Source organism: Phaeobacter sp. JH20_37 (assembly GCF_048056015.1).
Lineage (GTDB): Bacteria > Pseudomonadota > Alphaproteobacteria > Rhodobacterales > Rhodobacteraceae > Phaeobacter > Phaeobacter bryozoorum.
Window position 1 is genome coordinate 1 of the sequence record NZ_JAYMWW010000013.1, and the last position, 115,343, is coordinate 115,343.

Consider the following 115,343-nt stretch of genomic DNA (forward strand, 5'->3'; position numbering starts at 1 on the left):
ATTGACATGTACAGAATTCTGTGCATATATGTATGTCACACGAAGCGAGGCTCCCATGGATGTTATTACCTATACCGATGCACGCGCATCTCTGAAGGACGTTATGGATCGTGTTATCCACGATAACGTTGACGTCGTCGTAACCCGCAAGAAGCGCGAGGCCGTCGTGATGATGTCCTTGGATGAATACAACGCCATCCAGGAAACGCTTCACTTGCAGCGCAGCCCAGCGAATGCGCGCCGTCTTCAATCCTCCATCGCACAGCTTGATGCGGGCAACGGAACTGAGCGCGACATCGATCTGTGAAGCTGGTTTTCTCTGATAATGCCTGGGAGGACTATCTGTGGTGGCAGTCTCCGGGCAATGAAAAGGGGCTCGACCGTGTGAACGAGCTTCTCAAGGCGGCGGGAAGGATGCCCTTTAAGGGTATAGGCAAGCCCGAACCTCTCAAAGGCGATTTGAGCGGCTGGTGGTCCCGCCGGATCACCGCTGAACACAGGTTTGTTTATCGCGCCAGCGGCAAAGGTGATGGCCAGAGCTTGGAGATCGCCCAGTTGCGCTATCACTACTGATCGATCAGGCTCTTCGCTATCTGTTCAGTACCAGGCAAAAATATAGTTCACGGCCTTTGCTTTGACTGTTTGCATGGCTGTCCACTCTAAACCCGATGCTGATGTTGAGCGGCTTCCTCAAACAAATACGGCTATTGGCAACATTATGGCCCCCTGACCTGATGATTGTTTTACTGATGCGAGCAGGGGGATTTGTTGGTATCAGCGCCCAAGCCATTGAATAACGCGTACGAGGCCGTGCATGAACGCCGTTGAAATCGAAGAAGCCATCTCTCAACTGGCCGAACAACCGTTTGATGCAGTTGAATTTCCGTATGATTTCCTGCTCGCCTTCGGCAACAAGGAGACCACGCTCAAACGCCTTCGCTCAGGCACGTCGAACAAATCGGACCTGGACGGCGTACTGCAAACGAACAACATCCACCTGAAGTCCTGCGCGGCGGGCACCGTGTCTGCAACGCTGGCCGCGCTCAAGTCCAGCCCTGCCACCTCCAAAGCCAAGGCCAAATTCATCCTCGCCACCGATGGCCAGACGTTTGAGGCCGAGGACCTGACCAACGGCGACACCATCGCCTGCGACTTCAAAGATTTCCCGGATCACTTCGGTTTCTTCCTGCCTCTTGCGGGTATCTCGACCGTCAAACAAATCCGCGAAAGCTCGTTTGACATCAAGGCCACGGGCCGCCTCAACCGCCTCTATGTCGAGCTTTTGAAAACCAACCCCGATTGGGGCACGGCAGAGCGCCGCCATGACATGAACCACTTCATGGCGCGGTTGATCTTTCTCTTCTTCGCCGAAGACACCTCAATCCTGAACGGCGAAGACCTGTTCACCGCCACCGTCACGCAGATGTCGGACAAAGACAGCTCGAACACGCACGAAGTGATTGCTGAATTGTTCCGCGCGATGAACACCAAGATCGAGGACCGCTCCACCGCAAACCTCCCCCGTTGGGCCGACACCTTCCCTTACGTGAACGGCGGGCTTTTCTCGGGCAGCACCGAGGCCCCCAAATTCTCCAAGATCGCGCGCAGCTACCTTCTGCACATCGGCTCGCTCGACTGGACCAAGATCAATCCTGATATCTTCGGCTCCATGATCCAGGCCGTGGCCGATGATGAGGAGCGCGGCGCGTTAGGGATGCACTATACCTCTGTGCCCAATATCCTGAAGGTGCTAAACCCGCTCTTCCTCGATGACTTGAATGCCCAGCTTGAGGCGGCGGGGGAAAACAAACGCAAGCTCGACAATTTGCGCAAACGCATCTCGAAAATCCGCGTCTTCGATCCTGCTTGCGGGTCGGGCAACTTCCTTGTCATCGCCTATAAGGAAATGCGCGCCATCGAGGCCAAGATCAACGCCTATTGCGGCGAGCCCGATCGGCGCACGGATATCCCGCTGACGAACTATCGCGGGATTGAGCTACGCGATTTTCCGGCCGAGATCGCCCGCCTTGCGCTGATCATCGCGGAATACCAATGCGACGTGACCTATCGCGGGCACAAGGACGCGCTGGCCGCCTTCCTACCCTTGGATGCGGAGAACTGGATCACCCAAGGCAACGCCCTGCGCCTCGACTGGTTGACCGTCTGCCCACCGACGAGCCAAAAGGTCGATATGCGCGGCGAAGACCTGTTCATGTCTCCGCTTGAAAAGGCCCAGATCGATTTCAAGAACGAGGGCGGCGAGACCTATATTTGTGGTAACCCACCGTATATAGGTGATAAAAACCAATCGGCTGAACAAAAAAGCGATCTGAAACTCCTGGCCAGTGGCCAGAGAAACTCAAAAGCAATCGACTATGTTGTTGGTTGGATGTGGAAGGCGTCAGAGTACATAAAGCTGGGTGGGGCATTCGCATTTGTGACAACAAATTCGATTTGCCAAGGCATCCAAGTCCCGCTGATTTGGCCCAGAATTTTTGAGAACGGCCAAGAGCTGTTTTTTGCGCACAGAAGCTTCTATTGGCGCAACAGTGCCAGCAATAATGCTAATGTAATCTGCGTAATTGTTGGTGTTCGGAACTGCATGAGCGGGAAAAAGTCCATTTTTGATGGAAGCATCGAAAAGCAGGCAGACAACATAAATGCTTATCTTGTCGATGGACCGAATGTTATTGTTCAAAAGCACTCCACCTCGATCTCAGATCTTCCGGCGATCGTTGCTGGGAACATTCCGCGCGACAAAGCGAACTTAATGCTTACGTCAGACGAGAAAGAGCGTTTGATAGCTGATGACCCCGAAGTGTCACAGATCGTTCGAAAAATATTGGGTTCGAAAGAATTCATCAACGGACTTGAACGGTTCTGTCTCTGGATACCTGATCAACTGGCAGACATTGCCTACGAAAACACGGTTATTCGCGAGCGCTTAGATCGGATTGTTGAATACAGGGAAAATGGAAGTGAGCGGGGAAAACTTGGAGTTGCGACTCCGCACCGTTTTGAGAGAACAATTGTTGGCGAAAAAAATGCCATCATAATACCCCGGGTCTCCTCTGAACGACGTGAGTATCTTCCTGCTGGCCTTCTCGATAGTTCGACAATAATCTCCGATGCGGCGCAGGCGATTTACGATGCTCCGCTGTACACTTTTGCTGTTATTAGCTCTCGGATGCACATCGCATGGACTGGTTTGACAGCCGGTAGGATGAAGTCAGACTTCAGATATTCGGCGGGAGTTTGCTATAACAGCTTCCCAGTCCCCAAACTGACCGAGAAAAACAAAGCGGACCTGACCCGCTGCGCCGAGGATATCCTGCTGGCCCGCGAGGCGCATTTTCCCGCCACCATCGCCGACCTCTACAAACCCGACGCCATGCCCGAAAACCTGCGGCAAGCCCACGACCGCAACGACGAAGTCCTAGAACGCATCTACATAGGCCGCCGCTTCCGCAACGACACAGAGCGGCTGGAGAAGCTGTTTGAGCTCTACACCAAGATGACGACAAAGGTGGCGGTATGATCGAAGCAGTCTTTGGTTTGGTTGGCGTCGTCGTCGGGAGTTTTTTGACCATCGCGAAGGATGGGTTTGCATCGTGGAAACAGCGCAGGCGAGAGGGATCATATGCGGCGATCCGCCTGGTCTGTATCCTTCACGAATACGCCGACAAATGCGTCGATGTGGTGCAAGATGACGGAACCAGTTATGGTCAACCGGCAGGGCGGACAGACGATGGGGAGGAGTACTATGTTGCGCAAGTTCGACAACCTGCACCACCCGAGTTTCCAGACGACATCGCCTGGCGGAGTTTGCCCGAAGGCCTGATGCATCAAATTCTGGGCCTGCCGAACAAAGCGCGGACGACTGACCGCTATATTGACGGTCAATCAGAGTATGCAGCCACTCCGCCGGACTATTCGGAGTTTTTTGAAGCCCGCCAAGAGGGGTATGCAAAGCTCGGTTACGATGCACTATGTCTCGCTGAGCAACTGTCGGAACGGTATCGGATCAAAGCCGTACACAAGGCAAACTTGGGGTCCGAATGGGATCCAAAAGCATTTATGGCTGAAAAGATTAAGTTTTTTGAAGAGCAAAGAGCTGAGATGAGGCGGCGATTTGAGCAGTCAGCAGGCGATTTGCAGCCAATTTTAGGAAGCCGCAATGTCGAATAAAAAATCTGTTCCCTCCGTTTCCGTCACCTACGCGCGGAACCGCAGTTCGACCACCTCGAATGAGCTGGGCATGCGCAAGATGCAAGAGCGCGCCTATGAGATGCGGGGCGAGCAGTATCTGCTAATCAAGTCGCCGCCCGCTTCGGGGAAATCGCGGGCGCTGATGTTCATTGCGCTCGATAAGCTACACAATCAGAGTTTGAAACAAGCCATCGTCGTGGTGCCGGAAAAATCCATCGGGTCGAGCTTCAACGATGAGCCACTGAGCAAGTTTGGTTTTTGGGCCGATTGGCACGTCGCGCCGCAATGGAACCTGTGCAACGCACCTGGTGGTGATGACGGCAAGGTTGGTGCTGTTGGGCGTTTTCTGGAAAGCGATGATCAGGTGCTGGTCTGCACCCACGCGACCTTCCGCTTCGCTGTCGACAAGTTCGGGGTCGAGGCCTTTGACGATCGGGTGATTGCAGTGGACGAATTCCACCACGTATCGGCCAATCCCGACAACAAGCTCGGCGCGCATCTGGGCGCGTTCATTGCCCGCGACAAGGTGCATCTGGTCGCGATGACGGGGTCCTACTTCCGCGGCGATGCCGAAGCCGTTTTGTCCCCCGAGGACGAAGCTCGGTTCGAGACGGTCACCTACACCTACTACGCGCAGCTCAATGGCTATGAGCATCTGAAGACGCTTGATATCGGCTATTTCTTTTACACCGGGTCCTATGCTGACAGCATTTTAGAGGTTCTGGACCCAAACGAGAAAACCATCGTCCACATCCCGAATGTGAATTCCCGCGAAAGCACCAAGGACAAGCACAAGGAAGTCGAACACATCATCGACAGCCTAGGTGAATGGAAAGGCCTCGACCCTGAGACGGGTTTCCAGCTGGTAGAGACGTCCGAGGGTCGCGTGTTGCGCATTGCCGATCTGGTCGATGATGAGACGGCAAAGCGCGACAAGGTGGCGAGTGCCCTGAAGGACCCGGCGCATAAGAACGACCGCGACCACGTGGATATCATCATCGCACTAGGGATGGCGAAGGAAGGGTTTGACTGGATCTGGTGTGAGCATGCCTTGACCGTTGGTTATCGAGCGAGTTTGACTGAAATCGTGCAAATCATCGGCCGCGCGACCCGCGACGCAGAAGGCAAGACCAAGGCGCGCTTCACCAACCTGATCGCCGAACCCGATGCGGGTGAAGAGGTTGTGACGGAAGCGGTCAACGACACGCTCAAAGCCATCGCGGCAAGCCTGCTGATGGAACAGGTCTTGGCCCCTCGCTTCAACTTCACGCCCAAGACGCCGACGAGCGGACCCGTCGAAGGGTTTGACTACGGTGAAGGCGGCTATGATCCGAACAAGGAGAACGTCGGGTTTGATGCGGCCACAGGGCAAATCCAGATGGAAATCAAAGGCCTTGCTGAACCCAAAAGCGAATTCGCACGGCGAATTTGTAATGAGGATCTGAACGAGGTAATCACGGCATTCGTTCAGGACAAAACGACTATTGAACGTGGGCTCTTTGACGAAGAGATGGTCCCCGAAGAGCTCACGCAAGTGCGAATGGGCAAGATTGTCGGTACCAAGTTTCCAGAACTTGATGCGGAAGACCAAGAGGCTGTACGCCAGCATGCGATCGCGGCTCTGAATCTCACCCAGAAAGCGAAAGAAATCGCACTGTCAGGTGCAGATGCGGATGAAACTGGTGGGAATACAGCTTTGATCGATGGAGTGCGCAAATTTGCGATGGATGTACGTGAGTTGGATATCGATTTGATTGATCGGATCAACCCGTTCGGCGAGGCCTATTCCATCCTCGCGAAGACAATGAGCGAAGACAGCCTCAAACAGGTTCAAGCAGTCATATCGGCGAAAAAAGTAAAGCTTTCGCCAGATGAGGCCCGCGACTTGGCCAAACGTGCAGTCAAGTTCAAGCATGAGCGTGGGCGGTTGCCATCGATCACATCTGCGGATGCTTGGGAAAAGAAAATGGCTGAAGGTGTCGCATTCCTTGCGCGCATGAAGCAGGAGGCTGCAAATGGCTAAAGGTTTCACCGACGAGGATGATGCGCTGCTCGCGGAACTTGGTGTGGAAATCGAGACCAAGAAGGTTGCCGCACGTACTCCGCAAGTGGAGCGTATCATTGCAGGATTTGAAGAAATCCAGCGGTTTGTAGACCAGAATGGGCGAGTCCCAGGCCACGGCGAGGACAAAGATATCTTTGAACGCCTTTATGCAACCCGGCTTGAACGTCTGCGTGAGCTGGGTAGTGGCAGAGATTTGATTTCAGGCATGGACCATCAAGGGCTTCTGGGCGCTGAAAATTCAGCCGAAGAAGCTGATCTCGAAAACCTTGATGATGATGCATTGCTGGCGGAGCTTGGCATCGACGCAGAGATGCCATCCATTTCGGAATTGAAACACGTTCGCTCGACGTCAGAAAAAAAGGCCGCAGAGGAAGTCGCAGGGCGGGAAAAATGTGAAGATTTCAACACCTTTAAACCGCTCTTTGAGCAGATCCAGAAGGAGCTGGATTCTGGCCTAAGGGAAACACGCAAGTTTGAGCTTAAGGCTGAAATCGAACCAGGCCGTTTCTTTGTCGTCGGAGGGCAAAAAGCCTATGTCGCGGAAATGGGCGAAATAGAGCTTACGGACCATGGCCGAACAGATTCACGCCTGCGGGTCATTTTCGACAACGGCACGCAAAGCAAGATGCTCATGCGGTCGCTTCAACGCGCACTCAATGCTGATGGGGATGCTGGGCGCAGGATAACAGAGCCGAATGCAGGCCCGCTATTTTCCGATGAAACCGCTGAAGGTGATGAAGCGAGCGGAACAATTTATGTTTTGCGAAGTCGTTCGGAGCATCCTTTAGTCGCTGCAAACCGTGAACTTGTTCACAAGATTGGAGTGACTAGTAATGATGTTGAGAAGCGCATTTCTGGCGCGCACCTCCAACCAACATTCCTGATGGCCAAGGTCGACGTTGTGGCTACCTACCGACTTTACAATATAAATAGAACCAAGCTAGAGAACCTTCTGCACAGGATCTTCGCGCCGGCGCAGTTGGACATCGAAATTCCTGATCGACTTGGGCGCCCTATATGTCCCAAGGAGTGGTTTATGGTACCACTTTTTGTGATTGAGGAAGCCATTGAACGTATCAAAGATGGCTCGATAGCTCAGTACGTGTACAATCCGAAAAATGCGACGTTGGAATTGCTCAAATCCACCTCCTAGAAAGCTGCTGTTTTCTGCTTCATGCGACTGCCGAATGGAAGCGGGCCAAAATTAAGCCAAGGTCTCTGCATCAAAGGATGATAGATCGTATCACCGAGCGTCAGCTTTTCCGAAACAGGCCCAAATAGTCTCGCATGTGCAGCATTGTTGGCCAGGTCCTTCTGTCTACTTCCGCTTCGGGCTGCCTGGCGTCGTCTGGTAGAAGCGTCCTGGTGAAGTTTCGCTGCAATCCTGTCGCCGCATCGCCGCAAGGCGGCTCTGAGCCCTGAGCAGCCTGTCGCTTTGTTGACAGCAAGCAGAATAAGCTTTTGCTTGTACTGCAACAACAACCATTGGAAGCTTACATGAAACCGACGTTTTCTATCTTTTTTGCAGTGGCAAGTTGTCTCGCCTTGCCCACTTTTGCAGACACCAAAGTTACGGAGCGGCAAGCCTCATTCGGGGAATGTAGAGCCTACCTGCAAGCACTTGCAGGCGCACTAGCCGGAAAACTCGCCAAGTATAGTGAAGAGACCAGCACAGTTTTGGAAAGTTCGTTCGAAAGCAAGGATGGAACGATAAAATATACCATCACTTGTCTGGCGAATGAACAAAAGATGGTCATTCGAGAAGAAGCAAGCTGAAAGGCAGCTAAGTCCCGCATCCCGTCCGTTCGATGATAGTAGGTAGCTGCACCTGCGGCGAAGGTCTGTTCCTGCCATCGCTCATGCAGCATTGGATCGCCGCCCGACTGCCAGACCCCGAGATTTTGCAAAGGTCGCTTCCTGCGCGTCGCTGACGTCTACACTGATCGCAGTATCGCCTGGATCAATTGTACAGGCTTGAAGGTCCGCTTTCAGGAGACCTTTCGCGCTCGCAGCGGCCCCTGCGCTGCGCCCTGCCTGAATGTCGTGATTGGGCTGCCTGTTGTCTTCGGATACCTAGAGGGCTTGGTGATCTTGCTGCAGGCCGCCTGCCGCACCGCCGCAGGTCAGCTCGAAGCCCGTTGCTACTGGTCGTCGACTTGGTAGTCTGTCTCCATGAACACACTTACGACTCAGGTTGCTTCAGATGTAGAAAACGACTCTCTGATCCTCGAAGTCCTCAGCGAAGACGGTGAATGCCTGGTGATAGTTGAGCGGCTAGATTCAGATAGAAAGCTGCGTTTCCAAATGTTCACGGAGTTTTTGGATGCCGCATGTGTGCAAGAGATTTTGGAGATCGCAATAAAAGAACTTCAAGCGTTCGAAGATGGAACGGCGCTGTCGGAAGCAAAGCGGGATTTCAGTTTCAAATTGACTTCAGACAGCAGCTAAGTCCGCCCCCCTTCCATTCGATGATGGTTGGCGGCTGCACTCGCGGCGAAGGTCAGCTTTTCCTCGTGCGGCTGCGGCATCGATCGCTCGTCATGGCACCAGATCCGTCGACTTTGCAAAGGTCTCTATCTGCGCTCCGCTGCCTCCGGTGCAACCCGCAGCATCCCGTGATGCAGCTCGGCCCTGCCGAGCGTCCGCTTCCGGGAAATTGACCATGAAATTTTGCACCAGCAGCATCTTTGGCGCGGCACCACTTATCTACGACCGCTTTGGGCTGCCTTGCGTCGTCTGGTAGAAGCATCCTGGTGAAGTTTCGCAGCAACCCTGCCGCCGCATCGCCGCAAGGCGGCTCTGAGCCCAGTCGGTCATTGTGGGTTTTGTCTGCGCGCGCTCGCAGCGGAAGAAATGCTGCATGCGCTTGAAATCTAGCGCTGTTATGCGGCGATGAAACCGGCCATTTGTGCGGCGCGCAGCGAGGCAGGAACGGTCAATTCACCAGGAGCGGGACTAAACAGACCTTTGCCAGCTTTTGCTCTTGCGGAAAGCGGAGAGACAGAATGGGGTGCTCCTTGAACAGCAAGTGCCGCTGCAAATCCGATAGTTACTCGTTGGCACCGCAGCCTTCCTGCAGGAAGTCACGGATCAGGGACTGGAACAGCGCCGGTTTTTCCAGATGCACCGCATGGGCGGCACCGGGCACCACGGACAGGCGCACGTTCGGCAGGTTGGTCCACAGCGATTCCACCTGCGGCCAGCGGTAGGAGCGGTCGGAATCGCCCCAGACCACCAGCGTCGGCATGGTCAGCCGCGGCAGCGCGTGTCGGCCGTCCCAGCCAGCCATCGCCTCCAGCGCGGCCAAAGCGGCCTGCGGGCTGGCTTCTGCGCCGATTTGCGTCAGCAACGGATAGCCCCGCGCGGTGTCTCCGGCCTTGAACCAGGTTGCCCCGATGCGCGCGATGGTTTTTGCGACGCCGTCGGCAAGCAGTCTTTCTCGCGAAACCGTGATGGGTTCGAACCGGTCCGGCATCAGGCCCAGCGGGCCGGTTCCATAGAGGATCAGCTTCTGCACCGCCGCCGGCCGGGCGGCGGCCATTTCCTGGGCGATCATGCCGCCCATCGAATGGCCCATCAGGATGAACTCCGCAACGTTCAGGCTGTCGAGAAGAGTGAGTACGGCCTCTGCCATTGCGGCGATAGTGATGCAGCCTGGCAGGTCGGCAGCGGCGCCAAAGCCTGGAAGGTTGGGCGCGATGACGTCGTACTCGCCGCTGAAGGCGTCGATCTCGCTTTGCCACTGAGCGGCGGCGCCCAGGTATCCATGCACCAGCACCAGAACCGGGCCGGATCCGGCACGCAGATAGGGGAGAGTCAACATCAGCGCATCTGCTCCGGCAGCCACAGCGCCACGTCGGGCGCCAGAATGAGGATGGAGATGAGCAGGATCATGGCGGCGATGAAGGGCAGGCAGCCCATGATCACGTCGCCGATGCTCACCTGTTCGCGGCCGATGGCCTGGATCACATAGAGGTTCAGTCCCACTGGCGGTGTCAGCACCGCGATTTCCATGGTGATGGTGTAAACAACGCCGAACCAGATCAGATCGAACCCGGCTGCATCCATCAGCGGGTAGATGGTCGGCAGCGTGATGAAGGTCATCGATACCGGTTCCAGGAACATGCCAAGCACGATGTAGAACACCAGCACGATGGCCAGGACCGTGTAGGGCGACAGCTCAAACGACAGGAACAGATCGGTGAACTGCTGCGGCACCCGGTAGTAGGTCAGCACGAAGCCGAACAGCACCCCGGCCGACAACAGCAGCCCAAGGTAGCCCATGGTGCGCATGGTGGCAAAGATGGCGCCCTTGAAGCCCTGCCAGTTGAGGTCGCCGACCGAGAAGGCCAGCACCACGGTCAGGAGCGCGGCAACGGCCGCGGCCTCGGTCGGGGTGGCAATGCCTGCGTAGATCGCGACAGTGATCACCAATCCAATCAGAATGACGGGGCCGATGGTGCTGAGGATCATCTTCAGCGGCATCTTCGGGGCGTCTTCGCTACCGGGGATGTCCTCGGGCTTCATCATGCCCCAGATCAGCACCACCACCACAAAGCTGGAGACCAGGATCAGTCCGGGGATGACGCCTGCGATGAACAAATCACCGATGCTTTGGTCTGTCACGATGCCATAAAAGAGCAGGATCAGGCTGGGCGGGATCAGCACCGACAGTGTGCCGCCTGCCGCCAGCACTCCGCTGGACAGGCGCTTGCCGTAACCCAGCCGCAGCATTTCCGGCAGCGCGACGCCGCCGATTGTGAGCGCCCCCACCATCGAGGAGCCGCAGACCGCCCCGAAACCGGCGCTGGCCCCGATGGAGCCATAGGCGGCAGAGCCCTTGATCCGGACACCCTGATGCAGGAACTGGTAGAGGTTAGGTCCGATGCTGGAGCGTCCGATCAGTTCACCCAGGAAGACAAACAGCGGCACTGCCAGCAGGATGTAGTCGATCCAGACGCCCCAGAGCTTCAGCTCAGACGAGACGATGGAGGTTTCCCAGCCCTGGATCTGCCAGAGGAACGGCAGCGAGGCCGCCGCCAGGGCAAAGGGGATGGGCAGGCCGATGGTGATGAACATCATCAGCAGGCCCAGCAGGCCAAGGCCGACAGTATACCATTCCATTAGAGGTCTCCCGACGGGGCCGGAGTGCGGATCAGGCGGATCAGGCGCAATGCGGCATAAAGTGAGAACAGCACCAGCGCGGTGGCGCCGGGGGCCCAGAACGCATAGCGGGGCCAGTGCAGGATTTCGGAGGCAACGCCGGAGTTGAAGGAGCGGATCGTGGCGCTGACCCCGGCATAGGCAAAGAAACTGCCGACCCCCAGCATCAGCATATGGTTCACGATATCCAGCAGCCGCCGGGCGCTGGGGCGGAGCAGCTCCGTGATCATCGTGACCTTGGGAAAGGCGTCTTCGCGCAGGGCATAGGCGAGGCCGGCAAAGGCGACCGGAAACAGCAGCAGGGCTGTGGCTTCGGTCACCATCCGGTCGGGTTTTCCCAGGCCGTAGCGCACAAAGACACCGTAGGAGATCCACAGCATCTGAACCAGAACCACAGCGGCGCCCGCTCCGGCCAGCCAGACGACTGCGCGTTCCACGGCCCGGATCAGGCGGTCTAGACCGTCATCCATGACAGGGCTCCTTGTTGGAGGTGTTCAGTTCCCGGCGGCGGGCATCGGCCGCACCGCCGGGCCGGGGGGGAGCCTTAGGGCGCGTGGCTGGCCAGCAGGGAGCGGATGCTGTCGGCCATTTCCGCGCCGCAGGCTTCGTTCACCGTTTCATCCCATTTGGGCTTGACGCTGGCGATCAGGGCTTCGCGCTGGTCATCGGAAATGGACACTGCGGCACCGCCGCCCTGCATCACCGCATTGCCGACCTGCTGGTCGACCCAGGCCTCATAGCGCGGCTGCAGCCATTCCTCGGTCTCGGCCGCCGCGGCCGTCAGCGCCGCCTGCTCATCCGCGGTCAGAGCGTCGAACTTGTTCTTGTTCATCATGTACTGGATGTTGCCATAGAACAGGTTGGCGTTGACCATATAGGGCATCACGGTCCACAGCTTCCAGGAGCTGTAGGTAGCAACCCCCATGTTGATGCCGTCCACGACACCGCGTTCGGCCGACTGGAACACTTCCTTGGGCGCCACGAACACCGGCTCGCCGCCCCAGGTCTCGATCATCATGCTGACCAGCGGCCCGATGGAGCGCACCAGCTTGCCGTTCAGGTTGCCGATGTCGCTGATCGGCTCCTCGAACCACCATTCCTGATCGTAGGAATAGTTCGAGTTGAACAGCGGCACCAGACCGGCGTTTGCGGCCTCATCGCGGATCAGCTCAGCATAGGCGGCATCGAGGCCGGTCTGGTCTTCCAGGCTGACCTCGGCCGGATACAGCGACGTGACCGCGTAGCAAGGCAGGCGGTTGTCGGCGTTGATCCAGCTGATGTCGGAGACGCCGCCCTGAACGGAATCCACGCCCTCGGACCAGCCGTGCAGCGTGGCCGAAGGGAACACCTCAACCTTGACGGAGCCGCCGGTTTTTTCCGCGACGAGGTCCGCGAAATGGGTGAAGCCCTGATAGCGGATGTCGGATTCGTTCACATAGGTGCTGAGGCGCAGCGTGGTCTCGGCGGAGGCCGCGCCTGCGGCCAGGGCAGCCGCCAGGGCAACTGCGGATGTTGTCGTTCTGATCATTTGTTCCTCCCTTGAAACTCGGGCTTCATGGCGGCTCTCAAGGACGCCGGACCCGTGGCTCCCCCTTTTGGTGATTTTGGCCTGAGGCCCGGGATGCCTGTAGGGAAGGCTAGGTGCTGCCGTGCGGGGTTGGCCAACTCAAAAAATACATTAAACTATTCGAAAAACGCATAGATGTTTGTTTCCAGTATCTTGCTGCTGGGCTGGAGGGGCAATTGGATATCAACTGGCTGCGGGACTTTACCTGCCTGGCGCGGACGCTGAATTTCACCCGCGCCGCGGAAGAGCGGAATATCACCCAGTCGGCCTTCAGCCGGCGGATCAAATCGCTGGAGATCTGGATGGGGGTGCCGCTGATAAAACGCTCCAGCTACCCGGTGCAGCTGTCTGAGGCGGGCCAGCAGTTTCTGCCGGTAGCGCTGGAGCTGATTGCGAACCTCACCGACATCCGTCAGACCCTGCGGGCGCAGGAGCAGGGCAGCACCGCGTTTCAGCGCGTCGCGGTGCTGCATACGATCTCGGTCAACTACCTGTCGCTGCGCATTGCCGAACTGGAGGACAGCATTCCGAACCTGCGGGTGCGGATCTATTCCGACAACCTGCGCACCTGCTGCCAGCTGCTGTCGGAAGGCACCTGCGATTTCCTGCTGTATTACCGGCACAAGGACGTGCAGCCGGTGTTCGACGAGGCACAATTCGCGCGCAAGGACATCGGCACCGAGCTGATGCTGCCGGTGGCAGAGGCCGCCGCGGCCAGGGCTGGGGGGTGGGATCTGGACCGGGGCGGGCGCGGGCCGTTTCCCTATCTCGGTTATGATCCAAGCAGTTTCCTGGGATCGGTGGTTGACCAGACCATCGGCAGCCGCACGCCTCCGTTGTCGCTGCGCTATATGGATGCGCTGACCGAAGCCATCAAACGCCGGATGCTGTCCGGCAGCGGCATCGCCTGGCTGCCCGAAAGCGTGGTGGCGGCGGAACTGGCTGCAGGCCGTGTGGTTCAGGTTGGCGGCCCTGTCTGGCAGGCGCAGCTGACCCTGTCGCTGTTCTGCTCGCTTGAACGCCTGGACAAGACCGGGCTGCAGGTTTGGGACGCGTTATGACAGGCCGGGGCAGTCCGCCGCATCGCCCAGCAGGCGCCAGACCGCTTCCTGCTGACGGCTGCCGCGCCCGGCGAGGCGGATCATCACCACGCTCAGCTCTTCCGCGGGCAGGCCGGGCACCTGCTGCAGGCGGGCGGCGTCAAGATGCGGCTTGACCAGGCTCAGCGGCAGCCAGGCAACGCCGATCCCGTCCAGCGCATATTCGCAAGCCGCCAGCGTCAGCGCGGTTTCGGCCTTGGGCAGCAGCACGGTGCCGTCCGGCAGCCGGGGGTGAATTGCCTGGCTTGCCACCCGGCCAAGAAATACATCGGACGGGTAGGTGATCGCGGGGATTTCGGTTTGCTCCATCGCGGCCATAAGGGCGGGCGCGGCAACCGGCACCAGATGGTCGGTGCCCAATGCCCGGGTGCCGAAGGCCTCGGGCAGCGCAAGGTTTCCGCCGCCGATCCAGTCATATGCGACGGCGAAGTCGGCATCGCCAGACAGCAGCTGCATCAGGCAGGCATCGCGGTTGCCGGAGCGCACCCGCACCGGCTGGTCCTGCGCGGCGGTCAGCAGTTTCACGATCCAGGGGGATATGGTTGCCGTGATCGCGTGCTGGCAGGCAAAGGCAACGCCGCGGCCGCCGCTCTCGGCTGAGACCTTCAGGTCGTGCTTCAGGCGGCGCAGGCGGGCGCTGAGCTCGCGCAGTTCGGGCTCCATCGCCATGACGCCGGGCAAGATTGTCACCGGCTTGCGGGAGCGGTCGAACAGTTGAGCGCCAAGGCGGGTTTCGATGCCGCGCACCCGTCGGGTGAAGGCGGGCTGGGTCAGCAGGCGCTGCTCTGCCGCGCGTGCCAAGGAGCCGGTGTCAATTACCGCAAGTATGTCGTCGATCCAGTCCAGCTGCATGGCGGCAGATTAGGTGGAAAATGCCATAACATGCAAGATCGGCAATTTTAGCTGCGGATTTTGCATTAGTTTACTGTGTTGAGGCTGGGTAACTTGCAGAAAATCCACATTAGGAGAGTCCCATGCACCTTGCCCGCTTCCCCCGCCGTTTCATCGCGCATCTGCCCACGCCGCTTGAGCGGCTCGACCGCCTGAGCAAGGAGCTGGGCGGGCCCGAGATCTGGATCAAGCGGGACGATTGCACCGGGCTGTCCACCGGCGGCAATAAAACCCGCAAGCTGGAATTCCTGATGGCAGAGGCGGAGCTGCAGGGAGCCGATATGGTGATGACCCAGGGTGCCACCCAATCGAACCATGCCCGCCAGACTGCGGCCTTTGCGGCCAAGCTGGGCCTCGATTGCCATATCCTGCTGGAGGACCGCACCGGCTCGAACAACGCGAATTACAACAACAACGGCAACGTGCTGCTGGACCACCTGCATGGCGCCACCACCGAAAAACGTCCGGGTGGTCTGGACATGAATGCGGAAATGGAGGCCGTGGCCGAGAAATTCCGCGCCGATGGCAGAAAGGTCTATACGATCCCCGGCGGCGGCTCCAACGCCACGGGCGCACTGGGCTATGTGAACTGCGCCTTTGAGATCCTGCAGCAGGCCAATGCCGGCGGGCTGAAGATCGACCATATCGTTCATGCCACCGGCTCTGCCGGAACCCAGGCGGGGCTGATCACCGGCCTGAAGGCGATGAACGCGCAGATCCCGCTCCTGGGTATCGGTGTCCGGGCGCCGAAGCCGAAACAGGAAGAGAACGTCTATAACCTGGCCTGCGCCACGGCGGAGAAGCTGGGCTGCGGCGGCATCGTGCAGCGCGAAGATGTGGTGGCCAACACGGATTATGTCGGCGAGGGTTATGGCATCCCGACCGAAGGCGGTCTGGAGGCGATCCGGATGTTTGCCGAGCTGGAGGCGATCCTGCTTGATCCGGTCTACTCCGCCAAAGGGGCTGCGGGCTTCATTGACCTGATCCGCAAGGGGCATTTCAAGAAGGGCCAGCGGGTGGTCTTCCTGCATACCGGCGGTGCGGCGGCACTGTTCGGATATGATGCCGCCTTTGACCATAAGGCCCGCTGGACATCCTGATCCGCGTTCTTCTGTGCGGCCTGCCCTCTTAGGGTCGCACATTCTCTGTAGAATGCCATGCCTGGCCCATGACCGGGGCCAGTGCGTGCATTTGCACTTCCGATTGAGGAGAGGCCAATGATTTCGGCGATCAAACCGCGCTGGGACAGCCACTTTGGCGGCATACTGCTCGTCTGCGTGATCGCCGCCGCCGCAACCTTTCTGTCAGAACACTATGGCGCGCCTGCCATGCTGTTTGCGCTGCTGATCGGGATGGCCTTCCATTTCCTGAACAGCGACCCGGCGTTTTCACCCGGTCTGGACTTTTCCGCAAAGACCCTGCTGCGCGTTGGTGTTGCTCTGCTGGGGCTGAGACTGAGCATCGGCGACGTGGAGAGCGTGGGGCTGGGCGCTGTCGCCGCGGTGGCCGGTTTCGTCATTGCCACCCTCGCCTGGGGGGCGGCCCTGTCCTTCCTGTTCGGCCGCCGCCTTGCCTTCGGCCTTCTCGCAGGTGGAGCCGTGGCGATATGCGGGGCCTCCGCCGCGCTGGCCATTGCCTCCGTTCTGCCGCCGCGCAGCGGCCGCGAGCAGGACACCCTGTTTGTCGTGATCGGCGTTACCGCCCTTTCGACCATCGCCATGATTGTCTATCCGGTCCTCTTTGCGGCCGTCGGGATGAGCGACCTGGAAAGCGGTTTCCTGATTGGCGCCACCATTCACGATGTCGCCCAGGTGGTCGGGGCTGGCTATTCCATCAGCGAAGAGGCCGGGGTCATTGCCACCTTTGTGAAAATGGTCAGGGTGGCTTTGCTGCCCGTGGTGATGCTTCTTGTCATGGCCAGCTTCCGCGGCGCACAAGCGCAAAAACTGTCGCTGCCGTGGTTCCTTGTTCTGTTCATTGTCCTGGCGGTTCTTGCAAACACCGTTTCAGTGCCGCAGGCAATTACCGAAGCGGCAGGCGCCCTGTCGCGCTGGTGCCTGGTTATCGCCATCTCGGCACTTGGCGTGAAGACCAGCCTCTCCACGATCCTCAAGGTGAAACCCAGCTACGGAATTATCCTTCTGGCCGAGACGCTGTTTCTTCTAGCCCTGGCGGTCGCTTTTGTCATGGGCTTGGGTTTGTAAGCGTGGGTGGTCGAGGGCTAGCGGAAAGCTTCTAAACCCGAACGACCGCTGCAACGACACGCGCTGCATCGCAACGATGGACGCGCTGTGTGCGCGAACAGATGCCGCGTCAACAATTGTCTTATTTCCAATGTCTGTTTTGTCCCGCATCCCGTTCGTTCGATGATGGTTAGCGGCTGCACGTGCGGCGAAGGTCTGTTCCTGCCATCGCTCATGCAGCATGGGATCGCCGCCCGACTGCCAGCCCCCGAGACTTTGCAAAGGTCGCTTCCTGCGCTTTGCTGTCTCTGGCAACCGTCCAGCTGCGCCCGAGTGGGGGAGGCTTAAGTGGCCTTTTGAGCAAGGCACCCGTTCCACAAAACAAGACACCCGCTCCACAAAAAAGGACCGGAGCGCTGCGCCGGTCCTTTCCTTTTGCTCGTCCGTTGACCTGTGGCGGTTTAGGCCAGCATCATCATCGGGTTTTCAAGGTTGTCCTTGATCGCGTTCAGCAGTTCGGCGCCAAGTGCGCCGTCGATGACGCGGTGGTCGACGGACATGGTCACCGACATGACGGTGGCCACGGCCAGTTCGCCATCCGCACCGACAACCGGTTTCTTCACCCCTGCGCCGACGGCAAGGATGCCTGCATGCGGCGGGTTCACGATGGCGTCGAAATTGTCGATGCCGAACATGCCGAGGTTGGAGATCGCAAAGCTGCCGCCCTGATATTCATGCGGCGCAAGCTTGCGGTCGCGGGCGCGTTTGGCGAGGTCTTTCATCTCCGTCGACAGCGTCGAGAGTGATTTGGTCTCGCTGTTTTGCAGAACGGGTGTGAACAGGCCGCCTTCGATCGCGACGGCAACCGCCACATCGGAGGCCTCCATCTTCAGTACGCGGTCACCGGCCCAGACGGCATTGGCATCCGGCACGGCCTGCAGCGCCAGGGCGCAGGCCTTGATGATGAAGTCGTTGACCGAGAGTTTGACGCCACGGCCCTCGAGCTGTTTGTTCAGCTCGCCGCGGAATTTCAGCAGCGCATCCAGCTGGATGTCGCGGCGCAGGTAGAAATGCGGCACCGTCTGCTTGGCCTCGGTGAGGCGGGCGGCGATGGTCTTGCGCATGCCGTCCAGTTTGACCTCCTCATAGCTGCGGCCTTCGTACATGCGGGCGACCTGATCGGCGGAGGGGCCTGTGGCGGCGGCGGCTGCGGCAGGGGCTGCGGCGGCTGCCGGAGTGGCTGCTGCCGGGGCGGCGGCGGCCTGTGGTTTGGCGTTTTCCACATCGGCCTTCACGATGCGGCCACGGGGGCCGGAGCCGGAGATGGCGGCCAGATCCAGCCCTTTGTCAGCCGCGATACGGCGCGCCAGGGGCGATGCAAAGATGCGGTTGCCATCGGCGCCCTGCGGGGCTGCGGGCGCGGGTGTTGCCGCAGCGGCGGCCTCTGCCGGCGCCGGGGAAGAGGCCGGGGCGGCTTCCTCGGACGCCGCCGGGGCGGCCTCGTCTGCCGCGGCGGTGGGGGCAGCCGGGGTGGCGCCGATGTCGTCGGCGCTTTCGCCCTCTTCCAGCAGCACGGCGATGGGGCTGTTGACCTTCACGCCTTCGCTGCCTTCGGGGATCAGGATCTTGCCGATCACCCCTTCGTCGACGGCTTCGAATTCCATCGTCGCCTTGTCGGTTTCAATCTCTGCCAGCAGGTCGCCGGAGGCGACGGTGTCGCCTTCCTTCACGAGCCATTTGGCAAGGGTGCCTTCCTCCATGGTGGGAGAGAGGGCGGGCATCAGGATTTCTGTGGGCATCGCTGTCTCTCCTTACCGGTAGGTCACTTGTTTCACCGCTTCGATCACCTCATCGGTGGTGACCAGCGCGTGTTTTTCGAGATTGGCGGCATAGGGCATGGGCACGTCCTTGCCGGTGCAGGTGATCACCGGGGCATCGAGGTAATCAAAGGCCTCCTGCATCACCACAGAGGAGATATAGCTGCCAACAGAGCCCTGCGGCCAGCCTTCCTCGACGGTGACCAGACGGTTGGTCTTCATCACCGATTTGATGATGGAGCCGGTGTCCATCGGGCGCAGGGTGCGCAGGTCGATGACCTCGGCGCTGATGCCATCCTCGGCCAGTTTCTCCGCCGCTTCCAGCGCATAGGTCATGCCGATGCCAAAGGAGACGATGGTGACGTCAGTGCCTTCCCGCCAGATCCGGGCCTTGCCAAAGGGAACGGTGTAATCATCCAGCTTCGGCACTTCAAAGGATTTGCCGTAGAGGATCTCGTTCTCGAGGAAGATCACCGGGTTGTTGTCGCGGATCGCGGTTTTCATCAGACCCTTGGCGTCGGAGGCGGAGTAGGGCATCGCCACCTTCAGGCCGGGGATCTGCATGTACCAGGCGGCGTAATCCTGGCTGTGCTGCGCGCCCACGCGGGCAGCGGCACCGTTGGGGCCACGGAACACCATCGGTGCCCCCATCTGACCGCCGGACATATAGAGCGTCTTGGCGGCAGAGTTGATGATGTGGTCAATCGCCTGCATGGCGAAGTTGAAGGTCATGAACTCCACAATCGGGCGCAGACCGCCAAATGCCGCACCGGTGGCGATGCCGGCAAAACCATGTTCGGTGATCGGGGTGTCGATCACGCGCTTGGAGCCGAATTCGTCCAACAGACCCTGAGAGATCTTATAGGCACCCTGATATTCGGCGACTTCCTCGCCCATCAGGAAGACATCGCCGTCGCGGCGCATTTCCTCGGCCATGGCGTCGCGCAGGGCTTCGCGGACCGTGGTCTGCACCACTTCGGTGCCCTCGGGCCAGTCCGGGGTGGTGTCCACCTCGGGTGCGGCGGGGGCTGCGGCAGCAGCGGCGGCGGTTGCGGGCGCCGCAGGTGCCTCTGCCGCCGGCGCTTCGCTTGTGGAGGGCGCGGATGCTGCGGGGGCCGCATCGGGGTCGTAGCTTTCGCCCTCTTCCAGCAGCACGGCGATCGGGCTGTTGACCTTTACGTTCTCGGTGCCTTCACCGATCAGGATCTTGCCGATGACGCCTTCGTCAACGGCTTCGAATTCCATCGTCGCCTTGTCGGTTTCGATCTCGGCCAGAATATCGCCGGAATTTACGGTATCGCCCTCTTTGACCAGCCATTTGGCCAGGGTGCCTTCCTCCATGGTCGGCGACAGGGCGGGCATCAGGATTTCAGTTGCCATATCGTATTACGTCCCCTCAGGCGGTTTCTTGCGGCAGCTCATCCGCATAAATATCGGTCCAGAGTTCATCGAGCGCCGGTTCCGGGCTCTCCTTGGCGAAGTCTGCGGATTTGTTGACGATGTCCTTGATCTCTTTGTCGATCACCTTGAGGTCGTCCTCGCTTGCATGTTTGCCGGTGAGCAGCATGTCGCGGACCTGTTCGATGGGATCGCGTTCCTCGCGCATTTTCTGCACCTCTTCGCGGGTGCGGTACTTGGCGGGGTCGGACATGGAGTGGCCACGGTAGCGGTAGGTCTTGACCTCAAGGATATAGGGGCCTTTGCCTGCGCGGCAGTGGGCGACGGCGCGTTCGCCGGCCTCTTTCACGGCCAGCACATCCATGCCGTCCACTTCCTCGCCCTTGATGCCGTAGGCTTCGCCGCGTTTCCACAGGGCGGGGGATTTGGTCGAGCGCTGCACCGAGGTGCCCATGGCGTATTGGTTGTTCTCGATCACGAAGACGACCGGCAGATCCCAGAGCTGGGCCATGTTGTAGGTCTCGTAGACCTGACCCTGGTTGGCGGCGCCATCACCGAAATAGGCGAATGTCACGCGGTCGTTGCCTTTGTATTTGTCGGAGAAGGCGAGGCCTGCGCCCAGTGGCACCTGCGCGCCGACGATGCCGTGGCCGCCGTAGAAGTGTTTCTCTTTCGAGAACATGTGCATCGAGCCGCCTTTGCCCTTTGAGTAGCCGCCTTCGCGGCCGGTCAGCTCGGCCATGACGCCGTTGGGGTCCATGCCACAGGCCAGCATATGGCCGTGGTCGCGGTAGGAGGTGACGCGTTTGTCGCCCTCTTCGGCGGCGGCCTCAAGGCCGACAACAACCGCTTCCTGTCCGATGTAGAGATGGCAGAAGCCGCCAATCAGACCCATGCCATAGAGCTGGCCTGCCTTTTCCTCGAATCGCCGGATCAGCAGCATCTCGCGGTAGTACTCGAGTAGCTCTTCGGCAGAAACGTTTGGTTTCTTGACACTTTTTCTCGCAGCCATAGTGGCGGGCTCCCCCTTAAGGCTAGATAGTTTAATGCTAAACTAGTTCATAATGGATTTTGTTACGTCATGCGAGTGTTATTATGACGTGCCGTCACCAAGGGGTAAAGGCGATGGTGTTTCACCAGTGTTTCAGCGGTGTACCGGGGCGTTGACCTGAGGGCTGATCGGGGGCTGGCCTGCGGCGTGGGGTATCGGCTGGCACTGCGCGGCGCAGCCTCGCGCCCGCCGGACAGCAAAACGCCCGCGAGCGAGGCTGCGGGCGGTCACATGTTTCAGAGCGGTCTGCGCCGGGGCGGCTGTTTAGCGGATGACGATTTCATCCGAGCGCAGCAAGCCCAGGACGGAGCGGGCCTGTTCATCCAGCAGGTCCAGATCGAGGTAATCATCGGACAGCCGGTGGGTGAGGTTCTCCATCTGCGCGGTCTCACGCTTCAGCTGGTCGAGATCCTGACGCAGCGCTTCCACTTCGGCCTGGATCTCGACCCGCCTGAACAACCCGAAATCCCCCTGCACGGCAGCGAAGGTGAAATATGCGCTCAGCGCGAATGCAATCGTGGAAAAGACGAATGCACCCAGAGAGGGTCGATTGGTTCGGGTCACGGTGATGGCCTGTATGATCTGCTGCTCAAGTCTCGCGCCGGTTTACCCAGCGTCTTCAACAATACTGCCACAGGCATCATGGTTTGTGAAAGGTGAAAATTGTTAATTATGAACATTCTGACGCAAAAACGCACCCCAACCGGATGGCAGGGGTGCGGGGTGTTAACAAGTGGTTAACGGATCTTGCGGGTCACCGCGATCTTAACCTTTTGGCGGCGATACCGGCCTCCGGCCTGCGACAGGTGGCAGATTCGGCTCAGCCCTCCAGTGCGGCGACGCCGGGCAGGGTCTTGCCCTCCATCCATTCCAGGAAGGCACCGCCCGCGGTGGAGATATAGGTGAAATCAGCCGCGGCCCCGGCCTGATTGAGGGCCGCAACGGTATCACCGCCCCCCGCGACGCTGACCAGCGCACCGGATCTGGTCAGCGCGGCGGCCTGTTGTGCGGCGGCATTGGTGGCAGCATCGAAGGGCGCGATTTCAAAGGCGCCCATGGGGCCGTTCCAGATCAGCGTTTTGGAGGCGGAGAGCGTATCGGCGACGGCAGCGACAGTCTGCGGGCCTGCGTCGAGGATCATCGCATCTGCGGGGCAGGCGTCGGCGGCGACGGTTTCATTGTCGGCCCCGGCCTTGAATTCGCGTGCGACGACGACGTCGACGGGCAGGATGATCTTGCAGCCTGCGGCCTCGGCTTTGGTCAGGATCTCGCGGGCGGTGTCGGCCATATCGTGCTCGCAAAGCGATTTGCTTACATCAATGCCCTGTGCGGCGAGAAAGGTATTGGCCATGCCGCCACCGATCACCAGATTGTCGACCTTGCCGACGAGGTTGCCCAGCAGTTCCAGTTTGGTGGAGACCTTGGCACCGCCAACCACGGCGGTGACCGGGCGCTGGGGTTGGCCGAGGGCTGCGTCAAGCGCTGTCAGCTCAGCCTCCATCAGGCGGCCAGCACAGGCGGGCAGCAGGCGGGCCAGCGCCTCGGTCGAGGCATGGGCGCGGTGGGCGGCGGAGAACGCATCGTTGCAATAGATATCGCCCAGCTGGGCCATCTCAGCCGCAAGAGCGGCGTCATTCTTCTCCTCGCCCGCGTGGAAGCGGGTGTTTTCCAGCAGCAGCACGGCACCTGCGGGCAGGCCCGCCAGCGCGGCCTCGGCGGCGGGGCCGCGACAATCGGCGGCAAAGGTCACCGGCGCGTCGAAGGCGGCTTCCAGGGCGGGCACCAGCGGGCGCAGCGACATCTCTGCGACAACCTTGCCCTTGGGGCGGCCGAAATGGGCCAGCAGAATCGGGGTGCCGCCCTTGGCGAGGATATCCTTGACCGTTGGGGCGACGCGCTGAATGCGGGTGTCATCGGTGACGCGGCCATCCTCGACCGGGACATTGATATCGACGCGCACCAGAACGCGCTTGCCTGCCAGGTCCATCTTGTCGAGTGCGGTCCAGCCCATGATCATATCCTTCTGTTGGTCGCGTGTGTTGGTCGTGCTGTGCGAGGCCAGTCGCGCGGAGGCGGGCTGGCGCTGTTGGCGCGATGTTTCGGGGCTTTTTGCCGCCCAGTCAATGCTCCGTGACCAAAGCTCCCTTGGCAATCGGCGGCGCGGGCCTTAACTATCGGGCGAATGCAAAGCACAGGAGGGCCACATGGCCGAGATCAAGGATCCCGAAAACACCATCATCATGGAGCTGAAAGACGGCAAGGTGGTGATCGAGCTGCTGCCCGATGTGGCCCCCCAGCACAGCGCACGCATGAAAGAGCTGGCCCGTGGCGGTGAATATGACAATGTGGCGTTTCACCGGGTGATCGACGGCTTTATGGCGCAGACCGGCGACGTGCAGCACGGCGATATGGAAGACGGGTTCAACCTGCGCATGGCAGGCACCGGCGGCTCTGACCTGCCGAATGTGCCGGCGGAATTCTCCAAGCTGCCGCATGACCGTGGCACGCTGGGCGCGGCGCGCTCCGCCAACCCGGATTCGGCCAATTCGCAGTTCTTCATCAACTTCAAGGACAACCATTTCCTGAACGGTCAGTATACGGTCTATGGCCGCGTGATCGAAGGTATGGAACATGTCGATGCGATCACCCGTGGCGAGCCGCCTGCGAACCCCGACCGCATGATCAGCGTCAAGGTGGCAGCCGATGTATAAGCTGGCAGCGGTATTTGCGCTGATGGCGGGGCCTGCGCTGGCCAGCGGTCTGGAGATCGCGGTCGAAGGCGAGGGCGCCAATGGCACCATCAAGATCGACCTGTTCGAGGATGTGGCCCCCAAACATGTCGAGCAGATCACCGCGCTGGCAGCCGAGGGCAAATATGATGGCGTGGTGTTTCACCGCGTGATCGAAGGCTTTATGGCGCAGACCGGTGATGTGGAATTCGGCAAGCTGGGTGGCGATATGCGCCGCGCAGGCATGGGCGGTTCCGAGCGCTCGGACCTGCCGGCCGAATTCTCCGATCTGGAGTTTGATCGCGGTGTGGTCGGCATGGCCCGCTCGCAGGATCCCGACAGCGCCAATTCGCAGTTCTTCATCATGTTTGCGCCGGGGCATTTCCTCAATGGTCAGTACACCATTGTGGGCAAGGTGACCGAGGGCATGGATGTGGTTGACGCGATCAAGCGCGGCAGCAGCAGTCAGAACGGCGCCGTTGTCGGCCAGCCCGATGTGATGAAGACCGTCACAGTAACCGAGTGATCCTGCGATCCGGCCTGCCGGATTGATCTGATTTATATTGCAACGGCCCGTACCCTGCGTGGTGCGGGCCGTTTGCCGTTTCAGCCTGGGATACGCGCGCCTGTCACGGGCTTGTGCGGTGCATGTGAGGGGATTTTGCGGCAGGCTGTGCGCCTCAAGATCAGTTGCGAAGCTGGTCGCAGGTCAAGGGGGAGCGCAGAGATGTCACGGCTGGCGATAGGGAAACGGGATCCGCTGCGCGCTGGGACGGTCGGCGCTGTGCTGGCGGCTTTGCTGGTGGTGCTGGGCGCTGTTGCGGCGGCGGCTGATCCGGCGCAATGGGCGCGGGAGTGGCCGCAGACCGATTTCAGTCGCTCCGCCGTGGCCAGCTGGGATGAGATCAAATCCGGTGGTCCGCCAAAGGATGGCATTCCGGCGCTGAGCGATCCGGCGTTTCACCCGGTGGCGCAGGTGACGGGGCTGAGTCCCGCCGAACCGGTGGTGGTGCTGGATCTGCCGGGGCAGGCGGCGCGGGCCTATCCGCTGCGCTATCTGATCTGGCATGAAATCGTCAATGACCGGGTCGGTGGCACGCCGGTTGCGATCACCTATTGTCCCTTGTGCAATTCCGCCATGAGCTTTGACCGGCGGGTGGCTGGCCGCACCCTGAGCTTTGGCGTCACCGGCAAGCTGCGCCAGTCCGATATGGTGATGTATGACCGCGAGAGCGAGAGCTGGTGGCAGCAGGCCACGGGCACCGGCATCGTGGGCGAAATGACGGGCCGGGAGCTGCGTCAGCTGCCGAGCTGGCTGGACAGCTGGCAGGCATTTCGCGCCGCCTACCCAGAGGGTCTGGTGATGGCTGAGCCGCGCCACAACCGCAGCTATGGCCGCAATCCCTATCAGGGCTATGACCGGTCGAACTGGCCGTTTCTTTATGATGGCGCGCCGCCGCCCCATGGTATCGCGCCGCTGGCGCGTGTGGTGCGGGTGGGGGACCGGGCCTGGCCCCTGGCGCGACTGGCGGCGGCCGGGGAAATCCGCGAGGCGGGGGTGGTCCTCAGCTGGCGGGCCGGGCAGGCCTCGGCGCTGGATGCCGGGCAGCTGGGCAAGGGGCGCGACGTCGGATCGGTGCGGGTGCGGGGACAGAACGGTGCGGATCTGGCCCATGATGTGATGTTTGCCTTTGCCTATCATGCTTTCTGGCCCAAGGGGCGCTGGATGCTGGAGTGAGGAGGCGGTGCACAACCGAGTTCTGCACGAAAAAGAGGGCGCACCGGCAAAGGCGCGCCCATAGCCATATTCTGAGAGCGGTATCTAATCAGAACAGGAAGTTATCGGTGTCCATTAGCTGATCGACGGTCACGTCTTCGACCAGCAGGGAGACATTGGCGAAGGTGACGCGCACATCCGCGCCGAGCTGTGCAAATCCAAGGTGGTCGATGCGGGTTGCACCGCGGGTGATCTCGATCACATCCTCGCCAAGGCGGAAATCGGTGATGGTGTCCTGACCGGAACCACGGCCAAAGACAAAACTGTCGGCACCGCTGCCGCCGGTCAGGCGGTCATGGCCGGACTGACCGATGAGCCGGTCAGCGCCGTCGCTGCCAAACAGCGTGTCATGCCCGCGCCCGCCCAGCAGGAGATCATCGCCGGCATCGCCGCGCATCACGTCGTGGCCGCCGCCGCCGCTGAGCCGGTCGCTGCCGGTACCGGCGGTCATCGTGTCATTGCCGCGCCCACCGGTCAGGCTGTCATCGCCGGTCCCACCGGTGATCAGATCGCGCCCGTTGCCACCGTCAAGCCGGTCATTGCCGTCGCCGCCATCAAGCGTATCGGCGCCACTACCGGCCCTCAGCGTGTCGTGGCCTGCGTTGCCGTCAAGGCTGTCGTGGCCGCTGCCGCCGATCAGCAGGTCATTGGCATTTTCGGCCGGGCCAATCTCGTTGTCGCCACGCAGGGTGTCATTGCCAGCGCCGCCGATCAGCGTGTCATTGCCAAGGCTGCCACGCAGGTTGTCGTGACCGGCCTCACCGGAGAGGTGATCGTCCCCCAGCTCGCCGTCGAGGAAATCATTGTTGCGCCCGCCCGACAGGGTGTCGGCGCCGGTGCCGCCCAGCAGGAAATCCTTGCCCGCGCCGCCGGCGATGCTGTCATTGCCGCCCCGGCCATGGATCATGTCGGAGCTCTTGCTCTCCGCCGCGTTGCGGGTGGTCAGGATATCGTCGGCGCTGCCGCCTTCCTGAATATGCAGGGTCTGGGTGGCGAGGCGGACTGTCTCCACGCTGAGCAGCAGGTCCTGTCCGGCCCGCGTCGTGAGCTGCGCGCCTGCGATGTCGTCAAAGGCAAAGCTGTAGCTGGTGATCCCCTCCGCCAGTCGCAGCTCATCCTCGCCGGGGCCGCCGATGATGGTATCATTGCCGCCGCCTGCCTGAATGGTGTCGTTGCCGCCAAACCCCTGGATCCGCTCGCCACCGTTCCAGGCCGAGGTGATGGTGTCATCCCCCGCCAGCGCCAGTGCCAGCAGCGAATGAAGGTCACTGGTGGCAATCATCTGCGAGGGCAGGCTGAAGCCGCTGACCGACAGGATCAGGGTCTGGTGGTGGAACAGGGCAAAGCTGTTGAGCGGGCTGTCCGCAGTCAGATTGCCGGTCTCGTCAAAGGTGAACCTGCCCTGAAACACCAGCACAAAGTCGCGGTATTGCACGGCGATCTGGGTCTCGGAAGTGCTGAGAACAGCCACTTTGGTAAAGTCGAAGTCATTGAAATCAAACGGCGGCGCCATATTTGACGCGGCCGCTACAAAAAGCTCTGCCATGGTCTGACCTGCTGCCTGAATGCCCGTTGCATCTTTTTGATGCTTTTGTCGGAAACCTAGGGGGCGGGTCTGGATCGGGGAAGTCTCGGGTTAACGAATAATTAACCTTTGTTAATTCTGTTGCGAAAACTCTGCACCGTGTGCACGGCGGACTTGTCGCCTGCAGTATTGAATAAGGCGCCCCGATTGGGGGCGCCCTTGGTCAGTGCTGATCTGCGATATCGCTCAGAAGAGGAAATTGTCCGCCGCCTCGATCTGCTCAAGCGTGCTGTTCTCGACCAGAATGGTGACATCGGCGAAGGCAATCTGAACATCGGCGCCCAGCTGGGTGAAGGTGAGATCCTCGACCCCATCCGCGCCACGCCCGATCTGAATAAGATCCTCGCCAAGGGTGAAATCGGTGATGACATCGCTGCCATAGCCACGATGGAAGACAAAGGTATCGGCGTGAGCGCCGCCGGTCAGCGTATCGTCACCCTCCTGACCGATCAGCCGGTCGCTGCCGCCATCACCATAGAGGCGGTCGTCTCCCTGGCCGCCCAGGAGTGTATCCTGGCCGGAGTTGCCGCGCAGGAGGTCGTGACCTGACTGACCGCGCAGCTGGTCATTACCGCCGCCGCCGATGAGTTTGTCACCGTGGGACCCGCCGACGATAATATCGTCGCCAAGATCGCCAGCCAGCCAGTCACGCCCGGTGCCGCCAAGCAGGAGATCATCCCCATCGCCGCCTTTCAGCGTGTCATGGCCCGTGCCGCCGAGCAGGCGATCGTTGCCTTCTTCGCCCAGCAACATGTCGCGCCCGGAGAGGCCAGAGAGCGTATCGGCGCCACGTCCACCAAGCATCATGTCGCTGGTCAGCTGGGCATCCTGATCGCCGCTCAGCGTGTTGTCGAAACTGCTGCCGGTGCGCAGCGCGAAGCTGCGATTGGCAAATTGCAGCTGTTCGATCGACACCAGCGTGTCGCGGCCATCGGCGGACTCCAGCGTGATGGTTCCATAGAAGGACGACGCGGAAGTGCGGCCAAAGTTGTCGTTGATGATCAGACGATCGGTGCCAGTGCCGCCATTTACATAGTCATTGCCGGTGCCAAGGCTGATGACATCGTCGCCGCCATAGGCCAGCCAGCGGTTGCCCTCGGTCATGTTGGAGGTGATGGTATCATCACCGGTCAGCAGCGCAGCTTCGAGAGCGCTGCCGCTGGACGAGGCGAACCGATAGAAGGTCATCGAAAATTCGCTGAAGGAATAGACCGTTGTCCTGCCGGTCGCCACGGACATGGAGTTCACGGTCCACAGGTAGGGAGAGGATGAGGTGAAGGTTCCGGTCAGGGTGACCGAGGTATCGCTGGGGGAGGTAAAGTACAGCCGGTTGCTGGTTCGGCTACTCAGGCTGAGACCTGAAAACCCAAGATCGTTGATGCCATCCAGGGTCAGCGTTCCGGTGGGATCATTTACAGTAAAAATTGCCATAACAGAAAGAGATCCTGATAAGAGATGCAGCAGACCAAATGCCTGCAACTTTAACGGTCTCGTACAGTGAGCAACCTATGCCTGCAAGATCCGCGCCTAAGAATCGCGCTGCATTCACCGGGCGACGTCGCGTCCGCATGCTGGGATAGTCGGGTCAGACGGGCAGATGACCATGGCGCAGCAAAAACGCCGCAGGCGGAACCTGCGGCGTTGATTTTTTGTCGATACGGCCAATGGAAGGCTCGGATCAGCTCTCGGCTTTATGAGCGGCGGTGGCTGCGGAGACGGCGGCGGAGGGGGCCGGTGCCGGGGCTGCGGCGCGGGGCGCTGCGGCTTTGCCGGGGTTCAGCGGGTCGTCCTGACGCTGCACGGAGCCTTCGAAATGGGCGCCGCTTTCGATTGCGATGGTCTTGTGGATGATGTCGCCTTCGACGCGGGCGGTCGAGGTCAGGCGCACCTTCAGGCCGCGCACACGACCGACGATGCGGCCATTGATCACCACGTCATCGGCGGTCACTTCGCCCTTGATAGTGGCGCTTTCGCCAATGGTCAGCAGATGGGCGCGAATATCGCCTTCGACGGTGCCTTCGACCTGGATATCGCCGGTGGTCTTGAGGTTGCCGGTGATGTGCAGATCCGAGCTGAGCACGGAGGCCGGTGGCTTGGCCTTGGGCGCGGTGGCCTTGAAATCGCTGGCGGGCGGAACCGGAGCGGAAGACGGCGCAGGTGCCGCAGGGGTTGCTTCGGCCGCTTTCTGGCCGGGCTCGTTGATTTTGCTTTTAGAAAACATTTCTCGCAGCCTTGATATAGATCATCGGGTTTACGGGGTTGCCATTGACCCGAACCTCGTAGTGGAGGTGGGTCCCGGTGGACCGTCCGGTGTTACCCATATCAGCAATGTGATCCCCGCGCGAGACCCTTTGACCGACCTTCACGCGGAGTTTCGAATTATGGGCATATTTCGTCTCAATGCCAAAGGCATGTTGAATTGTCACAAGTTTTCCGTAGCCGGATTGCCAGCCGGCATGAGTCACCACGCCATCGGCGGTGGCAAAGATATCGGTGCCGGTCTGTCCGGCGAAATCGGAGCCTTTGTGCAGGCGGCGGCCGCCGGTTTTGGGGTCGCGACGATAACCAAAGCCGGAGCTGCGGCGCACCAGGTTGAGGTTCACCGGCGATGCGAAAGGCGCCTTCTGCGCGGCCAGCCGATAAAGGTTCAGCTGGTTCATCTGGTGCAGCAGGTCGTTGGCTCTGCGCTCTTCGCGGGTGGGTTCCTCACCGCGCGTGGACAGGGCTAAAGGGCTGAGCGGACCGCCCTGACCGCTGTAACCGCGCCGGACCTGTTCAAGGATACGGTCGGTGGGCATTCCGGCACTGCGGAACATCTTGTCGAGGGGGGCGACGGAGACTTCCATCGCCTCTTCCAGCTGGCGGAAGATCTGATCGTTGCGCTCATCCATCAGCCGCAGTTCCAGCTCCAGCGCGTCGCGCTGTTCAAGCGCGGATTGGGCATTGGCTTCGATCTGGTCACGCTCGGCGGCGGTTTCGGCCAGCGCCTCGGCCATGAATTCCATCTGCACGGGCGCGCTGACAGCCATCAGCTGGGCCGGGCTATCGGCGGCGGTTTCCTGTTTCAGCGCGGCGAGGGCGTCGCGGGCGGCTTCGCGATCCTTCATGGTCTGGCGCAGAGTGGTCTGGATCACCTCGATGCCGGTTTCCAGCTCACGGCGGCGGGTCTCGGAGGCCAGCAGCTCGGATTGCATGGAGGAAATCTGCGTCAGAGCGGCGTTGAACCGTTCCTGGGCGGCCAGCGCCTCGGCGGCGCGGTCGTTGCGCTCGCTCGACAGCGCATTGAGCCGCGCACGATAGGTCATCTGGTCGCGCTTGGCCTGTTCGCGGAAATTGCCGGAACCGATGCTGTCCATCAGCACGATGGCGGTGGCGACGATGGACCAGGCCACCAGCAGCGCCATGCCGGCAAAGGCGATGAGCTGGGTTTCGGAGCGCAGCCGGATGAAACGGGTATCCGTGTCGGATTTGAGGAACACACGTCGCTCCGGGAAACGACGTTCAAGAAATGCGTGAATTTTGATTGCCAGACGTGTTCGCACGCTTTGGTCCTTGTCCTGCCCCAGTTGTCGCACTGCCTGTACCGGCGCTCCTCCTGCCGGTGTGACGGTCGGTTCCGGTCCCCCTCGGAGCGCCCCTGTCGCAGTGCCTGGACGCGCAGATACGCGCCATGGCGAAAGGGAATAGCCAGCCGGAGGAATTTGGGCAAGCCTGTTGGCCCGGTGTTCGGCGGGAGGGCGCGGAAACCGCGCGGCAGGGCGAAGATCAGCGGGTGAATGAGCGAAAAATCGCCGATAACCGCCCGATCCGGGGTGTGAGGCCGGTAATGGGGCTGCGGCGGTCGGCCTGCCGACACGGGGCAGGCTTACCGGATCGGAGGGGTGTTCAGGTCAGGTTGCTGGACCGTCTGCGGCGTCCTGCGCAGGCCGCTGGGAGCGCGCGCTATTGGCCACTTCGCGGAGCCGATGGCGCCGCGCCCCGCACCTGTTGTGGCTGTGGGTGGCCTAGCGTAGGGCCGGGGGGGTCATCGGGATATCTTCGGTGAGCAGCCAGTAGAAATCGGGCGGGATGCCGGCCTCGGCACGTTTTTCCTCGTTGAAGGGCGGTTTCAGATGGCCATGGAAATATCTACCGACGAGATCGTGAAAGACCTCTTTCGGGTCCAGATTGTCGCGCCCGCAGAGGAAATGGAACCATTTCGATCCATAGGCCACATGGCTGACCTCTTCGGCGTAGATCACCTCCAGCGCATCAACCGCCTGGGTGAGCTTGGCCTTGCGGAAAATCTCGATCATGCCGGGGGTCACATCCAGGCCGCGCGCCTCAAGCACCATCGGCACGACGGCGAGCCGACCCATCAGATCCTCGGCGGTGTCCTCGGCGGCGCGCCACATGCCGGCATGGGCCGGAAGATCTCCGTAATGGCTGCCCAGTGCCTCAAGACAATCACACATCAGATTGAAATGTTTCGATTCTTCATCTGCCGCCTTGACCCAGTCGTCAAAGAAGCCAATCGGCATCGGCACATGAGAAAAGCGGGCGATGATGTCCCAGTGCAGATCCACCGCATTCAGTTCGATATGGGCTACCGCATGTAGCAGCGCCTTACGGCCGGCCTCTGATCCGGGGCGGCGGCGCGGCACATCGCGGGGGTTCAGCAGCTCCGGGCGCTCGGGGCGGGCCGGGTGCAGCGGCGGGTTGGCGGTGCCGATCTCGATCTTATCCGCATCACCGGCGCGCGAGGCAAACCAGTGCGCGGCGTGGCGACGCGACAGCGCGGTTTTCTCGCGCCCGTCGGCGGTGGTCAGCACCTGCTGCGCCATCTGCGCAAGGGTGAGCGGGGCGGTGGTCTCGGCTGCGGTCTGCGGGGCGTCGCTGGTCATCTGGGCGGGTCCGTTACTGGCGGTGGGCTGCTCTTGTCCCTCCCTGCCACCGGCGGCTGTGGCGCGCAACCCGATAGGCAGCCCCGCGTCAGGCCGATCTGGATCAGCGGGGCGGCCGGCACGGTGGGCGGAATGGCTGGCGGGATGGGGCCGCGTTCAGAGCGCCTGCGCCGCCTCCAGCACCTCGGCGACATGGCCGTCAACCTTCACCTTGCGCCAGATCCGGGCGATATTGCCCTCGGCGTCGATGAGGAAGGTCGAGCGTTCGATCCCCCAGTGTTTCTTGCCGTACATGTTCTTTTCTTTCCAGACGCCATAATCCTCGCAGGTGGTGCCGTCGGCGTCGGACAGAAGCGGCGTGGTCAGCCCGTGTTTGGCGACAAATTTGTCGTGTTTGGCAACCGGATCCTTGGAGATGCCATAGACCACGGTTCCGGCATCGGCAAAGGCCTGCAGGTGCTCGGAAAATCCGATGGATTCCTTGGTGCAGCCCGGGGTATCATCGCGGGGGTAGAAAAACAGGACAACGGCCTTGCCGCGCAGCTCCTCCAACGTCACGGTGCCACCGCCGTCGCGGGGCAGGTTAAAGGAGGGCGCTGGGTCTGAGGGGGCGAGCATAAGTTAAGGTCTCCAAAACGGTTTCGCAGGGTTTGCGTGCCATAGTTAGGCCATCACGGGCAAAGGGAAAGCAAGGATTAAACCGGTCTCACCCATAGCGGTGGATCCCGAGCGGGAGCCATCTTCCTCTGTGTCGGCGCAGGCCACGCAGGAGGCTGCACCCGATGGGGCTGCGGCGGATGAGGATGTGGCTGTTGCGCGCGCGGTGCCGCCGCCGGAGGGGGTTGTCTATCTGGGCCCCGATGAGGCGCCACCGGTGGAACAGGCGGTGCCGGTACCGGGGCCTCGTGCGTCGGACGGGATTTCGGCCGGGGATCTGGGCATTCCTGCGGCGGCAGGGGCTGATCTGCCGCCCGCGGCGACGGAGCGCGCGCGGCCCCAACGGCGACTGCTGCGGCGGATGCTGCGCAGTGCGACCATCACCGCCGTGCTGCTAGCGCTGCTGGCAAGCGGGGTTGTCTTTCTCGGGCTGGGTACGCGCATAGATGCGCCGGACTGGCTGCGCGACCGGGTAGAGCGGCGGATCGAGCAGCACCTCGGCGGACTGAGCATTGAATTCGGTGCCATTCATCTGGTGGTGAACCGGGGCTGGCGGCCCCGTGTCAGCCTGCGCGATGTGACCCTGCGCGATGAGACCGGCGCGCGGGTGGCGCGGCTGGCGGACGCGCAGGCCTCGCTGGCGATGCGGCCGCTGCTGCGCGGGCAGATCCGACCCAAGACGATCATGCTGAGCGGTCTTTACGGCACGCTGCGGCGCGACAACAGTGGCGGTCTGGCGCTGAGTTTGGCCGAGGGGGAGGCGCCGCTGCGGCAGGCCGCCACCCTGCCTGCGCTGATCGAACAATGGGACCGGCAGCTGGAACTGCCGGTGCTGTCGGCGCTGGTTGCGGTGGAGACCGAGGCGCTGACCCTACGCTATGAGGACGCGCGGCTGGGTCGGGTCTGGACGCTGGATGGCGGCAGCATCCGCATGGGCCGCAGCGGACAGGAGATTGAGCTGGCCGCCGGGTTCTCGCTGCTGAGCGGGCGCGATTATGTCGGCACGGTCGAGGCGAATTACAGGTCAGCCATTGGCGACAAGGCGGCGGATTTCGGTGTCCTGGTCAATTCGGTGGCGAGCAAGGATATCGCCGCCCAGAGCGCCGCGCTCGGCTGGCTGGATGTTCTGGACGCGCCGATTTCGGGCTCTCTGCGCGGTGCCATCAGCAGCGAGGGTGCCTTGTTGCCGGTCTCTGCCAGCTTGCAGATTGGCGAGGGGGTGATCCAGCCCACCGCCGCCACCCGCCCGGTGCCGATCACCGGCGCGCAGAGCTATTTCACCTATCTGCCCGCGCGGCAGGAGCTGCAGTTCAACGAGCTGTCGGTGAACAGCGGCTGGGGCTCCGGCTCGATGGAGGGGCGGGCGCGGCTGATCGGGGTGGAGAACGGCCAGCTCACCGATCTGGTGGGGCAGCTGCGGTTTCAGGACCTGAGCCTCAATCCGGCGAAACTCTATGAAGCGCCGCTGGATCTGGCGGGGGTGACGGCGGATTTCAAGCTTGAGATGGCGCCGTTTCGGCTGCGTCTGGGCGAGATGCTGGTGCGTGACGGTGAGACGCGGATCCTGCTGGATGGCGAGATTTCGGCGGGGCAGACCGGCTGGGATTACGCGCTGAACGGACGCGCCAACCGGATGACCGCCGAGCGGCTGAAAGAGGTCTGGCCTGCCGCAGCCCCGCCAAAGCCGCGCGAATGGGTGCGCGAGAACCTGCTGGCAGGCTATGCGCGCGATGTGAATTTCGCGCTGCGTGGCCAGGGCACGGCAAAGCCGTTTGTCTATCTGGATCTGGCATTCGAGGAGGCGGCGGTCCGGTTTCAGAAAACGCTACCACCGCTGCGCGATGCGGCCGGGCAGTTCAGCCTTTATGGCAACCGTCTGGTAGTGATGGCGACAAAGGGCTGGGTGACGGCGGATCAGGGCGGGCGCGTGGATGCGGCGGGTACGTCGTTCATCATTCCTGACACTTCGGTGAAGGACGGCGCGCCGGGGATTGCCCGGATCGAGGCCACAGGCCCGGTGACGGCGGCGCTGTCGCTGCTCAACCGTCCGCCGCTGTCGGTGATGGACAAGGCCGGGTTGCCGGTGGATCTGGCGACGGGGCAGGTTGCGATCAGCGGCACGCTGGCGGTGCCCCTGCGCAAGGGCGTCACGCCCGAGGAGATCACCTATCACTACCGGGGGCGCCTGCGTGATGTCAGCAGCGATGTGCTGGTGCCGGGTCAGCGCGTGGCGGCGAAGGCCCTGAGCCTGAGCGGCAATCAGGACCATGTGCAGATCGAGGGCGGCGGCGCGCTTTCCGGGGTGCCGGGCAGCCTGATCTGGCGGCAGGCGGTGGGACCGGCGGCGGAGCGGGCGGTTGCGGCTGCGGGCGGGGCCGCGCCGGTGCGGGTCAGCGGCACCATCGAACTGTTGCAGAACACGATTGATACGTTTGATATCGGCCTGCCTGCGGGATCGGTATTCGGACGCGGCGAAGGCCGTTATGAGGTGGTGATCGACAAGGGGCAGGCGCCGCGGCTGACCCTGGAAAGCGATCTTGCGGGGCTGGGGCTGCGCATTCCGGCGCTGAGTTGGCGGCTGAGCGAGGCAGGCACCGGCCAGCTGAAACTCAGCGCGACCCTTGGGGAGACGCCGGATGTGCAGGCGCTGTCGCTGGAGGCGGCGGGGCTGCGGGCGGCCGGTGCCATCACGCTGGAGCCGGGCGGTGGTCTGCGCCGGGCGCGGTTTGACCGCGTCGACCTGCAGGGCTGGTTCCGGGGCGCTGTCGATCTGGTGGGGCGCGGCGCGCGGTCGCCGGCCATCAATGTGCTGAACGGGGTGCTGGATCTGCGGCAGATGCCCGATGGTTCCGGCGGCAGCGGCAGCAGCGGTGGTGCCTCTGGCGGCACCGGGCCGATCAGCCTGCAACTGGACCGGATGCAGGTCACCGACAGTATCGCGCTCACCGGTTTTGCCGGGCGGTTTTCCACCACTGGCGGTCTCAACGGCAACTTCACCGCGGCGCTGAACGGGCAGACCGGGGTCAGCGGCGTGGTGGTGCCCAAGGATGGCGGCTTTGCCACCCGGATCCAGTCTCAGGATGCCGGTGGGGTGTTCCGCGCGGCGGGGGTGCTGCGCCATGGCTCTGGCGGGACATTCGACATGTCGCTGGTGCCGGCCCCCGGCGCCCCCGGCGAATATGACGGCCAGATCGAGGTCAAGAACACCCGGATCAAGGACGCCCCCGCAATGGCGGCGCTGCTGAATGCGGTCAGCGTTGTCGGGCTGATCGACACGCTGGCCGGGCAGGGCATTCTGTTCACCACGGTGGAGGCGAGGTTCAGGCTGGGGGCGACCCATCTGATTGTCCATGAAAGCAGCGCGGTGGGGCCGTCGATCGGCCTGTCGATGGACGGCAATTACGATCTGGAGCGCAGCGTGCTGAATATGCGCGGGGTGGTCTCGCCGATTTATCTGCTCAACGCCATCGGCCGCGTCTTTACCCGCAAGGGTGAGGGGCTGATCGGCTTTGCCTTTACGCTGAAGGGCACGGCGGATGATCCTCAGGTGCAGGTGAACCCGCTGTCGGGGCTGGCGCCGGGGATGTTCCGCGAGCTGTTTCGCGGACCGGCGCCGCGGCTGCCGGGGGAGGAGCCGCCAGCCCCCGCCGTGCCGCGCGCCGAACGCGACAGGCCGAGCTATTCGGTTTCGCCGGGCGAAGACCGCTAGGGCGACCCGCTGCCATCGGACCATCCATGGGCCATTCCAAGGCGATCCATGGGCGGTGTGCCGATCGCGGACAAAGGTGCAAAACCTATTGGCCAAGGGCCGCGCAACAGCCTATATCGCAGCCTATGAAACTCAGTGATTTTGACTTCGATCTCCCCGATGACCGCATTGCCACCCGTCCGGCAGTGCCGCGCAGTTCCGCGCGGCTGCTGGTGGCCGAGGGCGATAGCATCTGCGACGCGCGTGTTGCCAATCTGGGCCAGTGGCTGCGCCCCGGTGACCGGCTGGTGCTGAATGACACCAAGGTGATTCCCGCGCGGCTGAGCGGGCTGCGCCACCGTGACACCGCACAGGGGCCGATGGCCGCCAAAGTGGAGGTCACGCTGCTGGATCCCGGCGCCGATGGCAGCTGGGCGGCGCTGCTGAAGCCGTTGAAAAAGGTCAAACCGGGCGAGGAGATCGTGTTCTCCGAGGCGCTGAGCGCGACATTGGAGCGGGTCGAGGACGGGCAGGGCTACCTGACGTTCAATCTGAGTGGCACCGATTTCGATGCGGCTCTGGCCGAGGCGGGGGCGATGCCGCTGCCGCCTTATATCGCGGCCAAGCGGCCAGCGGATGAGCAGGACAAGACCGATTACCAGACCGTCTGGGCGCGCAATTCCGGCGCGGTGGCGGCGCCGACAGCCTCGTTGCATTTCGACGAGGCGCTGCTGGCAGAGCTGAAGGCCATGGGGGTCGAGATCAGCTATGTGACCCTGCATGTGGGGGCGGGCACCTTCCTGCCGGTCAAGGTCGAGGATGTGACCACCCACCGGATGCACGCCGAATGGGGCCGCGTCAGCGCCGAGGCCGCCGCCGAGATTGCCGCAACCAAGGCCGCAGGTGGCCGGGTGATCCCGGTTGGCACCACGGCGCTGCGGCTGATCGAAAGCGCCGGGCAGAGCGGTGCAATCGAGCCCTGGGAAGGCGATACCGATATCTTCATCTATCCCGGTTTCACCTTCCATGTGGCGGATGCGCTGATGACCAATTTCCACCTGCCGAAATCGACGCTGTTGATGCTGGTCTCGGCGCTGATGGGGCAGGACCGGATCCGGGCGATTTATGACCATGCGCTGGCAGAAAACTACCGCTTCTTTTCCTATGGCGATGCGTCGCTTTTGATACCGCCGGTGGCGGAGATGTCGCAGACCTGAGGGATAATTTCAGCGAGAAGCATTTTTAACTGGTCTGGGCTATGGTCCTGCCGGATCCAATTGTCACCGGGTTTGCAATGGGCACACCCGGTTTTTGGGGTCTCTTGGTCATGAAGCTGCCATAAGACCCTGTTCATAACGGCGCCGGGCGATTGCGATGCCCGTGACCAATTCACCAGGACCCCGGAGCGGGCCCAGAGCCCGTTCGGCGCGCTCTGGTACGGACAAGCGAAGTAGGAGAGACGGGCAATGTGGCAGGTGCTGTCGAGCGCATGGGCGCTGCTTTTGGGTATGGGTATGCTGATGGTCGGCAACGGTCTTCAGGGGACCCTGCTGGGCGTTCGGGGCGAGATCGAAGGGTTTTCTACCCTCGAGATGTCCTTTGTCATGTCGGCCTATTTTGTCGGCTTTCTGGGCGGATCGCGTCTGGCGCCGGAGATGATCCGGCGGGTCGGCCATGTGCGGGTCTTTGCGGCGCTGGCCTCGTTCATCTCGGCGGTGATGATCCTTTATCCGGCAATCACCAACCCGGTGGCCTGGATGCTGGGCCGGGTGCTGATCGGTTTCTGTTTCTCCGGCGTGTATGTCACCGCCGAAAGCTGGCTCAACAATGCCTCTGACAATGCCAACCGGGGCAAGGCGCTGTCGCTCTATATGATCGTGCAGATGATCGGCATCGTCAGCGCGCAGGCGCTGTTGCTGGTCGGCGATCCCTCGGGCTATGAGACCTTTGTCATCGCTTCGGTGGTGGTTTCGGTCTCCTTTGCCCCCATTCTGCTGTCGATCTCGCCAACCCCGGCCTTTGACCGGACCAAGCCGATGACCCTGCGCCAGCTGATGGATGCCTCGCCGCTGGGCTGTGTGGGCATGTTCCTGCTGGGGGGCGTGTTCTCGGCGCAATTTGGCATGAGCGCGGTCTATGGCGCTGCGGCCGGGCTGAGCCTGACGCAGATTTCGATCTTCGTTGCGACCTTCTATGTGGGGGCTGTGCTGATGCAATACCCGCTGGGGTGGATGTCAGACCGGATGGATCGGCGGATCCTGATCCTGTTTGGCGCGGCGGTTGCCGGCGGTGCTGCGATCGGGGCGATGATCCTGGGGGCTGATTTCCGTTTCCTGCTGATTGCGGCCTTCCTGATCGGGGGCATGACCAACCCGCTTTATTCGCTGCTGATTGCCCATACCAACGATTATCTCGACTATGACGACATGGCGGCGGCCTCGGGCGGGCTGGTGTTCATCAACGGGCTGGGCGCTGTCGCCGGGCCGCTGATCACCGGCTGGCTGATGGGGGATGAGGTCTTTGGTGCGCCGGGGTTCTTCCTGTTTACCGCGCTGCTGCTGCTGATGCTGGCGGTCTATGCTGCCTATCGCACAACCCAGCGCCCGGCGATTCCCACCGAAGAGACCGGGATCATGTCTGCGATGTCGCCGACGGCCTCTCCTGTTGCGGTTGAGTTCGCCCAGGAATATGCCATCGAGGCGGACATCGAGGAGCAAGAAGCCGCCGCCGAAGCGAGCTGATTGCGCTAACTCACGGGAACTGTGGCAAGTTTTTCACGAAACTGTCGTGTATGACGCAAATCGTGACGGGCTTGCCCTTGTAAAATCTCTGCAAAAAAGTCTGAATTTCAGAACGGTATCTATGTGGAGGCAGACCTATGACAGGTCCCGAGGAGATCCTGGACTTCTGGCTTGTAAGCACGGGAGAGAAGGGGTGGTACATGCAGGATGACGCGCTGGATGAGGAGATCCGGCGCCGGTTTCAGCCAACATGGGAGGCGGCCTGTGCCGGCAAATGCGACCATTGGCGCAGCAGCCCGCAGGGGGTTCTGGCCTATATCATCCTGACCGATCAGTTTCCGCGCAACATGTTCCGGGGGCAGGCGCAGGCTTTCTCGTCGGATACATTGGCACTGGCGGCGGCGAAATGTGCGATCAGCAAGTCCTGGGACATGAAGATCGACGAACCGCAGCGGCAGTTTTTCTACCTGCCGCTGATGCATTCGGAGAACCTGTGCGATCAGGAACGCTGCGTGCGGCTGATGCTGGAGCGGATGCCCAAGAACGGCGCGTCCAATCTGCTGCATGCGCGCGCCCACCGCGAGGTGATCCGCCAGTTCGGCCGTTTCCCCTATCGCAACGAGGCGCTGGCGCGCAGCAGCACCGCGCCGGAAATGGATTACGTCATGGCCGGTGGCTATGGCAGCACCATGCGCAGTCTTCAGGCCGCAGGCTGAGGCGGCTGCCTTTCAGGCTTGCCTGAAACGCATCCTGCCCTGACACTGTTTTTGCGCCGCGCCCCAAGGAACGGGGTGCGGCGTTGCTGTTTCTTGCATGGCTCCTATGCGGTTGCATAGTGTGATTGCAGTGCCGCGAGAAATAGTTTAACGGTGAACTAGTTTTTGATCCAGTATGGCGAGGAACCACCATGGCCGCAGAAACCTATGACGTGATCGTAATCGGCGCAGGGCCGGGGGGCTATGTTGCCGCCATCCGTGCCGCCCAGCTGGGGTTGAAGACCTGCATTGTCGAACGTGAACATATGGGTGGCATCTGCCTGAACTGGGGCTGCATCCCGACCAAGGCGCTGCTGCGCTCGTCGGAAGTGTTCCACCTGATGGAGCGGGCCAAGGATTTCGGCCTGAAGGCAGACAACATCGGCTATGATCTGGACGCTGTGGTGAAACGTTCGCGCGGGGTGGCCAAGCAGCTGTCCAGCGGCATTGGCCATCTGATGAAGAAGAACAAGATTGCCGTGGTAATGGGCGAGGCGACGATCCCGGCCAAGGGCAAAGTGTCGGTGAAAACCGAAAAGGGCACGCAGGAACTGGCGGCGAAGAATATCGTGCTGGCGACTGGCGCCCGTGCGCGCGAACTGCCGGGGCTGGAAGCGGACGGCGATCTGGTCTGGACCTACAAACACGCGCTGCAACCGGTGCGGATGCCGAAGAAGCTGCTGGTCATCGGCTCCGGCGCCATCGGCATTGAATTTGCCAGCTTCTACAACACGCTGGGCGCTGACACCACGGTTGTTGAGGTGATGGACAGGGTGCTGCCGGTCGAAGACGCGGAAATCTCCGCCTTTGCCAAGAAGGCCTTTGTCAAACAGGGCATGAAGATCATGGAGAAAGCCATGGTCAAGCAGCTGGACCGCGGCAAGGGCAAAGTCACCGCCCATATTGAGGTCGGCGGCAAGGTGGAGAAACAGGAGTTCGACACCGTGATTTCCGCCGTGGGCATCGTTGGCAATGTCGAGGGGCTGGGGCTGGAAGGTCTGGGCGTCAAGGTCGACCGCACTCATGTCGTGACCGATGAATACTGCCGCACCGGCGTCGATGGCCTTTATGCCATCGGCGATATCGCAGGGGCGCCCTGGCTGGCGCATAAGGCGTCGCATGAGGGCGTCATGGTGGCCGAGCTGATCGCGGGCAAGCACGCGCATCCGGTGAAGCCGGAAAGCATTGCAGGCTGCACCTATTGTCAGCCGCAGGTCGCCTCAGTTGGTCATACCGAAGCGAAAGCCAAGGAGCTGGGCTATGACATCAAGGTCGGCCGCTTCCCCTTCATCGGCAACGGCAAGGCGATTGCGCTGGGTGAGGCCGAGGGCATGGTGAAGACCATCTTTGACGCCAAGACTGGCGAGTTGCTGGGGGCCCATATGGTTGGCGCCGAGGTGACCGAGATGATCCAGGGCTATGTGGTGGGTCGCCAGCTGGAGACCACCGAAGAAGACCTGATGAACACCGTCTTCCCGCATCCGACGCTGAGCGAGATGATGCATGAGAGCGTGCTCGATGCCTTTGATCGGGTGATCCATATGTAATCTGGTCTTTGGGCCTGATTGATTGAAATGACAGAAACGCCCGAGGCCATGCTTCGGGCGTTTCTGCGTCCGGGGGGTCGTGTTTGATGTATCGCTCGGCTGGTACTTTGCAGTGGGGCGCGCTATGCCATGCGCTTCGACCGGTTTTGGCGGATTCCAAGCGCCAGGCGCAATTGCAATGAGGGCAGCCCCATGAACACCCCCCACCTCCAGGAACCGCAGACCCGCTGGGGCGTGGTGATGATCATCTGGGTCGCCGGTCTGGGGGCAGCGGCGCAATACGGCAAGATCGCGATCATTTTTGATCAGCTGGGGCTGCTGTATCCGGGGGCGGGGTCATCGCTGAGCCTGACGGTGACCATGGTCGGGGTGCTGGGCATTCTGCTGGGCGTGGTTGCGGGCGGGTTTGTCGCCTCCTTCGGCTATCGCCGCAGCCTTGTCTGGGCGCTGTGGATCGGGGCGGCGATGTCGGCGCTTCAGGCGCTGCATCTGCCTTATGGTCTGTTTCTGGCAACACGGCTGATCGAGGGCCTGTCGCATCTGGGGATCGTGGTGGCAGCCCCAACACTGATCCCGCAGATCTGTAGCCCGCGCCACCGTGGCACGGCGCTGTCGATCTGGAGCACCTTCTTTGGTGTGTCCTTTGCACTGCTGGTCTGGTTCGGCCTGCCGCTGGTTGCCGGGTTCGGCCTGTTGTCGCTGTTTGGCGCCCATGCGCTGGTGATGGCGGTGCTGGCGCTGGTGCTGGGGCGGGTGCTGAAATCGGTGCAGGTGCCGCCGCGTCTGCCGCTGCCCAAGCTGGCGGAGCTGCCGGGCCTGCATCTTGAGATCTACCGCTCTCCGGCCAAAGTGGCCCCGGCGGCGGGCTGGCTGTTCTATACCACCTGTTTCGTGGCGCTGCTGACGGTCCTGCCGCCGCATCTGGATGCGGACGTACGGGTCGGCGTGGTCAGCGCCATGCCGCTGGTCAGCATTGCCACCTCGATGACACTCGGGGTCTGGTTGCTGCGCCGGGTGGCGGCGGTGCGGGTGGTGCAGGCCGGGTTCCTGCTGGCCGCTGGTGGCGCGGTCTGGCTGCTGCTGATGCCGGGGCTGCCGCTGGCCTGCATGGCGCTGGCGGTGGCTTTTGGGCTGGTACAGGGGGCCAGCTTTGCCTCGGTGCCGCAGCTGAATGCTGAGGCGGCAGAGCAGGCGCAATCCAATGGCGCGATGAGCCAGGCCGGCAATATGGGCAATGCCATTGGCACGCCGCTGATGGTGGCGGCTGTTGCGCTTGGCGGATACCACGGGATGATGGGGATGGCGCTGCTGCTGTTCCTTGGCGGCTTGGCCGTGCATGTGATGCTGGCCCGGCGGCGGGCGCAAAGGGCAGCTATCTGAAGGCGTTCGCCCTCTGTTCTCTTTTTTCTATTGGAGACTCGGCGCGCAGTCCCTATCTGTAGGGTCGGACACCGGTCGCAAGGGCGGCTGGCGTTGAATCTGGGGGCAGTATGGCTGAGTTGAAATCGATCGAAGTGCGCGGCGCGCGCGAGCACAACCTGAAAAACATCGACGTGGATATCCCGCGCGATCAGCTGGTGGTGATCACCGGCCTGTCCGGCTCGGGCAAGTCCAGCCTCGCGTTTGATACCATCTATGCCGAAGGCCAGCGCCGCTATGTCGAGAGCCTGTCGGCCTATGCGCGCCAGTTCCTCGACATGATGGAAAAGCCGGATGTGGATCACATCAGCGGCCTGTCGCCTGCGATCTCCATCGAGCAGAAGACCACCTCGAAGAACCCGCGTTCGACTGTGGGGACCGTGACCGAGATCTACGATTATCTGCGTCTGCTGTTTGCCCGCGCGGGCACGCCCTATTCGCCCGCCACCGGAATGCCGATCGAGGCGCAGCAGGTGCAGGATATGGTCGATCGCATCATGACGCTGGAGGAGGGCACCCGTGGTTTCCTGCTGGCGCCCATCGTGCGGGACCGCAAGGGGGAGTACCGCAAGGAGTTCCTCGAGCTGCGCAAACAGGGCTTCCAGCGCGTGAAGGTGGATGGCGAATTCTACGAGCTGGATGAACCGCCGACATTGGACAAGAAGTTCCGCCATGACATTGATGTGGTGGTTGATCGTCTGGTGGTCCGTGAGGGGCTGGAAACCCGGCTGGCCGACAGCCTGCGCACCGCGCTGGATCTGGCTGATGGCATCGCCATTCTGGAAACCGCCCCGCGTGCGGCCGAGGGCGAAGAAGCGCCGACGCCGGAGCGGATTACTTTTTCCGAGAATTTTGCCTGCCCGGTCAGCGGCTTTACCATTCCCGAGATCGAACCACGGCTGTTTTCCTTTAACGCGCCGTTTGGGGCCTGCCCGGAATGTGACGGTCTGGGGGTTGAGCTGTTCTTTGACGAGCGGCTGGTGGTGCCGGATCAGAACCTGAAGATCTATGACGGCGCGCTGGCGCCCTGGCGCAAGGGCAAATCGCCCTATTTCCTGCAGACCATCGAAGCCATCGCCAAACATTACCAGTTCGACAAGAACACCAAGTGGAAGGACCTGCCCAATAAGGTGCAGCAGGTGTTTCTGCACGGTTCTGGCGATGAGGAAATCAAGTTCCGCTACGATGAGGGCGGTCGTGTCTATGAGGTGACGCGGGTTTTTGAGGGGGTGATCCCCAATATGGAACGTCGCTACCGCGAGACCGACTCCAGCTGGATCCGCGAGGAGTTCGAACGCTATCAGAACAACCGCCCCTGTGGCACCTGCGAAGGCTACCGACTGCGCGAAGAGGCGCTGGCGGTCAAGATCGCCGGGCTGCATGTGGGGCAGGTGGTGCAGATGTCGATCCGCGAGGCGCTGGCCTGGATCGAGGATGTGCCCAACCACCTGTCGACGCAGAAACAGGAAATCGCCCGCGCCATCGTGAAGGAGATCCGCGAACGTCTGGGGTTCCTCAACAATGTTGGTCTGGAATATCTGACGCTCAGCCGCAATGCCGGCACGCTCTCCGGTGGCGAAAGCCAGCGGATCCGTCTGGCGTCGCAGATCGGCTCTGGTCTGACGGGCGTTCTCTATGTGCTGGATGAACCCTCTATCGGGCTGCATCAGCGCGACAATGACCGGCTGCTGGAGACGCTGAAAAACCTGCGCGATCAGGGCAATACGGTGATTGTTGTCGAACATGACGAGGATGCGATCCGCGAGGCGGATTATGTTTTTGACATCGGTCCGGGTGCCGGGGTGCATGGCGGCCAGGTGGTCAGCCATGGCACGCCGGAGATGATCGCGGCCGATGAAGCCTCGATCACCGGGCAATATCTGTCCGGCAAGCGTGAGATCGCGGTCCCCGCCGAGCGGCGCATGGGCAATGGCAAATCGGTGAAAGTGGTGAAGGCCACCGGCAACAACCTGAAAGAGGTGACGGCGGAGTTTCCGCTGGGCAAATTCCTCTGTGTGTCCGGCGTCTCTGGCGGCGGCAAATCCACGCTGACGATTGAGACGCTGTTCAAGACCGCCTCCATGCGATTGAACGGCGCGCGTCAGACACCGGCGCCCTGCGAGACGATCAAGGGGCTGGAGCATCTGGACAAGGTGATCGACATCGACCAGCGCCCGATTGGCCGGACGCCACGGTCAAACCCGGCGACCTACACCGGTGCTTTTACCCCGATCCGCGAATGGTTTGCAGGGCTGCCGGAGTCAAAGACGCGCGGCTACAAACCGGGTCGGTTTTCCTTCAACGTGAAGGGCGGTCGCTGCGAGGCCTGTCAGGGTGACGGGGTGATCAAGATCGAGATGCACTTCCTGCCGGATGTCTATGTCGAATGCGAAACCTGCAAGGGCGCACGCTATAACCGTGAGACGCTGGAGATCCAGTTCAAGGGCAAGTCGATTGCCGATGTGCTGGATATGACGGTGGAGGATGCGCAGCAGTTCTTCCAGGCGGTGCCGTCCATCCGTGACAAGATGGATGCGCTGATGCGGGTGGGCCTTGGCTATATCAAGGTGGGCCAGCAGGCGACCACCCTGTCCGGCGGCGAGGCGCAGCGGGTCAAGCTGTCAAAGGAACTGGCCAAACGCTCAACCGGGCGGACGCTCTATATTCTGGACGAGCCGACCACCGGTCTGCATTTCGAGGATGTGCGCAAGCTGCTGGAAGTGCTGCATGAGCTGGTCGACCAGGGCAATTCCGTCGTGGTGATCGAGCATAACCTCGATGTGATCAAAACCGCCGACTGGATCATTGATATCGGTCCTGAAGGTGGTGACGGCGGCGGTCAGATCGTGGCCGCAGGCACACCCGAGGAGGTTGCCGCCACCGAAGGCAGCCATACCGGCCACTACCTGAAGGATATCCTGAAGGCGCGCAGCCTGGCGGCGGAGTGATCCGCCAGGCGCGGCGGTCAGTCTGTGGCGGGACATAGTCCCTGTCGCGCTGAGCCGATCCGGCCAGTGTCCTGCGAAACGGTATCCTGAAACGACGAAGCCTAAAAAGACGAAGCGCCGCCGACATTCTGTCAGCGGCGCTTTCCACAGAGCTGGATTGGGACGGCGCGGCACCCTTCGGGGGGTGGGGGAGAGCCTGCGGACGAGGGGCGCAGGCAGCAGATGCCGCAAACCAAAATCGTTTAATCCAATTGGCGTGGAAGTCTTCTTCTCAGAAGCCAAGCGAACCTGTGTAAATGCGACGAAATAGACGATACCGGTGGGGGTTCAGTGTCGTTTCTTACGTATTCGCAAAGTGTCGCTTATATATCGGTCGGTCCTTTCCTGATAATTGCTGTATTAATGTCTATACGCCATCGGCCTACTGCCAATTAACGAAATAGGGCCCGGATTGCTTCCAGAGAGAGTGGCCGTTTTTAGCCGCATCGTCAGGGGGGATCAGATATTTGGCTGATCTATTCGTAGGTTGACATATGAATATTCATGCGTCTAGGAAAAAGTTAACGCGTCGCCTTGCGTAAAAATAATAATTTTACATTTCCTAATGTGAAGATCTGTTAATTAATTATCTGTTAACGAAGCTTTCCCGCCAAACTGTTGATCATTTTATTTAATTCCCCCGCTTGTAAAGCGCCTGAGGGGGCCAGCATCAAAATGCGTGAATAACGCCAAATCAGAGAAAAACGCCGCAGCCCGGAATGGGTGCGGCGTCTGGATGTTTTTACGAACCCTGAGGCAGGCGTCAGGTCAAGGGGGGCCGGATCTGGCGGAGACAAAAAGGCTCAGCTGTCGGTTCAATCGTGGCGGCTGCGGGCCGCGAAGCGCGGCAACATGGCGCTGAAATCCTTGCCTGCGCCGCCTTCTTCCTCAACAAACATGGAATAAAGCGCCTGCGCCAGCGCCCCCATCGGCGTGTCGGCATCGGCGCTATGGGCGGCCTGCTGGGCCAGACGCAGGTCTTTCAGCATCAGCTCGGCGGCAAACCCGGGTTTGTAGTCATTATCGGCAGGCGACTGCGGGCCAACCCCCGGCGCCGGGCAATAGGCGTTCATCGACCAGCTGTAGCCAGAGGAAGTGGAGACCACATCGAACATCTTCTGACGGTCGAGACCCAGTTTGTCGGCAAGGGCAAAGGCCTCGCAGGTGCCAATCATGGTGATGCCGAGGATCATGTTGTTACAGATCTTGGCGGCCTGACCGGCGCCGGCATCGCCGCAGTGCACAGCCTTTTGTCCCATCACGTCAAACAGCGGCTTGGCGGCGTCGAAGGCGGCCTGGCTGCCACCGGCCATGAAGGTCAGCGTGCCGGCCGATGCGCCACCAATACCGCCGGAAACCGGGGCGTCGACAAACATCAGATTGGCCGACCCGGCACGATCGGCGACCGCGCGGGCGCTGTCGACGTCGACGGTAGAGCAGTCAACCAATGTAGCACCGGTCGCCATTGCGGGGATCACGTCATCGGCAACCGAGCGCAGGATCTCGCCGTTGGGCAGCATCGTGATCACCACCTCTGCGCCGGTCGCGGCCTCAGCGGCGGAGGCCGCCATGGTGACGCCCTCGATCGAGACATCCGCCATGTCAAAGCCGGTGACGGTGTGGCCTGCCTTTGCCAGATTGGCGGCCATTGGGCCCCCCATATTGCCGAGACCGATAAATCCGATGTTCATGTCTTACTCCTCCTCGAACTGCAGCGTGTCGCGGGCCAGCGGCATCAGCATTTGGCTGACAGCGGTAGCAGGCACTTCACGATCTGCATATTGCCATTTGGGCTGGCGGTCCTTGTCAATGATCTGGGCGCGGATGCCCTCCAGAAAATCGCCCTTTTCCATTGCGCGGTGAGTAAAGCGATACTCCAGTTCCAGCGCTTTGCGAATACTCATGCTGCCAAGGCGCAGCCGGTGCAGCAGCTCGACGGTGCAGGCCATTGATAGCGGCGAATTGCGGCGCAGGGTTTTCAGCGTGTCCTCGGCAAAGCTGCTGGCGTCATGATTGAGCGCCGTCAGGATATCGCCAAGCGCCTCGCCGCCAAAGCTGCGGTCAATGTCGGCACGCAGGGCGGCCAGCTGCCCCTCGGGAGCGGTCTCTGCGCTGCTTTCGAGACTCTTGGCATGGCCGGTCTGCTCAAGCTCCGAAATCAGCGCAGGCCAGCTGGCCTCGGGAATGTAATGGTCGGCAAAGCCTGCGTAGATCGCGTCCGCCGCCGTCATGCGCGCACCGGTGAGGCCCAGATATTCACCAAGCCGACCGGGCGCCAGAGCCAGCATCAGGCTGCCGCCCACATCGGGGATGAGGCCGATGCCGACCTCGGGCATGGCAATACGTGTGCTGTCGCCGACAATGCGATGGGTGCCGTGGCAGCCAAGACCGACGCCGCCACCCATGACAAACCCCTGAAGGAAGCTGACCACCGGTTTGGGGTATTCGAAGATCCGGGCGTTCATACGGTATTCGTCGCGCCAAAACCGGCGACCATAGTCATAGTCGCCACTGGTGCCGGTCTGGTAGAGTTCGGCAATGTCACCGCCGGCGCAGAAGGCTTTTTCGCCCTCGGCGTCCATGACCACCAGATCGACAGCGTCATCCGTTGCCCAGGCCCTGAGGGCGGCATCGACCGCCAGACACATGTCATAACTCAGCGCATTCAGCGCCTTGCCACGGGTCAGGGTGATCCGCCCGGCGCGGCCGGTGATGCGGATATCAATATCGCTCATGTCGGCCTCAGTGGTTTTCCGCCAGCATATGGCGCGCGGTAATCACCCGCATGATTTCATTGGTGCCTTCCAGGATCTGGTGGACGCGCAGATCACGCACCAGTTTTTCGATGCCGTAATCGGCAAGATAGCCATAGCCGCCATGCAGCTGCAAACACTGATCCACCACTTTGGAGCCTGCTTCGGTGACAAATTTCTTTGCCATCGCGCAGTGTTTGGAGGCATCCGGCGCGCCCTGATCCAGCTTCCAGGCCGCCTGACGCAGGAATACACGGGCCGCCTGCAATTCGATTTCCATATCCGCGAGGCGGAATTGCAGCCCCTGAAACTGGTCGATAGATTTGCCAAAGGCCTTGCGTTCGGACATGTATTTCAGGGTCATGGTCAGCGCCTGCTGCGCAGCCCCGAGCGAGCAGGAGGCGATATTCAGGCGCCCGCCGTCGAGACCCTTCATCGCGTATTTGAAGCCGCTGCCTTCTTCGCCGACCAGGTTATTGGCCGGGATCGTGCAGTCGTCGAACTGGACCTGCGCGGTGGGCTGGCTCTTCCAGCCCATTTTTTCCTCAAGCCCGCCAAAGCTGAGGCCCGCCGTGCCATCTTCGACATAGACGGTGGAGATCCCCTTGGGGCCGTCTTCGCCGGTGCGCACCATGCAGACATAGGCGTCAGAGTAGCCGCCACCGGAGATGAACGCCTTGGTGCCGTTGAGGGTGTAGCCCTCGTTGGTCTTGGTGGCGCGGGTTTTGAGGGCGGCGGCATCGGAGCCGGAGCCGGGTTCGGTCAGACAGTAGCTGAGCACGGTCTGCATCGACAGGATGTCGGGCATGATCCGGGCCTTCATCTCGTCGCTGGCAAAGCTGTCGAGCATCTTGGCGCACATATTGTGGATCGACAGGAAGGCGGCAACAGACGGGCAGGCCATCGACAGCGCCTCAAAGACCAATGTGGCATCCAGCCGGGACAGCCCCGCGCCGCCGGTTTCCTCGGAGACATAAAGCGCGCCGAACCCCAGCTCGCCGATCTGCGGCCAGAGCGATTTCGGAATGGTGCCTTCGGCCTCCCACTGGCGGGCGAAGGGGGCGATATGCTCCTGTCCAAAGGCGAAAGCCATATCGAAAATGGCGGTCTGTTCCTCGGTCAATGCGAAATCCACAGCATATCCTCCCTGATGTGAACGCGGCCCGGCCCGGATCTGACCCGCCGGGGTCGTCATGAATTGAACGGTTGTTTATTTTCTAGCGACCCAAGGGCAGCAGGGCAAGCCGCAGCGGTGCAAAGCTGCTGTGCAGAAATGTCGGTCCGGCGGCGTTTGCCGATGGTTGACCGTGGCATTGACGCAAGGGGCGCCATCTGGCTGTAAGTGAACCGTTTCTTAGGTATTTTCTTCCAAACTGACCGAAATTTGTCAAAAACCGTGGTGCATCGCCCGCCATGGATGATCAGCTGAGGGCAGACTTTCGATGAACAAGCCATTGCGCACCAAACATCTTCCGAAATCAGCGCGTCGCAGGCTGGAAACTCCGGCGCCATCGCCGGCGCTGGCGCTGAAAGCAGAGGCGGGGCGTGCCTTTATCGAGGCTGACTATCCACGCGCGCGCGACTTTGCGACCCGCGCGCTTGCCTTTGAGCCGGACAACGCGACGCTGCATGCGGAGATTGCCTCCAGCTTCATGCAGGAGAAAAAATACGAACTGGCGCTGAAGCATCTTATGGGTGCGCTTAAACTTGAGCCGACCAATCCGAAATGGCTCAGCGCGATCGGGACCATTCTGTTTCTGATGGACAAGCTGACAGATGCCGTTGGCTTCTTTGAGGCGGTTTATCAGATCGACCCGGAAAATGCGATGAATGTCTCCCGGCTTGTGCAGTCGCAGATGAACCTTTGCGACTGGACTGTCTACAAGGATCAGAAGAACAAGCTGAGGATCCTCGATAACGACCCGGCCAACGGAGATCCGTTCACCACGCTGCTCTATGTCGATGACGCCGCGTTGCAGAAGAAACGCGTGGTGAGCAAGACGAAGAACAAGGTGACGATTTCCGAACGAAAAGTGGCCCGTAAGTTCAATAGGACTCCGGTGGCTGGTCGCAAGATCCGGATTGGCTATTTCTCCTGCGATTTCTTCAATCACGCGACCATGTTCCTGATGGCGCGCCACTTCGAATTGCATGACCGTGATAACTACGAAATCTACATCTATGACTACAGCCGCGAACCAAGCGATGTCATGCGTCAGCGCGTGCTCGACGCTGCCGACTGCTACCGGCCGATCCATAACCTGAAAGACGAGGATGTCGCGGAGCTGGCCCGGGGGGACAGTCTGGACATCGCGATCGATCTGAAAGGCTACACCAAAGACGCAAGGCCAACGATATTCGGCTTTCGCGCGGCACCGGTGCAGATCTCCTATCTCGGCTACCCAGGCACCACGGGAATGCCCGCGATGGACTATTTCGTCGCTGACGCTGTCACCGTACCAAAAGAGGGGCGGCGCCATTTCTCAGAAAAAATCCTGTATATGCCGAATTGCTATCAGGTAAATGACAACAGTCGTCCCCATCCCGAGACCGGACCGACCCGCGCGGATATGGGGCTGCCCGAGGATGCGGTGGTTTTCTGTTCGTTCAACAACCATAACAAGGTTTCCCCGGCGGAGTTCGACATCTGGATGGACCTGCTCAAGGAGGTCGATGGCAGTGTCCTGTGGTTCCTTACAGTGCCTGGTGTGATCCGTGATAACATCCGCAAGGAGGCGGAGGCTCGTGGTGTGCCGGCGGATCGGATCATCTTTGCCGGGCGTTGTCCTACTCCCCATCACATTGCGCGTCTGCCGCTGGCGGATATCTTTCTTGATACCTTTGCCTGTAATGCCCACACCACGGCGAGTGAAACGCTGTGGTCGGGTGTTCCGGTGGTGACCAAACCGGGGCAGCAGTTTGCGGCGCGGGTCGCGGCGAGCGTCGTCACCGCCGTGGGTTGTCCTGAGCTGATTGCCGAGACGAAGGAGGAGTATCGCGCGCTGGCGCTGCGGCTGGCCCGGAACGCCGAGGAACGACAGGCGCTGCGCGAGAAGCTGAAGGCGAATATCGCCACCACGCCGCTGTATGATACCGAGCAATATGTCCGCGATTTCGAGGCGCTTCTAACAAAGGCGATCCAGCGCTATGACGATGGGTTGAAGCCGGATCATTTAAGCCTGGTGGAGGGCAAGGTCTAACCCGCCATCCGTGGCGTCGCTGACCGGGATCCGCATTTGCTGAGCCGGGCGGTGCTTCCGGCGCAAAGCCTGCCGTCGAAAAAGCGACCCGCCAAAGAGTAAAAAACGCGCCTCGGTCTGCCGGAGGCGCGTTTTTGTTATGACATCCGCGTGGCGCGGGGATCTGCCATGGTGGCCGACCGGCGCTCAGGCCGACGGATATTTGACCGGCAGCCGCCTGCGGGCGGATGGATCAGAGCAGGCGCACCTTTGTGCCGATCTTCACCATCTCGTAAAGCGATTCGACGTGCTGATTGTAAAGGCCGATACAGCCGGAGGAGCTTTGCCGTCCGATCTTGCGGGTGTCATGGGTGCCATGCACCAGATAGGCAGGCCAGTCGAGATACATCGCACGTGTGCCCAGCGGGTTGCCCGGGTCGCCGCCGTCGATGCGGACCGGCAGTGTCGGGTCACGCTCGCGCATGGAGGCGGTTGGAGTCCAGCTGGGGTTCTCCGCCTTGCGCACAATTTCGGTATAGCCGCGTCGGGTCAGCTCCTCGGTCATCGGCACCGAGGAGGGGAACAGCCGGTAGGTCTCGCCATCCGGCCCCCAGTAATGCAGCGCGCGCGAGGAAATATCGGCCAACATGCAGCCCACGCCCAGATCATCGAAGTGATCCTGCCAGGCCTGCTGCTGGAAGGAGGAAATATTGCGTTTCACCGGGATTTCGGTTTCGATCTTTGGCTCTTCCACCGGAAAGGCGTCGCTCGACTGGGCGCGCAGCAGCGCCGGGGTGGCCAATGTGGCGCCAATCCCGGTGAGGGCAGCGCGGCGGGTCATACGAAAGTTGCTCATGGTATCCTTCGACAGTCTGCTCGGACATTAGTTGGCAAACTAGGTAGTACTGCGGAATTTCCTAGGGGCAGGTCGCGAAATTCAGCCGGTCTCACAGGGTTGTGTAGCCCGGTGAGACCGTGAGTGGCGGAAGTCTGCCGTTTTTTCGGCGCCTGGGCGCCGGTGAGGGTCAGCCGTAGAGCTGGCGCGCCTGGGCAAAGGACAGCAGGCGCTTGGTCTTCTCGTCCCAGAGGTGCAGCCGCGCATTGGCGAGGCTTTCGCGGATGGTCATCCGGTTGCCCTCGGCCAGTTCGGCGTGGTCGCGCAGCACCTGGGGAAGCCGGTAGAAGGGAATGCGGCTATAAAGGTGATGAACGTGGTGGATGCCGATATTGGCGCTGATCCATTGCAGCACCGGCGGCAGAACATAATGGGAGCTGCCATGCAGGGCGGCGTCATGCAGGTGCCAGTCCTCTTCCTGCTCCCACTGTGTCGTCTCGAACTGATGCTGGACGTAGAACAGCCACAGCCCGGCGGTGGCAGCCAGCAGCGTGGCGGGCACAAAAATCAGCAGCAGCGGCATCAGCCCGCCGAAATACCAGATCACCGCCAGCGCCAGAATAATGGTCAGATTGGTGCCCATGGCGCTGATCCAGTAGCGGGCTTGGCCCATCAGCCCGTAGGGGATACGGTTTTGCAGGAAGAACAGATAGCCGGGACCGATGGCAAAAAGCGTCACAGGATGGCGATAGAGCCGATACATCAGACGGCCCCAGCGGTTTTCGGCGTGGTATTCGGCCACGGTCATGGTGTGGATATCGCCCATGCCGCGTTTGCCCAGATTGCCATGGGTGCTGTGATGGATCGAATGGGTGCGGCGCCAGACATCATATGGTGTGAGGGTCAGCACCCCGATGATGCGACCGGTCCAGTCGCTGAGCCGACGGTTGCTGAAGAAGGAGCCATGGCCGCAATCGTGCTGAATGGTGAACAGCCGCAGCAGGAAGGCGGCGATCAGAACGGAGATAGCCAGCGTCAGCCAGTAACTGATCGACAGCGACCACCAGGCCAGGGCCCAGAGCAGCAGGAAGGGCACGACCGTCACTGCCAGCTCAAAGCTGCTGCGCAGGGGGCTTGGGTCGCGGTATTGGGCCAGGATCTTGACCCAGTCGCGGGCGGATTTCGCAGCCGCCTGCGGCTGGTTGGATTCGTCTGTCGTGCTCATGCGCCTGCCGTTTTTCTGTCCATCCATGACCGGATAGACGAGTTACGCGGCGGAACAAGCATAAATTGGTCGAAGCCCTTATTTTTCTGGCCCTGTGCCGCGAATAACGCCCGCCTGCCGCTCTATCTGGGCGGGAGCGCGCGGCGCCATGGAAAAAGGCCCCGGAATGTCCGGGGCCTTTTCTCGTTTTGGGGCGACAGGTCAGTCCATCGCCTTGAAGTTGAATTCGCCACCTTCCTTGATGCCCGAAGGCCAGCGGGAGGTCACCGTCTTGGTGCGGGTGTAGAATTTGAAGCTGTCGGGCCCGTGCTGGTTCAGGTCACCGAACATCGATTTCTTCCAGCCGCCGAAGGTGTGATAGGCCAGCGGCACCGGGATCGGCACGTTGATACCCACCATGCCGATGTTCACGCGGGAGGCAAAGTCGCGCGCGGTGTCGCCGTCACGGGTAAAGATCGCGGTGCCATTGCCGTACTCGTGATCCATCGCCAGCTTCAATGCTTCCTCGTAAGTGCCTGCACGCACAGTGGAAAGCACCGGGCCGAAGATCTCCTGCTTGTAGATGTCCATGTCGGGGGTGACGTGGTCGAACAGGTGGGCACCGACAAAGAACCCGTCCTCGTAACCTTGCAGTTTGAAGTCGCGGTTATCGACCACCAGCGTGGCGCCCTGATCGACACCGGACTGGATCAGGCCCAGGATGCGGTCCTTGGCCGCCGCGGTCACAACCGGACCCAGATCCACGTCGTCGCCGGCGGTGTAGGGGCCGACTTTCAGCTTTTCGATCCGCGGGATCAGCTTCTCGATCAGCTTGTCGGCGGTTTCCTCACCGACCGGAACCGCAACCGAGATTGCCATGCAGCGTTCGCCGGCCGCGCCGAAGCCCGCGCCAACCAGCGCGTCAGCGGCCTGATCCAGATCGGCATCGGGCATCACGATCATGTGGTTCTTGGCGCCGCCGAAGCACTGCGCGCGCTTGCCGTTGGCGGTGGCGCGAGAATAGATGTACTGGGCAATCGGGGTAGAGCCGACGAAGGACACGCCCTGAATGATTTCGCTGTCCAGAATGGTGTCAACCGCCTCGCGGTCGCCGTTCACCACCTGGAACACGCCTTCGGGCAGACCTGCCTCGACGAACAGCTCAGCCAGCATCAGTGGCACGGAGGGGTCGCGCTCGGACGGTTTCAGCACCACGGCGTTGCCGCAGGCCAAGGCCGGGCCGACGTGCCACAGCGGCATCATGGCGGGGAAGTTGAACGGCATGATGGAGCCGACAACACCCAGCGGCTGGCGCATGGAGTACATGTCGATGCCGGGGCCGGCGCTGTCGGTGAATTCCCCCTTCAGCATCTGCGGCGCGCCGATGCAGTATTCGATCACTTCCAGACCGCGCTGCAGGTCGCCCTTGGCGTCCGGGATGGTCTTGCCGTGCTCGCGCGAGAGCGCCTCGGCCAGCTTGTCCATGTCGCGGTTCATCAGGCCAACCATCGCCATCATCACGCGGGCGCGCTTCTGCGGGTTGGTGGCGCCCCATGCGGGCTGTGCCGCGGCGGCTTTTTCAATGGCATCGGTGGTCTCCGACGCGCTGGCCATCGGGCATTTGTACTGCACTTCGCCGGTTGCCGGGTTGAAGACATCGTCAAAACGGCCCGAGGTGCCGGACACCAGCTTGCCGTTGATAAAATGGCCGAGTTCTTTCATCGGATCCTCCTACATTCCAGTTGCCGGTATCGTAGGCTTGCAAAAAACACTGGAAAAGAGGAAAGATCTCAAAGAGGCTTTGCAGGAACGCAAAGGTTAACAGAATGTTGACGGCAGGAGAGGGAAAAGCTCATGGATCCACAATGGGATGACATGCGGGTGTTCCTGGCAGTGGCGCGCGAAAGCAGCCTGTCGGGGGCGGGGCGGATCCTGAAGATGGATCCGGCCACCGTGGGTCGGCGGATCTCGCGCTTTGAGGAGGCGCTGGACACGCCGCTGTTCGTGAAATCCCCGCAGGGCTATGCGCTGAGTGCTGCGGGGGACCGTTTGCTGGGCCATGCCGAGGCTGCCGAACAGGCGATGCGGGCCGGGCAGGAGGCGCTGGTCGGCCCCAGTGACACGCTGTCGGGCCAGATCCGCATCGGTGCGCCGGATGGCAGCGCCAATTATCTGCTGCCGCAGGTCTGTGCCAGAATCGGGGCCGAGAACCCGGATCTGGATATCCAGATCGTGGCGCTGCCACGGGTCATCAACCTCAGCCGCCGGGAGGCCGATATGGCGGTGACCGTCAGCGCGCCCACCGCAGGCCAGCTGCTGGTGCAGAAAATCACCGATTACAAACTGCATCTTGTGGGATCGCGCCACTATCTGCGCGCCCATCCGCCGATTGAAAAGCTGGAGGATCTGAAGGATCACAAGATGATCGGCTATATTCCTGACATGATCTTTGACCGGGAGCTGGATTATCTCAATGATCTAGGGGTGGACCGGGTGGCGCTGGCCTCCAATTCGGTGTCGGTACAGATAAAACTGGCGGCTGAGGGTACGGCGCTGTGCGTCGCGCATGATTTTACGCTGCCGTCGCACCGCTCCCTGCGCAAGGTTCTGACCGACAAGATCAGCCTGACGCGCAGTTTTTATCTGGTGCGCCACCAGGGGGATCAGCGCAGCGACCGGCTGAACCGGTTTGCCCAGGCGTTGTCAAAAGGCATACGCGACGAAGTGGTCCGGCTGGAAGGCTTGACTTGATGCCGGGTTAGGGCAACCCTTGGTGGTACGTAATAAAATTACAAAAAGGAGCGCCTATGCTGGTTCAATTGATTCTGAAGTCCAAGGCAAGCTCTGGGGTGGTCACCATTGCTCCCGAGGCAACGATATCCGAGGCCGCCAAATTGCTGGGCGAGCACAAGATCGGTACTGTTGTTGTCTCCAGTGATGGCGAAACCGCCGAGGGTATCCTGTCCGAGCGCGATATCGTGCGCGAGCTGGCCCGCAGCGGCTCCGGCTGCCTGAGCAAGGCCACCAGCGAATATATGACCCGCAAGCTGGTCACCTGCACCAGCCAGTCCAACGTCGAGGACGTGCTACAGCAGATGACCGAAGGCCGCTTTCGCCACATGCCGGTGGTCGAAGATGGCAAGCTGATCGGGCTGGTGTCGCTGGGCGATGTCGTGAAGGCGCAGCTGGCCGAGGTCGCGATGGAGAAAGACGCCCTTGCAGGCATGATCATGGGGCACTGACCTCAGGATCCTGACACCCGGGGCTGTGGCCCCGCGTCTGATGCGGTGTCCTCCCGCATCGGACGGCTGACGTCACGGCGCAGGAGCAGGTCGGTATTTCCACGCTCTTGCGCCCTGATGACAAAAATGTTTGCTTGCGCGCAACCAACCAGCAGGCAGGAGAGGCCCCATGCGTATTGGCTTGTATCCCGGCACATTCGATCCCATCACATTGGGGCATATAGATATTATCCGCCGGGCCAGCGCGCTGGTGGACAAGCTGGTGATCGGCGTTGCGATCAACCGGGACAAGGGGCCGCTGTTTTCGCTGGAAGAGCGTGTCGCCATGATCGAGGCGGAATGCGCCAAGCTCAGCGAACAGACCGGCACCGAGATTGTTGCCCATCCGTTTGAAAACCTGCTGATCGACTGCGCCCGCGACGTGGGCGCGCAGATCATCGTGCGCGGGCTGCGCGCGGTGGCGGATTTCGAGTATGAATTCCAGATGGTTGGCATGAACCGGGCGCTCGACAGCTCGGTTGAGACGGTGTTCCTGATGGCCGAGGCGCGCCATCAGGCAATTGCCTCCAAGCTGGTGAAGGAAATCGCCCGGCTGGGGGGAGATGTTTCGAAGTTCGTCACGCCGATGGTCAAGAGCGAGCTGAGCCGCCAGCTGGCGAAATAGTCAGCCTGCGGCGATAGGGATGCGACATTGGGAGCGGCCCGGTTCGGGGCCGCTTTTTTATGTCTGCAAACACTGTGTTGTGACCTGTTCCTGATCTGCGCGGCGCCGCCGGATCAGCGCCAGAAGGCAATCCAGTCGATCAGTTCAAACAGGCGCTTGCCCAGAAACACCATATGCCCGGTGCCAAACAGCCAGAGATCCACGGCCAGACCAGCCAGGATCAGCAGCGCAAGGAACAGGGCAATTCTATTGGTCATGATGGGTCTGGGGCCGGGGTAAACAAGATACGCCCGGCCAGATATGCCTGACCGGGCGGTGTCTTACAAGCCATGCGGGCCAAGTGCTGCGCACAGAGGCCGTGGTGCCGGGGCTCAGCCCAGACGACCCATCGCGACAGCGACGTCCGCCATACGCACCGAGAAGGCCCATTCGTTGTCATACCAGGCCAGAACGCGCACCAGGCTGTTTTCCACGACGCGGGTCTGATCCGGCGCGAAGATCGAGCTTTGCTCCGTGTGGTTGAAATCAATCGAGACCAGCGGCGCGGGTTCATAGCCGATCACGCGGGACATATGGCCCTTGGCGGCTTCGCTCATGATGGCGTTGATTTCGGTGACGCTGGTCTGCTTGCTGGAGCGGAAGGTCAGATCCACAGCAGAGACATTCGGGGTCGGCACGCGGATCGCAGAGCCATCCAGACGGCCCTTCAGGTTTGGCAGCACCTCACCCAGCGCCTTGGCGGCACCGGTGGTGGTCGGGATCATCGCCATGGCAGCGGCGCGGGCGCGGTAGAGATCGTCGTGGCGGCGGTCCAGTGTCGGCTGATCGCCGGTATAGGCGTGGATCGTGGTCATGATCCCGCTTTCGATGCCGACGGTTTCATCCAGCACCTTGGCCAGAGGGGCGAGGCAGTTGGTGGTGCAGGAGCCGTTGGAGACCATGCGGTCGCCCGCCCGCAGCTTGTTGTCATTGACGCCAAAGACGATGGTCTTGTCGACATTGGTGCCGGGGGCGGACAGCAGAACCTTCTTGGCGCCGCGCGCCAGATGCGCCTTGGCCTTTTCGCCGTCGTTGAATTTGCCGGTGCATTCCAGCACCACGTCACAGCCGGACCAGTCCAGATCGTCCATATTATAGGTGGAGAACATCTGCATATCGCCACGGCCGAGGTTCATGGTGTTTTCACCCAAGGTGACCTCGCCGGGGAAACGGCCATGCACGGAGTCGTATTTCAGCAGATGCGCTGCGGTTTCCAGCGGGCCGGTGGCATTGACCTTGACCACTTCGATATCGTCCCGGCCCGAGGCTGCGATATGCGCCAAGGTGCAGCGGCCGATGCGGCCAAACCCGTTGATCCCGACTTTGATGGTCATATGCGTATCTCCAAGCGAGCAAGAATTGCCTCCGCTATAGCTGCCATTCCCTCGGGTCAAAAGCTTAAAAATGGCTTTATTCCAGACTGTTAGCGCAAAACTTGACTGGTTGCGGTAACAAAATTGACTGATTGCGATAACGGTTTTTGCGGCCCTGCGGCGGATGTGCGCGGCGCCCCGGATTGAACGCCATTGGGAACAAAGCGGGCGCTGAACGGCTTGTACCTGATAGGCGATAGGATAGGGTGGGCCAAAATGCGCGCGAATGGAAAAGGGGACCGGGTATGAGCGGTTTGTTGGCTTTGCTCGATGATGTGGCAGGCATCGCAAAGGTGGCTGCGGCCTCGGTGGATGATGTGGCGGCGGCGGCGGGCAAGGCGGGCGCCAAGACGGCGGGCGTGATCATCGACGATGCGGCGGTCACGCCGAAGTATCTGCAAGGCTTTGCCCCGGCGCGCGAACTGCCGATCATCTGGCGCATCACCCGTGGGTCGCTGTTCAACAAACTGATCCTGTTGCTGCCGGTCGCCATGCTGCTGGCGAATTTCGCGCCCTGGCTGATCACGCCCTTGCTGATGCTCGGCGGCTCCTATCTGTGTTTTGAGGGGGCCGAGAAGATCTTTCACGTGCTGTTCCCCCATGCGAGCCACGCCATTGACGAAGACATGAGCATCAAGGATCCCGGCCATCTGGAAGAGCAGAAGATCAAGGGCGCGATCAAGACCGACTTCATCCTGTCGGCGGAAATCATGACCATCGCGCTGGCCGCGATCGAGGCACCAACTGTGTGGATGCAGGCAGCAACACTGGCAGTGGTCGCCATTGGGGTGACGCTGGCGGTCTACGGATCGGTGGCGGTGATTGTGAAGATGGACGATGTTGGGCTGTATCTTGCGGGCAACGCACCAACGCCCATCGGGCGCGGTCTTGGCCGTGGGCTGGTGAAATTCATGCCGGTGCTGATGTGGATCCTGTCGGTGGTCGGCACCGCAGCGATGCTGTGGGTCGGCGGATCCATCATCATCCACGGGCTGGAGGTGCTGGGCTTTGGCTGGCTGGGCCATCACATCCACGACTGGGCCTACGCCGTCGGTCACGCGGTGCCTGCGGGCTGGATGGGCTTTGCTGAGTGGAGTGCCAAGGCGGCGATGGACGGTGTATTTGGGGTTGTTTGGGGGCTGCTGCTGATCCCGCTGGCGACTAAGGTGATCGGGCCGTTGCTTTCTAAGTTCTGAACTCGGCCCTGCTAATCATCAAACAAACCACTACTTATGTAGACGAACAAATAGACAGTTTTCAAAAGGAGCAATTGATGTTGGAGTTATTATCGAAGCGAACAGCCACTGCACTGGCAGTTTCAGCTTCTTTTTTGTCAGCTTGTGTGAGCGCCGATCAGACAACGAGTACACCAGCACCGACCTACTCATCCCCTGATCTGACACGCTCTGGTGTAATTATTAAGATGCCAACCGAACAGAAGAGGCTGCGCTTCATTAGCGCCACGGTCTCAAAACTATCAAATAATGGGCCCCACGCTGGCTATCCAGCACAAGTTGACCTGATGGTTTCAGAGGGAACTTCGTACACTAGTTCCAACGTTTTTTTGTCGCCGCTAAACCGCGAGACTGCCGAAAAGTTTGCAGCGACTTATGGCTCTGGAGAGAACTCTAGCCTTGCCTTTATGATGGGACAGGATATCGCGCGCCAAACGGTCTGCCAAGGTAGGAAAGTGACAAGAAACACCGTCGGCCGTCAATATACCGCGCCGACGAAGCCCGGTCCAATTCTTGGTCAGCCTATTCCGAAAGGAGCAGTAGGAAGAGCCATTCCTGCTGCTGAGTTTTCAAGATTTGGGTGGAGCGTGAACCTGTGGTGCCGGTGATGAGGTATTTAGTTTGGACCGGTGTTATGGTGTTGGCTTGCGGGTGTTCTCCCGGTTTGTCCTCCGAGCAGTTTCAAGCGAAAGTTCAAGAATCCGAAGCTCGTTCAGCCGCTGAGATCGCGAGCTACCCTGCTGCAACTTTCACTGTTTCAGGAATGCGGAAGCGTTACTCCGGGGCTACGTTTCTGGACTACAGCGTTCAGCATGGAACGCAGGTAGAGTACCTCGCCCCGGACGGTAGGGCCTTTCTATGGTACCCGGGAAATACGGCTGTCGTGATTGGGCAGTGGACCGTGAAACCACCCGTTGGCCGATCAAAATATGCGCGGCTATGCTGGAAGTACGGACCGCTGACTTACAACCCTGTAGCGCAGAATAGGGGTGGGGAGTTTAGTTGTGTCAAAGCAAATCGACACATTTTGGCCGAGGAAGAGTATACTCGAGGAGATCCTTTTGACTTAGACGGTAGCGGAATACCGTTTCCTTTGAAAAAGAAGCGACAATACTCGATGAAGGAACTCTCCGAACGCAGCGGCGCTACTGTTGTATTGATCCACTAGGCGTTTATTCAATCTCTCGTCCGATAGGTCCGAAGAGGTGCTGATATGGAAAAGGGGAGCCTGGAGGCTCCCCTTTTTGTTCTTGGATTTGTAGCTAGACTTACCCCAGCAGCTCTTTCACTTTCGCCACCGTACCCTCAGCCGTAATGCCGAAGCGTTCGAACAGCTCGCCTGCCGGAGCAGAGGCGCCGAAGCGGTCCATGCCGACGAAACCGGCTTTCTTTTCCTGGCCGCGCTCGCCCATCAGCAGGCGATCCCAGCCGCCGGCGCGCATGGCGGCTTCGATACCCACGCGGACCGGGCCTGCGGGCAGGACCTTGCGGCGGTAGGCTTCGTCCTGCTCGGCGAACAGTTCCATGCAGGGCATGGAGACAACGCGGGTGCCGATGCCGTCGGCCTCCAGTTTGGCCTTCGCCTCCAGCGCGACGGAGACCTCAGAACCGGTGGCGATCAGGATCACCTGACGCTTGCCCTCGGCTTCGGCCAGAACATAGCCGCCCTTGGCGGTCAGATTGCTGAGCTTATGCTCGGTCCGCACGGTGGGCAGGTTCTGACGGGTCAGGGTCATCACCGAGGGGGTGTCCTTCGAGGTCAGGGCGATTTCCCAGGCCTCTGCGGTTTCCACGGTGTCGGCGGGACGGAACACATAGGTGTTCGGCGTCGCGCGGCAGATTGCCAGATGCTCCACCGGCTGGTGGGTCGGGCCATCTTCGCCAACGCCGATGGAATCATGGGTCATGACAAAGACGGTCGGGATCTTCATCAGGGCCGCCAGACGCATCGCCGGACGCGCGTAGTCGGTGAAGCAGAAGAAAGTCCCGCCATAGGGGCGCATCCCGCCGTGCAGCGCCATGCCGTTCATCGCCGAGGCCATGCCGTGCTCGCGGATGCCCCAGTAGACGTAGCGGCCCTTGCGGTTGTCGGTGTCAAAGACGCCCAGATCGCCGGTCTTGGTGTTGTTGGAGCCGGTGAGGTCAGCAGAGCCGCCGACGGTTTCCGGCATGATCGGGTTGATCACTTCCAGCGCCATCTCGGAGGATTTGCGGGTGGCCACCTTCGGCTGGGTTTCGGAGACCTGCTTTTTCAGCGCTTTGATGGTGGCCGACAGCTTCTTGGGCGCATCCAGCGCATAGGCGCGGTTGAAGCGGTCCTGTTTCTGCTGCGAGGCTTCGGCAAAACGGGCTTCCCAGGCTTCGCGCTCGGCTGCGCCGCGCTGGCCGATGGCTTCCCACTGGGATTTCACATCTGCGGGCACCTCAAACGGGCCGGTGGTCCAGCCGTAGGCGGCCTTGGCGGCCTTCATCTGCTCGGCGTCGGTCAGCGCACCGTGACCCTTGGAGGTGTCCTGTGCAGCGTGACCCAGCGCGATGTGGGTCTTGCAGGCGATCATCGAGGGTTTCTTCGATTTCTTCGCCGCGGTCAGGGCCTCGTCGATGGCCTTGGGATCGTGACCGTCGATTTCGATGACCTGCCAGCCGGAGGCCTTGAAGCGCTGCACCTGATTGGTGCGGTCGGAGAGTTCAACCGTGCCGTCGATGGTGATGTTGTTGTTGTCCCAGAGCACGATCAGCTTGCCCAGCGAGTGGCGACCGGCAAGGCCGATGGCCTCCTGGCTGATGCCCTCCATCAGGCAGCCGTCGCCTGCGATCACATAGGTGTGGTGATCGACCAGCTTGCGGCCGTAATGCGCGCGCTGCATTTCCTCGGCCATGGCAAAGCCAACGGCATTGGCAATGCCCTGACCCAGCGGGCCGGTGGTGGTTTCGACGGCATCAATCAGGAAGTTTTCCGGGTGACCGGCTGTCAGCGCGCCCATCTGGCGGAAATTCTTGACCTGATCCAGCGTCACCTGTGCATCGCCCATGAGATAGAGCAGCGAATAGATCAGCATGGAGCCGTGACCGGCGGACAGGATGAACCGGTCGCGGTCTGGCCACTGGGGGTTCGCCACATCGAACTTCATGTGTTTTTCAAACAGGACGGTGGCGACATCGGCCATGCCAATCGGCATGCCGGAATGGCCGGAATTTGCCGCGGCAACGGCATCAAGGGTCAGGGCACGGATGGCCGCAGCCTTGGTCCAATGTTCGGGGTTTGCGTTGCGCAGGGCTGTCAGATCCACTGGATTTTTCCTCTGGGTTTTCGGCAGACTGAGCGCTCAATAGCAGTGATATGGCAAAGATCAAGCGTTTGCGCGGCTTCCTGCGCGAAGTTGACGCTGCAAGTGGTTGAAAGCAAACAGGGGGTAATTTATCCCTGCATGAACTAAGCTGGATGTGCAGCGCCGGATCCCTCTTGATTCGCCCTCCGTTCGCGGAGACGAGCGGAAAAACGGGGCGATGGCGCGGCGCAGGGTCCGGCGGAAAAGACCGGCAGATACTCACGGGGTCGTAAAGGGGCAGGCATGGAGCAGATCGAAGAATTGCAGGGTCGGATCCTGGCGGCAATGGACCGGATTGGCGCAGGTGCCGCAGCATTGCAGGCCGGCGCACAGGCTTCGGCAGAGGCGCATGCGCAGGCCCAGGCGGAGGCGCAGTCACGGACGGCTGCTGCGCAGAGCGACCTCAGCCGCGCGCTGGAAGAGGAAAAGATCGCCAATGCCCAGCTGGAAGAACGGCTGAAGGTTCTGCGCGCCAAGCTGGAGGAGGCCGAAGCCAATGCGGCCCCCGCGCAGGGCGCCGATATCGGTGAGCTGGCGGCGTTGCAGGCCGAGGTCGAGCTGCTGCGCAACGAGGTGGGCAATACCGCCGAGAAAGACGCGCTGAAGTCCGAAGTGGCGCGGCTGAAACAGGAATTGGAAGTGCAGGGCAACGAGGCGGCCACCGCCCGCGAAACCTTGCAGGATCAGCTGGATGAGGCGCAGGCCTCGCTGGCGCGGCTACAGGAAGAGCTGGCCGAGCAGCCCGATGATCTGGGGGCGGCGGTGGATACAGCCGCGCTTGAGGCCGAAGCGGAGGCGCTGCGCGGTCAGCTTGCCCGGGCTCAGGACGAGCTGGCCCAGGCGACGGCCACCCTTGCGGCGCGGCCCGCAGGCCCCAGTGCCGAAGAGATTGCGCAGCAGAATGAGACGCTCTTGCGTCTGGATGCCACGCTGCAGGAGCTGCGCCACAGCAATGATCAGCTGCGGGCCTCCAATGCGGCGCTGCGAGACGCAAATGCCGCTGGTGTTGGTGATGCGACGCTGATCAATGCAGCGCTTCAGGCCGATATCGACGCGCTGACCGCAGCGCGCGCCAGCGATCAGGCCGAGGTCGATGCGGTGCTGGCCAAACTGGAACCCCTGCTGGCGGCTGAGCCTGCGCAGGGCGAAACCCCCGCAGCCCCGGCTGAGGCGGCGCCGATTGCGCAGACGGCGGCGCCCGTCGATGTGATGCCTGCATCCGCAGCGCCCCAGGTGCCCCAGGCGCCGATCACGCAGCCGCGAACCGCCCAGCCCATGCCCGAAGGGGAGGATGTATGATGCCCGAGGTTACGATTCATATCGGGGGGCGCGGTTTTGAAGTCTCCTGCCAGGAAGGCGAAGAAAGCTATCTGCATTCGGCGGCCAAAATGCTGGACGATGAGGCTCAGGTGCTGTCGGACCAGATTGGCCGTATGCCCGAGGCGCGGATGCTGCTGATGGCGGGGCTGATGCTGGCGGATAAAACCGCAGCGGTCGAGGATCGCATCAAGGAGGTTGAGGCCGAACTGGCAGAGCGCACCGCCGAGCTGGCCGAGCTGCGCGCCGCCCCGGCACCGGAGCCTGAGCGGATCGAGGTGCCGGTGGTGCCGCCGCTGGTGACCGAGACCCTCGCCGAGCTGGCCGCCCGCAGCGAGGCGCTGGCGCAGGAACTGGAAGAGCAGGCGGCCGCGGGCTGACAGGCCGCGAACCGCGACGCTCAGATTTGAAACCGCCGCATGGGTCAGCCCCATTGCGGCGGTTTTCTATGATATTGGAACCAAACGGTGCTTAAAAAAAAACACCCCCGGCCAACGCCGAGGGTGCGGATCTTCTGGTCGCCAGCCACAACAAGAGGCGAGCGGGGACAGGCTTAGCCGTTGGCTTCGCGGATCTTGTCGGCGGCATCCTTGTCAAAGGCGACACCGTTTTCAGCAAACATGCCGTCCAGTTCACCGGAGAGGGTCATCTCGGTGATGATATCGCAGCCGCCGACAAACTCGCCTTTGACATAGAGCTGGGGAATGGTCGGCCAGTCGGAGTATTCCTTGATGCCCGCGCGGATTTCCTCATCCGCCAGCACGTTTACATCGGTGTATTCGACGCCGATGTAGTTCAGCACGCCAGCCACGCGGGAAGAGAAGCCACATTGCGGCATGTCCTTGGTGCCTTTCATGAAGAGCACCACGTCGCTGGCTTTGACGGTTTCATCAATACGGGTTTTTACGTCGGTCATTTATCCATTTCCTTTTGGCGTTGCCACCGGTCGCGGTTTGTTCGGATATAGGGGAGAAGCTTCAGGAAAGTAAGCCCCGCGGTCGAAGCAAACACGGGGATTGCCGCAAGAGTTTCCAAAGTCGCGAAAATCCTCACTTTGGCCGACGGCCGCTATCCTGAGAGTTCGTCCAGCTCTGGTTTCTGCGCTCCAGTTCACTGTTCTTACGGTTAGTCTCGTCCACCTCGTCCAAATCCACAGCTTCCAAACCGATGTCGCGAACTGGTGTTTGGGTCTGGCGTTCGGTGCGGGGCTGGCTTTGCGAAAGTGGGTGTGGGCGGCTTCGTTTTCTCAACTGAGTGTCAATGGCGTAAACACTCACAGCAAGGCAGAATAGGCCCGACAGAAACCACCAGCCCGGCGTCATCCGGTTACTCAGGCGCCTTGGTGGTCAGGGCCAGCGCGTGCAGCTCGCCGTTGGCGCCGTCCATCTTGCCCTTCAGGGCTGCATAGACGGCGCGCTGCTGCTGAACACGGTTCTTGCCGCGAAAGCTTTCGTCGATGACCATCGCGGACATATGCACACCGTCATGGCCACCAACCTGGATTTCCGCATCGGGAAATGTCTCGCGCAGCAGGTCTTCGATTTCTTGGGCTTGCATCGGCATTGGGGGGTGTCCTTATTTCTAGCTTATCAAAAATGTAGGGTGCGGAGGGGGCCTCTGCAAGGCGGATTAGCCGTGCAGCGTCACATAGGGAGCAAGGCGCGGGATGAAGGCGGGCACCTCGGCCAGGGCCTCCTGGACCTGCCGCTCCTCAAAGTCCCAGATTGTGCGCCCGTCGCTGACCGCCAGCGTCGCCAACAGAACATTCAGATCGGCCCGCAGTGCGTCCGGCAGCGGCAGGCCGGCTGCCTCGCGCAGGATCAACAGCGCCTCATGGATGGGGCGCAGGACACGCAGGGCGTGGGTCATATGCGGCAGAAGGTCAGCATCGTCGCGCCATGTCTCGCCCTGAAACAGCACCTCAGTCACCCGCTGCCCGGCGCCCGCGCAGGAATAGGCAATACAGCCGCCAAAGCCACGGGTGTCGAGATCCTCGTGGATAGAGCAGGAGAAACACTGCGGCGAGAGGTTGGGGCAGGGGGTGTCGGTCTCCTTCAGGATCGCGAAATCCTCGTCCTCCTCAAACGGGTAGGCCACACAGCAGAGCGCGGCGCAGCGGCTGCAATCTGCTGTCAGTTCGGGGAGGTCGATATCAGGAGTTTGGCCGGACAGGGGCATGGGGTCACCTGCGAGACATCAAAAAAATGGGTGGGACGGCGATGCCATCCCACCCGGTATGATCGTGTCGAGGACCATGCCCCAACGCGGCCTGCGCTCAGGCAACGGCAGCAGCGAAGCTGCTGCGGAAGATGTCTGCCAGCTCGGCCAGTGGCGCTTCGGAGCCGCCGATTTTCACCATGTCGCCGCCGAATTTGCCGACGGTGGTGATGGTGACACCGGCCTGACCTGCGGCCATCATCAGGGCCTCGGCCTGATCAAAGTTGCAGGCCACAAGGTAGCGCGCCTGATCCTCGCCAAAAACCGTCGGGGTGTCGCCTGCGTCAAGCTGCACGCCGACATTGGCCGCTTCGGCCAGCTCAAACGCCGCCAGCGCCAGACCGCCATCGCCCAGATCGGTGCAGGCCTTGATCAGATCGCGGTTGGCGCGGATGAACTCGCCGTTGCGCTTCTCTGCTTCCAGATCCACTGCCGGTGCGTCGCCGTCCTCGCGGTTGAAAACCTCCGCCAGCAGCGCCGACTGGCCCAGATGGCCGATGGTTTCGCCGATCAACAGGGCGATATGTCCGTCGCGAACTTCGCCGGTGATGGCCTCTTCGCCTGCCGCGATCAGGCCAACGGCGCCAATCGTCGGGGTGGGCAGGATGCCCTGACCGTCGGTTTCATTATAGAGCGACACGTTGCCGGAGACGATCGGCATGTCCAGCGCAGCCACAGCCTCGCCGATGCCTTTGATCGCGCCGACGAACTGGCCCATGATCTCGGGCTTTTCGGGGTTGCCGAAGTTCAGGTTGTCGGTGGTTGCCAAGGGTTTGGCGCCGACAGCGGTCAGGTTGCGGTAGGCCTCGGCCACCGCCTGTTTGCCGCCCTCATAGGGGTTTGCCTTGACGTAGCGAGGCGTCACGTCGGAGGTGAAGGCCAGCTGTTTGTCGGTGCCATGGACCCGCACGATGCCGGAACCTGCGCCCGGGCGGCGGGCGGTGTCGCCCATCACCATGGTGTCGTATTGTTCATAGACCCACTGCTTGCCGGCATAGTTCGGGCTGGAGATCAGCGCCTTTAGCCCGTCGATCGGATCAATGGTCGGCACATCGGCATCACTCAGCGCCTCGGGCGCGGGAGTTTCCACCCAGGGGCGGTCGTATTCCGGCGCGGTAGAGGACAGTTTCGACAGCACCAGATCGGCCTTCACTTCGCCGTTGTGCATGATCAGGAAGCGGTCCTCTGCGATGGTTTCGCCGACGATGGCAAAATCGAGATCCCATTTTTCGAACACTGCACGCGCCTCGGCTTCTAGCTCCGGCTTCAGCACCATCAGCATCCGTTCCTGGGATTCCGACAGCATCATCTCGTAGGCGGTCATGTTCTCTTCGCGCTGCGGCACGTTTTCGAGATCCAGACGGACGCCCAGTTTGCCCTTGTCGCCCATTTCCACGGCAGAACAGGTGAGGCCCGCGGCGCCCATGTCCTGAATGGAGATCACCGCGCCGGTCTGCATCAGCTCCAGCGTGGCTTCCATCAGGCGTTTTTCGGTGAAGGGGTCGCCGACCTGCACGGTGGGGCGTTTTTCTTCGATAGTGTCGTCAAATTCCGCCGAGGCCATGGTGGCACCGCCAACGCCGTCGCGACCGGTCTTGGCACCTAGATAGACCACCGGCATACCAACGCCCGAGGCGGCGGAGTAGAAAATGGCGTCGGTCTTGGCCAGACCGGCGGCAAAGGCGTTCACAAGGCAGTTGCCGTTATAGGCGGGGTGGAAGCGCACTTCACCACCGACGCATGGCACGCCAAAGCAGTTGCCATAGCCCCCGATGCCCTCAACCACGCCGTTGACCAGTCGCCGGGTCTTGTGGTGGGAGGGTTCGCCAAAGGACAGCGCGTTCATTGACGCGATGGGGCGTGCACCCATGGTAAAGACGTCGCGCAGAATGCCGCCAACCCCGGTCGCCGCGCCCTGGTAGGGCTCGATGTAAGAGGGGTGGTTGTGGCTTTCCATTTTGAAAACAACGGCATCGCCGTCGCCAATGTCCACGATGCCTGCGTTCTCGCCGGGGCCGCAGATCACCTGGGGGCCTTCGGTCGGCAGGGTGCGCAGCCATTTCTTGGAGGACTTATAAGAACAGTGCTCGTTCCACATCGCGGAGAAAATCCCCAGCTCCGTGAAGGTCGGCTCCCGCCCGATGATGTCGAGGATCAGATCATATTCCTCGGGCTTCAGCCCGTGGTTGGCAATCAGTTCAGGCGTGATGGCGGGTTCTTGCATCCGTAAACGTCCCCAATGGCTGCGATTGCGCGCCTTTTAGGGCAAGCAGGGCCAAGGGGGAAGGAAAAAGCGCAGACTTGCAGGCGGCGGTCGGCCTGGCCGTGCCAATGCTGCGGATTTCGGCACGTCGGGGCGCGCATCACGGTGCGGTCGATGCGCCAGATCCCATGAAAAAAGGCCAGAGCCACGACGGCTCTGACCTTATGATGGTCCCCGGTCCCGCGCTGCGGCGGGGCGTGACCTTCAGACGGTGGCGATCAGTTCAGAACGGAACCGTCGGTCAGTTTCTCAGGGTTTTCGCTGGCAAAGGTTTCCAGCATGGTGCGCAGCTCGCCCGTGGTCTGGCCCATGCGCAGCACGCCATCGGTTTCCCACATGCCGTCCAGCGTGAAGCGCATGCCGCTCAGCTTGTCGGAGAAGCTGTCGCGGAACTCCACCAGGATCTTGCGGTCAGGCCCCGGCTCGGTGCCGACCTCAACAACTTTGCCCAGGAAGACACCGTTGACGTCAACCACGGGGGCACCCATGAATTCCATGTTTTCCTCAAGAAAGGTCTCGCCCGCATCGTTCGGGGTGGCGTTTTCGGTCAGCACCTCGGCGCTGGCGGCGCCGGTCATTGCGATCAGGGCGGCGATAGAGGTCATGCGGAGCATAGCGGCTCTCCTTCAAGTCAGTTGCATTTGTCTTGCGTTCTGGCTGCTCAACGGAGGAGACCGGCAAAAGGTTCCTGAGTTTTTTTCGCGCGATGATGGGCGTGATCGGCATATCGGCGGTGATCTGCACAGGCTGATCGGATTTCCAGCAGCTGCGGTGAAAATTGCGGCGTTCCGGGGAAATATGCTGCCTGAGTATCGCGCGCGGCGGCAGGCCCGTTGACGGCAGGCGGGGCGCTGGCGACGCTACATGCAGACCAGTCATTGCCAGTCGGCCTGTGAGTGCCGAACGTAAGGATAACGCCGAGCGATGCCTTGATCCGGCGGCCAGTCCTACGGATCACGCCGTCGACGTTTGAACCAAAAAAAAGGCCGAGCACTAAGCTCGGCCGAAGTCCAACAGGGAGGTATGAAGGGCGACAGCGTCGCTGCCTTCGAGATGTGATTTAGGGGGGCAGCGCGCCTCGATCAAGAGTTAACAGGCCTGGAAAATGGCAAGGCCGCTATGCGCTGTGCGCATGGCTCGGGTTTGGCTAGATTTTGCCCAGTTCTTTCATGTGCTTGCGATGTGCAATAATCTCATTCTGGACGAAATCGCGGAATGCGGAAATCCGCCGGGAGTGGCGCAATTCTTCCGGGTAGGCGAGGTAGACCGGCACGTCGCTGGTATCCTCTTCCTGAAGCACCGGCACCAGATCCGGGAAGTCCTCGGTCACGTAATCGGGCAGAACGCCAATGCCCAGATCGTGGATAACGCCCTGCAAGACACCGAAGTAATTGTTCACGGTGAGCAGCGAAGAGGGGTTATAGGTCATCAGTTTCTGTACCAGGACCGCAGCGGAGCCAACCTGCGCCGAGCGCGGGTTCTGGCAGATCAGCCGGTGATCTGCGATATCCTCCGCCTGTTCCGGCGCGCCGTTGCGTTCGACATATGCACGGGAAGCATAAAGCTTCATCTGCACCGTCATCAGCCGCTTGCGGATCAGGTCGGCCTGGCTCGGCTCCTTCATGCGGATCGCCACATCGGCCTCGCGCATGGGCAGGTCAAGAACCCGCTCCTCCAGCATCAGGTCGATCTTGAGATCGGGGTAATGTTCATAAAGCTTGGTCAGGCGCGGCGCCAGCCACAGAGTGCCGAAGCCAAAGGTGGTGGTAACGCGCAATTCGCCAAACACCTCTTCCTCGCTGTCGCGAATGCGGGCAGAGGCGGCTTCCAGCCGTTTTGACATCGATTTCGTCGCGTCAAACAGCAGCTCCCCCTGTTCGGTGAGAATCAACCCCCGCGCGTGGCGGTGAAACAGCGTCGAGCTCAGACTCTCTTCCAATGCGCGAATCTGTCGGCTGACTGCCGATTGCGACAGGTTCAGCTTGTCGCCTGCATGGGTGAGGCTGCCTGCGTCCGCCACCGCGTGAAATATTCTAAGCTTATCCCAATCCATACCCGTCACTTTCGATGCCTCTGATGTAGCCTATATGAAATGTATCGAAACTTTCAATTTGATAGGGCGGTCAGAAACATATTCCGGCAGAAAACAGTATACAGGTCAGCAATTATGACCTAATATATCGCCAAGAAGTGCAAGCTAATCGAGGTTGGGGAGGCCCAGGATGAGCACGCAGAAGATTTCTCTGAACGACAAATTCGATCTGACAAAATCACCGGTGATGCTGAATGGCACCCAGGCGCTGGTGCGTCTGATGCTGATGCAGAAACACCGGGATAAGGCGGCGGGGCTGAACACGGCTGGTCTGGTGACAGGCTATCGCGGCTCGCCGCTTGGCGCTGTCGACATGCAGATGAAGCGGGCGGAAAAACATCTGACCGCAAGCGATGTCACCTTTCAATTCGGTCTGAACGAGGATCTCGCCGTGACCGCCCTCTGGGGTGCCCAGCAGGCCGAGGTGCGCGGCGAGGGCAAATATGACGGCGTCTTTGGCCTGTGGTACGGCAAGGGGCCGGGGGTTGATCGCTCTGGCGATGCCATCCGCCATGCCAATATGGCCGGCTCGTCGAAATATGGCGGCGTGTTGATGGCGATGGGCGATGACCACACCGGCGAAAGCTCCACCGTGCTGCATCAGTCGGAATGGTCGCTGATGGATTGTTACCTGCCCATCGTCAGCCCGGCTGGCGTGCAGGAAATCCTTGATTACGGGATCTACGGCATTGCGCTCAGCCGCTTTTCGGGGCTGTGGGTTGGTCTGAAAACCATGAAGGACACGATCGAGGTGACATCGGTCGTCGATGGCAACCCGGACCGTATGCAGCTGGTCACGCCAGAGTTCGACATGCCGGCCGATGGCCTGAACATTCGTCTGGATGATGATCGTTTCCGTCAGGAAAACCGGATCATCGACTACAAGCGCTTTGCGGCGGAGGCTTTCAGCCACGCCAACAAGATGGACAAGCGCATGTGGGGCAAGCCGGGCGCCAAGATCGGCTTTGTCGCGGCGGGCAAGAACTGGCTGGATCTGGTCCACGCGATGTCGCTGCTCAACATCGACGAGACCATGGCCGAACGGCTGGGGATTACAACCTATAAGGTTGGCCAGACCTGGCCTCTGGACATGAAGGGGTTCAACGCCTGGGCCGAAGATCTGGACCTGATCGTTGTGGTCGAGGAAAAGCGCAAGCTGATCGAGATCCAGATCAAGGAAGCCCTGTTTGACGAGCGCAAGGGCCGCCGCGTCTACGGCTGGTACAAGGGCGGCGCAGGCGGGATGCACCGCGACGAGCTGTTCCCGACGAAATATGCGCTCGACCCGATCATGATTGCCGAAAAGCTCGGCCAGATCCTGATCGAAGAGGGCCGCGAGACCGAGGCGATCCGTGCTGGTCTCTCGGCGCTGGATGAGGCGAAGCGTGCCGACAATGCCGAGGAAATCGCTGCCCGTCTGCCCTATTTCTGCTCGGGCTGTCCGCATAACTCCTCGACCAAGCTGCCGGATGGCTCCCGCGCCTATGCCGGGATTGGCTGCCATTTCATGGTGCAGTGGATGGACCGCGAGACCACCGGCTTCACCCATATGGGCGGCGAAGGTGTGAACTGGGTTGGCGAGGCGCCGTTCTCCAACCGCAAGCACGTGTTCCAGAACCTTGGCGACGGCACCTACAACCACTCCGGCGTGCAGGCCATTCGCGCGGCGCTGGCCGAAGGCACCAATATCACCTTCAAGATCCTCTATAATGACGCGGTCGCCATGACCGGCGGACAAGAGGCCGAGGGCGGGCTGACCGCCCAGCAGATCGCGCATGAGCTGACGGCGATGGGCGTGAAAACCATCGCGGTGGTCTATGACGAAAAGGAAGACGTTGACGCCAAGCTGTTCCCGGCAGGTATGCGGATGCATGAGCGTGCGGAGCTGATGGTGGTACAGAAGGAGTTTGAGAAGGTCGAAGGCGTCTCCGCCATCATCTACATTCAAACCTGCGCCGCCGAAAAACGCCGCCGTCGCAAGAAGGGCCTTTTCCCCGATCCCGACATGCGCGTGTTCATCAACTCCGACGTCTGCGAGGGCTGCGGTGACTGCGGGGTGCAATCGAACTGCGTCTCCATCGTGCCGAAGGAAACCGAACTGGGCCGCAAACGCGCCATTGATCAATCGTCCTGCAATAAGGATTTCAGCTGCGTCAAAGGCTTCTGCCCGTCATTCCTGACCATCGAAGGGGCAAAGATCCGCAAGGAGCCGACCGCCGCACTGGACCTGCCGGACCTGCCGACGCCTGAGCTGCCGAGCATCAATGGCACCCACAACGTGGTGATCACCGGCGTCGGTGGCACCGGCGTTGTCACCATCGGTGCCGTGCTGGCGCAGGCCGCCCAGATCGATGGCAAGGGCGCTGGCATGATGGAGATGGCCGGTCTCGCCCAGAAAGGCGGCGCGGTGCATATCCACTGCCGCATCGCCAACAGACCCGAAGACATCAGCGCCATCCGCGTGGCCACTGGCGAATGTGATGCGCTGATCGGCGGCGATCTGGTTGTGTCTGCCGGGGCAAAAACCATCGGGTTGATGAAAACCGGCAAGAGCGGTGCGGTGGTGAACAGCCATGAGATCATCACCGGTGATTTCACCCGCGACACGGATTTCCAGATCCCGAGTGATCGGCTTCAGGTCGCGCTTGAGGCCCGTCTGCGGGATCGTCTGGATCTTTTTGACGCCTCCGAACTGGCGCGCGCCAGCATGGGCGACTCGATCTTCTCCAACATGATGATCTTTGGCGCCGCCTGGCAGCGCGGTCTGCTGCCGATCAGCCTGGAGGCCATTCGCGAGGCGATCACCCTCAATGGGGCTGCGGTTGAGCGCAATCTGCGCGCCTTTGATATCGGTCGCTGGGCGGTGCTATATCCGCAGGAGGTGCAGAAGCTGATTGCCCCCAATGTGGTCGAACTGCCCAAGACATTGGAGGATCAGATCGCCTTCCGCAGTGCGCAGCTGGTCGATTATCAGGGGCCGCGTCTGGCCAAGCGCTATGGCAAGATGCTGGACGGCATTTCTGACAAGGCGCTGAAGGAAGCTGTGGCCAAGGGCTACCACAAACTGTTGTCCTACAAGGACGAATATGAGGTGGCGCGGCTGTTGCTGTCGAGCCGTGAGAAAGCCGAGGCCGAGTTCGAGGGCGATCTGAAGATCTCCTACAACCTCGCGCCGCCGATGCTGACTGGTACCGATCCCAACGGGCGCCCGAAAAAGCGCAAGTTTGGTCCGGGTCTGGAACGCTGGCTGCGGCTGTTGGCAAAGTTCAAAGGCCTGCGCGGCACGCCGCTGGATGTGTTTGGCTATACCGCCGAGCGCAAGATGGAGCGGGCGCTGATCAGCCAGTATGAGGCCGACATGAAGGAATGGCTGCCCAAGGCATCGCCTGAGATCATGGCGCCGCTGATTGCGCTGGCAGAATTGCCGCTGGAAATCCGCGGCTTTGGTCCGGTGAAACAGGCCAACGAGACCAAGGCCGCCAAACGCCGCGAGGAGCTGCTGGCCGCATTGCGTCAGGGCGGCAGCGAGTTGAAGACGGCCGCGGAATAACGCGGGCCGTTGCTGGCGGTCGATCTGGCCGAGCCACTTAGGCCAGACCACTTCGGAAGGGCGTCACCGGTCGGATCGGGGGCGCCCTTGTCGTTGATCCGGGGGATCTGGAACCGGAAAGACACAGATTGCCAACCCGCTGTCGCATCGCCGTTACCCTGGTTGTGTAGACCGGGGCGCAGGCCCTATAGCCGGAGCGGGGGGCTTGGCTGCCCCTGCGTAAACCAGAGACTGAGACCACGAGGCTCGCCATGTCGTCCATCCGCAGCACGCCCGGCAACTTGAACAGCTATGCCAGAGACACTGAATCACGACGTGAGGCGATGCGCAGCGCACGCGATCTCTCTTATGCGCATTCCGCCCAGACCCGGCCCGGACGGGCGATGATCCGGGTGATGGAGAATGCCACCGGGCGGCTACAGCTGATCAAACGTGCCGAAGGCTATGAGGCGGATGTCGCCGCCGGGCAGAGCTTCTGGACTGTCATGCGCGACCGCTACGGGCTGCAGCTGGAGCTGTTGGGAGGTACGCTTGCCAATATCCCGAAGGATCAGCCGGTGGTGGTGATCGCCAATCATCCCTACGGTATTCTGGATGGTCTGATGCTGGGGCATATCCTGTCCGAGGCGCGGGGCGATTTCCGCATTCTGGCGCATCAGGTGTTTCGCAAGGCCGACGATCTGTCCCGCGTTATCCTGCCGATTGATTTTGCCGAAACCAAGGCGGCACTGAAGACCAATCTGGAGACCCGCAAGACCGCGCTGGACTATCTGGGGCAGGGCGGCGCGATCGGCATCTTTCCGGGCGGCACGGTGTCCACCGCCGCGCGGCCCTTTCTGCGGCCGATGGTGCCGCCGATGGATCCGGTCTGGCGTGGCTTTACTGCGCGGATGATCGCCAAATCCCGCGCGGTTGTGGTGCCGATCTACTTCGACGGGCATACCTCCCGGCTGTTCCAGATCGCCAGCCATGTCCACCCGACTCTGCGTATGGGCCTGTTGATCAAGGAGTTTCGCAAACGGGTGGATACGCCGGTCGGGGTCGCCATCGGCAGCCCGATCGGGCGCGAGATCCTCGATCCGCTGGCAGGTGACGCAAAAGCAATGATGGATTTCCTGCGCAAAGCCACGTATGAGCTGTCTCCGAAACCACTCAAATCCTATGACTATGGGTATGAGTTTGAGGAGAAACACCGCGCCTGAGCGGTGAGCGAGAGAGACAGATGGCTGTAGGTATCTTTGATTCCGGCCTTGGCGGGCTGACGGTTCTGAATGCCGCGCAGGAGCGGCTGCCGGATGTGGACTTCCTCTACTACGCAGACAGCGCCCATGCGCCCTATGGCGTGCGCGATGCCGAAGACATTTACCAGCTGACCAAGGCCGCAGTTGAAGACATGTGGTCCAAGGGCTGCGATCTGGTCATTCTGGCCTGCAACACCGCCTCGGCGGCGGCGCTGCGCCGGATGCAGGAAGGCGGGCTGCCCGAGGGCAAGCGCGTGCTGGGTGTGTTTGTCCCCCTCATCGAAGCGCTGACCGAGCGGCAGTGGGGCGACAATTCGCCGCCGCGCGAAGTCGCGGTGAAACATGTCGCGCTGTTTGCAACGCCCGCCACCGTCTCCAGCCGCGCGTTCCAGCGTGAACTGGCGTTCCGCGCCATCGGCGTCGATGTCGAGGCGCAGGCCTGCGGCGGTGTTGTGGATGCCATCGAAGACGGCGACATGATCCTTGCCGAGGCGCTGGTGCGCAGCCATGTCGATGCGCTGAAGCGCAAGATGCCACAGCCGCAGGCGGCGATCCTTGGCTGCACGCATTACCCGCTGATGGAAGATATCTTTCAGGCGGCTCTGGGCGACGAGGTTCAGGTGTTCAGCCAGGGCAAACTGGTGGCCGAGAGCCTTGCCGACTATCTGGAGCGTCATCCCCATATGATGGGCGCGGGGCAGGGCGGGTTCTACACCACTGGTGTGCCGAGCCGCGTCAGCGATCGCGCCACGCAGTTCTTGCGACGAGAGATGATCTTTCAGGCGGCCTGAGCCGCGCCGGTGAGCGGATTTCGGCGATTGTTTGATCTGCCGCAACTCTGGTCACCACCGTCTTTGCTATCACTGCCGCAATCTCGACGCGGCATCTCGTTCTTCCCTCGTTTCAAAGAGGTCCATGATGACCCATAAAGTAGCTATTCTGGGCGCCTCCGGTTACACCGGCGCTGAACTGGTGCGGCTGATTGATCAGCACCCCACGATCGAAATTGCCGCCCTCTCTGCCGACCGTAAGGCAGGCATGACCATGGCCGAGGTGTTCCCGCATCTGCGCCATATGGATCTGCCGGTGCTCTGCAAGATTGACGAAATCGACTTTGCGGGCATCGACCTGTGTTTCTGCGCGCTGCCGCATAAGACCAGCCAGGACGTGATTGCCGCCCTGCCGCAGGATCTGAAGATCGTGGATCTGTCGGCGGATTTCCGGCTGCGCGATCCTGCGGAATATGAAAAATGGTACGGCAACCCTCATGCCGCGCCGGCGCAGCAGAAAGAGGCGGTCTATGGCCTGACCGAATTCTACCGCGAGGAAATCAGATCCGCGCGGCTGGTGGCCGGCACTGGCTGTAATGCGGCCACGGGCCAGTTTGCGCTGCGCCCGCTGATCGCGGCCGGGGTGATTGATCTCGATGACATCATTCTGGACCTGAAGTGCGCCGTTTCCGGCGCTGGCCGCAGCCTGAAGGAAAACCTGCTGCACGCCGAGCTGAGCGAAGGGTACCACGGCTATGCCATCGGTGGCACGCACCGCCATCTGGGCGAGTTTGACCAGGAGTTTTCCAAGATCGCAGGCCGCCCGGTCAAGGTGCAGTTCACCCCGCATCTGGTGCCGGCCAACCGCGGCATTCTGGCCACCGTCTATGTCAAAGGGAACGCACAGACGATCCATCAGACCTTTGCCAGCGCTTATGCGGATGAGCCCTTCATCGAGCTGCTGCCCTTTGGTGAGGCGCCCTCAACGCGGCATATCCGTGGCTCCAACTTCTGCCACATCGGGGTCGCCGCAGACCGGATCGAAGGCCGCGCCATCATTGTTGCGGCACTTGATAACCTGACAAAAGGTAGCAGCGGGCAAGCCTTGCAGAACGCCAACCTGATGTTAGGTGAAGAGGAGACCACGGGGCTGATGATGGCGCCGCTGTTCCCCTGATACCCGATTGTCTGGCGCCCTCCGGCGCCGGACCGCACCCAAGAGGCTCCGATGAAGTCACTGAAGAAACAACGCCGTATCCAGATCATCGCGCTCACAACTGTGGCGCTGGTGGTGGCGACGGCGTTGATTGGCTACGCCATGCGCGACGGCATCAATTTCTTCCGCTCGCCCAGCCAGGTGATTGCGGCGCCACCGGAGGCAAGCGAGGTCTTTCGCATCGGCGGGCTGGTCGAGGAGGGCAGCATCGTGCGTGGTCAGGGCGAGACCCTGCGCTTTGTGGTGACGGATGGCGGCGCCTCAGTCCCGGTCACCTATACCGGTGTGCTGCCGGATCTGTTCTCTGAGAACCAGGGTATGGTCGGCACCGGTCGCTACATCAATGGCGTGTTTGAAGCTTCTGAAATCCTTGCCAAACATGATGAGACCTATATGCCGAAAGAGGTCATGGACGCGCTAAAGGAACAAGGCGTGTATCAGGCCCCGGAGAGCTGATCCTCCAGTTTTCTTGACACCCGATCACGCGCTCGGATCGGGTGTTGCGATCCGAGCGCGCGCCGAGGTCCGGGTGCGCTCATTTTTCATTGTCATGCTGGTGTCCCGAACCAATCAAAGGGACTGACCCATGCAGGACATCAAAGCCATCGCTCAGGAAATCATCGCCCGCGAAGGCGGCTATGTGGACGACCCGGATGATCCCGGCGGCGCCACCAAACACGGTGTGACACTCGGCACGCTCCAGCGCCTCGGCATGGATCTGACCGGTGATGGTGACATCGACAAGGCGGATGTTGCGGCAGTCAGCGAGGCGCAGGCGGTGGATCTCTACATCCGGCATTACTTCGACCGGCCCCGGATCGCGGCGCTGCCGGAGGTGCTTCAGCCCTCGGTCTTTGACATGTATGTAAATGCCGGAGCCAATGCGGTGCGGATTTTGCAGCGCCTGCTGGCGCAGATGGGCTATGAGCTGGCCGTGGATGGGCGGATCGGCCCGCAGACCGCCACGGCGGCCCGCGCGGCGGCCAAGATCGGCCGCGTTGCGCTGCGGGACGCCTATGGCGTGGCCCGGCGGAACTATTACTTTCGCATTGCCGACCGGCGTCCGGCCAGCCGCAAATATGCCCGAACCCGAAAGGGCGGCAAGGGTGGCTGGATTCTGCGGGCCGAAAGCTTCATCTCGCCGCAATATCACCTCAGCCCGGCAGAATTTCAGGCACGGGTGGCGACATGGGGCTGATTGCGGATGTGCTGCGGGGCCTGTTCGGCCGGGAGCGGAATGTCGTTGTCGAAACGCTGGAGGTGTTTCGCGAGAACGCCGAAGCCGGTGCGGAGCGGGATCAGGCGCGCCGCGCGGATGCGCTGGCCCAGCTGGCGGCGGAATTTGCCCGTGGCGGCGGCAGCGCGCCCAGAGGCTGGTTCGACCGCTGGATGGACGGGCTGAACCGGCTGCCGCGGCCCTTGCTGGCGCTGTCGACGCTGGCGCTGCTCGGCTCGGCGATGGTGGATCCCGTGTGGTTTGCGGCCCGAATGCAGGGGCTGGCGCTGGTCCCGGAGCCACTGTGGTGGTTGCTGGGCGTGATCGTCTCCTTCTATTTCGGGGCACGCCAGCAGCTCAAAAGCCAGGGGTTCCAGCGCGAGATCGCCGAAAGCCTCGCGCAGGTTCCGGCGGTCGCGGCGAATGTCGCCCGGATCGACGCGCTGCGCCGCGCTGACCCTCAGGCCCCGGCATCGGCAAACTCACCGGTGCTGCATGGTGATGTCGACGCAAGTGATTATGATCTCGTTGAAAATCCAGCGCTGGAGGACTGGATGGCCCTCTCCCGAGCAGCAAGGTGACAGGGGTGGTGTACGCGATGCCTGTGCCCTCAGAACAGCGCACACTGCGGCGTGAGGACGCGCCGATTGCGATTGGCGGCCTTGCCGGATCGCCCTATAGATAGGCTATGATTACAGAACTCGGTCACTTCGCCCTCATCCTTGCCTTTGTGATTGCCACCGTGCAGATGGTGGTGCCCTTGGTTGGCGCCCATTTCCGCTGGCCCGGCTGGATGTCGGTGGCCGAGCCTGCGGCGCAGGCGCAGTTCTTCTTTACCGCCTTTTCCTTTGGGGCGTTGATGTGGGCCTTTATCACGTCGGATTTCTCGCTGCGGCTGGTGGCGCTGAACAGCCATTCCGCCAAGCCGATGCTTTACAAAATCTCCGGCACCTGGGGCAATCACGAAGGGTCGATGCTGCTCTGGGTGCTGATTGTCAGCCTGTTTGGCGCCGTGGCCTCGGTCTTTGGCAATGGCCTGCCGCCAACGCTGAAGGCCCGGGTGCTGTCAGTACAGGCGGCGATTGGCGTGGCGTTCTTTGCCTTCATCCTGTTTACCTCAAACCCGTTCCTGCGCCTTGCGGTGCCGCCGTTTGACGGGCAGGGGCTGAACCCCTTGTTGCAGGACCCCGGTCTCGCCTTTCATCCGCCGTTCCTCTACCTTGGCTATGTCGGCCTGAGCATGGCGTTTTCCTTTGCCGTGGCGGCGCTGATCGAGGGGCGGATTGACGCCGCGTGGGGGCGCTGGGTCAGGCCCTGGACCTTGGCGGCCTGGATCTTTCTCACCATCGGTATCGCGCTGGGGTCCTGGTGGGCCTATTACGAGCTGGGCTGGGGCGGCTTCTGGTTCTGGGATCCGGTGGAAAATGCCTCCTTCATGCCCTGGCTGCTGGCGGCAGCGCTGCTGCATTCCGCCATCGTGGTGGAAAAGCGCGAAGCCCTGAAAAGCTGGACCATCCTGCTGGCCATTCTTGCCTTTGGCTTTTCGCTGATTGGCACGTTTATCGTGCGATCCGGCCTGCTGACCTCGGTCCATGCTTTTGCCAGCGACCCAGAGCGCGGGGTGTTCATCCTCTATATTCTGGCGATTTTCACCGGTGGCGCGCTGCTGCTGTTCGCGCTGCGCGCACAGGCGATGCAGGCCAAGGGGGTCTTTGGCCTCGTCAGCCGCGAGACCGCGCTGGTGGCCAATAACATCCTGCTGGCGGTGAGCTGTTTTGTCGTCTTCTTCGGCACGCTCTGGCCGGTGGTGGCGGAGATGGCCTTTGACCGCAAGCTGAGTGTGGGTCCGCCGTTCTTCAACGCAGCCTTCACCCCCTTCATGGTGGTGCTCGGCGCGATCCTGCCGGTGGGTGCGATGCTGCCGTGGAAACGCGGCCTTCTGGCGCGCACGGCCTGGCGGCTGCGTTTTGTCTTTGGGCTGGCGCTGGCGTTTGGCGTGCTGGCCTGGGCGATGCAGACCGGCCGGTCCGGCCTAGGGCCAATCGGGCTGTTCCTCGGGGTGTGGATCGTGGTTGGCGCCTTTGCTGACCTCTGGCTGCGGGGCAGCGCGACCGGGCGCTGGCAGCGTCTGTTGCGCCTGCCGCGTGCGGATTGGGGCAAGGCGCTGGCCCATGCCGGTCTGGGGGTCACGATCTTTGCCATCGCCGGGCTGACCGCCTGGCAGGACGAAGACATTCGCGTGGCCGAGGTGAACCGGCCCTTCGACGTCGGCGCCTATACGCTGGAGCTGCAGGCCGTGCGCCGGGTGCAGGGGCCGAATTATTTCAGCACCATGGCGGATATCGAAGTGACCCGGGCAGGGCGGTTCGTGGCGCTGCTGAACCCGGAGAAGCGTGAGTATCCGGTGTCGCGGATGCCGACCACCGAGGCGGCGATAGACTACCGGTTCCTGCGCGATCTCTATGTGGTGATCGGCGACCAGCAGGCCAATGGTGGCTGGACGGTACGGACCTATATTAAACCGCTGGCGAACTGGATCTGGGGTGGCTGCCTGTTGATGGCCTTGGGTGGTCTGCTGAGCCTGAGTGACCGTCGTTTCCGCGTTGCGGCAGGCGCGCGCCGCGCCCCGCGTGAAGGAGTGCCCGCCGAATGACACGGCTGTTTCTTGCCCGGCTGTTGGTGGCGTTGACCCTGCTGGCTCCGATGGTTGCCACCTGCACCCCGGCGCTGGCGGTTGAACCTGACGAAATTCTTGATGATCCGGTTCTGGAAGGTCGCGCGCGTGAGCTGTCGAAGGATCTGCGCTGTCTGGTCTGCCGCAACGAGAATATCGACGAAAGCAATGCCGATCTGGCTCGTGATCTGCGCCTGCTGGTGCGCGAGCGGCTGGTGGCCGGTGACAGCGACGCCGAGGCGATGGGCTTCATCGTGGAGCGCTACGGTGAATATGTGTTGCTCAGCCCGCGTGCAAACGGTGCCAACTGGCTGCTTTATGCCGCCGGTCCGCTGATGCTGGTGATGGCGCTGCTGCTGGCCGGGGGCTATATCCGCGCCCGCAGCCGCACGCCGGAGGCGGAGGACCCCGGCGCCGACAGCCTTAGCGCGCAGGAACGTGCGCAGCTGGATCGCATCCTGAAAGACTGAGCTACCAAGACGTGCCGCGCGGGTGGGGGCGATTGGACCGCACATACAACCGCAGCGGCACAGCGCCGGCCAGCGCCCCTCCGCGGGTGGTTTTGCAGCAAGAGGTTACGCGGCGTTTGCCTTTTCCTGCGGGCTTGCATAGGCAAGTCTGCGAAAAACCTTTAACCACGAGGCCCTTTGATGGATTACAAGGAAATTCTGTTCTCGCTGGAAGACGGCTTGGCCGTTGTGACGCTGAACCGACCCGCAAAGATGAACGCGCTGACCGGTCTGACGCGGGCGGAGATCACCCATGCGATGCAGCGCGCGGGCAAAGAGGCCCGTGCGGTGGTCCTGACCGGTTCCGGCGTGTCATTCTGTTCGGGGCAGGATCTGTCCGACGCCGCAAGCCAGGGCAAGCTGGATCTGGAACGGACGCTGCGGGATGAATACACCCCGATGCTGGAAGCGATCTATAACTGCCCGGTGCCGACCATTGCCGCGGTAAACGGCCCGGCTGCGGGCGCGGGGGCCAATCTGGCGCTGGCCGCCGATGTGGTGATCGCCACCGAGAGCGCTTATTTCATGCAGGCCTTTGCCCGTATTGGCCTGATGCCGGATGCCGGCGGCACCTGGTTCATGCCGCGCCAGATGGGCATGGCCAAGGCAATGGGGGCCGCGCTGTTCGCCGATAAGATCTCCGCCAAACAGGCGAGCGACTGGGGCATGATCTGGGAAGCCATTCCCGACGCCGAATTTGACGCCCATTGGCGCGCCCGTGCGGCCTATCTGGCGAATGGCCCGACCCGTGCGTTCGGCGCGATCAAGAGCGCGATCCGCGATGGCTATGGCAACAGCCTGCCGGAGCAGCTGTCCGAGGAGGCCCATCTGCAAGGCCAATGCGGCAAGACCCGGGACTTCATGGAAGGGGTCACCGCCTTTATGGAAAAACGCCCCGCGAAGTTCGAGGGCCGCTAAGACGGTGCAATCCGTGATCGGCTGATGCCGTTCCTGAAATGCAAAACCCGCCCCTGATGCGCATCGACTGCGCGGGGGCGGGTTTCTTTTTGCGCCAAGGGTCCTGCCGGACCGGGCCGGATCAATTGACCCGGCCCGGCAGATCACCTGGTCAGCTGCTGCGGGCCACCAGGGCGACATGTTCGGCCAGGTTGAAGCTGGCACCGGCATTGATCAGGCGCACGACCTCCTCGCCGTCTGCAACGAGATAGGCATCGGTGCCGCCGTCCTCATTTGCGCGGGTGATCACCTCCAGCTCCGGCTCGTCTTCGGTTTCGTCGTAGTAATAGACCACCCGGTCATCATCCGCCGTGAAATCGGTAATGGTCGCCTGTTCATCCTCGGTCAGCCAGGCTCCGGTTTCGAAGCTGTCGTTGCCGCTGCCACCGGTCACCGTATCGTTGAGACCAAAGAGCACGGAGTCGTCACCGGCGCCGGCATTGATGGTATCGCCAGCAGCGTCCTGATCCGCCGTGTAGTCAAAGTTCAGCAGGGCGTTGACCTCGGCTGCGGAGGTCGGCGTCTCGCGGCCCTGAACGATGTCTTCATAGGCGCCTTCGTCCAGAATGCCTGCGGCGATGATCAGGTCATTGCCCTGACCGCCGACCAGATGATCCGCGCCGCGGGTGTCAATCAGCGTGTCATCACCGGCATTGCCGCGCATGAAATCATCGCCATTGCCACCGATGAGAGTGTCATCACCATCGCCACCAAAGACGTTGTCATTTGCCGAGCCACCGTCCAGCCGGTCGTCGCCTGCGCCGCCTTCGATCGTATCGGGACCGCCGCGTGCGTCGATATTGTCGTCACCCTCACCGCCAAGCAGGTTTTCGCTGCCGGTGGTGCCGAACAGCAGGTCGGCACCCTCGCTGCCCTCGATCACGGTCGCGTTTTCCTCGTTACCGCTTTCATCTGCGTTGGAGTCATTGCTGTCTGAGTCGTCGGAATCGTTGATGATCACACCCGCCAGCAGGCCGACCCCCAACATTGTCATAAGCATTAGCACGGTGCGTCTCCCGTTAAGGTTTAATTAGCAATTGCGATTATGCCTATTGCCGAGGTCAAAATTCGTCAATCGAAACCCTTCGTAGTTGAGTAAAATGCGATGAAAAGGGTTAACCAGGTTTCTGCATTGGAAACATCCCGGACCTAACCTTTTGATTGTTGACCTATCCGAAAGGCGCGGACATGCAATCTAAAGATGTGTTGCGCTGCGGCGCGGGCGCGCGGCTTGGGGGTTGCGAGGTCGGGGCCATGAAAAAGCCCTGCCTCCTAGGAGGCAGGGTTCATATCTGTGATGGTCAGCTAGGTCTGGGCAGACCGGCTGCCGGTCAGCGCTTTTCGATGTCGACGTAATCGCGGGCGGTTTCGCCGAGGTAGAGCTGGCGCGGGCGACCGATCTTGTTCTGCGGATCCGCGATCATTTCTTTCCACTGCGAAATCCAGCCGACGGTGCGCGACAGCGCGAAGATCGGGGTGAACATCGAGGTCGGGAAGCCCATCGCCTCAAGGATGATGCCGGAGTAGAAATCGACGTTCGGGAACAGTTTCTTCTCGATGAAATACTCATCGTTGAGCGCAGTGCGCTCCAGTTCCTTGGCGACCTGCAGCAGCGGGTTGTTTTCAACGCCCAGCAGCTCCAGAACCTCATCAGCGGACTGTTTCAGCACCTTGGCGCGCGGATCGGTGTTCTTGTAGACCCGATGGCCAAAGCCCATCAGACGGAACGGATCGTTCTTGTCCTTGGCGCGTTCGATGAATTCGGGGATCCGGTCAACGGAGCCGATTTCCTTCAGCATTTCCAGGCAGGCCTGGTTGGCGCCGCCGTGGGCCGGACCCCAGAGGCAGGCGATGCCCGCAGCGATACAGGCAAAGGGGTTCGCGCCGGACGAGGACGCCAGACGCACGGTCGAGGTCGACGCGTTCTGCTCGTGATCGGCGTGCAGAATGAAGATCCGGTCCATCGCGCGGGCGAGGATCGGGTCGACGTGATATTCTTCTGCCGGAACCGAGAAACACATGTGCAGGAAGTTGGCCGCGTAATCCAGATCGTTGCGCGGATACACGAACGGCTGGCCGATGGAATATTTATAGGCCATCGCAGCAATGGTGGGCAGTTTGGCGATCAAGCGGATCGCGGCCACTTCACGCTGCCAGGGGTCATTGATGTCGGTGGAGTCGTGATAGAAAGCCGACATTGCACCCACAACACCCACCAGGGTTGCCATCGGATGCGCGTCGCGGCGGAAACCGCGGAAGAAGTTGTGCATCTGTTCATGCACCATGGTGTGACGGGTCACGCGGGTCTCGAAATCTTCCAGCTGGGCTGCGGTCGGCAGTTCACCATAAAGCAGCAGGTAGCAGACTTCGAGGTGGTGCGACTTGGATGCCAGCTGGTCAATCGGATAGCCGCGGTGCAGCAGCTCACCCTTGCCGCCGTCGATATAGGTGATCGTGCTGTCGCAGCTTGCGGTCGAGGTGAAACCGGGATCATAGGTGAACACACCGGCCTGGCTGTAGAGCTTGCGGATATCAAGAACATCGGGCCCGGTCGTCGGCGAAAAAATGGGAAGCTCGTAAGTTTCGCCATTCAGGCTGAGCTGGGCGGTTTTCTTTGTATCGGTCATAGATGTCCCTTCCTGATACAGGCGCGAAAGCGGGGGAGGCCCCCGCCTTGTGCAGGCAGCACCTGCACGGCAACCGCGCAGGTGAGGTCATAGCGGTACCGGCTTACCCAGCGGTTAACGATGGGGTCAGTCGGCAACGTCGGCGAGTCGGGCCAGTGTTTCGTCCCGGCCCAGAATCAGCATCATATCGAAAACTGAAGGTGTTACCGCACGGCCTGCCAGCGCTGCCCGCAACGGGCCTGCCAGTTTGCCGAACTTGGTATCCCGTGCTTCTGCAAATGTATTCAGAAGCGCCTCCAGATCGTCTCGGGACCAGCTAGCATTTTGCAGCTGCGGCGTCAATTGACTCAGTATACCGTCGGATACAGATGCCAGGGCCTTTGCCGCCTTCTCGTCGAGATCGAGCGGGCGTGAAGCGAGAATAAAATGAGCCTTTTCAAGCAGCTCCGGAAAAGTCTTGGCTCGGTCCTTGAGGCAATACATCGCACGTTCAAGATCGTTTGACTGAACGTCATTTAACTGTGGCTTGCCAGCAGCGGCAAGATAGGCCTGCAGCTCATTCCGCAGCGCAGCATCATCGCTGATCGCAATGTGCTGACCACAGAGGTTTTCGAGCTTCTTGGTGTCAAATCGTGCCGGGCTTTTGCCGATACCGTCAAGGTCGAACCAGTCACGGGCCTGCTCATCCGTAAAAAATTCGTCATCGCCATGGCTCCAGCCGAGACGCGCCAGATAGTTGCGCATGCCCGCAGCCGGATAGCCCATCGCCTGGTATTCCTGCGCGCCGAGGGCGCCGTGGCGTTTGGACAGTTTCTTGCCATCAGGGCCATGGATCAGCGGGATATGGGCCCAGACCGGAACATCCCAGCCCATGGCTTCGTAGATCATCATCTGGCGCGCGGCATTGTTGAGGTGGTCATCGCCCCGGATGACATGGGTGACGCCCATATCGTGATCATCCACCACCACGGCCAGCATGTAGACGGGCGTCCCATCCGAGCGCAGCAGGATCATATCGTCAAGCTGCTCGTTCTTGATGGTGACATCGCCCTGAACCTCGTCTCGGATGACGGTGCTGCCCTGCTGCGGCGCCTTGATGCGGATCACATAGGGCGCATCGGGATGGCTGCTGGCATCGGCGTCTCGCCAGGGCGAGCGATAGAGCGTCGATTTGCCCTCGGCCTTGGCCTGGTCGCGGAAGGCGGCAATTTCGTCCTGCGTTGCAAAGCACTTATAGGCCTTGCCCGCCTCAAGCAGTTCACGCGCAACGGCGGCATGACGTTCGGCGCCTTCGAACTGGCTGACCACCTCGCCATCGTGATCCAGACCCAGCCAGGCCATGCCCTGCAGAATGGCGGCGGTCGCCTCGGGGTTGGAGCGCTCGCGGTCGGTGTCCTCGATACGCAGCAGGAATTTGCCGCCGCGCCCACGGGCATAAAGCCAGTTGAACAGCGCGGTGCGCGCACCACCGATATGCAGATAGCCGGTGGGAGAGGGGGCGAAACGGGTAACGACCGGTTTGGACATGGGGGTGATTTACCTTTTGGAAACCATGGAAAGGGTAGTTTTGTCGCCTGTCTACCGAGCCAGAAGGCAAGGAGCAAGCATGCGCGCCCTGGGCATTCTTGACAGTCTGCTGCAATCCCAGCGCGGGGAGCTGTTTCCCTGGGTGCCGGTCCTGTTCGGCACCGGGATCGGTTTTTTCTTTTCTCTGCGGTTTGAACCTGTGGCAGTTCACTATTTCGGCCTGGGCGGCGTTGCGCTGGGTGGGGCGCTGCTGTTGCGGCGTGGTGACCGGCAGGACGGGCTGGTGTTTCTAGGCTGGGCGATTGTGACGATCGCGCTCGGCTTTGCGGCCGCCGGGATGCGCGCCCATTCGGTTGCTGCCCCGGTGCTGAGCTTTCGCTATTACGGCCCGGTCGAAGGGCGGGTAATCGCGATAGATCGCTCCGCCCGGGACCGGCTGCGCATCACCCTCGATCAGCCTGTGCTGGACCGTCTGGCGGCTGGGGCCACTCCGGCACGGGTGAGGCTGTCACTGCCGGTCGGGGCCGCGCTGCCGGGTATCGGCGACCGGGTCATGACCACCGCACATCTGATGCCGCCGCAGGGACCGGTGGAGCCCCATGGCTTTGATTTTCGCAGGCACGCCTGGTTTCAGCGCCTGGGGGCTGTTGGCTATACTCGGGTGCCGGTTCTGCGCGTTCAGCCGAGCCGGTCTGATCTGCCCGTACAGCAGCTGAGACAGCGGATTTCCGACCGTATCCGTGACCAGATGCCGAAAGCCACAGGTGGCTTTGCCGCGGCCATCACCACCGGGGATCGCTCTGCCATCCCGCAGGTGGAACTGGAGGCGCTTAGAGCCAGCAACCTTGCACATCTGCTGGCAATTTCAGGGCTGCACATGGGGCTTCTGGCGGGCGTCGTCTTTGGCGGCCTGCGGCTGCTGATGGCGCTGGTTCCGGCCTATGCGCAGCGGGTAAACGCCAAGAAATTGGCCGCGGTTGGTGCGCTTCTTGCGGCGAGCGCCTACCTGCTGCTGTCAGGCATGCAGGTCGCCAGTACCCGTGCCTATGTCATGGTTGCGATGATGCTGGGCGCGGTGCTGCTGGATCGGCGCGCCCTGTCGCTGCGGGCGGTGGCGCTTGCGGCACTGGTGATCCTGGCGATCCGCCCGGAAAGCCTGCTTGGCCCCGGGTTTCAGATGAGTTTTGCGGCGACAACGGCGCTGGTGGTCGTCTTCGGCGCGCTGCGGGATCACGTTGCGCCGGGTGGCGCGCGCTGGCTGCGGATGGTGGGTGGGGTGGTGCTGTCGTCCCTGGTTGCGGGCGTTTCCACGGCCCCCTTTGGGGCGGCGCATTTCAATATGCTGTCTCACTACGGGTTGCTGGCCAATGTTCTGGCGGTGCCGGTTATGGGGCTGCTGGTGGTTCCTGCGGCGGTGCTGGCGCTCTGCCTCGCACCGGTCGGGGCATCCGGTGTCGGGTTGGCGCTGATGGACCTCGGCATCCGCTGGATCCTGTCGGTTGCCAATTGGGTGGCCGGACTGGAGGGCGCGCAGGGGGCGGTCCAGATGCCGCCCGCCGTGGTGTTGCCGCTGGTTGCCCTCGGCGCGCTGCTGCTGGCCCTCTGGCGAGGGCGGCTGCGCTGGGTTGGTCTGCCGGTTCTGCTGACGGCAGCGGGGCTCTGGTACGGACATCCGCGACCCGTGGTCCTGATCGCGCCAAATGGTGGGCTGGTTGGCGTGATGACAGCGCAGGGCCGCGCCTTGTCCCGCGCAAAGGGGCATGGCTATGCGGCCGAGCGATGGGCGGAGAACGACGGCAGCCTGCTAACCCAGGCCGAGCGTGCGCTGCTGTGGCAGCGGATCGCGGTGGCGGCGCCCAGCGTTGCGGGCAAATCGGTGTCGGCGTATCTCGCGATCTCTGATCAGCCGCTGATCCATGTGATTGGCAAGGCGGCCGCAGAAGCGCTGAGCGATTGCTCGGCGGACGCGGTGCTGGTCAGCGCGATCCCACTGTCACCGGTGGGGGGCTGCAGGGTGTTTGATGCTGATAGCCTGCGCACCCTTGGCAGTGTGCAGCTGCAACCGGACGGGCACTGGATCTCGGCGAGCGACGTGGTTGGTGACCGACTGTGGAGCCATACTCCACAGCGCGACAGGTGATAATCCTCGACAGCCTCTTTCAAAGGCGTGTTTCTTGGGGCGGGCCCTCTTCGAGGGCGACCCTCTGGTCAATAGGTGCGGATGAGTCCGACAAGGCGGCCCTGCACCTTTACCTGATCCTGCGGATACTGGCGGGTCTCATAGGCCGGGTTTGCCGCCTCCAGCGCAATGGTGCTGCCTTTGCGGTAGATGCGTTTCAGCGTGGCTTCCTGTCCATCGACCAGCGCAACCACCACATCGCCATTGTCAGCCACGGAGGTTTCGCGGATGACAACGATATCGCCATCATTGATGCCGGCTTCGATCATTGAATCACCACGGACCTCCAGCGCGAAATGCTGCCCCTGGGCTGACAGCATGGAGGCCGGGACCGCGACCTGATGGGAGACCTGGTTAATCGCCTCAATCGGGACGCCGGCGGCGATGCGGCCCATCACGGGCAGCTCCATCGCGGCGATCATTGCCGGGGCGGAGACCTGATTGGCCGGTTCGGATGGCGCTGCCTCTGTCATCTGCTGGGCGCTGCCGAGGCTGTCCGGCAGGCGGATGATCTCGATCGCGCGGGCACGATGTGCGAGGCGGCGGATAAATCCGCGTTCTTCCAAAGCGGTGATCAGCCGGTGGATGCCCGATTTCGAGCGCAGGTCAAGCGCCACCTTCATCTCGTCAAAACTTGGGGGGACGCCATCCTTTTGCAGACGTGTGTTGATGAAATCCAGCAAGTCCAGTTGCTTCTTCGTCAGCATGACATCCCTCTCAGCCGCTCGATGTTTCGCTTTGTTCTACGCATGTTCCCGTTTTGTGTCAACGGCATGTCGCATGAAACCTGTCAAACGCAGCCGAATTGATGCTGAATTGTTGGCAAAGTGAAATCCGCCGGCGTGTATCGCCGTATCCGATCAGATCGGAAGGTAGGCAAGCATCGTGCCCTTGGCGCGGGGCGGATCATTGGCGGGACGGATGGCAAGCGCGTTGGCCTCGGCAAGCAATGTCAGCCGGGCGCTGTCCTGATCGTCAAACACATGCAGCTCCGCTGCGCTGAGCCGCGCCCGCATGTAGTGGGTACGCGGGCCGTTGGCCGGCAGGTCCTGCGCCAGGGGGGCCTCGGCCGGTTGCGGACCATGGGGCGGGAGCCCCTGCATGGCGCGCAGCATCGGTAACAGGAAGACATGGCCGCAAACCATTGCAGACACGGGATTTCCCGGCAGGCCGACCATGGCGGACCGGCCTAGTGTCCCGGCCATCAGCGGCTTTCCCGGGCGCATCGCAACCTTGTAGAAGGCGCGCGCCATGCCTAGGCTTTCGGTTACCCCGGCAACCAGATCATGATCGCCCACCGAGGCACCGCCAATGGTCACGATCAGATCCGCCTCGCGGGCCAGATCCAGGGCCATGCGCAGGCTGCCTTCGGTATCGCGGGCGATTGGCAGAATGCGGACGCGGGCGCCAGCCGCCGTGAGCAGCGCATCGAGGCCAAAGGTGTTGGACGCGATGATCTGGTCGGGGCCGGGCGTATCGCCGGGGAGCACCAGTTCATCGCCGGTCGAGATCAGGGCGACGGTCGGACGTACATGCACCGGCACCTCGGCGATGTTCATCGCGGCCAGCAGCGCGATATCGGCAGACGACAGCAGACGCGGCGCCGTGATCGTGCTGCCGAACTGAAAATCGCCACCCTTGGGACGGATATTGTTGCCGGGCCCCGGATGATCCGAGATCGTGATCAGGGATCCGGTGCGGCTTGTATCCTCTTGGATAACCACAAAATCAGCGCCTTCGGGCACTGGCGCTCCGGTAAAGATACGGACCGCCTGACCGGGGCCGACGCGGCCCTTGAAGCCATGACCGGCGGCGCTTTCTCCGATCACCTTGAACATGGCGTCACGCTCAACCTCGGCGGCCTTTACCGCGTAGCCGTCCATCGCGGAGGCAGCGAAGGGCGGCTGGTCGCGATTGGCCGAGACCGGCGCCGCCAGAACGCGACCGGCTGCGGCGCGCAGCGGCACCGTTTCGACCCGCATCGGGGCCACCAGTTTCAGAACTGTGTCGAGGGCCTCGGATACTGAGATCATCTACGCCTCGTAACGGCCTGATTTTCCGCCGTCTTTCAATGTTACGCGAATGCCGCCGATCTGCATCGCCTTATCCACCGCCTTGGCCATGTCATAGACGGTGAGCGCGGCGGTGGAGACAGCCGTAAGCGCCTCCATCTCGACGCCGGTCTGGCCCGTGGTTTTTACGGTGGCTTCCACGCGCACCCCCGGCAGGTCCGGATCGAGCCACAGTTCGACGGCAACTTTGGTCACCGGGAGCGGGTGGCAGAGCGGGATCAGATCGGGCGTTTTCTTGGCACCCATGATGCCTGCCAGCCGGGCAACGCTCAGAACGTCGCCTTTCTTTGCCCGACCTTCCGAAATGATATCAAAGGTTTCACGCGCCATGCTTATGTGACCTTCGGCGGTGGCGATCCGTGCCGTCACCGCCTTGTCGGAGACGTCGACCATATGGGCATCGCCCTTGCCGTCGAAATGTGTGAGCGCCATCACATGGCCCCCGGCATCAGCGGGTTTGCGAGGATATCACGGGTTGCGGCGGTCACATCCGCCTGGCGCATCAGGCTTTCGCCAATCAGGAAACTGCGGGCGCCGTACCGCGCCATGTCGGAGAGATCCTGGGGCGTCGCAAGACCGCTTTCACAGACGATGGTGCGATCCGCAGGCACCAGCCGCGACAGGGTGCGCGTGGTGTCGAGCGTGGTGTCGAAGGTCTTGAGATTGCGGTTGTTGATGCCGAGGAGCGGCGATTTCAGCTTGCAGGCGCGGTCCAGCTCTTCCTCGTCATGAACCTCAAGCAGCACATCCATATCCCATTCAAAGGCAGCGGCCTCCAGTTCGGCGGCCTGCATGTCGGAGACGGAAGCGAGGATGATCAGGATGCAATCGGCGCCAAGGGCACGGGCCTCGGCCACCTGATAGGTATCATACATGAAGTCCTTGCGCAGCACCGGCAGGGCGCAGGCATTGCGGGCCGCTGGCAAAAACGGCTTTGCCCCCTGAAAACTGGGTGTGTCAGTCAGCACGGACAGGCAAGTTGCGCCGCCGTCCTCATAGGCTTTGGCGAGGGTTGCGGGATCGAAGTCTTCGCGGATCAAGCCTTTGGAGGGGCTGGCTTTTTTGATCTCGGCGATCAGCCCGTAACCCTGACGGCCGGCCGCCATCAACGCCTTGGCAAAGCCGCGCACCGGATCGGCTTCACGGGCCTCGGCCTCGACCGTCTCAAGCGGTTTGGCGGCCTTGTCGGCGGCGACCTCTTCCAGCTTGTAGGCCTTGATCTTGTCCAGCACAGTTTCAGTCATCTTGACGCCTCCGGTCACGCGTTCCAATCAATCTGCGGCTGCCCGCGTTGGGCCAGCCAGCTGTTCACCGCCGAAAACGGGCGCGATCCGAAAAAGCCGCGGCGCGCCGAGAGGGGTGAAGGATGGGCCGTCCTCAGAATAAGGTGATCGCCCGGTTGAATATGTTTTTCAAGCCCTTGGGCCTGTTTACCCCATAATATGTAGGCCGTCGGGCGCTGACTGCTCCGGGCCAGCACCTGATCGGCCAGCGCCTGCCAGCCCAGATGCTTGTGGCCGTTGGCCTCACCTGCGGGCACGCTGAGCACGGTATTGAGCAGCAAGACACCCTGACGGGCCCAACCGCGCAGGTCGCCATTGGGTTTCTCAACACCAAGGTCAGCACTTAACTCCTTGAAAATATTGTTCAAGGAGCGCGGTAAGGGGCAGACATCCGGCTCCACCGAGAAGGCCAGACCATGAGCATGACCCGGCGTCGGATAGGGATCCTGACCGAGGATGACAACGCGGGTGCGGTCGGGCGGCGTCAGTTCCAGCGCCGCCAGCCGCTGCGCCACGGGCGGCAGGATCTGACGTGGGTCATCCGCCACCGCCTTGGCGATGCTTGCATAATCATTGGCAAAAAACGGCAGGTCACCCCAGCCACCCGGAACGGGGAGGTCTGGGGTCATTTGCTGTCAGCAGCTGCTGTGGTGATCCGCGCGACGGCTTCAATCTTGCCCCGTGCGGCGCCGCTGTCGATGCTGCTGCGCGCCATCTCGACGCCGGTTCTGAGATCATCCGCGGCGCCTGCCACCAGCAGGGCGGCGGCAGAGTTCAACAACACCGCGTCCCGGTAGGCGGATGCTTCGCCTGACAACAGCGCCTCAAACGCCTTTGCGTTGTCTTCGGGTGTGCCGCCGACGATTGCCTCAAACGGATGAACCGGCAGGCCTGCGTCCTCGGGGTGGATCTCCATTTCGGTGACATTGCCACCTGGGTTCAGTGCCGCAACCCAGCTGACGCCGGTGATGGTCAGCTCATCGGTGCCGTCGGAGCCGTGCACCAGCCAGGCCTGTTCGGATCCCAGCTGCCCGAGGGTTTCGGCCATCGGGCGGATCAGATCGCGGCTGAAGGCGCCGGTGAGCTGACGTTTGACACCGGCCGGGTTGGTAAGCGGGCCGAGAATGTTGAAGATCGTGCGCGTGCCCAGCTCCTGCCGGGTGGGCATGACATGGGCGATGGCCGGATGATGCATCGGCGCCATCATGAAGCAGATGCCTGCTTCGCGCAGCGCCTGTTCGGCCACTTTCGGGCCGACCATGACATTGATGCCCATCTGGCCAAGCGCATCCGCAGCGCCGGATTTTGACGACAGGTTGCGATTGCCATGTTTCGCGACAACGGTTCCGGCACCGGCGACGACAAAGGCGGTGGCGGTGGAGATATTGAGCGTTCCCTTGCCGTCACCGCCGGTGCCGACAATGTCCATCGCGCCCGCAGGTGCCACCACGGGATTGCATTTGGCGCGCATGACGGCGGCGGCGGCGGCGTATTCATCGACCGTCTCGCCACGGGTGCGCAAGGCCATCAGCAGGCCGCCCATCTGGCTGGGCGTGGCATTGCCTTCGAACAGATGGGTAAAGGCGGCCTCTGCTTCGGCCCGGCTGAGAGGGCGATCCGCAGCGGCGTCGATCAGCGGCTTCATCTGATTGCTCATGCGGGCACCTTCATCACGTCGAGGAAATTCTTGAGCAGCGCATGGCCGTGTTCGGAGGCGATGGATTCCGGGTGGAACTGGACGCCGTGGATCGGCAGAGTCTTGTGCTGTAGCCCCATGATGGTGCCATCTTCCAGCTCTGCGGTGATCTCCAGACTGTCCGGCAGGCTGTCGCGCTCCACCACCAGCGAATGATAGCGTGTCGCCTCAAAGGGGGAGGGCAGACCGGCAAATAGTCCGGTGTTGTTGTGGTGCATGGTGCCCATCTTGCCGTGAACGATGTCCTTGCAGCGCACGACCTTGCCGCCAAAGGCCTGACCGATGGTCTGGTGGCCAAGGCAGACGCCCATCAGCGGGGTCCTGGTCTCGGCGGCGGCTTCGGTCAGGGCCAGGCAAATACCGGCCTGATCGGGGTCGCAGGGTCCCGGCGACAACAGGATGCCGGCGGGGTTCATTGCCATCGCATCCTGTACGTTCAGCGCATCATTGCGATGGACCTGCACATCAGCGCCCAATTCGCCCAGATAATGCACGAGGTTGTAGGTAAAGGAGTCGTAGTTGTCGATCAGCAGCAGCATAGTCGCGGGGCTCGTTTAAGGGCTGGCGGGCCGGGGCCGCGCCGCAGTATAGTGGTCGCGACATACATGTTCAGGGTTGCGCGGCAGCGTCAAGTGCACATCACCAGCGGCGGCCAGGCCAATCGTGCCACGGCGTGTTGGGGCGGCTTGACCGACAGAATGCGACCGGTTCCAGAAGGCAACGAGAGGCAGGACAGAGATGCGAGGGTTTCTTGGAGGCGTGAGTTTCGGGGCCTTGGTGGCCGCAGGCGGCGCCGTGGTGTGGTCGCTGTCGGTGCCGTTGCCCAAATCGGTCGAGGTCAGCGTGGCTGAACCGGCGCGCAGCGTCGTGCAGGCTCCGGCGGCGGAAACGCCGGTTGACGGTGGCGGCACCGATCCAGATCTGGTGGAGGCACCGCCCGCCGCATTGGATCCGCAGGTCGTGGGCGATGATCTGGCGGCGCTGGCCGATGCCGATACGGGTCCGGCGGAACGTCCTGAGGTTGGCACCGAACTGGTGAGCGGCACCCGTGCTGCTCCGGGCGGTGTCGGCGCGCCTGCCATTGATGTCGGGCGCGATGCGCCTGTTACCCCAGTTGAGGCCCTGCCGGCCCCCAATGCGCCCAGCCAGGAGCAGAGGCTTGTCGTGGTGTCGGATCCGGCGCAGCCGCCGGTGCCTGCGGCAGCAAGCGAAGCCCCAGCCCGGCTGGCCTCCACCCCGGATCAGGGCACTGAGGCCAATCCGGGTGGCGACAGCCGAACCGCGGCAACAGCTGCACCCAGCGACGAGGAGCCAAGCGGCAGCGCAGCCGCCAGCCGTCTGCCGGTGCCGAATATTACAACCGGTGATCCGGTGCTGAGCAGCCCAGCCACGGGCGGGGCGTCAGGTCCGGCGCTTGGGGCAGCCCCCGGGCCGACACCGACACCTGTGCTGCCGGCGCCCGGCCGCGCCGGACCAGCGCAGGTGGGCACTCAGCCAGCGGCCAGTGATGCCCAGGCCAAGCCTTCGCAGCCAGAAAGCGTCGGCCAGCCAGAAAATGCCGGAACCGGGTCAGCAGCATCGACGGCGCCAGCGACGCGGCGGATTGCGGATCTGCCGACCACGAATTCCGCGCCGGAACCATCCGCTTCAGCCTCTGAGAGTGCTGGCCGTCCGCAGATCGGCACGCCGGTGCGCCCGCTGACCGAACGCGATGACGCCAAGGCCCCTGCCGCTGGCAGCCAGATTGCGACGCCATCCGCCGGGGTGCCGTTTGAGCAGAATGCCCAGCCCTTTACCCCGGAGGACGGGCGCGCGCTGATGTCGATTGTCCTGATTGACGATGCGGAGGCCATTGGCGCCGAAGCCTTGCAGGATTTCCCCTATCCGCTGACCTTTGCGCTGGATCCCGAAGATCCCGAGGCCGCAGCCAAGATGGCCCGCCATCGCGCGGCTGGTTTCGAGGTCATGGTGGTGGCGGATTTGCCGCGCGATGCGGGGCCACAGGATGCCGAAACAGCCTTGCAGGTCTGGCTGGAAACCCTGCCGGAGGCTGTCGCCGTGCTGGAAGGGGTCGAGACCGGGTTTCAGGGCAACCGCCCGCTGGCCGATCAGATGGCCACGGCGCTTGGCGCGATGGGCTACGGGATGGTGACGCAGGATGCCGGTCTGAATACCGTGCAGAAACTGGCGCTGCGTGAGGGGGTGCCGGCCGGTGTGGTCTTCCGTGATTTCGATGGCGCCGGACAGGATCCCCGGGCCATTCGCCGGTTCCTGGATCAGGCTGCCTTCCGCGCCGGGCAGGAAGGTGCGGTGATCATGCTGGGGCGGGTACAGCCGGATACGATTTCGGCGCTGTTGATCTGGGGGCTTCAGGATCGTGCCAACCGGGTGGCGCTGGCGCCGGTGTCGGCCTCTCTGCGGGCGCAGGTGCAGGCCGAGTGATCGGCGCGCCGGGCTGAGCCCGCGTAAAAAAGGCGCCCCTCTGAACGAGGGACGCCTTTTTTGCCTTCGGCGAGAGTATTTTGGGAAAGATGACAGGCGGTCGAGATGCCGCGCGCATGAGATGCCGGGCGCGCAGACACTCGGGGGCTGCGGTTCTGTCCGGGGCTAGCCGTTGCCATTGCCGGTAAAGCGGGCCGCATCTGCGGCGGCACGGCGGATCGCGTTGGATTTATGGACGGTCTCCATATATTCCGCCTCCGGGTCGCTGTCATAGACAACGCCGCCGCCGGCCTGGATGTAAAGGGTCTGGTCCTTGACGATGGCGGTGCGCAGCGCGATGCACATGTCCATGTCGCCGCCGGCCGAGAAATAGCCAACACCGCCGCCGTAGATGCCGCGTTTTTCCGGCTCCAGCTCGTCGATGATTTCCATCGCACGCACCTTTGGCGCGCCGGAGACGGTGCCAGCAGGCATGCCGGCAAAGAAGGCATCCAGCGCGTCCTTGTCCTCCGCCAGCTCGCCCACGACGTTGGAGACGATGTGCATCACGTGGCTGTAGCGTTCGATGATGAATTTTTCGGTGGGGCGCACGGTGCCGATCTTCGCCACCCGGCCGGTGTCGTTGCGCCCGAGGTCCAGCAGCATCAGGTGCTCTGCCAGCTCTTTCTTGTCGGCCAGTAGATCCAGTTCCAGCGCCTTGTCTTCCTCGGGCGTGGCGCCGCGCGGGCGGGTGCCTGCGATCGGCCGGATGGTGACCTCCTGCCCGAAGACGCGCACCAGGATTTCGGGGCTGGCACCGACCACCTGGAAGCCGCCGAAGTTGAAGTAGAACATGAAGGGCGAGGGGTTGGTGCGGCGCAGGGAGCGGTAAAGCGCGAAAGGCGGCTGCGGGAAGGCCTGTGTCCAGCGCTGTGCCGGCACCACCTGGAAGATGTCACCGGCGCGGATGTAGTCCTTGGCCTTCTCCACCGCGGCCATATAGCCCTCTTTGGTGAAATTACTCACCGGGGGCGCAACCTCGTCGGCGTCGCCAAGGTCGCGGCTTTCGGCGGGCATGGCACGTTCCAGATCGCGCACCGCGTCCATCACCCGCTCGGCAGCCTGGGCATAGGCGGCCTTGGCCGACTGGCCTTCGCTGGCCCATGCGGGGGAGACCACTGTGACCTCGCCCTTGACCCCGTCGAGCACGGCGATCACCGAGGGGCGCAGCATCAGCGCATCGGGGAGGCCAAGCGGATCCGGGTTCACGTTCGGCAGATGTTCGACCAGCCGGATCATGTCATAGCCGAGATAGCCAAAAAGACCGGCCGCCGCCTGCGGCAGATCATCGGGCAGCTCGATCCTGCTTTCGGCGATCAGCGCCCGCAGGTTGTCCATCGGGTTGCCGTCCTGAGCGGTGAAATCATCCGCATCAAACCGCGCCGAGCGGTTCAGGGCCGAGCGCTCCCCGTGGCAACGCCAGACCAGATCCGGTTTCATGCCGATGATCGAATAGCGCCCACGCACCTCACCGCCGGTGACGGATTCCAGCATGAAGGCATCTTTCTGGGCGCCTGTCAGCTTCAGCATCAGCGACACCGGCGTGTCGAGGTCGGCGGCAAGCCGGGTGTAGACAACTTGGTTTTCACCGGCCTCATAGGCTTTGGCAAAGGTCTCGAAATCGGGGGTCAGGGCCATCTGGATCTGCCTTGATTACTGGAAGTTGGCCTGCACGGCATTGAGCGCCTGCGGGTCGATGCGCGGCGCGGCGCGGGTCTGGGCGTCCTGCACGAAGGCTTCGAACAGGGCCTGAGCAAGCGCCTGATCCAGCTGGGTGCCCATCGCCTCGGCCAGCGCAGCCATCTCAGGTGTGTCGGCCACCGGCAGGGTTTCGGTGAGGCGCACAACAACAGTGGCGCTTTCGTCGCTGACCACGGCGACCTCGCCTTCGGCCAGATCAAAGACTCGGGCCATCAGCGACTGCGGGGCTGCGTCGATATAGGCGGCGCGGGTGAGGCCGGTTTCGGATGTAAGCTCAACGCCCTCGGGCAGCGCATCGCCGCTCTTCAGCAGGTCTGCCAGACGCTCGGCTTCGGCGACGGTGGCATCCTGAAGGCGCTGCTCCTGCCACGCGGCGCGCAGTTTGTCCTGAGCTTCTGCAAAGGGTTCGGGGCGTGGCTCAAGCTGTTCATCCAGGCGGATGGCAAAGAGGCTGCCATCTTCGAGGAAGTCGACCTCGGGGAAATCTTCGGTGCTGACAGCGGCAGCGGCGGTGCGGAACCCGTCATAGGCGGCGATGCCATCGGTGCTGCCGTTGTGCCAGTCGATCTTGCCCAGCTCCATGCCGGGTTCGTTGACCAGCTCTTCCAGCGTGGCACCACCGGCGAGCATGTCGTTGATGTCCTCGGCGCGGGTTTCGATCAGGCGGCGGGCGCGGTCGGTTGCCAGCTCGGCGCGCAGCTCGTCCTTGACATCATCAAGGCTGGTCACGCGTGCCTCAAGACGGCCATTGACGCGGAACAGGGCCGGGCCGAGATCGCTGTCGAGCGGGCCAACCACATCGCCGACCTGCGCGGCAAAGACGTCCTGTCCGGCGCCGCCGAGGTCGCCCATGGTCACATCGCCCAGATCCACGTCCTGCAGGCTGAGACCGCGATCGGCGACCAATGCTTCAAAGGTGCTGCCATTGATGTCGAGCTGCGCCTTGGCGCTGGCGGCCGCTTCGGTGTTGGCAAAGACCAGACGTTCCACCAGACGGCGCTCGGGCACCTGATATTCATCGCTGCGCTCGTTGAACAGCTGTTCCAGCGCGGCGGCGTCGATCTCGATTTCGTCAACCAGCGCATCGGGGCGCAGGGCGGCGTAGGTGATGACCTTGGTGCGGGGCAGGGTGAAGCGGTCGATATGCGCCTCATAGAAGCTGCGCAGCTCTTCTTCGCTGGGGTCGACGGCCGTCAGGGCGAGGCTGTCGGGGCTGACCGGCAGCCAGTCAAAGCTGCGACGGGCACCGACATAGCTGGTGAGCGTGTCGCGCAGCGTGTCGGGCATTTCGGTGCCTGCCATGATGGCACCCTGCACCAGGGTGCGGGCGGATTCGCGACGCAGGTCGGCCTCGAAGGCGGCTTCGCTCAGGCCGATATTGTCCAGCGCATATTGATAGGTGTCGCGATTGAAGGCGCCGCTGCCGTCCTGGAACGCCGGGATCCGGCTGATTTCGTCGAACAGGTTCTGATCGCCGATGGACAGGCCCAGATTGCTGCTTTCCTGATCGAGTGCGGCGATGGCGATCAACCGTCCCAGTACCACGCGATCAAGACCAAGCGCTGTCATCTGCGCGATAGGAATGCGCTGGCCGGTCTGGGCCTCCAGCGCGCGCTGTTCGCGCTGCAATTCGCGGGCGTAGTCATCGACCGAGACCTCCTGATCTCCGACCACCGCAACCGAGTTCACCGATCCGGTGAAATTGACCGCACCAAAGCCGGCGAGGCCGATGATCAGCATCCCCATCAGGATCCAGACAAATGTATTTGATAGTTTTTTCATGCCTGCAGCCATGATGTCCTCGTATTGCCGGTCGCCGGACTGCACGGGGCAGCCGGGAATGCTGAAATGTCGAGGCTCTGAATACGCTGCCACCTTGAAAGGGGCAAGGGACGACTGATCTGTGCCTGCGTTCAGAGCGGGTGAGAGGGTGAGATTGCGGAGGCCTCAGCTCACGGGGCCCAGTTTGCCAGCCGGTCGAACAGGGTCCGGATGCCGGATGTGTCGACATTGGCAAAGGCGATACGGAATTGCTGCGCGCCCGATGGATCACCCTTGGGCGTGAACATGCTGCCGGGTAGCATCAGGATACCTGCCTCTTTTACCAGACGCCGGGCCAGCGGGTCGCTGTGCTGGTCAAACGGGTGGGCCACATAGGCGAAATAGGCGCCACAACCGAGCAGCTGCCAGCCACGCGCCGCCAGCGGCGCAAACCCGGACTCGATGGCAGCGCGGCGGCGCAGCAGTTCCTGACGCTCTGCGGCGAGCCAGTCGTCGAGGTTTTCCAGCCCCCAGAGCGCGCCGACCTGACCAAGCTGTGCCGGGCATATGGTGACGGTGTCTAGGAACTTCTCCATCTCCTGCAGGTGATCGCGATGCGCGGCCACGGCACCCAGCCGGTGCCCGGTGAGCCGATAGGCCTTGGAGAAAGAATAGAGGTGGATCAGCGTGTCGGACCAGCCGGGATCCTGAAACAGCCCATGGGGTGGGCCATCCCGGCTGTCAAAGTCGCGGTAGGTCTCATCCACGATCAGGGCAAGTCCGTGGGCACGGGCAAGATCATAGAACCGCTGTACCAGACCGCCGGGATATTCGACCCCGCAGGGATTGTTCGGTGTGACCAGAACGATGGCGCGGGTCCGGTCGGTGATCAGCTTTGCAGCGGCATCCGGGCAGGGCAGCATGGCTGCGCCGACCGGCAGCGGGCAGCTTTCGACCCCCTGCATGTCGAGCCACATTTTGTGATTGAAATACCAGGGGGTCGGGAGAATGACCTGATCACCCTCACCACAAAGCGCCGCGATGGTCGCGGCAAAGGCCTGATTGCAGCCGGAGGTGATGGCGACATCACCCGCCGTGAGGTCGGCCGCATAGTGGCGGCCCATTTTTGCGGCGAGCGCGGCGCGCAGGCTGTCCCGGCCCAGTACCGCCCCGTAAAGGTGGCTGCTGTCGTCGCCAAGGGCGGCCTCGGCGATGGCGCGGCGCAGCCCCTCGGGGGGCGGGTCCGCAGGCGCCGCCTGACTGAGATTAAGGAGCGGCATGTCAGCAGGCAGGTTCAGCCCCTCCAACCAGCGCCGGGAATCGACGATGGGCGAGACAAAGGTATCTTTGGTGCGGGCGTGGGGAAATCGGGCCTGTGGCATCGGGTGTCCTGTCTTGCGTCGGCGCGTCACCGGCCAGAGCCATGGCGCGCTTTGGCCACTCCGCCGCAACTGCGCCGGTTTTGCAAGGGGGTTTGACCTGCGCCGGAAAACTCCCAGCAGATCCCCGGCGCGGAAACGAAAAAAGACGCCCCCGAAGGTGCGTCTTTCCATGCGTTGTGTGACGGTTGGTGGTCCGTCAGTCGATGGTCAGTCGGTCCCGCGATAGGGTTCGACATATTGCAGCGCCATATCCCAGGGGAAGAAGATCCAGGTGTCCTGGCTCACCTCGGTGATGAAGGTATCGACCATCGGCCGACCTTTGGGTTTGGCATAGACGGTGGCAAAATGCGCCTTGGGATACATCTGGCGCACCAGTTCCAGAGTTTTGCCGCTGTCGACCAGATCGTCGATGATCAGCACGCCTTCACCGTTGCCCATCAGTTCGGCGTCGGGGGCTTTCAGCACCTCGGCCTGTCCCTGATCCTGATGATGATAGGATTTCACCCCGATCGTGTCGACGATGCGGATATCCAGTTCGCGGCTGACGATCATGGCCGGAGCCATGCCGCCACGGGTGATGGCGACAACGGCACGCCAGGCGCCTTCGTCGGGGCCTTGCCCGTCCAGACGCCACGCCAGTGCGCGGCTGTCGCGGTGCAGCTGGTCCCAGGAAATATGAAAGCCTTTTTCATGAGGCAGACGATCGGTCATGTTTTTGATGCTCCTGTTAGGGTCTGGCGTCCGGGATCGTGCATCTGCCCTCAGAGGGCGGCGATCTTGACGCCGAGGGCGGCCAGCAGACCACCAAAGACCCGGTCGATCACATGTTTCAGATTGATATACCCGCGGCGCGTTTTCTCAAAGGAGAAGATACGGGCCACGAGGGTGTTCCAAGTGACTTCACCCAGAAAGATGCAGGTGAGCAGGGCGGCAAGGGCCAGGCTGCTGCTGCCTTCGGGAACGGTGCCGACAAAAACGGCGCCGAAAAAGGCGGCCGGCTTGGGGTTGGCCAGCTGGGTGAAGATCCCAAGACGGAAGGCCGCAAAAGCAGTCTGCGGCAATTGTGCGTCACTGTCCTGCGACATCGGTTCGCTGGCATGGCGCCACATGTTCCAGGCCATGTAGATCAGGAACATGGCGCCGCCGATTTTCAGCAGGGTCAGCAGGAAGGGGGCATAGTCAAACAGCAGGTTCAGCCCGAAGAGCGCGGCGGAGGCCCAGAACACCGCACCCGCACCGATGCCAATCGCCAGCGCCAGACCACTGCGCCAGCCATGGGCCAGGCCGACGCGCGCAGCCATCAGAACGGCGGGGCCGGGGCTGATGGCGGCCATCAGGCACAGGAGGACGGAAGCGGTAAAAGCGGCGAGTGTCATGGTGGGTCCCTGTCATTGGAAGAGGCGCGCGTGGGCCGCGCGCCTGCTGTGTCATTCTCTGTGGTGCAGATGCGCGCAGCATCTGCTGGACCCGTGTTTATTTGCGCCCGGTTGCCGCATCGATGTCAGGGGCGTCAACCGCCTTCATCCCGACGACGTGATAGCCGGCATCCACGTGCAGATTCTCGCCGGTCACGCCGGAGGACAGATCCGACAGCAGATAAAGCGCGGATTTGCCCACGTCATCAATGGTCACGTTGCGGCGCAGCGGCGAATTATATTCGTTCCATTTCATGATGTAGCGGAAATCACCAATGCCCGAGGCGGCCAGCGTCTTGATCGGTCCGGCAGAGATCGCATTGACGCGGATGCCGTCCTTGCCCAGATCTTCGGCAAGGTATTTGACCGATGCTTCGAGCGCGGCCTTGGCGACACCCATGACATTATAATGTGGCATCACCTGTTCGGCGCCGTAATAGGTCAGTGTGACCGCGCTGCCGCCCTCGGACATCATCTTCTCGGCGCGCTGCATCACCGATGTGAAGGAGTAGACCGAGATATCCATGGTCATCTGAAAGTTGCCACGGGTGGTGTCGACATAGCGACCGCGCAGCTCGTTCTTGTCGGAAAAGCCGATGGCGTGCACCAGAAAGTCCAGTTTGCCCCATTTTTCTTCCAGCGCTGCAAACAGCGCATCAACGGAGCCCTCATCGGCCACATCGCAGGGCAGGACGATATCGCTGCCAAGCTGCGCCGCCAGCGGGTCGACGCGTTTCTTCAGGGCATCGCCCTGGTAGGAAAACGCAAGCTCGGCGCCGGCGTCGGCGCAGGCTTTGGCAATGCCCCACGCGATGGATTTATCATTGGCAAGGCCCATGATGAGGCCACGTTTGCCGGCCATCAGTTGACTAGACATGCAGGTTCTCCGCCTGTGATATTCGAATTAGACGACGTTTAGTCTGTCAGGCGAGGCGCTTCAAGAGCGCTGTCTCTTGTCGTTTGTCCTGTCTCGGCCTAGGTTGCTGTCAGCCATGCGCATTGTCGCGCCAGCCAGACCCATATAATAACAGTCCAAGAGGTGCGCCATGTCCGATCGCAGCGGTATCTTTGCGGGGGAGGATCCCTTTGCCATCGCGCGCAGCTGGCTCAGCGAGGCGGAAGAGAGCGAGATCAACGATCCCAATGCGATTGCGTTGTCGACGGTGGATGCCGATGGGTTGCCCAATTGCCGGATGGTCCTGCTGAAAGAGATCGAGGACGCAGCCTTTGTCTTTTATACCAATTACGAAAGCGCCAAGGCGCAGGAGCTGGATGGCGCTGGCAAGGCGGCGTTTGTCATGCATTGGAAATCGCTGCGACGCCAGGTGCGCGCGCGCGGGATCATCAGTCGCGAGAACGGCCCGCAGGCAGATGCCTATTACAAATCCCGGTCCCTCAAGAGCCGACTGGGGGCCTGGGCCTCGGCGCAGTCGCGCCCCTTGTCGAGCCGGGGTGCGCTGATGGCGGAGGTGGCCAAGGTCACAGCCACCAAAGGGTCAAATCCCGAGCGCCCGCCATTCTGGGGCGGTTACCGTCTGACGCCGCTTGAGATCGAGTTCTGGGCCGATGGCGCGTTTCGTCTGCATGATCGCTTTGTCTGGCGGCGCGAAACACCCGAAGCGCTTTGGACGGTGGAGCGGTTGTGCCCTTAGGTCACTATCGGAAAATAGCAGAATTGTGATATTGGTGTCCGTTTTTGGCTTGAACTCAGAACCGAGAATAGAGCATCACCTACTGGTTAAAAACTGAAGAATACGGTGGACTACAGCAGTGGCAGAAGACTTGAGCAGTTTGCAGCAAATACGCGGGCTGGTGAAATGGTTCGATCCAACCAAAGGTTTCGGCTTTGTCGTCTCCGATGAGGGCGGACCGGACATCCTGCTGCACGTGAATGTGTTGCGTAACTTCGGTCAGAGCTCCATCGCCGACGGGGCCGAGGTTGAGCTGGTAACGCATCGCACCGAACGCGGCGTCCAGGCGGTGGAGGTTCTGTCGATCACGCCGCCGGTTCGCGACGACAGCCCGGTTCTGAGCGATTTCGCGGAGATTAATGCCGAGACGCTGAGCGCCGAGCCACTGGTACCCGCAAGGGTGAAATGGTTCGACAAAGGCAAGGGCTTTGGTTTTGCCAATGTGTTTGGCCGCGACGAAGACGTGTTTCTTCATGTTGAGGTTCTGCGCCAGTCGGGTCTGTCGGAACTGCAACCGGGCGAGGCGCTTGGGATGCGGGTGATCGACGGCAAACGCGGCCGCATGGCGGTCGAGGTGCTGGCCTGGGAAGCGGCGCTTCTGGAAAAGCAGGACTAAGGTGATGCGGCACGCCTGGACCCGATTGTCAGACAGGATGACAACAGGAGCCAGAGCCGCCGCTCTCTCTATTATGTCGGTCGCTGCGATTGTGGCGGCCGGGGGGGTGCAGGCCGAAGAGGCCTGCCGCCCTGATCTGGTCAGCCTGCGCGGCCCCTGGGGGCAGGCGCAGTTCTCAGTAGAAATCGCCGATACCATAGAAACACGCGCGCAGGGGTTGATGCACCGGCCCCATATGGCGCGTGGCAATGGCATGTTGTTTGTCTATGAGGCGCCGCAGCGCGCCAGCTTCTGGATGAAGAATACGCTCATTCCGCTGGACATGCTGTTTGTCGACAGCAGCGGCACGGTGCGCCATATTCACCATCGCGCCATTCCCGGGGACCTGACGCCGATTCCGGGTGGTGACAACGTCTATGCCGTGCTGGAAATCAACGGCGGTCTTGCCGCGCTTTATGGGATTTCAGTCGGCACCCAGCTGCGCCATGAAGTTTTTTCAACGACAGGCGCAATTTGGCCCTGTTAGGGCTTTTCAAATCAGATCGGCAACGCTAGGAAGGCGCACGGTCCGGGGCGTGGCGCAGTCTGGTAGCGCACCTGTTTTGGGTACAGGGGGTCGTGAGTTCGAATCTCGCCGCCCCGACCATTTCATCCATCTGGATGTGACGTAGACGCCGACATGCCTGTCACAGGGCTGTCGGCGTTTCGCGTTCCAGCTGACCGATCCGATGGGGGCGCAGATCCGTCATCCGCGGACGGGCAGGGGCGCTGTTCAGTCGCTGAGGGCTCTGAGGAGATTCGGACTGGTTTCCAAATTATGACCAAATCAGGCGTCTCGCTATGTCTGTTAAGGGTTGCTTAACCAACTGACGCGCGTTGGCGTCGATTTCCTTTTACGCTTCGTGCCAACAGGGAAAAAAAACACCTCGGCACGCCTTCTATCTGGAGGGCGTGTATTTCATTTTTTCAACCCTCGGCCTGGTTGAGTGATTTCTGTTTCAGAAGAGTTCGCTGCTGCCGTTGCTGCGGCGTGACATGCGGCAAGCCCCTCTCCGCAAGGGGATTTATCGCGTCGGATGGATGGGGCTCTTGGGACCGTGCCAGGTAAAGTGATCAACTCTGAATCGCAGCTTCGTGATCGACCGCAGACCATTAAGCTATCGTCAACGAAAAAGATGGTTACGAAAACCTAAAAATGCCGTTGACCCCATATGCCTGAATACGTCAAATTGTGTACGTCGGATGATGCAGCACAAAATATGGTGGATTTCACCCGGTGCTACACCAGACCAAGCAAAGCATTTAGCGCTGGCGGATATGGGGCCTCGGCCCTGGCACGCATCTTATGTGAGGTGCGCAGCAGGGTGTTTTGCGGCGAAGAACGAGAAGAGACGCGTCGGCCAAAAGGCGTGATTTGTGACAGTGGGACTGCAAAAAAGAGGCGGATGGCATGAAGATTGAACGGAAATTTACAAAATCTGGGCAGGACGCATATGCCGATCTGGACTTTGTCCCTGCAACGTCGGAGATCCGCAATCCAGACGGCACCATTGTGTTCCGTCTTGAGGGCGTCGAGGTTCCGGCGGGCTGGAGCCAGGTCGCCAGCGATGTGATTGCGCAGAAATATTTCCGTAAAGCCGGCGTCCCGAGCAAACTGAAAAAGCTCCGTGAAAAAGGCGTGCCCGAGTTCCTATGGCGCTCGGTTCCGGCCGGTGATGATGTGGAATTTGGCGGCGAGACCTCCTCCAAACAGGTGTTCGACCGTCTGGCCGGCGCCTGGTGCTACTGGGGCTGGAAAGGCGGTTATTTCTCAACCGAGGAAGACGCGCGCGCCTATTTCGACGAGATGCGCTATATGCTGGCGACCCAACGCGCCGCGCCGAACAGCCCGCAGTGGTTCAACACCGGTCTGCATTGGGCCTATGGCATCGACGGCCCGGCACAGGGGCACCATTATGTCGATTACAAAACCGGCCAGCTGACCAAATCTGACAGCGCCTATGAGCACCCGCAGCCCCATGCCTGCTTTATCCAGTCGGTCTCTGACGATCTGGTGCAGGACGGCGGCATCATGGATCTTTGGGTTCGTGAGGCGCGGTTGTTCAAATATGGCTCCGGCACCGGCACCAATTTCAGCCATCTGCGCGGCGAAGGCGAACCGCTGTCCGGCGGTGGCAAATCCTCTGGCCTGATGGGCTTCCTCAAGATCGGTGACCGGGCAGCCGGGGCGATCAAATCCGGTGGCACCACCCGTCGCGCCGCCAAGATGGTGATCGTCGATGCAGATCACCCGGATATCGAACAGTTCATCGACTGGAAAGTGATCGAAGAGCAGAAGGTGGCCTCCATCGTCGCAGGCTCCAAGATGCACGAGAAGATGCTGAACGGTCTCTTCGAGGCCATTCGCAGCTGGGACGGGGCCGAGGCTGACGCCTATGATCCGGCCGTCAACGATGGGCTGAAAAAGGCAATCCGCGAAGCCAAGAAGGTCGCCATCCCCGAGACCTATGTGAAGCGCGTTCTGGACTATGCCAAGCAGGGGCATACCTCGATTGAATTCCCGACCTATGACACCGACTGGGACAGCGACGCCTATAATTCGGTTTCCGGTCAGAACTCCAACAACTCGATCCGGGTCACCAACGCCTTCCTTCATGCGGTGAAGAAGGACGCCGACTGGCAGCTGATCAACCGGGTCGATGGCAAGGTCGCCAAAACCGTGAAGGCACGGGATCTGTGGGAAAAGGTCGGTCATGCGGCCTGGGCCTGCGCCGATCCGGGCATCCAGTTCCACGACACAGTGAACGAGTGGCACACATGCCCCTCCGACGGTGAGATTCGCGGCTCAAACCCTTGTTCGGAATATATGTTCCTGGACGATACCGCCTGTAATCTCGCGTCGCTGAACCTGCTGACCTTCCTCAAGGACGGGGTGTTCCAGGCCGAGGATTACATGCACGCCTGCCGTCTGTGGACGGTGACGCTGGAAATCTCGGTGATGATGGCGCAGTTCCCGTCCAAGGAAATCGCGCAGCGTTCCTATGATTTCCGCACGCTGGGCCTTGGCTACGCCAATATCGGCGGCTTGCTGATGAACATGGGCTTTGGCTATGACAGCGCCGAAGGGCGCGCGCTTTGCGGTGCGCTGACCGCGATCATGACCGGCGTGTCCTATGCCACTTCCGCCGAGATGGCCTCCGAGCTGGGGCCGTTTGCCCGCTACGAGCAGAACGCAAGCGACATGCTGCGGGTGATCCGCAACCATCGCGCAGCCGCGCACGGCGCGGTCGACGGCTACGAAGGCTTGGCCGTGAAGCCGGTGCCGCTTGACAGTGCCAACTGCCCGGACCCGCGTCTGGCGGAACTGGCGATGAGCAGCTGGGACGAGGCGCTGGAGTTGGGCGAACGTCACGGGTTCCGCAATGCGCAGGCCACCGTGGTGGCCCCAACCGGCACCATTGGTCTGGTCATGGATTGCGACACCACCGGGATCGAGCCGGACTTTGCGCTGGTGAAGTTCAAGAAGCTGGCCGGCGGCGGTTATTTCAAGATCATCAACCGCTCGGTTCCCGCCGCGCTGGAGGGCCTGGGCTATTCCCCGGCCCAGATCGAAGAGATCGTCTCCTATGCCGTGGGCCATGGCACCATCGGCAATGCGCCGGGAATCAATCACACCTCGCTCGCCGGTCACGGCTTTGGCCCCAATGAGCTTGCGAAGGTCGATGCGGCGCTGGAGTCGGCCTTTGATATCCGCTTTGTGTTCAATCAGTGGACGCTGGGCGAGGATTTCTGCACCGGTGTTCTGGGCATCCCGACGACAAAGCTGAACGATCCGACCTTTGACCTGCTGCGCCATCTGGGCTTCAGCAAGCGCGATATCGAGGCGGCGAATGACCATGTCTGCGGATCCATGACGCTGGAAGGTGCGCCGCATCTGAAGGAAGAGCACTATCACATCTTTGATTGCGCCAATCCTTGTGGCAAGAAAGGCAAGCGTTATCTAGGGGTTGATAGCCATATCCTGATGATGGCCGCAGCCCAGAGCTTTATCTCCGGTGCAATCTCCAAGACCATCAACATGCCCAATGACGCCACCATTGAGGATTGCCAGAAGGCCTATGAACTCAGCTGGTCGCTGGGGGTGAAGGCCAATGCGCTGTACCGTGACGGCTCCAAGCTGAGCCAGCCGCTGGCGGCGGCACTGGTTGAGGACGACGATGAGGCGGCCGAAATTCTCGAAAGCGGGTCGCAGCAGGAAAAGGCCATCACCCTTGCCGAGAAGATCGTCGAGAAGGTGGTCATCAAGGAAATCGTGAAATCGCATCGCACCAAGATGCCGCAGCGCCGCAAGGGCTATACCCAGAAGGCGGTGGTTGGCGGCCATAAAGTGTACCTGCGCACCGGCGAATATGAGGATGGCAACCTTGGCGAGATCTTCATCGACATGCACAAGGAAGGTGCCGGTTTCCGGGCGATGATGAACAATTTCGCCATCGCGGTATCGGTTGGCCTGCAATATGGCGTGCCGCTGGAGGAGTTTGTCGACGCCTTCACCTTCACCAAGTTTGAGCCCGCGGGCATGGTGCAGGGCAATGACTCGATCAAGAATGCGACCTCCATTCTGGACTATGTGTTCCGTGAGCTGGCGGTCAGCTATCTCGATCGGACCGATCTGGCTCATGTCAAACCGGAAGGCGCCAGCTTTGACGATCTGGGCCGGGGCGAGGAAGAGGGTGTCTCCAATCTCTCGGAACTGAGCGAAACCGCTGCGACGCGGTCGCTGGAGGTGCTGAAACAGATTTCCTCCACCGGCTATCTGCGTAAGCGTCTGCCGCAGGAACTGGTCGTATTGCAGGGCGGGCAGACCGAGCTGCTGGCCAACATCGGGGGCGATCCGGTCGCTGCCTTGCAGTCGCTGGTGCCTGAGACATCAGCCGTTGCGCCTGCCGCGTCCGGCGGCATGGATGCCCGAACCAAGGCCAAGATGCAGGGCTACGAGGGCGAGGCCTGCGGCGATTGCGGAAATTACACGCTGGTGCGCAATGGCACCTGCATGAAATGCAACACCTGCGGCGGCACCTCTGGCTGTAGCTAAGTGCTGATGGAATTGGACTGTGACCGTCGCGGCGATGCTGTCGCGCTGGTCGGAAACCCGGGGTGGGTGCGCTCACCCCGACACGGATCGGGACACAGGCAACAACCTCGGGCGGTAACAAGAACCACCTGATCCGTGCACCTGGGAGGGGGAGGCCACAGTGCCTCCCTTTTTTCTTTTTTGGTCCGGAGCTTGGTTTAGCTGCGTTTTAGAACCCTTGAAAATATAACGATAAACGCTGAAAGCACTGCAAGGATCACAAAGGCGGCAGGCAGCGACAGCAACTCGGCGGTAATGCCGATCATGGGTGGGCCGATCAGGATGCCGCCGTAGCCGAATGTCGCGACGCTGGCGATGGCAGCGCCTGCGGGAAGTTCGGGATCACTGGCCGCGCGGCTGAAGGCGAGCGGCATGACCAGCGCATAGCCGATACCCATCAGGGCAAAGCCGATCATGGCAGCAGCGTAGCTGCCAAACACCACCGCGATCAATGCGCCAAGACAGGCGCTGGCACCGGCCATGCGCGCGGCGCTGACGGCCCCAAGCCGCGCGACCACAAGATCGCCGATCAGCCGCATTGCCACCATAGCGACCGAGAAAACGGCAAATCCAAGCGCGGCATCCGCTTCGCTGGCGCCCGTCGTCAGCACCAGAAAGATCGCGCTCCAGTCGGCCATCGCGCCTTCGCCAACGGCTCCGCAAAAGGCGACAAATCCCACCGCAACCAGCGGTCCACGGGGCAGAAGCGATGGTTTTGTCATCGGATTCTTGGGGGCGGGGTCGGCAGTCCAGGGGATCTGTGCGACAGAGAGCGTCAGAAGCGCTGCGATCCCCCCGGCGAGCAGGAAATGCAGCGGGATTTCTGCCCCGACGGAGGCCGCGCCGTAGCCAGACAGCGCACAAAGCCCGGCCCCAAGGCTGAACATCGCGTGAAAGGACGACATCATCGGCCGTCCGGCACGTTTCTCCACCTCACTTGCCCATGCGTTCATCGCTACGTCCATGCTGCCATGGGCGGCACCAAAGACAAAGAGCGCGGCCGCCAGCAGCGGCAGGCTCGGCGCCAGCGCCAGCAGCACCAGCCCGAGGACATAGGCCAGCGCCACCCGGCGGGTGACATGGGCGGCCCCCATCCGATCTGCCGCCCGTCCGGCAAGCGGGAAGGAGAGGATCGCGCCTGCAGCCATTAGCAACAGCAGCAACCCCAGCGCGCCGGGCGTCAGCTCGTGGCTGTCGGCGACGGCCGGGATGCGCGACGCCCAGATCCCAAACAGGGCGCCGTTCAGCACAAACATCGCCGCAACCGCGCGCCATGGCGTGCGCAGCCGGAACCGGGAAGACGGACGGGTCGGGTGAGGGCTGGTTACGGGCACGCGAAATCCTTTTTACGGTAGAAACTGAGGTCTCAAATCTGGCGGGCCCGTATCGGCTTGGGACATCTGACGGGACCGCTTGGCGCAGACAAATCCTCGCCAGGATTTTCGCAGAGTGATTGGAACTCAATGCCGGTGCAAGCGGTTTTGGCCCGATGTGCGGCAGGTGCCCGGGTGGTTTATTCGGGCCGTATTCGGCGCGGCAGATGGATCGAATCGACGTCAGCAGGGGCCGGTTGATTTGCAAGAGCGTCTGTTCCGATCCGGCTCCGATCTCTGCGTGGTGCCTTAACATGTCTTTGTAACGCATTGAATATGCGCGTTTATATAATGTCCGACAATACTGTTGATAATGTCCGACATTATTGCCATGCTGTGACAGGAACCGGGTCTGGCCAGCGCCAGATCGCATGAAAGGCACAGCATGGCAGCGCGTGATCCGAACCAGACAGCCCATCACATGGCGCCGCTTCCGGCGCGCAGCACTAGCCGGGATGTCCTTGAAGCGCTGATCCGCATGATCGAGGCTGACGGGCTGGGTGTGGGCGATCGCCTGCCGCCAGAAGTGGAGATCGCCCGTCAGCTGGGCGTAGGCCGGTCCAAGGTGCGCGAGGCGCTGACCGCCTGGCAGAACATGGGCATCGTGACCCGCAACAAGAAGGCCGGGACGCGACTGGCGACGGAGGTGGTGTCAAATGCCATCCATCTGCCGGTGATGGTCAAGCTGGAGGCCGAGAGCCTTATGCGAACCCATGCGGTTCGGCGCCCGCTGGAACTGGAAACCGTCCGCCTGGCAACCCGCAACATCACCCCGCAAAGCGCCCGTATCATCATGGGCCGCGTGACCGAGCTGATCGCGATTCACGGTGCCGGAGAGGACTGGCGCGCCTCCGATTACCGGTTTCACGAAGCCCTGCAGGAGGCCTGCGGCAACCCGTTGTTCGGTCAGCTGATCCAGCAGATCCAGCATGGATTCAACGAGGTCTACGAGGCGCCATTCGGCAAGCCGCATCTGGGGGAATCCTCGATCCCGCTGCACCTGCCGCTGGCCGAAGCGGTGGTCGCGGGCAATGAGGAGGAGGCGATGAAAGTGATGGAGCGCATTCTCGACATGGTCGAAGCGGAGATCCGCGAGTCGATGCAGGCGATGGTGGAGGGACATGATGACTGAGGACCTGGGCCTGGCCACGTTGATGGCGGCTGTTCTGGAGGATCGCAACGGCGCGATCACCCCGCCGATAGTACAAACATCGCTGTTCAGTTTTGACAGCTACGAAGCGTTTGAAGATCGCATGGCCGGGCGCAGCGATACGGCGATATACACAAGGGTCCAGAACCCGACGGTGGCGGCCTTTGAGGGGTTGATGGCCAAGGCCGAGCAGGGCGAGGCGGCCTGCGGATTTGCCTCCGGGATGGCGGCGATTTCCTCGACGCTTCTTGCCTTTGTGAAACCGGGCGACAGGATTGCCTGCGTCGAACATGTCTACCCCGACAGCTATCGTTTCATGGAACGGCTGTTGCGGCCCTTTGGGGTTGAAATCGACTATTACGCGCCGAGGCAGCTGGAAGACGAGCCGGACTTGCTCAAGGGCGTGCGGCTGGCCTATCTGGAAAGCCCCAGTTCGGTGGTGTTCCAGCCTCTGAACCTCATGAAGGTTGCAGCCCATGCAAAACGGCATGGCGTGCTGACGATGATCGACAATTCCTGGGCCAGCCCTGTGTTTCAAAAACCCCTGACCCAAGGCATTGATATCGTTTTGCATTCAGCATCGAAATATATCTCCGGCCATTCCGATACCGTGGCGGGGGTGGTGGTGTCTTCGCAGGCGAATATCGACCGGATCCGTGATCTCACGTTGCCGTTGCTGGGTGGCAAGCTGGCGCCGTTCGAGGCGTTTCTGCTGACCCGAGGCCTGCGCACGCTGGCGGTACGGATGCGCCAGCACGAGGCCACGGCGACGCTCTTTATCGACCGTCTTTCGGCCTTGCCGCAGGTGCGCCGGGTGCATTCTCCGGGCCCAAACGACGTGCCGGGTCTCACCGGGCGGTCCGGTCTGATGTCGGTCGAATTTGATGACAGCGTGGATATCCCGGCATTTGCCAACGCGCTAACCCATTTCCGGCTGGGCGTCAGCTGGGGTGGATTTGAAAGCCTGATCCTGCCGGCCCGCGTCGGGCTTGCGCAGATCGGCGAAGAGAACTCGATGCAACGTTTTGGAGTTTCGCCGAACCTCGTTCGGCTGAACCTCGGGCTGGAGGAGGCCGAGGACCTGTGGGCGGATATCACATCCGCCCTCGCGACTAGCACGGTCTGACAGGGCCGTGTGCACCGTCACACGACAAGGGGAAGGACAACA

General features: G+C 61.6%; 96 protein-coding genes and 1 tRNA gene (1 of these 97 running past the window's edge). 49 read left to right on the forward strand and 48 right to left on the reverse strand.

Annotated features, from left to right (window positions below; translation table 11 throughout):
- Positions 1–55: 55 nt before the first annotated feature.
- The 8 genes from VWZ87_RS04940 (at position 56) to VWZ87_RS04975 (ending at position 8,722) form a co-directional block, all read left to right on the forward strand.
- Positions 56–307, forward strand: coding sequence for a type II toxin-antitoxin system Phd/YefM family antitoxin (locus VWZ87_RS04940; RefSeq protein WP_260098719.1), 252 nt, complete (start codon positions 56–58; stop codon positions 305–307).
- Positions 304–573: a Txe/YoeB family addiction module toxin gene (locus VWZ87_RS04945; protein WP_416534820.1), complete on the forward strand. Its 270-nt coding sequence runs from the start codon at positions 304–306 to the stop codon at positions 571–573. Before VWZ87_RS04940 ends, VWZ87_RS04945 begins: the two co-directional genes overlap by 4 nt.
- A gap of 241 nt (positions 574–814) precedes the next feature.
- Positions 815–3,538, forward strand: coding sequence for a class I SAM-dependent DNA methyltransferase (locus VWZ87_RS04950; RefSeq protein WP_416534821.1), 2,724 nt, complete (start codon positions 815–817; stop codon positions 3,536–3,538).
- A complete protein-coding gene (locus VWZ87_RS04955) occupies positions 3,535–4,188 on the forward strand; it encodes a hypothetical protein (protein ID WP_416534822.1) in 654 nt (217 codons plus the stop codon). The genes VWZ87_RS04950 and VWZ87_RS04955 overlap by 4 nt, the downstream gene beginning before the upstream one ends.
- Positions 4,178–6,232, forward strand: coding sequence for a pseudomurein-binding repeat-containing protein (locus VWZ87_RS04960; protein WP_416534823.1), 2,055 nt, complete (start codon positions 4,178–4,180; stop codon positions 6,230–6,232). The genes VWZ87_RS04955 and VWZ87_RS04960 overlap by 11 nt, the downstream gene beginning before the upstream one ends.
- A complete protein-coding gene (locus VWZ87_RS04965) occupies positions 6,225–7,427 on the forward strand; it encodes a GIY-YIG nuclease family protein (RefSeq protein ID WP_416534824.1) in 1,203 nt (400 codons plus the stop codon). Before VWZ87_RS04960 ends, VWZ87_RS04965 begins: the two co-directional genes overlap by 8 nt.
- A 344-nt stretch (positions 7,428–7,771) precedes the next feature.
- Positions 7,772–8,050 (forward strand): hypothetical protein, encoded by a 279-nt coding sequence (locus tag VWZ87_RS04970; RefSeq protein WP_416534825.1) that lies wholly within the window; start codon positions 7,772–7,774, stop codon positions 8,048–8,050.
- A gap of 396 nt (positions 8,051–8,446) precedes the next feature.
- Entirely contained in the window at positions 8,447–8,722 is a 276-nt protein-coding gene (locus VWZ87_RS04975; RefSeq protein ID WP_416534826.1) for a hypothetical protein, read from the forward strand.
- A 601-nt stretch (positions 8,723–9,323) separates the two neighbouring features.
- On the opposite strand, the gene VWZ87_RS04980 is transcribed toward VWZ87_RS04975, so the two are convergent.
- The 4 genes from VWZ87_RS04980 to dctP form a co-directional block, all read right to left on the reverse strand.
- A complete protein-coding gene (locus VWZ87_RS04980; RefSeq protein WP_416534827.1) occupies positions 9,324–10,097 on the reverse strand; it encodes an alpha/beta fold hydrolase in 774 nt (257 codons plus the stop codon).
- The gene (locus VWZ87_RS04985) at positions 10,097–11,398 is read right to left on the reverse strand and encodes a TRAP transporter large permease (RefSeq protein WP_416534828.1); all 1,302 of its coding nucleotides are present in this window, start codon (positions 11,396–11,398) and stop codon (positions 10,097–10,099) included. The genes VWZ87_RS04980 and VWZ87_RS04985 overlap by 1 nt, the downstream gene beginning before the upstream one ends.
- Positions 11,398–11,907, reverse strand: a complete 510-nt coding sequence (locus VWZ87_RS04990; RefSeq protein ID WP_416534829.1) for a TRAP transporter small permease — start codon at positions 11,905–11,907, stop codon at positions 11,398–11,400. Before VWZ87_RS04990 ends, VWZ87_RS04985 begins: the two co-directional genes overlap by 1 nt.
- A gap of 74 nt (positions 11,908–11,981) precedes the next feature.
- Positions 11,982–12,965, reverse strand: a complete 984-nt coding sequence (gene dctP, locus VWZ87_RS04995; protein ID WP_102855929.1) for a TRAP transporter substrate-binding protein DctP — start codon at positions 12,963–12,965, stop codon at positions 11,982–11,984.
- Positions 12,966–13,180: 215 nt separating this feature from the next.
- Between dctP and VWZ87_RS05000 the strand changes: the two genes are divergently transcribed.
- Positions 13,181–14,065 carry a LysR family transcriptional regulator gene (locus tag VWZ87_RS05000; RefSeq protein WP_102855928.1) on the forward strand — a complete coding sequence of 295 codons (885 nt, stop codon included), beginning with the start codon at positions 13,181–13,183 and terminating at the stop codon, positions 14,063–14,065.
- Here the strand turns inward: VWZ87_RS05000 and VWZ87_RS05005 are convergent.
- Positions 14,060–14,956 carry a LysR family transcriptional regulator gene (locus VWZ87_RS05005; RefSeq protein WP_416534830.1) on the reverse strand — a complete coding sequence of 299 codons (897 nt, stop codon included), beginning with the start codon at positions 14,954–14,956 and terminating at the stop codon, positions 14,060–14,062. The two genes, VWZ87_RS05000 and VWZ87_RS05005, sit on opposite strands and share 6 nt — an antisense overlap.
- Positions 14,957–15,078: 122 nt before the next feature.
- Between VWZ87_RS05005 and VWZ87_RS05010 the strand changes: the two genes are divergently transcribed.
- Together VWZ87_RS05010 and VWZ87_RS05015 are read left to right on the forward strand one after the other, a co-directional pair.
- Positions 15,079–16,095 carry a D-cysteine desulfhydrase gene (locus VWZ87_RS05010; RefSeq protein ID WP_416534831.1) on the forward strand — a complete coding sequence of 339 codons (1,017 nt, stop codon included), beginning with the start codon at positions 15,079–15,081 and terminating at the stop codon, positions 16,093–16,095.
- Positions 16,096–16,212: 117 nt separating this feature from the next.
- On the forward strand, positions 16,213–17,199 hold the full coding sequence (locus VWZ87_RS05015; protein ID WP_102855925.1) for a YeiH family protein: 987 nt from the start codon (positions 16,213–16,215) through the stop codon (positions 17,197–17,199).
- A gap of 440 nt (positions 17,200–17,639) precedes the next feature.
- Here the strand turns inward: VWZ87_RS05015 and VWZ87_RS05020 are convergent, their stop codons facing one another.
- From VWZ87_RS05020 to VWZ87_RS05040, 5 genes are all read right to left on the reverse strand, one after another.
- On the reverse strand, positions 17,640–18,977 hold the full coding sequence (locus VWZ87_RS05020; RefSeq protein ID WP_416534832.1) for a pyruvate dehydrogenase complex dihydrolipoamide acetyltransferase: 1,338 nt from the start codon (positions 18,975–18,977) through the stop codon (positions 17,640–17,642).
- A gap of 12 nt (positions 18,978–18,989) precedes the next feature.
- The gene (locus tag VWZ87_RS05025) at positions 18,990–20,375 is read right to left on the reverse strand and encodes a pyruvate dehydrogenase complex E1 component subunit beta (protein WP_340545753.1); all 1,386 of its coding nucleotides are present in this window, start codon (positions 20,373–20,375) and stop codon (positions 18,990–18,992) included.
- 16 nt (positions 20,376–20,391) lie between these two features.
- Positions 20,392–21,405, reverse strand: coding sequence for a pyruvate dehydrogenase (acetyl-transferring) E1 component subunit alpha (gene pdhA / locus VWZ87_RS05030; protein ID WP_340545752.1), 1,014 nt, complete (start codon positions 21,403–21,405; stop codon positions 20,392–20,394).
- A 303-nt stretch (positions 21,406–21,708) separates the two neighbouring features.
- A complete protein-coding gene (locus tag VWZ87_RS05035; protein ID WP_340545751.1) occupies positions 21,709–22,008 on the reverse strand; it encodes an FtsB family cell division protein in 300 nt (99 codons plus the stop codon).
- Positions 22,009–22,264: 256 nt separating this feature from the next.
- Positions 22,265–23,455, reverse strand: a complete 1,191-nt coding sequence (locus VWZ87_RS05040) for a phosphoglycerate kinase (protein WP_416534833.1) — start codon at positions 23,453–23,455, stop codon at positions 22,265–22,267.
- A 193-nt stretch (positions 23,456–23,648) separates the two neighbouring features.
- Here VWZ87_RS05040 and VWZ87_RS05045 point away from each other — a divergent pair, with 193 nt between their 5' ends.
- The 3 genes from VWZ87_RS05045 to VWZ87_RS05055 all read left to right on the forward strand — a co-directional run bounded on the left by VWZ87_RS05045 (position 23,649) and on the right by VWZ87_RS05055 (position 25,911).
- The gene (locus VWZ87_RS05045; protein ID WP_340545749.1) at positions 23,649–24,155 is read left to right on the forward strand and encodes a peptidylprolyl isomerase; all 507 of its coding nucleotides are present in this window, start codon (positions 23,649–23,651) and stop codon (positions 24,153–24,155) included.
- Entirely contained in the window at positions 24,148–24,699 is a 552-nt protein-coding gene (locus VWZ87_RS05050) for a peptidylprolyl isomerase (protein WP_340545748.1), read from the forward strand. The genes VWZ87_RS05045 and VWZ87_RS05050 overlap by 8 nt, the downstream gene beginning before the upstream one ends.
- Before the next feature lie 201 nt (positions 24,700–24,900).
- The gene (locus tag VWZ87_RS05055; RefSeq protein WP_416534834.1) at positions 24,901–25,911 is read left to right on the forward strand and encodes a DUF3179 domain-containing protein; all 1,011 of its coding nucleotides are present in this window, start codon (positions 24,901–24,903) and stop codon (positions 25,909–25,911) included.
- 88 nt (positions 25,912–25,999) lie between these two features.
- Here VWZ87_RS05055 and VWZ87_RS05060 read toward each other — a convergent pair whose 3' ends face one another.
- The 6 genes from VWZ87_RS05060 to VWZ87_RS05085 form a co-directional block, all read right to left on the reverse strand.
- Positions 26,000–27,496 (reverse strand): calcium-binding protein, encoded by a 1,497-nt coding sequence (locus tag VWZ87_RS05060; RefSeq protein ID WP_416534835.1) that lies wholly within the window; start codon positions 27,494–27,496, stop codon positions 26,000–26,002.
- A 225-nt stretch (positions 27,497–27,721) separates the two neighbouring features.
- On the reverse strand, positions 27,722–28,966 hold the full coding sequence (locus VWZ87_RS05065; protein WP_416534836.1) for a calcium-binding protein: 1,245 nt from the start codon (positions 28,964–28,966) through the stop codon (positions 27,722–27,724).
- A 247-nt stretch (positions 28,967–29,213) separates the two neighbouring features.
- Complete coding sequence (locus VWZ87_RS05070; protein WP_416534837.1) at positions 29,214–29,756, reverse strand: bactofilin family protein; 543 nt, start codon at positions 29,754–29,756, stop codon at positions 29,214–29,216.
- Positions 29,746–31,077 carry a DUF5930 domain-containing protein gene (locus tag VWZ87_RS05075; RefSeq protein WP_340545744.1) on the reverse strand — a complete coding sequence of 444 codons (1,332 nt, stop codon included), beginning with the start codon at positions 31,075–31,077 and terminating at the stop codon, positions 29,746–29,748. Before VWZ87_RS05075 ends, VWZ87_RS05070 begins: the two co-directional genes overlap by 11 nt.
- Before the next feature lie 462 nt (positions 31,078–31,539).
- Positions 31,540–32,418, reverse strand: coding sequence for a ferritin-like domain-containing protein (locus VWZ87_RS05080; protein ID WP_416534838.1), 879 nt, complete (start codon positions 32,416–32,418; stop codon positions 31,540–31,542).
- Between the two features lie 156 nt (positions 32,419–32,574).
- A complete protein-coding gene (locus tag VWZ87_RS05085) occupies positions 32,575–33,036 on the reverse strand; it encodes a peroxiredoxin (RefSeq protein WP_340545742.1) in 462 nt (153 codons plus the stop codon).
- 100 nt (positions 33,037–33,136) lie between these two features.
- Between VWZ87_RS05085 and VWZ87_RS05090 the strand changes: the two genes are divergently transcribed.
- From VWZ87_RS05090 to uvrA, 7 genes are all read left to right on the forward strand, one after another.
- Positions 33,137–36,784: a DUF3971 domain-containing protein gene (locus VWZ87_RS05090; protein WP_416601027.1), complete on the forward strand. Its 3,648-nt coding sequence runs from the start codon at positions 33,137–33,139 to the stop codon at positions 36,782–36,784.
- Positions 36,785–36,909: 125 nt separating this feature from the next.
- Positions 36,910–37,980 carry a tRNA preQ1(34) S-adenosylmethionine ribosyltransferase-isomerase QueA gene (queA, locus tag VWZ87_RS05095; protein WP_416534840.1) on the forward strand — a complete coding sequence of 357 codons (1,071 nt, stop codon included), beginning with the start codon at positions 36,910–36,912 and terminating at the stop codon, positions 37,978–37,980.
- 249 nt (positions 37,981–38,229) lie between these two features.
- Entirely contained in the window at positions 38,230–39,504 is a 1,275-nt protein-coding gene (locus VWZ87_RS05100; RefSeq protein WP_340545739.1) for an MFS transporter, read from the forward strand.
- Positions 39,505–39,641: 137 nt separating this feature from the next.
- Positions 39,642–40,220 carry a DUF924 family protein gene (locus tag VWZ87_RS05105; RefSeq protein WP_340545738.1) on the forward strand — a complete coding sequence of 193 codons (579 nt, stop codon included), beginning with the start codon at positions 39,642–39,644 and terminating at the stop codon, positions 40,218–40,220.
- A 191-nt stretch (positions 40,221–40,411) separates the two neighbouring features.
- Positions 40,412–41,806, forward strand: a complete 1,395-nt coding sequence (lpdA, locus tag VWZ87_RS05110; RefSeq protein WP_416534841.1) for a dihydrolipoyl dehydrogenase — start codon at positions 40,412–40,414, stop codon at positions 41,804–41,806.
- Between the two features lie 129 nt (positions 41,807–41,935).
- Positions 41,936–43,186 (forward strand): MFS transporter, encoded by a 1,251-nt coding sequence (locus VWZ87_RS05115; RefSeq protein WP_416534842.1) that lies wholly within the window; start codon positions 41,936–41,938, stop codon positions 43,184–43,186.
- A gap of 110 nt (positions 43,187–43,296) precedes the next feature.
- Entirely contained in the window at positions 43,297–46,173 is a 2,877-nt protein-coding gene (uvrA, locus tag VWZ87_RS05120; protein WP_416534843.1) for an excinuclease ABC subunit UvrA, read from the forward strand.
- 854 nt (positions 46,174–47,027) lie between these two features.
- On the opposite strand, the gene mmsB is transcribed toward uvrA, so the two are convergent.
- Genes mmsB through VWZ87_RS05135 form a run of 3 tightly spaced genes read right to left on the reverse strand, consistent with a single transcriptional unit; the run spans position 47,028 to position 50,100 of the window.
- On the reverse strand, positions 47,028–47,903 hold the full coding sequence (mmsB, locus tag VWZ87_RS05125; RefSeq protein ID WP_416534844.1) for a 3-hydroxyisobutyrate dehydrogenase: 876 nt from the start codon (positions 47,901–47,903) through the stop codon (positions 47,028–47,030).
- A 3-nt stretch (positions 47,904–47,906) separates the two neighbouring features.
- Positions 47,907–48,947, reverse strand: a complete 1,041-nt coding sequence (locus VWZ87_RS05130) for an enoyl-CoA hydratase/isomerase family protein (protein ID WP_416534845.1) — start codon at positions 48,945–48,947, stop codon at positions 47,907–47,909.
- Between the two features lie 7 nt (positions 48,948–48,954).
- Positions 48,955–50,100, reverse strand: coding sequence for an acyl-CoA dehydrogenase family protein (locus VWZ87_RS05135; RefSeq protein ID WP_416534846.1), 1,146 nt, complete (start codon positions 50,098–50,100; stop codon positions 48,955–48,957).
- Positions 50,101–50,407: 307 nt separating this feature from the next.
- Here VWZ87_RS05135 and VWZ87_RS05140 point away from each other — a divergent pair, with 307 nt between their 5' ends.
- Entirely contained in the window at positions 50,408–52,165 is a 1,758-nt protein-coding gene (locus VWZ87_RS05140; protein WP_416601030.1) for a UDP-N-acetylglucosamine-peptide N-acetylglucosaminyltransferase, read from the forward strand.
- A gap of 232 nt (positions 52,166–52,397) precedes the next feature.
- On the opposite strand, the gene VWZ87_RS05145 is transcribed toward VWZ87_RS05140, so the two are convergent.
- From VWZ87_RS05145 to VWZ87_RS05155, 3 genes are all read right to left on the reverse strand, one after another.
- Complete coding sequence (locus tag VWZ87_RS05145; RefSeq protein ID WP_340545730.1) at positions 52,398–53,000, reverse strand: L,D-transpeptidase; 603 nt, start codon at positions 52,998–53,000, stop codon at positions 52,398–52,400.
- A gap of 169 nt (positions 53,001–53,169) precedes the next feature.
- Positions 53,170–54,204: a fatty acid desaturase gene (locus VWZ87_RS05150; RefSeq protein WP_340545729.1), complete on the reverse strand. Its 1,035-nt coding sequence runs from the start codon at positions 54,202–54,204 to the stop codon at positions 53,170–53,172.
- A gap of 201 nt (positions 54,205–54,405) precedes the next feature.
- Entirely contained in the window at positions 54,406–55,905 is a 1,500-nt protein-coding gene (locus VWZ87_RS05155) for a CoA-acylating methylmalonate-semialdehyde dehydrogenase (protein WP_416534848.1), read from the reverse strand.
- A gap of 132 nt (positions 55,906–56,037) precedes the next feature.
- Between VWZ87_RS05155 and VWZ87_RS05160 the strand changes: the two genes are divergently transcribed.
- From VWZ87_RS05160 to coaD, 3 genes are all read left to right on the forward strand, one after another.
- Positions 56,038–56,934 carry a LysR family transcriptional regulator gene (locus tag VWZ87_RS05160; RefSeq protein WP_416534849.1) on the forward strand — a complete coding sequence of 299 codons (897 nt, stop codon included), beginning with the start codon at positions 56,038–56,040 and terminating at the stop codon, positions 56,932–56,934.
- 56 nt (positions 56,935–56,990) lie between these two features.
- Positions 56,991–57,425 (forward strand): CBS domain-containing protein, encoded by a 435-nt coding sequence (locus tag VWZ87_RS05165; RefSeq protein ID WP_340545726.1) that lies wholly within the window; start codon positions 56,991–56,993, stop codon positions 57,423–57,425.
- A gap of 169 nt (positions 57,426–57,594) precedes the next feature.
- Positions 57,595–58,089, forward strand: coding sequence for a pantetheine-phosphate adenylyltransferase (gene coaD, locus VWZ87_RS05170; protein ID WP_340545725.1), 495 nt, complete (start codon positions 57,595–57,597; stop codon positions 58,087–58,089).
- A gap of 113 nt (positions 58,090–58,202) precedes the next feature.
- On the opposite strand, the gene VWZ87_RS05175 is transcribed toward coaD, so the two are convergent.
- Both VWZ87_RS05175 and gap read right to left on the reverse strand, forming a co-directional pair.
- Positions 58,203–58,346, reverse strand: a complete 144-nt coding sequence (locus VWZ87_RS05175) for a hypothetical protein (protein ID WP_340545724.1) — start codon at positions 58,344–58,346, stop codon at positions 58,203–58,205.
- Between the two features lie 114 nt (positions 58,347–58,460).
- Complete coding sequence (gap, locus tag VWZ87_RS05180; protein WP_416534850.1) at positions 58,461–59,462, reverse strand: type I glyceraldehyde-3-phosphate dehydrogenase; 1,002 nt, start codon at positions 59,460–59,462, stop codon at positions 58,461–58,463.
- 284 nt (positions 59,463–59,746) lie between these two features.
- On the opposite strand from gap, the gene VWZ87_RS05185 reads away from it, so the two are divergent.
- Positions 59,747–60,697, forward strand: a complete 951-nt coding sequence (locus VWZ87_RS05185; RefSeq protein ID WP_416534851.1) for a DUF808 domain-containing protein — start codon at positions 59,747–59,749, stop codon at positions 60,695–60,697.
- A gap of 77 nt (positions 60,698–60,774) precedes the next feature.
- Positions 60,775–61,344, forward strand: a complete 570-nt coding sequence (locus VWZ87_RS05190) for a hypothetical protein (RefSeq protein ID WP_123585423.1) — start codon at positions 60,775–60,777, stop codon at positions 61,342–61,344.
- Positions 61,345–62,004: 660 nt separating this feature from the next.
- Here the strand turns inward: VWZ87_RS05190 and tkt are convergent.
- Positions 62,005–64,026: a transketolase gene (gene tkt / locus VWZ87_RS05195; RefSeq protein ID WP_416534852.1), complete on the reverse strand. Its 2,022-nt coding sequence runs from the start codon at positions 64,024–64,026 to the stop codon at positions 62,005–62,007.
- A 282-nt stretch (positions 64,027–64,308) separates the two neighbouring features.
- Between tkt and VWZ87_RS05200 the strand changes: the two genes are divergently transcribed.
- Complete coding sequence (locus VWZ87_RS05200) at positions 64,309–65,364, forward strand: hypothetical protein (RefSeq protein ID WP_416534853.1); 1,056 nt, start codon at positions 64,309–64,311, stop codon at positions 65,362–65,364.
- Complete coding sequence (locus VWZ87_RS05205; protein WP_416534854.1) at positions 65,364–65,762, forward strand: cell division protein ZapA; 399 nt, start codon at positions 65,364–65,366, stop codon at positions 65,760–65,762. Before VWZ87_RS05200 ends, VWZ87_RS05205 begins: the two co-directional genes overlap by 1 nt.
- Before the next feature lie 173 nt (positions 65,763–65,935).
- On the opposite strand, the gene grxD is transcribed toward VWZ87_RS05205, so the two are convergent.
- The 6 genes from grxD to VWZ87_RS05235 form a co-directional block, all read right to left on the reverse strand.
- Entirely contained in the window at positions 65,936–66,298 is a 363-nt protein-coding gene (gene grxD / locus VWZ87_RS05210) for a Grx4 family monothiol glutaredoxin (protein ID WP_340545717.1), read from the reverse strand.
- A gap of 410 nt (positions 66,299–66,708) precedes the next feature.
- Positions 66,709–66,945: a BolA/IbaG family iron-sulfur metabolism protein gene (locus VWZ87_RS05215; RefSeq protein WP_340545715.1), complete on the reverse strand. Its 237-nt coding sequence runs from the start codon at positions 66,943–66,945 to the stop codon at positions 66,709–66,711.
- 66 nt (positions 66,946–67,011) lie between these two features.
- Positions 67,012–67,560, reverse strand: a complete 549-nt coding sequence (locus VWZ87_RS05220; protein WP_416534855.1) for a hypothetical protein — start codon at positions 67,558–67,560, stop codon at positions 67,012–67,014.
- Positions 67,561–67,657: 97 nt separating this feature from the next.
- Entirely contained in the window at positions 67,658–69,823 is a 2,166-nt protein-coding gene (gene purL / locus VWZ87_RS05225; RefSeq protein ID WP_416534856.1) for a phosphoribosylformylglycinamidine synthase subunit PurL, read from the reverse strand.
- A gap of 257 nt (positions 69,824–70,080) precedes the next feature.
- Positions 70,081–70,476 carry a hypothetical protein gene (locus VWZ87_RS05230; RefSeq protein WP_340545712.1) on the reverse strand — a complete coding sequence of 132 codons (396 nt, stop codon included), beginning with the start codon at positions 70,474–70,476 and terminating at the stop codon, positions 70,081–70,083.
- A gap of 533 nt (positions 70,477–71,009) precedes the next feature.
- Positions 71,010–71,915 carry a LysR family transcriptional regulator gene (locus VWZ87_RS05235; protein WP_340545711.1) on the reverse strand — a complete coding sequence of 302 codons (906 nt, stop codon included), beginning with the start codon at positions 71,913–71,915 and terminating at the stop codon, positions 71,010–71,012.
- A gap of 169 nt (positions 71,916–72,084) precedes the next feature.
- Here VWZ87_RS05235 and VWZ87_RS05240 point away from each other — a divergent pair, with 169 nt between their 5' ends.
- The 10 genes from VWZ87_RS05240 to VWZ87_RS05285 all read left to right on the forward strand — a co-directional run bounded on the left by VWZ87_RS05240 (position 72,085) and on the right by VWZ87_RS05285 (position 84,048).
- Complete coding sequence (locus tag VWZ87_RS05240; RefSeq protein ID WP_416534857.1) at positions 72,085–75,504, forward strand: indolepyruvate ferredoxin oxidoreductase family protein; 3,420 nt, start codon at positions 72,085–72,087, stop codon at positions 75,502–75,504.
- Between the two features lie 323 nt (positions 75,505–75,827).
- Positions 75,828–76,706 carry a lysophospholipid acyltransferase family protein gene (locus VWZ87_RS05245; protein WP_416534972.1) on the forward strand — a complete coding sequence of 293 codons (879 nt, stop codon included), beginning with the start codon at positions 75,828–75,830 and terminating at the stop codon, positions 76,704–76,706.
- Between the two features lie 20 nt (positions 76,707–76,726).
- Positions 76,727–77,536: a glutamate racemase gene (locus VWZ87_RS05250; protein ID WP_416534858.1), complete on the forward strand. Its 810-nt coding sequence runs from the start codon at positions 76,727–76,729 to the stop codon at positions 77,534–77,536.
- Positions 77,537–77,663: 127 nt separating this feature from the next.
- Positions 77,664–78,692 (forward strand): N-acetyl-gamma-glutamyl-phosphate reductase, encoded by a 1,029-nt coding sequence (argC, locus tag VWZ87_RS05255; RefSeq protein ID WP_416534859.1) that lies wholly within the window; start codon positions 77,664–77,666, stop codon positions 78,690–78,692.
- Between the two features lie 51 nt (positions 78,693–78,743).
- A complete protein-coding gene (gene ccmE / locus VWZ87_RS05260; protein WP_340545707.1) occupies positions 78,744–79,187 on the forward strand; it encodes a cytochrome c maturation protein CcmE in 444 nt (147 codons plus the stop codon).
- 130 nt (positions 79,188–79,317) lie between these two features.
- Entirely contained in the window at positions 79,318–79,929 is a 612-nt protein-coding gene (locus tag VWZ87_RS05265) for a holin-associated N-acetylmuramidase (RefSeq protein ID WP_416534860.1), read from the forward strand.
- Complete coding sequence (locus VWZ87_RS05270; RefSeq protein WP_416534861.1) at positions 79,920–80,528, forward strand: holin family protein; 609 nt, start codon at positions 79,920–79,922, stop codon at positions 80,526–80,528. Before VWZ87_RS05265 ends, VWZ87_RS05270 begins: the two co-directional genes overlap by 10 nt.
- A gap of 107 nt (positions 80,529–80,635) precedes the next feature.
- Positions 80,636–82,600, forward strand: coding sequence for a heme lyase CcmF/NrfE family subunit (locus tag VWZ87_RS05275; RefSeq protein WP_416534862.1), 1,965 nt, complete (start codon positions 80,636–80,638; stop codon positions 82,598–82,600).
- Positions 82,597–83,091 (forward strand): cytochrome c-type biogenesis protein CcmH, encoded by a 495-nt coding sequence (locus VWZ87_RS05280; RefSeq protein ID WP_416534863.1) that lies wholly within the window; start codon positions 82,597–82,599, stop codon positions 83,089–83,091. Before VWZ87_RS05275 ends, VWZ87_RS05280 begins: the two co-directional genes overlap by 4 nt.
- A 180-nt stretch (positions 83,092–83,271) precedes the next feature.
- A complete protein-coding gene (locus VWZ87_RS05285; protein ID WP_340545702.1) occupies positions 83,272–84,048 on the forward strand; it encodes an enoyl-CoA hydratase-related protein in 777 nt (258 codons plus the stop codon).
- Between the two features lie 151 nt (positions 84,049–84,199).
- On the opposite strand, the gene VWZ87_RS05290 is transcribed toward VWZ87_RS05285, so the two are convergent.
- From VWZ87_RS05290 to gltX, 3 genes are all read right to left on the reverse strand, one after another.
- Entirely contained in the window at positions 84,200–85,087 is an 888-nt protein-coding gene (locus VWZ87_RS05290; protein ID WP_416534864.1) for a calcium-binding protein, read from the reverse strand.
- 331 nt (positions 85,088–85,418) lie between these two features.
- Positions 85,419–86,714: a citrate synthase gene (locus tag VWZ87_RS05295; protein ID WP_340545700.1), complete on the reverse strand. Its 1,296-nt coding sequence runs from the start codon at positions 86,712–86,714 to the stop codon at positions 85,419–85,421.
- A 126-nt stretch (positions 86,715–86,840) separates the two neighbouring features.
- Positions 86,841–88,241 carry a glutamate--tRNA ligase gene (gene gltX, locus VWZ87_RS05300; protein ID WP_340545699.1) on the reverse strand — a complete coding sequence of 467 codons (1,401 nt, stop codon included), beginning with the start codon at positions 88,239–88,241 and terminating at the stop codon, positions 86,841–86,843.
- Positions 88,242–88,320: 79 nt separating this feature from the next.
- Between gltX and VWZ87_RS05305 the strand changes: the two genes are divergently transcribed.
- Entirely contained in the window at positions 88,321–90,381 is a 2,061-nt protein-coding gene (locus VWZ87_RS05305) for a ComEC/Rec2 family competence protein (RefSeq protein ID WP_416534865.1), read from the forward strand.
- Between the two features lie 68 nt (positions 90,382–90,449).
- Here the strand turns inward: VWZ87_RS05305 and lexA are convergent, their stop codons facing one another.
- From lexA to VWZ87_RS05340, 7 genes are all read right to left on the reverse strand, one after another.
- Positions 90,450–91,127 carry a transcriptional repressor LexA gene (lexA, locus tag VWZ87_RS05310; RefSeq protein WP_340545697.1) on the reverse strand — a complete coding sequence of 226 codons (678 nt, stop codon included), beginning with the start codon at positions 91,125–91,127 and terminating at the stop codon, positions 90,450–90,452.
- Positions 91,128–91,280: 153 nt separating this feature from the next.
- Positions 91,281–92,453 (reverse strand): gephyrin-like molybdotransferase Glp, encoded by a 1,173-nt coding sequence (glp, locus tag VWZ87_RS05315; protein ID WP_416534866.1) that lies wholly within the window; start codon positions 92,451–92,453, stop codon positions 91,281–91,283.
- Positions 92,454–92,924: a cyclic pyranopterin monophosphate synthase MoaC gene (gene moaC, locus VWZ87_RS05320; protein WP_416534867.1), complete on the reverse strand. Its 471-nt coding sequence runs from the start codon at positions 92,922–92,924 to the stop codon at positions 92,454–92,456.
- Entirely contained in the window at positions 92,924–93,736 is an 813-nt protein-coding gene (trpC, locus tag VWZ87_RS05325) for an indole-3-glycerol phosphate synthase TrpC (protein ID WP_416534868.1), read from the reverse strand. The genes moaC and trpC overlap by 1 nt, the downstream gene beginning before the upstream one ends.
- Before the next feature lie 14 nt (positions 93,737–93,750).
- The gene (locus VWZ87_RS05330; RefSeq protein ID WP_416534869.1) at positions 93,751–94,404 is read right to left on the reverse strand and encodes a uracil-DNA glycosylase; all 654 of its coding nucleotides are present in this window, start codon (positions 94,402–94,404) and stop codon (positions 93,751–93,753) included.
- The gene (trpD, locus tag VWZ87_RS05335) at positions 94,401–95,432 is read right to left on the reverse strand and encodes an anthranilate phosphoribosyltransferase (RefSeq protein ID WP_340545692.1); all 1,032 of its coding nucleotides are present in this window, start codon (positions 95,430–95,432) and stop codon (positions 94,401–94,403) included. The genes VWZ87_RS05330 and trpD overlap by 4 nt, the downstream gene beginning before the upstream one ends.
- The gene (locus tag VWZ87_RS05340) at positions 95,429–96,010 is read right to left on the reverse strand and encodes an anthranilate synthase component II (protein ID WP_416534870.1); all 582 of its coding nucleotides are present in this window, start codon (positions 96,008–96,010) and stop codon (positions 95,429–95,431) included. Before VWZ87_RS05340 ends, trpD begins: the two co-directional genes overlap by 4 nt.
- 199 nt (positions 96,011–96,209) lie before the next feature.
- Here VWZ87_RS05340 and VWZ87_RS05345 point away from each other — a divergent pair, with 199 nt between their 5' ends.
- Positions 96,210–97,913: a divergent polysaccharide deacetylase family protein gene (locus VWZ87_RS05345; RefSeq protein WP_416534871.1), complete on the forward strand. Its 1,704-nt coding sequence runs from the start codon at positions 96,210–96,212 to the stop codon at positions 97,911–97,913.
- 165 nt (positions 97,914–98,078) lie between these two features.
- Here VWZ87_RS05345 and trpE read toward each other — a convergent pair whose 3' ends face one another.
- The 6 genes from trpE to fabI form a co-directional block, all read right to left on the reverse strand.
- Positions 98,079–99,590 (reverse strand): anthranilate synthase component I, encoded by a 1,512-nt coding sequence (trpE, locus tag VWZ87_RS05350; protein ID WP_416534872.1) that lies wholly within the window; start codon positions 99,588–99,590, stop codon positions 98,079–98,081.
- Between the two features lie 15 nt (positions 99,591–99,605).
- On the reverse strand, positions 99,606–101,447 hold the full coding sequence (locus VWZ87_RS05355) for a SurA N-terminal domain-containing protein (RefSeq protein ID WP_416534873.1): 1,842 nt from the start codon (positions 101,445–101,447) through the stop codon (positions 99,606–99,608).
- A 158-nt stretch (positions 101,448–101,605) separates the two neighbouring features.
- Positions 101,606–102,796, reverse strand: coding sequence for an aminotransferase (locus VWZ87_RS05360; RefSeq protein ID WP_416534874.1), 1,191 nt, complete (start codon positions 102,794–102,796; stop codon positions 101,606–101,608).
- Between the two features lie 207 nt (positions 102,797–103,003).
- The gene (gene gpt / locus VWZ87_RS05365; protein WP_340545686.1) at positions 103,004–103,507 is read right to left on the reverse strand and encodes a xanthine phosphoribosyltransferase; all 504 of its coding nucleotides are present in this window, start codon (positions 103,505–103,507) and stop codon (positions 103,004–103,006) included.
- Positions 103,508–103,557: 50 nt separating this feature from the next.
- Positions 103,558–104,172: a LysE family translocator gene (locus VWZ87_RS05370; protein ID WP_340545685.1), complete on the reverse strand. Its 615-nt coding sequence runs from the start codon at positions 104,170–104,172 to the stop codon at positions 103,558–103,560.
- Between the two features lie 97 nt (positions 104,173–104,269).
- Positions 104,270–105,088: an enoyl-ACP reductase FabI gene (gene fabI / locus VWZ87_RS05375; RefSeq protein ID WP_340545684.1), complete on the reverse strand. Its 819-nt coding sequence runs from the start codon at positions 105,086–105,088 to the stop codon at positions 104,270–104,272.
- Positions 105,089–105,257: 169 nt separating this feature from the next.
- On the opposite strand from fabI, the gene pdxH reads away from it, so the two are divergent.
- The 5 genes from pdxH (at position 105,258) to VWZ87_RS05400 (ending at position 111,613) form a co-directional block, all read left to right on the forward strand.
- Positions 105,258–105,863 (forward strand): pyridoxamine 5'-phosphate oxidase, encoded by a 606-nt coding sequence (gene pdxH / locus VWZ87_RS05380; protein ID WP_416534875.1) that lies wholly within the window; start codon positions 105,258–105,260, stop codon positions 105,861–105,863.
- A 118-nt stretch (positions 105,864–105,981) separates the two neighbouring features.
- Entirely contained in the window at positions 105,982–106,518 is a 537-nt protein-coding gene (locus tag VWZ87_RS05385; RefSeq protein WP_416534876.1) for a cold-shock protein, read from the forward strand.
- A 4-nt stretch (positions 106,519–106,522) separates the two neighbouring features.
- Entirely contained in the window at positions 106,523–107,044 is a 522-nt protein-coding gene (locus VWZ87_RS05390) for a DUF192 domain-containing protein (protein ID WP_416534877.1), read from the forward strand.
- A gap of 43 nt (positions 107,045–107,087) precedes the next feature.
- A tRNA-Pro gene (locus VWZ87_RS05395) sits at positions 107,088–107,164 on the forward strand.
- 804 nt (positions 107,165–107,968) lie between these two features.
- Complete coding sequence (locus VWZ87_RS05400; RefSeq protein WP_416534878.1) at positions 107,969–111,613, forward strand: vitamin B12-dependent ribonucleotide reductase; 3,645 nt, start codon at positions 107,969–107,971, stop codon at positions 111,611–111,613.
- Positions 111,614–111,810: 197 nt separating this feature from the next.
- Here the strand turns inward: VWZ87_RS05400 and VWZ87_RS05405 are convergent, their stop codons facing one another.
- Positions 111,811–112,986 carry an MFS transporter gene (locus VWZ87_RS05405; protein WP_416534879.1) on the reverse strand — a complete coding sequence of 392 codons (1,176 nt, stop codon included), beginning with the start codon at positions 112,984–112,986 and terminating at the stop codon, positions 111,811–111,813.
- Between the two features lie 424 nt (positions 112,987–113,410).
- On the opposite strand from VWZ87_RS05405, the gene VWZ87_RS05410 reads away from it, so the two are divergent.
- The 3 genes in view from VWZ87_RS05410 to VWZ87_RS05420 are tightly spaced (at most 41 nt apart) and all read left to right on the forward strand, a layout consistent with a single transcriptional unit that may run on beyond the window.
- Positions 113,411–114,157, forward strand: a complete 747-nt coding sequence (locus tag VWZ87_RS05410; protein WP_340545678.1) for a FadR/GntR family transcriptional regulator — start codon at positions 113,411–113,413, stop codon at positions 114,155–114,157.
- Positions 114,147–115,301, forward strand: coding sequence for an aminotransferase class I/II-fold pyridoxal phosphate-dependent enzyme (locus tag VWZ87_RS05415; RefSeq protein WP_416547600.1), 1,155 nt, complete (start codon positions 114,147–114,149; stop codon positions 115,299–115,301). Before VWZ87_RS05410 ends, VWZ87_RS05415 begins: the two co-directional genes overlap by 11 nt.
- A gap of 41 nt (positions 115,302–115,342) precedes the next feature.
- Position 115,343: a 1-nt sliver of an ABC transporter substrate-binding protein gene (locus VWZ87_RS05420; protein WP_340545676.1), read on the forward strand. 1,256 nt of this gene lie beyond the right edge of the window; a 1-nt sliver of its 1,257-nt coding sequence is all that appears in the window; the start codon is cut by the window's right edge — 1 of its three bases falls inside, at position 115,343; the stop codon falls past the right edge of the window.

Coding starts and splice junctions, on each gene's coding strand:
- VWZ87_RS05185 (WP_416534851.1), top strand. CDS start 59,747: ATGAGCGGTTTGTTGGCTTTGCTCGATGATGTGGCAGGCATCGCAAAG.
- VWZ87_RS05275 (WP_416534862.1), top strand. CDS start 80,636: ATGATTACAGAACTCGGTCACTTCGCCCTCATCCTTGCCTTTGTGATT.
- VWZ87_RS05250 (WP_416534858.1), top strand. CDS start 76,727: ATGGCTGTAGGTATCTTTGATTCCGGCCTTGGCGGGCTGACGGTTCTG.
- VWZ87_RS05340 (WP_416534870.1), bottom strand. CDS start 96,010: ATGCTGCTGCTGATCGACAACTACGACTCCTTTACCTACAACCTCGTG.
- VWZ87_RS05085 (WP_340545742.1), bottom strand. CDS start 33,036: ATGCTCGCCCCCTCAGACCCAGCGCCCTCCTTTAACCTGCCCCGCGAC.
- mmsB (WP_416534844.1), bottom strand. CDS start 47,903: ATGAACATCGGATTTATCGGTCTCGGCAATATGGGGGGCCCAATGGCC.
- VWZ87_RS05295 (WP_340545700.1), bottom strand. CDS start 86,714: ATGACCGATACAAAGAAAACCGCCCAGCTCAGCCTGAATGGCGAAACT.
- VWZ87_RS05285 (WP_340545702.1), top strand. CDS start 83,272: ATGGATTACAAGGAAATTCTGTTCTCGCTGGAAGACGGCTTGGCCGTT.
- VWZ87_RS05415 (WP_416547600.1), top strand. CDS start 114,147: ATGATGACTGAGGACCTGGGCCTGGCCACGTTGATGGCGGCTGTTCTG.
- purL (WP_416534856.1), bottom strand. CDS start 69,823: ATGCAAGAACCCGCCATCACGCCTGAACTGATTGCCAACCACGGGCTG.
- VWZ87_RS05055 (WP_416534834.1), top strand. CDS start 24,901: ATGTCACGGCTGGCGATAGGGAAACGGGATCCGCTGCGCGCTGGGACG.
- VWZ87_RS05290 (WP_416534864.1), bottom strand. CDS start 85,087: ATGCTTATGACAATGTTGGGGGTCGGCCTGCTGGCGGGTGTGATCATC.
- VWZ87_RS05115 (WP_416534842.1), top strand. CDS start 41,936: ATGCGCTTCGACCGGTTTTGGCGGATTCCAAGCGCCAGGCGCAATTGC.
- VWZ87_RS05105 (WP_340545738.1), top strand. CDS start 39,642: ATGACAGGTCCCGAGGAGATCCTGGACTTCTGGCTTGTAAGCACGGGA.
- VWZ87_RS05060 (WP_416534835.1), bottom strand. CDS start 27,496: ATGGCAGAGCTTTTTGTAGCGGCCGCGTCAAATATGGCGCCGCCGTTT.
- trpE (WP_416534872.1), bottom strand. CDS start 99,590: ATGGCCCTGACCCCCGATTTCGAGACCTTTGCCAAAGCCTATGAGGCC.
- pdhA (WP_340545752.1), bottom strand. CDS start 21,405: ATGGCTGCGAGAAAAAGTGTCAAGAAACCAAACGTTTCTGCCGAAGAG.
- VWZ87_RS05280 (WP_416534863.1), top strand. CDS start 82,597: ATGACACGGCTGTTTCTTGCCCGGCTGTTGGTGGCGTTGACCCTGCTG.
- VWZ87_RS04970 (WP_416534825.1), top strand. CDS start 7,772: ATGAAACCGACGTTTTCTATCTTTTTTGCAGTGGCAAGTTGTCTCGCC.
- VWZ87_RS04940 (WP_260098719.1), top strand. CDS start 56: ATGGATGTTATTACCTATACCGATGCACGCGCATCTCTGAAGGACGTT.
- VWZ87_RS05230 (WP_340545712.1), bottom strand. CDS start 70,476: ATGCTCCGCATGACCTCTATCGCCGCCCTGATCGCAATGACCGGCGCC.
- queA (WP_416534840.1), top strand. CDS start 36,910: ATGAAACTCAGTGATTTTGACTTCGATCTCCCCGATGACCGCATTGCC.
- VWZ87_RS05305 (WP_416534865.1), top strand. CDS start 88,321: ATGCGCGCCCTGGGCATTCTTGACAGTCTGCTGCAATCCCAGCGCGGG.
- pdxH (WP_416534875.1), top strand. CDS start 105,258: ATGTCCGATCGCAGCGGTATCTTTGCGGGGGAGGATCCCTTTGCCATC.
- VWZ87_RS05045 (WP_340545749.1), top strand. CDS start 23,649: ATGGCCGAGATCAAGGATCCCGAAAACACCATCATCATGGAGCTGAAA.
- VWZ87_RS05070 (WP_416534837.1), bottom strand. CDS start 29,756: ATGTTTTCTAAAAGCAAAATCAACGAGCCCGGCCAGAAAGCGGCCGAA.
- VWZ87_RS05010 (WP_416534831.1), top strand. CDS start 15,079: ATGCACCTTGCCCGCTTCCCCCGCCGTTTCATCGCGCATCTGCCCACG.
- ccmE (WP_340545707.1), top strand. CDS start 78,744: ATGAAGTCACTGAAGAAACAACGCCGTATCCAGATCATCGCGCTCACA.
- coaD (WP_340545725.1), top strand. CDS start 57,595: ATGCGTATTGGCTTGTATCCCGGCACATTCGATCCCATCACATTGGGG.
- VWZ87_RS05190 (WP_123585423.1), top strand. CDS start 60,775: ATGTTGGAGTTATTATCGAAGCGAACAGCCACTGCACTGGCAGTTTCA.
- VWZ87_RS05020 (WP_416534832.1), bottom strand. CDS start 18,977: ATGCCCACAGAAATCCTGATGCCCGCCCTCTCTCCCACCATGGAGGAA.
- VWZ87_RS05390 (WP_416534877.1), top strand. CDS start 106,523: ATGCGGCACGCCTGGACCCGATTGTCAGACAGGATGACAACAGGAGCC.
- lpdA (WP_416534841.1), top strand. CDS start 40,412: ATGGCCGCAGAAACCTATGACGTGATCGTAATCGGCGCAGGGCCGGGG.
- VWZ87_RS05345 (WP_416534871.1), top strand. CDS start 96,210: ATGCGAGGGTTTCTTGGAGGCGTGAGTTTCGGGGCCTTGGTGGCCGCA.
- VWZ87_RS05155 (WP_416534848.1), bottom strand. CDS start 55,905: ATGAAAGAACTCGGCCATTTTATCAACGGCAAGCTGGTGTCCGGCACC.
- VWZ87_RS05360 (WP_416534874.1), bottom strand. CDS start 102,796: ATGCCACAGGCCCGATTTCCCCACGCCCGCACCAAAGATACCTTTGTC.
- VWZ87_RS05265 (WP_416534860.1), top strand. CDS start 79,318: ATGCAGGACATCAAAGCCATCGCTCAGGAAATCATCGCCCGCGAAGGC.
- VWZ87_RS04960 (WP_416534823.1), top strand. CDS start 4,178: ATGTCGAATAAAAAATCTGTTCCCTCCGTTTCCGTCACCTACGCGCGG.
- VWZ87_RS05005 (WP_416534830.1), bottom strand. CDS start 14,956: ATGCAGCTGGACTGGATCGACGACATACTTGCGGTAATTGACACCGGC.
- VWZ87_RS05235 (WP_340545711.1), bottom strand. CDS start 71,915: ATGGATTGGGATAAGCTTAGAATATTTCACGCGGTGGCGGACGCAGGC.
- VWZ87_RS04950 (WP_416534821.1), top strand. CDS start 815: ATGAACGCCGTTGAAATCGAAGAAGCCATCTCTCAACTGGCCGAACAA.
- VWZ87_RS04980 (WP_416534827.1), bottom strand. CDS start 10,097: ATGTTGACTCTCCCCTATCTGCGTGCCGGATCCGGCCCGGTTCTGGTG.
- VWZ87_RS04965 (WP_416534824.1), top strand. CDS start 6,225: ATGGCTAAAGGTTTCACCGACGAGGATGATGCGCTGCTCGCGGAACTT.
- VWZ87_RS05355 (WP_416534873.1), bottom strand. CDS start 101,447: ATGGCTGCAGGCATGAAAAAACTATCAAATACATTTGTCTGGATCCTG.
- VWZ87_RS05140 (WP_416601030.1), top strand. CDS start 50,408: ATGAACAAGCCATTGCGCACCAAACATCTTCCGAAATCAGCGCGTCGC.
- dctP (WP_102855929.1), bottom strand. CDS start 12,965: ATGATCAGAACGACAACATCCGCAGTTGCCCTGGCGGCTGCCCTGGCC.
- VWZ87_RS05400 (WP_416534878.1), top strand. CDS start 107,969: ATGAAGATTGAACGGAAATTTACAAAATCTGGGCAGGACGCATATGCC.
- VWZ87_RS04975 (WP_416534826.1), top strand. CDS start 8,447: ATGAACACACTTACGACTCAGGTTGCTTCAGATGTAGAAAACGACTCT.
- VWZ87_RS05175 (WP_340545724.1), bottom strand. CDS start 58,346: ATGACCAATAGAATTGCCCTGTTCCTTGCGCTGCTGATCCTGGCTGGT.
- VWZ87_RS05270 (WP_416534861.1), top strand. CDS start 79,920: ATGGGGCTGATTGCGGATGTGCTGCGGGGCCTGTTCGGCCGGGAGCGG.
- gltX (WP_340545699.1), bottom strand. CDS start 88,241: ATGTCCAAACCGGTCGTTACCCGTTTCGCCCCCTCTCCCACCGGCTAT.
- VWZ87_RS05330 (WP_416534869.1), bottom strand. CDS start 94,404: ATGACCCCAGACCTCCCCGTTCCGGGTGGCTGGGGTGACCTGCCGTTT.
- uvrA (WP_416534843.1), top strand. CDS start 43,297: ATGGCTGAGTTGAAATCGATCGAAGTGCGCGGCGCGCGCGAGCACAAC.
- argC (WP_416534859.1), top strand. CDS start 77,664: ATGACCCATAAAGTAGCTATTCTGGGCGCCTCCGGTTACACCGGCGCT.
- VWZ87_RS05100 (WP_340545739.1), top strand. CDS start 38,230: ATGTGGCAGGTGCTGTCGAGCGCATGGGCGCTGCTTTTGGGTATGGGT.
- VWZ87_RS05370 (WP_340545685.1), bottom strand. CDS start 104,172: ATGACACTCGCCGCTTTTACCGCTTCCGTCCTCCTGTGCCTGATGGCC.
- VWZ87_RS05200 (WP_416534853.1), top strand. CDS start 64,309: ATGGAGCAGATCGAAGAATTGCAGGGTCGGATCCTGGCGGCAATGGAC.
- lexA (WP_340545697.1), bottom strand. CDS start 91,127: ATGCTGACGAAGAAGCAACTGGACTTGCTGGATTTCATCAACACACGT.
- VWZ87_RS05040 (WP_416534833.1), bottom strand. CDS start 23,455: ATGGGCTGGACCGCACTCGACAAGATGGACCTGGCAGGCAAGCGCGTT.
- VWZ87_RS05240 (WP_416534857.1), top strand. CDS start 72,085: ATGAGCACGCAGAAGATTTCTCTGAACGACAAATTCGATCTGACAAAA.
- VWZ87_RS05245 (WP_416534972.1), top strand. CDS start 75,828: ATGCGCAGCGCACGCGATCTCTCTTATGCGCATTCCGCCCAGACCCGG.
- VWZ87_RS05025 (WP_340545753.1), bottom strand. CDS start 20,375: ATGGCAACTGAAATCCTGATGCCCGCCCTGTCGCCGACCATGGAGGAA.
- VWZ87_RS04955 (WP_416534822.1), top strand. CDS start 3,535: ATGATCGAAGCAGTCTTTGGTTTGGTTGGCGTCGTCGTCGGGAGTTTT.
- VWZ87_RS05410 (WP_340545678.1), top strand. CDS start 113,411: ATGGCAGCGCGTGATCCGAACCAGACAGCCCATCACATGGCGCCGCTT.
- VWZ87_RS05160 (WP_416534849.1), top strand. CDS start 56,038: ATGGATCCACAATGGGATGACATGCGGGTGTTCCTGGCAGTGGCGCGC.
- trpC (WP_416534868.1), bottom strand. CDS start 93,736: ATGACTGAAACTGTGCTGGACAAGATCAAGGCCTACAAGCTGGAAGAG.
- VWZ87_RS05130 (WP_416534845.1), bottom strand. CDS start 48,947: ATGAGCGATATTGATATCCGCATCACCGGCCGCGCCGGGCGGATCACC.
- VWZ87_RS05080 (WP_416534838.1), bottom strand. CDS start 32,418: ATGACCAGCGACGCCCCGCAGACCGCAGCCGAGACCACCGCCCCGCTC.
- gpt (WP_340545686.1), bottom strand. CDS start 103,507: ATGACCGATCGTCTGCCTCATGAAAAAGGCTTTCATATTTCCTGGGAC.
- VWZ87_RS04985 (WP_416534828.1), bottom strand. CDS start 11,398: ATGGAATGGTATACTGTCGGCCTTGGCCTGCTGGGCCTGCTGATGATG.
- trpD (WP_340545692.1), bottom strand. CDS start 95,432: ATGAGCAATCAGATGAAGCCGCTGATCGACGCCGCTGCGGATCGCCCT.
- gap (WP_416534850.1), bottom strand. CDS start 59,462: ATGACCATCAAAGTCGGGATCAACGGGTTTGGCCGCATCGGCCGCTGC.
- grxD (WP_340545717.1), bottom strand. CDS start 66,298: ATGACCGACGTAAAAACCCGTATTGATGAAACCGTCAAAGCCAGCGAC.
- VWZ87_RS05220 (WP_416534855.1), bottom strand. CDS start 67,560: ATGCCCCTGTCCGGCCAAACTCCTGATATCGACCTCCCCGAACTGACA.
- VWZ87_RS05150 (WP_340545729.1), bottom strand. CDS start 54,204: ATGAGCACGACAGACGAATCCAACCAGCCGCAGGCGGCTGCGAAATCC.
- moaC (WP_416534867.1), bottom strand. CDS start 92,924: ATGGCGCTCACACATTTCGACGGCAAGGGCGATGCCCATATGGTCGAC.
- VWZ87_RS05065 (WP_416534836.1), bottom strand. CDS start 28,966: ATGGCAATTTTTACTGTAAATGATCCCACCGGAACGCTGACCCTGGAT.
- glp (WP_416534866.1), bottom strand. CDS start 92,453: ATGATCTCAGTATCCGAGGCCCTCGACACAGTTCTGAAACTGGTGGCC.
- VWZ87_RS05215 (WP_340545715.1), bottom strand. CDS start 66,945: ATGCCGATGCAAGCCCAAGAAATCGAAGACCTGCTGCGCGAGACATTT.
- VWZ87_RS04990 (WP_416534829.1), bottom strand. CDS start 11,907: ATGGATGACGGTCTAGACCGCCTGATCCGGGCCGTGGAACGCGCAGTC.
- VWZ87_RS05050 (WP_340545748.1), top strand. CDS start 24,148: ATGTATAAGCTGGCAGCGGTATTTGCGCTGATGGCGGGGCCTGCGCTG.
- VWZ87_RS05165 (WP_340545726.1), top strand. CDS start 56,991: ATGCTGGTTCAATTGATTCTGAAGTCCAAGGCAAGCTCTGGGGTGGTC.
- fabI (WP_340545684.1), bottom strand. CDS start 105,088: ATGTCTAGTCAACTGATGGCCGGCAAACGTGGCCTCATCATGGGCCTT.
- VWZ87_RS05015 (WP_102855925.1), top strand. CDS start 16,213: ATGATTTCGGCGATCAAACCGCGCTGGGACAGCCACTTTGGCGGCATA.
- VWZ87_RS05205 (WP_416534854.1), top strand. CDS start 65,364: ATGCCCGAGGTTACGATTCATATCGGGGGGCGCGGTTTTGAAGTCTCC.
- VWZ87_RS05145 (WP_340545730.1), bottom strand. CDS start 53,000: ATGAGCAACTTTCGTATGACCCGCCGCGCTGCCCTCACCGGGATTGGC.